81 protein-coding genes, 1 tRNA gene and 2 pseudogenes (2 of these 84 cut by a window edge) are annotated in these 115,343 nt (G+C 70.0%); 45 read left to right on the forward strand and 39 right to left on the reverse strand.

Annotation, left to right across the window (positions count from 1 at the left end; all coding sequences use genetic code 11):
- Positions 1 to 381, reverse strand: the 5' portion of a protein-coding gene (locus tag AOM45_RS05560) for a MarR family winged helix-turn-helix transcriptional regulator (RefSeq protein WP_030473547.1). 126 nt of this gene lie to the left of the window's left edge; the window shows 381 of its 507 coding nt (coding positions 1-381); its start codon is at positions 379 to 381; its stop codon lies off the left edge, out of view.
- A gap of 124 nt (positions 382 to 505) precedes the next feature.
- On the opposite strand from AOM45_RS05560, the gene AOM45_RS05565 reads away from it, so the two are divergent.
- A complete protein-coding gene (locus tag AOM45_RS05565) occupies positions 506 to 931 on the forward strand; it encodes a DUF6069 family protein (protein WP_030473546.1) in 426 nt (141 codons plus the stop codon).
- Here AOM45_RS05565 and AOM45_RS05570 read toward each other — a convergent pair.
- From AOM45_RS05570 to AOM45_RS05580, 3 genes are all read right to left on the reverse strand, one after another.
- Positions 928 to 1,194, reverse strand: coding sequence for a hypothetical protein (locus tag AOM45_RS05570; protein WP_030473545.1), 267 nt, complete (start codon positions 1,192 to 1,194; stop codon positions 928 to 930). The two genes, AOM45_RS05565 and AOM45_RS05570, sit on opposite strands and share 4 nt — an antisense overlap.
- Positions 1,195 to 1,251: 57 nt before the next feature.
- A complete protein-coding gene (locus AOM45_RS05575) occupies positions 1,252 to 2,724 on the reverse strand; it encodes an amidase (protein WP_051784745.1) in 1,473 nt (490 codons plus the stop codon).
- Between the two features lie 156 nt (positions 2,725 to 2,880).
- The gene (locus AOM45_RS05580) at positions 2,881 to 4,461 is read right to left on the reverse strand and encodes an elongation factor G (RefSeq protein ID WP_035913850.1); all 1,581 of its coding nucleotides are present in this window, start codon (positions 4,459 to 4,461) and stop codon (positions 2,881 to 2,883) included.
- A gap of 200 nt (positions 4,462 to 4,661) precedes the next feature.
- On the opposite strand from AOM45_RS05580, the gene AOM45_RS05585 reads away from it, so the two are divergent.
- On the forward strand, positions 4,662 to 5,228 hold the full coding sequence (locus AOM45_RS05585; RefSeq protein WP_030473542.1) for a GNAT family N-acetyltransferase: 567 nt from the start codon (positions 4,662 to 4,664) through the stop codon (positions 5,226 to 5,228).
- Between the two features lies 1 nt (position 5,229).
- On the opposite strand, the gene AOM45_RS05590 is transcribed toward AOM45_RS05585, so the two are convergent.
- Entirely contained in the window at positions 5,230 to 7,932 is a 2,703-nt protein-coding gene (locus tag AOM45_RS05590; RefSeq protein ID WP_030473541.1) for a TIR domain-containing protein, read from the reverse strand.
- A gap of 240 nt (positions 7,933 to 8,172) precedes the next feature.
- Between AOM45_RS05590 and AOM45_RS05595 the strand changes: the two genes are divergently transcribed.
- Positions 8,173 to 9,381: a hypothetical protein gene (locus AOM45_RS05595; protein ID WP_030473540.1), complete on the forward strand. Its 1,209-nt coding sequence runs from the start codon at positions 8,173 to 8,175 to the stop codon at positions 9,379 to 9,381.
- Between the two features lie 9 nt (positions 9,382 to 9,390).
- On the forward strand, positions 9,391 to 10,272 hold the full coding sequence (locus AOM45_RS05600; protein ID WP_030473539.1) for a glycosyltransferase: 882 nt from the start codon (positions 9,391 to 9,393) through the stop codon (positions 10,270 to 10,272).
- Between the two features lie 42 nt (positions 10,273 to 10,314).
- On the opposite strand, the gene AOM45_RS05605 is transcribed toward AOM45_RS05600, so the two are convergent.
- The 6 genes from AOM45_RS05605 to AOM45_RS05630 all read right to left on the reverse strand — a co-directional run bounded on the left by AOM45_RS05605 (position 10,315) and on the right by AOM45_RS05630 (position 19,925).
- Entirely contained in the window at positions 10,315 to 11,334 is a 1,020-nt protein-coding gene (locus AOM45_RS05605) for a PQQ-dependent sugar dehydrogenase (RefSeq protein ID WP_030473538.1), read from the reverse strand.
- A 121-nt stretch (positions 11,335 to 11,455) separates the two neighbouring features.
- Positions 11,456 to 12,979 (reverse strand): non-reducing end alpha-L-arabinofuranosidase family hydrolase, encoded by a 1,524-nt coding sequence (locus AOM45_RS05610; RefSeq protein ID WP_081902789.1) that lies wholly within the window; start codon positions 12,977 to 12,979, stop codon positions 11,456 to 11,458.
- Positions 12,980 to 13,324: 345 nt separating this feature from the next.
- The gene (locus tag AOM45_RS05615; RefSeq protein WP_236703166.1) at positions 13,325 to 15,496 is read right to left on the reverse strand and encodes an autotransporter-associated beta strand repeat-containing protein; all 2,172 of its coding nucleotides are present in this window, start codon (positions 15,494 to 15,496) and stop codon (positions 13,325 to 13,327) included.
- Positions 15,497 to 16,556: 1,060 nt separating this feature from the next.
- A complete protein-coding gene (locus tag AOM45_RS05620) occupies positions 16,557 to 17,753 on the reverse strand; it encodes an HNH endonuclease signature motif containing protein (protein ID WP_156249714.1) in 1,197 nt (398 codons plus the stop codon).
- Positions 17,754 to 18,242: 489 nt separating this feature from the next.
- Entirely contained in the window at positions 18,243 to 18,803 is a 561-nt protein-coding gene (locus AOM45_RS05625; protein WP_030470703.1) for an ester cyclase, read from the reverse strand.
- A gap of 15 nt (positions 18,804 to 18,818) precedes the next feature.
- Positions 18,819 to 19,925 carry an MBL fold metallo-hydrolase gene (locus AOM45_RS05630; RefSeq protein WP_201779894.1) on the reverse strand — a complete coding sequence of 369 codons (1,107 nt, stop codon included), beginning with the start codon at positions 19,923 to 19,925 and terminating at the stop codon, positions 18,819 to 18,821.
- A gap of 70 nt (positions 19,926 to 19,995) precedes the next feature.
- On the opposite strand from AOM45_RS05630, the gene AOM45_RS05635 reads away from it, so the two are divergent.
- Positions 19,996 to 20,667: a TetR/AcrR family transcriptional regulator gene (locus tag AOM45_RS05635; RefSeq protein WP_156094149.1), complete on the forward strand. Its 672-nt coding sequence runs from the start codon at positions 19,996 to 19,998 to the stop codon at positions 20,665 to 20,667.
- Between the two features lie 69 nt (positions 20,668 to 20,736).
- Here AOM45_RS05635 and AOM45_RS05640 read toward each other — a convergent pair whose 3' ends face one another.
- Positions 20,737 to 20,988: a hypothetical protein gene (locus AOM45_RS05640; protein WP_030470700.1), complete on the reverse strand. Its 252-nt coding sequence runs from the start codon at positions 20,986 to 20,988 to the stop codon at positions 20,737 to 20,739.
- Positions 20,989 to 20,998: 10 nt separating this feature from the next.
- Positions 20,999 to 21,694 (reverse strand): endo-1,4-beta-xylanase XynA, encoded by a 696-nt coding sequence (xynA, locus tag AOM45_RS05645; protein WP_030470699.1) that lies wholly within the window; start codon positions 21,692 to 21,694, stop codon positions 20,999 to 21,001.
- Between the two features lie 509 nt (positions 21,695 to 22,203).
- Here xynA and AOM45_RS05650 point away from each other — a divergent pair.
- On the forward strand, positions 22,204 to 26,562 hold the full coding sequence (locus tag AOM45_RS05650) for a HAMP domain-containing hybrid sensor histidine kinase/response regulator (protein WP_372497379.1): 4,359 nt from the start codon (positions 22,204 to 22,206) through the stop codon (positions 26,560 to 26,562).
- Positions 26,559 to 28,847, forward strand: a complete 2,289-nt coding sequence (locus tag AOM45_RS05655) for a SpoIIE family protein phosphatase (protein WP_051784233.1) — start codon at positions 26,559 to 26,561, stop codon at positions 28,845 to 28,847. Before AOM45_RS05650 ends, AOM45_RS05655 begins: the two co-directional genes overlap by 4 nt.
- Positions 28,848 to 28,936: 89 nt before the next feature.
- Here the strand turns inward: AOM45_RS05655 and AOM45_RS05660 are convergent, their stop codons facing one another.
- Both AOM45_RS05660 and AOM45_RS05665 read right to left on the reverse strand, forming a co-directional pair.
- The gene (locus tag AOM45_RS05660) at positions 28,937 to 30,229 is read right to left on the reverse strand and encodes an SLC13 family permease (protein ID WP_201779895.1); all 1,293 of its coding nucleotides are present in this window, start codon (positions 30,227 to 30,229) and stop codon (positions 28,937 to 28,939) included.
- A gap of 173 nt (positions 30,230 to 30,402) precedes the next feature.
- The gene (locus tag AOM45_RS05665; protein ID WP_030470696.1) at positions 30,403 to 31,509 is read right to left on the reverse strand and encodes a PrpF domain-containing protein; all 1,107 of its coding nucleotides are present in this window, start codon (positions 31,507 to 31,509) and stop codon (positions 30,403 to 30,405) included.
- A gap of 220 nt (positions 31,510 to 31,729) precedes the next feature.
- On the opposite strand from AOM45_RS05665, the gene AOM45_RS05670 reads away from it, so the two are divergent.
- From AOM45_RS05670 to AOM45_RS05715, 10 genes are all read left to right on the forward strand, one after another.
- On the forward strand, positions 31,730 to 32,641 hold the full coding sequence (locus AOM45_RS05670) for a LysR family transcriptional regulator (RefSeq protein ID WP_030470695.1): 912 nt from the start codon (positions 31,730 to 31,732) through the stop codon (positions 32,639 to 32,641).
- A gap of 104 nt (positions 32,642 to 32,745) precedes the next feature.
- Entirely contained in the window at positions 32,746 to 35,196 is a 2,451-nt protein-coding gene (locus AOM45_RS05675) for a TIR domain-containing protein (RefSeq protein WP_030470694.1), read from the forward strand.
- Positions 35,193 to 37,493, forward strand: a complete 2,301-nt coding sequence (locus AOM45_RS05680) for a hypothetical protein (protein WP_030470693.1) — start codon at positions 35,193 to 35,195, stop codon at positions 37,491 to 37,493. The genes AOM45_RS05675 and AOM45_RS05680 overlap by 4 nt, the downstream gene beginning before the upstream one ends.
- 6 nt (positions 37,494 to 37,499) lie before the next feature.
- On the forward strand, positions 37,500 to 37,967 hold the full coding sequence (locus AOM45_RS05685) for a J domain-containing protein (protein WP_030470692.1): 468 nt from the start codon (positions 37,500 to 37,502) through the stop codon (positions 37,965 to 37,967).
- On the forward strand, positions 37,949 to 39,580 hold the full coding sequence (locus tag AOM45_RS05690; RefSeq protein WP_081902465.1) for an Hsp70 family protein: 1,632 nt from the start codon (positions 37,949 to 37,951) through the stop codon (positions 39,578 to 39,580). Before AOM45_RS05685 ends, AOM45_RS05690 begins: the two co-directional genes overlap by 19 nt.
- Positions 39,581 to 39,583: 3 nt before the next feature.
- Positions 39,584 to 40,918: a serine/threonine-protein kinase gene (locus AOM45_RS05695; protein ID WP_030470690.1), complete on the forward strand. Its 1,335-nt coding sequence runs from the start codon at positions 39,584 to 39,586 to the stop codon at positions 40,916 to 40,918.
- Positions 40,888 to 42,546: a tetratricopeptide repeat protein gene (locus AOM45_RS05700; protein ID WP_030470689.1), complete on the forward strand. Its 1,659-nt coding sequence runs from the start codon at positions 40,888 to 40,890 to the stop codon at positions 42,544 to 42,546. The genes AOM45_RS05695 and AOM45_RS05700 overlap by 31 nt, the downstream gene beginning before the upstream one ends.
- Complete coding sequence (locus AOM45_RS05705; RefSeq protein WP_030470688.1) at positions 42,543 to 42,728, forward strand: hypothetical protein; 186 nt, start codon at positions 42,543 to 42,545, stop codon at positions 42,726 to 42,728. Before AOM45_RS05700 ends, AOM45_RS05705 begins: the two co-directional genes overlap by 4 nt.
- 36 nt (positions 42,729 to 42,764) lie before the next feature.
- Positions 42,765 to 44,540, forward strand: coding sequence for an alpha-amylase family glycosyl hydrolase (locus tag AOM45_RS05710; RefSeq protein WP_051784231.1), 1,776 nt, complete (start codon positions 42,765 to 42,767; stop codon positions 44,538 to 44,540).
- A 57-nt stretch (positions 44,541 to 44,597) separates the two neighbouring features.
- Positions 44,598 to 45,083 carry a glutathione peroxidase gene (locus AOM45_RS05715; protein ID WP_030470686.1) on the forward strand — a complete coding sequence of 162 codons (486 nt, stop codon included), beginning with the start codon at positions 44,598 to 44,600 and terminating at the stop codon, positions 45,081 to 45,083.
- On the opposite strand, the gene AOM45_RS05720 is transcribed toward AOM45_RS05715, so the two are convergent.
- Positions 45,080 to 45,544, reverse strand: coding sequence for a MarR family winged helix-turn-helix transcriptional regulator (locus tag AOM45_RS05720; RefSeq protein WP_030470685.1), 465 nt, complete (start codon positions 45,542 to 45,544; stop codon positions 45,080 to 45,082). The two genes, AOM45_RS05715 and AOM45_RS05720, sit on opposite strands and share 4 nt — an antisense overlap.
- A 109-nt stretch (positions 45,545 to 45,653) precedes the next feature.
- Between AOM45_RS05720 and AOM45_RS05725 the strand changes: the two genes are divergently transcribed.
- Positions 45,654 to 46,820: an FAD-dependent monooxygenase gene (locus AOM45_RS05725; RefSeq protein WP_030470684.1), complete on the forward strand. Its 1,167-nt coding sequence runs from the start codon at positions 45,654 to 45,656 to the stop codon at positions 46,818 to 46,820.
- Here the strand turns inward: AOM45_RS05725 and AOM45_RS05730 are convergent.
- Complete coding sequence (locus AOM45_RS05730; protein ID WP_063757130.1) at positions 46,814 to 47,482, reverse strand: DUF1345 domain-containing protein; 669 nt, start codon at positions 47,480 to 47,482, stop codon at positions 46,814 to 46,816. The two genes, AOM45_RS05725 and AOM45_RS05730, sit on opposite strands and share 7 nt — an antisense overlap.
- A 120-nt stretch (positions 47,483 to 47,602) precedes the next feature.
- Positions 47,603 to 49,504: a DUF8189 domain-containing protein gene (locus AOM45_RS05735; RefSeq protein ID WP_030470682.1), complete on the reverse strand. Its 1,902-nt coding sequence runs from the start codon at positions 49,502 to 49,504 to the stop codon at positions 47,603 to 47,605.
- A 1,232-nt stretch (positions 49,505 to 50,736) separates the two neighbouring features.
- On the opposite strand from AOM45_RS05735, the gene AOM45_RS50595 reads away from it, so the two are divergent.
- Both AOM45_RS50595 and AOM45_RS05745 read left to right on the forward strand, forming a co-directional pair.
- Positions 50,737 to 52,644, forward strand: coding sequence for an NACHT domain-containing protein (locus AOM45_RS50595; RefSeq protein WP_156094148.1), 1,908 nt, complete (start codon positions 50,737 to 50,739; stop codon positions 52,642 to 52,644).
- A gap of 193 nt (positions 52,645 to 52,837) precedes the next feature.
- Complete coding sequence (locus AOM45_RS05745) at positions 52,838 to 53,494, forward strand: RraA family protein (RefSeq protein ID WP_201779896.1); 657 nt, start codon at positions 52,838 to 52,840, stop codon at positions 53,492 to 53,494.
- Here the strand turns inward: AOM45_RS05745 and AOM45_RS05750 are convergent.
- Positions 53,442 to 54,599, reverse strand: a complete 1,158-nt coding sequence (locus tag AOM45_RS05750) for a glycosyltransferase 87 family protein (protein ID WP_051784229.1) — start codon at positions 54,597 to 54,599, stop codon at positions 53,442 to 53,444. The genes AOM45_RS05745 and AOM45_RS05750 overlap by 53 nt on opposite strands.
- 147 nt (positions 54,600 to 54,746) lie before the next feature.
- Here AOM45_RS05750 and AOM45_RS05755 point away from each other — a divergent pair, with 147 nt between their 5' ends.
- Entirely contained in the window at positions 54,747 to 57,080 is a 2,334-nt protein-coding gene (locus AOM45_RS05755) for an ATP-binding protein (RefSeq protein WP_030470678.1), read from the forward strand.
- 3 nt (positions 57,081 to 57,083) lie between these two features.
- On the opposite strand, the gene AOM45_RS05760 is transcribed toward AOM45_RS05755, so the two are convergent.
- From AOM45_RS05760 to AOM45_RS05775, 4 genes are read right to left on the reverse strand one after another with little or no spacing between them, the layout of a single operon-like run.
- Positions 57,084 to 57,989 (reverse strand): carbohydrate ABC transporter permease, encoded by a 906-nt coding sequence (locus AOM45_RS05760; RefSeq protein ID WP_035912116.1) that lies wholly within the window; start codon positions 57,987 to 57,989, stop codon positions 57,084 to 57,086.
- Complete coding sequence (locus tag AOM45_RS05765; protein ID WP_030470676.1) at positions 57,986 to 59,281, reverse strand: ABC transporter permease; 1,296 nt, start codon at positions 59,279 to 59,281, stop codon at positions 57,986 to 57,988. Before AOM45_RS05765 ends, AOM45_RS05760 begins: the two co-directional genes overlap by 4 nt.
- Positions 59,278 to 60,567 (reverse strand): ABC transporter substrate-binding protein, encoded by a 1,290-nt coding sequence (locus AOM45_RS05770; protein ID WP_030470675.1) that lies wholly within the window; start codon positions 60,565 to 60,567, stop codon positions 59,278 to 59,280. Before AOM45_RS05770 ends, AOM45_RS05765 begins: the two co-directional genes overlap by 4 nt.
- Positions 60,568 to 60,580: 13 nt before the next feature.
- The gene (locus AOM45_RS05775) at positions 60,581 to 61,771 is read right to left on the reverse strand and encodes an ABC transporter ATP-binding protein (RefSeq protein WP_030470674.1); all 1,191 of its coding nucleotides are present in this window, start codon (positions 61,769 to 61,771) and stop codon (positions 60,581 to 60,583) included.
- Between the two features lie 133 nt (positions 61,772 to 61,904).
- On the opposite strand from AOM45_RS05775, the gene AOM45_RS05780 reads away from it, so the two are divergent.
- Positions 61,905 to 62,588: a response regulator transcription factor gene (locus AOM45_RS05780; protein WP_030470673.1), complete on the forward strand. Its 684-nt coding sequence runs from the start codon at positions 61,905 to 61,907 to the stop codon at positions 62,586 to 62,588.
- Positions 62,585 to 63,799, forward strand: coding sequence for a sensor histidine kinase (locus tag AOM45_RS05785; RefSeq protein WP_030470672.1), 1,215 nt, complete (start codon positions 62,585 to 62,587; stop codon positions 63,797 to 63,799). Before AOM45_RS05780 ends, AOM45_RS05785 begins: the two co-directional genes overlap by 4 nt.
- Here AOM45_RS05785 and AOM45_RS05790 read toward each other — a convergent pair.
- Positions 63,790 to 65,439, reverse strand: a pseudogene (locus AOM45_RS05790) (glycoside hydrolase family 15 protein); the annotation flags it as partial. The gene AOM45_RS05785 and the pseudogene AOM45_RS05790 overlap by 10 nt on opposite strands.
- A 205-nt stretch (positions 65,440 to 65,644) precedes the next feature.
- Between AOM45_RS05790 and AOM45_RS05795 the strand changes: the two are divergent.
- Both AOM45_RS05795 and AOM45_RS05800 read left to right on the forward strand, forming a co-directional pair.
- A complete protein-coding gene (locus AOM45_RS05795; RefSeq protein ID WP_030470670.1) occupies positions 65,645 to 67,108 on the forward strand; it encodes a sigma-70 family RNA polymerase sigma factor in 1,464 nt (487 codons plus the stop codon).
- Between the two features lie 55 nt (positions 67,109 to 67,163).
- Positions 67,164 to 67,637 (forward strand): hypothetical protein, encoded by a 474-nt coding sequence (locus AOM45_RS05800; protein WP_030470669.1) that lies wholly within the window; start codon positions 67,164 to 67,166, stop codon positions 67,635 to 67,637.
- Here AOM45_RS05800 and AOM45_RS05805 read toward each other — a convergent pair.
- Positions 67,623 to 70,340, reverse strand: a complete 2,718-nt coding sequence (locus tag AOM45_RS05805; protein ID WP_051784227.1) for an AfsR/SARP family transcriptional regulator — start codon at positions 70,338 to 70,340, stop codon at positions 67,623 to 67,625. The two genes, AOM45_RS05800 and AOM45_RS05805, sit on opposite strands and share 15 nt — an antisense overlap.
- A gap of 134 nt (positions 70,341 to 70,474) precedes the next feature.
- Between AOM45_RS05805 and AOM45_RS05810 the strand changes: the two genes are divergently transcribed.
- From AOM45_RS05810 to AOM45_RS05820, 3 genes are all read left to right on the forward strand, one after another.
- Positions 70,475 to 71,491 carry a LacI family DNA-binding transcriptional regulator gene (locus AOM45_RS05810; protein WP_030470667.1) on the forward strand — a complete coding sequence of 339 codons (1,017 nt, stop codon included), beginning with the start codon at positions 70,475 to 70,477 and terminating at the stop codon, positions 71,489 to 71,491.
- Between the two features lie 101 nt (positions 71,492 to 71,592).
- Complete coding sequence (locus AOM45_RS52135) at positions 71,593 to 72,453, forward strand: hypothetical protein (protein WP_035912112.1); 861 nt, start codon at positions 71,593 to 71,595, stop codon at positions 72,451 to 72,453.
- Positions 72,454 to 72,485: 32 nt separating this feature from the next.
- The gene (locus tag AOM45_RS05820) at positions 72,486 to 73,178 is read left to right on the forward strand and encodes an aminoglycoside 3'-phosphotransferase (protein WP_236703176.1); all 693 of its coding nucleotides are present in this window, start codon (positions 72,486 to 72,488) and stop codon (positions 73,176 to 73,178) included.
- Here the strand turns inward: AOM45_RS05820 and AOM45_RS05825 are convergent.
- Both AOM45_RS05825 and AOM45_RS05830 read right to left on the reverse strand, forming a co-directional pair.
- Entirely contained in the window at positions 73,175 to 73,918 is a 744-nt protein-coding gene (locus tag AOM45_RS05825; protein ID WP_030470664.1) for a DUF1684 domain-containing protein, read from the reverse strand. The genes AOM45_RS05820 and AOM45_RS05825 overlap by 4 nt on opposite strands.
- A gap of 275 nt (positions 73,919 to 74,193) precedes the next feature.
- A tRNA-Gln gene (locus AOM45_RS05830) sits at positions 74,194 to 74,266 on the reverse strand.
- A gap of 299 nt (positions 74,267 to 74,565) precedes the next feature.
- On the opposite strand from AOM45_RS05830, the gene AOM45_RS05835 reads away from it, so the two are divergent.
- The 8 genes from AOM45_RS05835 (at position 74,566) to AOM45_RS05875 (ending at position 93,649) form a co-directional block, all read left to right on the forward strand.
- Entirely contained in the window at positions 74,566 to 76,125 is a 1,560-nt protein-coding gene (locus AOM45_RS05835; RefSeq protein WP_030470663.1) for a glycoside hydrolase family 13 protein, read from the forward strand.
- Positions 76,126 to 76,216: 91 nt separating this feature from the next.
- Entirely contained in the window at positions 76,217 to 79,981 is a 3,765-nt protein-coding gene (locus tag AOM45_RS05845; RefSeq protein ID WP_030470662.1) for a DUF4132 domain-containing protein, read from the forward strand.
- A gap of 58 nt (positions 79,982 to 80,039) precedes the next feature.
- Positions 80,040 to 83,489 (forward strand): DUF4132 domain-containing protein, encoded by a 3,450-nt coding sequence (locus AOM45_RS05850; RefSeq protein ID WP_030470661.1) that lies wholly within the window; start codon positions 80,040 to 80,042, stop codon positions 83,487 to 83,489.
- A gap of 114 nt (positions 83,490 to 83,603) precedes the next feature.
- On the forward strand, positions 83,604 to 87,470 hold the full coding sequence (locus tag AOM45_RS05855; protein WP_051784223.1) for a DUF4132 domain-containing protein: 3,867 nt from the start codon (positions 83,604 to 83,606) through the stop codon (positions 87,468 to 87,470).
- Positions 87,467 to 88,537, forward strand: coding sequence for an ATP-binding protein (locus AOM45_RS05860; RefSeq protein WP_030470659.1), 1,071 nt, complete (start codon positions 87,467 to 87,469; stop codon positions 88,535 to 88,537). Before AOM45_RS05855 ends, AOM45_RS05860 begins: the two co-directional genes overlap by 4 nt.
- Complete coding sequence (locus AOM45_RS05865) at positions 88,495 to 90,750, forward strand: DUF5682 family protein (protein WP_236703169.1); 2,256 nt, start codon at positions 88,495 to 88,497, stop codon at positions 90,748 to 90,750. The genes AOM45_RS05860 and AOM45_RS05865 overlap by 43 nt, the downstream gene beginning before the upstream one ends.
- On the forward strand, positions 90,747 to 91,850 hold the full coding sequence (locus AOM45_RS05870) for a VWA domain-containing protein (RefSeq protein WP_030470657.1): 1,104 nt from the start codon (positions 90,747 to 90,749) through the stop codon (positions 91,848 to 91,850). Before AOM45_RS05865 ends, AOM45_RS05870 begins: the two co-directional genes overlap by 4 nt.
- Positions 91,847 to 93,649 (forward strand): YehQ family protein, encoded by a 1,803-nt coding sequence (locus AOM45_RS05875; protein WP_030470656.1) that lies wholly within the window; start codon positions 91,847 to 91,849, stop codon positions 93,647 to 93,649. The genes AOM45_RS05870 and AOM45_RS05875 overlap by 4 nt, the downstream gene beginning before the upstream one ends.
- 1,203 nt (positions 93,650 to 94,852) lie before the next feature.
- Here the strand turns inward: AOM45_RS05875 and AOM45_RS05885 are convergent.
- Complete coding sequence (locus AOM45_RS05885) at positions 94,853 to 95,731, reverse strand: ArsR/SmtB family transcription factor (RefSeq protein ID WP_236703170.1); 879 nt, start codon at positions 95,729 to 95,731, stop codon at positions 94,853 to 94,855.
- Between the two features lie 138 nt (positions 95,732 to 95,869).
- The gene (locus AOM45_RS05890) at positions 95,870 to 96,424 is read right to left on the reverse strand and encodes a TetR/AcrR family transcriptional regulator (protein WP_063757129.1); all 555 of its coding nucleotides are present in this window, start codon (positions 96,422 to 96,424) and stop codon (positions 95,870 to 95,872) included.
- 83 nt (positions 96,425 to 96,507) lie between these two features.
- On the opposite strand from AOM45_RS05890, the gene AOM45_RS05895 reads away from it, so the two are divergent.
- Positions 96,508 to 97,875, forward strand: a complete 1,368-nt coding sequence (locus AOM45_RS05895) for an MFS transporter (protein WP_035912109.1) — start codon at positions 96,508 to 96,510, stop codon at positions 97,873 to 97,875.
- On the opposite strand, the gene AOM45_RS51690 is transcribed toward AOM45_RS05895, so the two are convergent.
- Positions 97,826 to 97,984: a hypothetical protein gene (locus AOM45_RS51690; RefSeq protein ID WP_169774279.1), complete on the reverse strand. Its 159-nt coding sequence runs from the start codon at positions 97,982 to 97,984 to the stop codon at positions 97,826 to 97,828. The two genes, AOM45_RS05895 and AOM45_RS51690, sit on opposite strands and share 50 nt — an antisense overlap.
- A 19-nt stretch (positions 97,985 to 98,003) precedes the next feature.
- Here AOM45_RS51690 and AOM45_RS05900 point away from each other — a divergent pair, with 19 nt between their 5' ends.
- The 3 genes from AOM45_RS05900 (at position 98,004) to AOM45_RS05910 (ending at position 102,180) form a co-directional block, all read left to right on the forward strand.
- Positions 98,004 to 98,618 carry a hypothetical protein gene (locus AOM45_RS05900; protein WP_030470651.1) on the forward strand — a complete coding sequence of 205 codons (615 nt, stop codon included), beginning with the start codon at positions 98,004 to 98,006 and terminating at the stop codon, positions 98,616 to 98,618.
- Positions 98,619 to 98,707: 89 nt separating this feature from the next.
- Complete coding sequence (locus AOM45_RS05905) at positions 98,708 to 101,260, forward strand: NPCBM/NEW2 domain-containing protein (RefSeq protein WP_236703173.1); 2,553 nt, start codon at positions 98,708 to 98,710, stop codon at positions 101,258 to 101,260.
- Positions 101,261 to 101,385: 125 nt separating this feature from the next.
- Positions 101,386 to 102,180 carry an alpha/beta fold hydrolase gene (locus AOM45_RS05910; protein WP_063757128.1) on the forward strand — a complete coding sequence of 265 codons (795 nt, stop codon included), beginning with the start codon at positions 101,386 to 101,388 and terminating at the stop codon, positions 102,178 to 102,180.
- Here the strand turns inward: AOM45_RS05910 and AOM45_RS49240 are convergent.
- On the reverse strand, positions 102,072 to 102,593 hold the full coding sequence (locus tag AOM45_RS49240) for a metallophosphoesterase family protein (RefSeq protein ID WP_081902458.1): 522 nt from the start codon (positions 102,591 to 102,593) through the stop codon (positions 102,072 to 102,074). The two genes, AOM45_RS05910 and AOM45_RS49240, sit on opposite strands and share 109 nt — an antisense overlap.
- Positions 102,594 to 102,647: 54 nt before the next feature.
- The gene (locus tag AOM45_RS05920; RefSeq protein ID WP_156094147.1) at positions 102,648 to 103,004 is read right to left on the reverse strand and encodes a hypothetical protein; all 357 of its coding nucleotides are present in this window, start codon (positions 103,002 to 103,004) and stop codon (positions 102,648 to 102,650) included.
- Between the two features lie 120 nt (positions 103,005 to 103,124).
- On the opposite strand from AOM45_RS05920, the pseudogene ku reads away from it, so the two are divergent.
- Positions 103,125 to 103,922: pseudogene (gene ku, locus AOM45_RS05925) on the forward strand (non-homologous end joining protein Ku); the annotation flags it as partial.
- Positions 103,923 to 103,926: 4 nt separating this feature from the next.
- On the opposite strand, the gene AOM45_RS05930 reads toward ku, so the two are convergent.
- Positions 103,927 to 104,571, reverse strand: a complete 645-nt coding sequence (locus tag AOM45_RS05930) for a PP2C family protein-serine/threonine phosphatase (RefSeq protein ID WP_236703174.1) — start codon at positions 104,569 to 104,571, stop codon at positions 103,927 to 103,929.
- Between the two features lie 70 nt (positions 104,572 to 104,641).
- Positions 104,642 to 104,833, reverse strand: coding sequence for a WCX domain-containing protein (locus tag AOM45_RS50600; protein WP_443673998.1), 192 nt, complete (start codon positions 104,831 to 104,833; stop codon positions 104,642 to 104,644).
- On the opposite strand from AOM45_RS50600, the gene AOM45_RS05935 reads away from it, so the two are divergent.
- Positions 104,791 to 105,276 (forward strand): alpha/beta fold hydrolase, encoded by a 486-nt coding sequence (locus tag AOM45_RS05935; RefSeq protein ID WP_156094145.1) that lies wholly within the window; start codon positions 104,791 to 104,793, stop codon positions 105,274 to 105,276. The genes AOM45_RS50600 and AOM45_RS05935 overlap by 43 nt on opposite strands.
- Before the next feature lie 31 nt (positions 105,277 to 105,307).
- A complete protein-coding gene (locus AOM45_RS05940; RefSeq protein ID WP_156094144.1) occupies positions 105,308 to 107,914 on the forward strand; it encodes an AfsR/SARP family transcriptional regulator in 2,607 nt (868 codons plus the stop codon).
- Here the strand turns inward: AOM45_RS05940 and AOM45_RS05945 are convergent.
- The 4 genes from AOM45_RS05945 to AOM45_RS05960 all read right to left on the reverse strand — a co-directional run bounded on the left by AOM45_RS05945 (position 107,894) and on the right by AOM45_RS05960 (position 111,782).
- A complete protein-coding gene (locus AOM45_RS05945; RefSeq protein WP_030470642.1) occupies positions 107,894 to 109,441 on the reverse strand; it encodes an outer membrane protein assembly factor BamB family protein in 1,548 nt (515 codons plus the stop codon). The genes AOM45_RS05940 and AOM45_RS05945 overlap by 21 nt on opposite strands.
- 74 nt (positions 109,442 to 109,515) lie before the next feature.
- Complete coding sequence (locus tag AOM45_RS05950; RefSeq protein WP_030470641.1) at positions 109,516 to 110,550, reverse strand: alpha/beta hydrolase family protein; 1,035 nt, start codon at positions 110,548 to 110,550, stop codon at positions 109,516 to 109,518.
- Between the two features lie 127 nt (positions 110,551 to 110,677).
- Positions 110,678 to 110,962, reverse strand: a complete 285-nt coding sequence (locus AOM45_RS05955; RefSeq protein ID WP_156094143.1) for a hypothetical protein — start codon at positions 110,960 to 110,962, stop codon at positions 110,678 to 110,680.
- 46 nt (positions 110,963 to 111,008) lie between these two features.
- The gene (locus tag AOM45_RS05960) at positions 111,009 to 111,782 is read right to left on the reverse strand and encodes a TetR/AcrR family transcriptional regulator C-terminal domain-containing protein (protein ID WP_030470639.1); all 774 of its coding nucleotides are present in this window, start codon (positions 111,780 to 111,782) and stop codon (positions 111,009 to 111,011) included.
- Positions 111,783 to 111,864: 82 nt separating this feature from the next.
- Between AOM45_RS05960 and AOM45_RS05965 the strand changes: the two genes are divergently transcribed.
- Positions 111,865 to 114,120 carry an ATP-binding cassette domain-containing protein gene (locus AOM45_RS05965; RefSeq protein ID WP_030470638.1) on the forward strand — a complete coding sequence of 752 codons (2,256 nt, stop codon included), beginning with the start codon at positions 111,865 to 111,867 and terminating at the stop codon, positions 114,118 to 114,120.
- A complete protein-coding gene (locus tag AOM45_RS05970) occupies positions 114,120 to 114,896 on the forward strand; it encodes a siderophore-interacting protein (RefSeq protein WP_030470637.1) in 777 nt (258 codons plus the stop codon). Before AOM45_RS05965 ends, AOM45_RS05970 begins: the two co-directional genes overlap by 1 nt.
- Here AOM45_RS05970 and AOM45_RS05975 read toward each other — a convergent pair.
- Positions 114,886 to 115,343: the end of a glycosyl hydrolase family protein gene (locus AOM45_RS05975; RefSeq protein WP_051784216.1), read on the reverse strand. Its footprint extends 871 nt past the window's final position; the window shows 458 of its 1,329 coding nt (coding positions 872-1,329); the start codon falls outside the window, past its right edge; its stop codon occupies positions 114,886 to 114,888. The genes AOM45_RS05970 and AOM45_RS05975 overlap by 11 nt on opposite strands.

The following is a 115,343-nucleotide window of genomic DNA, read 5'->3' on the forward strand; positions in this document are numbered from 1 at the left end:
GCGCCGGACCTCGTCGACGTGACCGGGCGCGGCGCTGACGACCTTGTCGAAGCCGTCGCCGGTGAGGACGGCGAGCGTGTAGCGCCCGTCCTCCGGATCTGGCGTGCGGCGCGCCCACCCCTTGGCTTCGAGCCGCGAGACGGCCTGCGAGAGGCGGGACAACGAGCCCTCGGCGAGCCCCGCCAGCTCACTCATGCGCAACGTGTGGTCCGGCGCCTCGGACAGCACGGCGAGCACGCTGTACTCGAAGAACGTGACACCGGCGTCGCGGCGGAGCTGGGCGTCCAAGGTGGGTATGAGGTGCGCGGTGACGCCGATCAACGTCAGCCAGGACGCCCGTTCCTCGGCGTCGAGCCAGCGCGGCTCCCCCGTCGTCGTCATGCCACCACCTTACAACTCACTTGAGGATTGAAGTGAAACAGCGTCGAGATCACTTGACGATTGAAGTCATCAGGGCCTACGGTCACTTCAATCGTTAAGTCATTACCGCCTTCCGGGAGAGATCATGACCGACACCACCGCGACCACCCGTTCCAGCGGCGTCCTCACCGCCGTCGGGGTCGTCGCCGCCGCGGCCGTGGCGACCGCGCTCAACGCCGCAGTGGCGGCCATCGCCCACGCCGCGGGCGCTTCCCCGGAGTTCCAGGCACTGCAACTGCCGACCTACGCCACCTTCACCGTCCTCGGCGTGCTCGCGGGTGCCGCTGGATGGGCGATCATCCGTGCCCGTGCGCGCAACCCGCGCCGGGTGCTGCGCGTACTCGTCCCCGCCGTCCTGCTGGTGAGCCTGGTGCCCGACGTGCTCGTCGGCGCCTCGGCCGCCCTGCCCGGAGCGAGCTGGGGCGGCGCCGTCGCACTGATGGTCATGCACGTCGTGGTCACCGTCGTCGCCGTGGGCGCGTACCTCCGCCTGCTGCCGCTCCGGTCCTAAGCGGACAGTTCCACCGGGCGACCAGGTGCCGCCTGGCCGGGAGCGATGAACACGACCGGCGGCACGTGCCTCGGCCGGTGGTCCGCGGAGCGAAGAGCGGAGAGAATGCCGCGCACTCGTGCGGCCAGAACGGGATGAGCCGTCAGCTGCGTCCAGATCGGGTCGTCGGTCCCGCGTTCACGGGCCAGCCGGTCGACGTGACTCACCAGATCGTTGTGGGACAACGCGAGCCACTGCTTCACCGTGGCCGATTCAGTCAGCACGACGGATCTCCTCTTCGATTCGTGCCGTATCGGTACCTCCGCACCGGATGCACAGAGCTACCTCTCGCCGCGAACCTCCAAACCTCCGGCCGCCGTGATCTTGGCCGGTCCCTGGAAGCCTCCGATCTTCTGTTCGAGAAGTTCGGCCAGGCGCAACGGTGTGCGGTCCTCGAACATCGGACCGATGAGCTGCACCCCGACCGGCAGGCCGTCGGGAGACAGTCCCGCCGGCACCGCGGTGGCGGGCAGGCCGGGCATGGTGGCCAGTCCGGGCCAGACGAGCTGGTCGAAGAACGGGTGCTCGGCGCCGTCGATGTCGATGCGGCGCCGCAGCAGATCGGGGCTGTGGTCGTGCGGGAACGCGGGGGTCGGCGTGATCGGGCAGACCACGGCGTCGAGCTCGGCGAAGAGCTGCCGCCAGCCGTGGCGGTGGAGCTCACGACGCGCGTTCAGCTCCAGCCAGTCGCTGTGGCTGAGCACCATGCCGCGCAGCCGTGCCGCGTCGAGACTCTGGTCGCTCAGTTCAACGGCGCGGGTCATGTGCTCTTCGACGGGGAAATGCGCGACGGAGCCCGAGAACAGCAGCTGCGTGTAGAGCGTCGCGGCTTCGGCCAGGTCGGGCAGCAGCGGGCTGTGCCGTTCGACGCGGGCGCCGCCGTCGGCCAGTGCGTCGGCCACGCGGTTCACGCCCGCCCGCACGGCGGATCCGGTGGGGAGGAACGGGTGTTCGTCGAGGACGAGCACCCGGAAGTCGGCGAGACGCTCGTGGCGTGCGGGCGGCAGGGTCAGCTCGTGCGCCACGCCGAACGTCAGCGGGTCCGGTCCGGCCATGACGTCGAGCAGGAGGGTGAGGTCGCGGGCGGTGCGCGCCATCGGGCCGACGACGGCGAGGTCCGGGTCGACCGGCAGGGCCGGCGTGGCGGGCGGGACCATGCCGCGGGTCGCCGCCAGGCCGAGTGTCGGCTTGTGCGCGTAGACACCGCAGAAGTGCGCGGGCGTGCGCAACGAGCCGGCGATGTCCGTGCCGAGGGACAGCGCGCCGAACCCCGCCGCCAGTGCCGCCGCCGACCCGCCGGAGGAACCGCCCGCCGTGCGGTCGTGGTCCCACGGGTTGGTGGTGGTGCCGTAGATGTCGTTGAAGCTCTGCAGGTCTTGCAGCCCCAACGGCACGTTCGTCTTGCCGAGCACCACCGCGCCCGCTGCCCTGACCCGCGACACCTGCACCGCGTCCTCGGCCGGCACGTGGTCACGGTGCTGCGGCATGCCCCAGGTCGTCGGCAGCCCGGCGACGTTGTAGCACTCCTTCACCGTCACCGGGACACCGAGCAGCGGCCGGTCCACGCCGCGGGCACGCGCCCGGTCGGCCTCACGCGCCGCGGCCCGCGCACGGTCGAAGTCCCGCACGCAGATCGCGTTGATCACCTCGTCCTCGCGCTCGATGCGGGCGATCGCCTCGTCGGTCAGCTCGACCGACGTCACCTCGCCCGCACGCAACGCGGTCAGCTGCTCCTGGGCCGTCTGAAAACTCATGAAATCGAAGGTATTGGGCTGCCGCAAAGGGCACGAAATTCCGTTCCGTGCAACGAAAAGGCTGAATCACCCACCATCGGAGTGGCGCGCTGCAGGTCACGGCACCGGCACCGGGCCGAGCCATGAAACGCCGTGTCGCGCAACGGGATGGACATCTCACGCGTAGTGGTCGAACTCGCTTTCCAGCACACCCTCCCCGCGGGTCAGCGACGGCAGTCGTCGTTGCAGCTCGTGCACCCGTGCGGCGGGAACGTGTCCTTCGAGGACGGTCGCGGTCGTCGTCAGCGGAACGCCGCCGACCTTGCCCAGTGCGGTGAGCACCGCGGTGAGCGCGTCCGGCGGGATCTCCAGCCGGAAGCGGTGCACCGGTTCGCACGTGACGGTTCCCGCTCGTCGCAACGCTTCCCGCAGCACGATCGGCGCGAGGCCGCGGAAGTCGCCCGCCACGGTCACCGGTGAGCTGTACCCGGAGTGCGTCATCGTGACCGTGCAGTCGTGGATCCGGCCGGCGCGCAACGTGTCGCGCACGGCGTCCTCGGTGGCCCTGAAGAAGGCGAGCGGCAACGAGCCCAGCTCCACCTCCAGCCGGAACTCCTCCGGGCCCGGTTCCACCCTGAACCCGATGGTGGCCGCGTACGGGTTCTGGCCGAGGAACCGCACCGCCTCGCCCACGCCCCGTGGACGTTCCACGCGGACCGTTCTCGTTTCGCGGAACGTGACGGCGATGCCGTGCTCCAGCGCGAGCGTCGCCTCGATGACCTCCTTCTGCACCTCGCCGTACAACGAGACCACGATGTCGTCGCCGTCGAGCCGCAGGTTGATCAACGGGTCCTGCTCGGCGAGCTGCTGGAGCGCGGCGTGCAGAGCCACGCGGTTCTGTGATTCCACCACGGTTTCGAGCGTCGGCGGCGCGAAGTGGTGGACGCGGTGGCGCCGGGCGGCGCCGATCGTGTCGCCGATGCGGACGTCGAGGCCCCCGAGCTTCGCGATCTGCCCCGCCCTGGCGGTGGTGCGACGCGGCGCCGTGCCACCTTCGAACACCGCGATCGAGGTGACTTTGCCTTCCCTCTCACCGATCTTCACCCGGTCACGCACCCGCACGGTCCCGGAGAACAGCCGCACGAACGCGACCTTCTCCCCCGCGTGGCCGCGTTCGACCTTGAACACGGTGCCGGACAGCGGACCTTCGGGCGCGTCGGCCACCGCGAACGACGACGTGACGCCGGCGACCAGTTCGCGCACTCCGTCGCCGGTGATCGCGGACCCGAAGTAGATCGGCACCTCGGTCGCGAGCTTCTCGGCCACCTCGCGCGCCACGCGCTCACCGTCGGCGCCGCGTCGGTCCATCTTGTTCACGAACACGACGGTCGGGATCTCCAGGCGCCGCAACGTGCGCATGAGCACGCGGGTCTGCGCCTGCACGCCCTCGACCGCGGACACCACCAGCACCGCGCCGTCGAGCACGTCGAGCACCCGTTCCACCTCGGCGATGAAGTCCGGGTGGCCGGGCGTGTCGATCAGGTTGACCACGACGTCCCCGACGGCGAACGACGCCACGGCGGACTTGATCGTGATGCCGCGCTGCCGTTCGAGCGCGAGCGAGTCGGTCTGCGTGTTTCCCGCGTCCACGCTGCCGAGTGCGTCGATGACACCGGCGGTGTGCAGCAACCGCTCGGTGAGGCTGGTCTTACCAGCGTCGACGTGAGCCAGAATTCCCAAGTTCAAGGTGCGCGACAAGCGTCATGTCCTCTAGATAGGCAACGAATACCTTCTGGGTGAACACGGACGCCACGCGCATGTGCCTCTCCTTGTCCGGATGACTGGTCATGCGCAGTTGAGCAGGCCCCGGCCCGCGATGCAACCGAAATAAACCCCGTTGCGAGTGGCCGGCACCGGATGTCAGGTTGATCAGCCACAACCCGACGGAGGGACCACCTGTGCCGCTGCCCACCCCGACGCTGCACACCACTCGCCTTCGGCTGCGTCCCTTCACCGACGCGGACGCGGGCGCCCTCTTCTCCTTGCACAGCAACGCCCACGTGCTGCGCTACTGGGACTCACCGCCGTGGGACGACCCTGCCCGTGCCGAGCGCTTCATCGAGGTGTGCCGGCGGTTGGAGGAGGAGGGCACGGGAGCGCGGCTGGCCGTCGACCGCGTGTCCGACGGGACGTTCATCGGCTGGTGCGGTCTGCACGGCTGGAACCCGGACTATCGCAGCGCCTCCCTGGGTTACTGCTTCACGGAAGCGGCGTGGGGCCACGGCTACGCGACGGAGACCGCGCGCGCCGTGCTGCGGTGGGCGTTCGGCGCGCTGGACCTGAACCGGGTCCAGGCCGAGGCCGACACCCGCAACACCGCGTGCGCCCGCGTCCTGGAGAAGCTCGGTTTCACGCGGGAAGGGACGTTGCGGGAGGACTGCGTCGTGAACGGCGACGTGTCGGACTCGTGGGTGTACGGGCTGCTCAGGCGGGAGTGGCGGCCCGACGCGGTTCCTGCCGGCTGAGTCAGGTCCTGCACGCGGCCGGCCGGTCGGCGGCGCCGATCAGCGCGGCCCACTCGGCGTCCGAGAACGGCCTGCCGGCGACGCGGCACAACCGATCACGCCACGACGCGACGGACGTGTCGAACACGGCGACCCTGCCGGAGGTGTCCCCTGCCGCCAGTCGGCCACCATCCGGTGCGAAACCGAGGGCAGTGACCGTGTCGAGGTTGGCCTGCAACGTGCCGATCGGTTGCCGCGACGGCAGGTCGTACAGGGTGACGTCCGGTGTGTTGGCGAGGCCCGTCGCGAGGAACCGTCCGTCCGGGCTGACCGCGATCGCCTCGATGCTCTTGTCGCTCACCACCAGCGGTTCGGACCTGGTGCGCGCCACGGCGTCCCACATCAGCACCGTGCCGTCGCCACGGCCGATCGCGAGGTTCGCGGTGCCTGGCTGGAAAGTGACGACCGGGCTGTTCAGACCGATGATGCCTCGTTCGACGCCTTCGACGGTCTCGATCCTGGTGGGTCCGGCCAGCTCCCAGACGTCGACGCGGTCCGGCGAGCGCCCGACAGCGGCGAACCTGCCGTCCGAGCTGATCGCGGCGGACGTCACCTCCGCCGGGTCACCGGCCAGGTCGCTGCTCGACCAGCCGTTGTCCCCGCGGCGCCAGAGCAGTGTCCTGCCCTTGGGGTCACCGGTGATCGCGACGTCGCCCGAGGCCGCGACCACCGCCTGCGGGCCGACGTCGCCGACGCGTTCCTCGGTGCCGCCGTCGACGGGCTGCCGCACCAACGCGTTGTCCCGCAGGAAGAAGGCCTGGCCGGTGGTGAGGGCGGAGCCGATGATCTCGGTGACACCGAGACGCAGACCGGCGGTGGTCAGGGACCGGGCCGTGCCGTCACGCAGGTCGTGCAACCGGGTCGTGCCCGCGCCGTCCGAGCTGAGCAGCCGGGTGCCGGTCACGTCGAAGCCCACCGACGACACGCGGCCGCGGCCGGTGCGCAGCCGGGGTGCCTCGGCGAACGGTCCGTTGTCCATGTCGTCGTGGATGCTGATGTCGCGCACGATCAGCCGCCCGGTCTGGTCGACGCTGGCGGCGAGCTCACCCGCCGCGTCGACGGCGACGGCCGTGACGAAGCCGACGTGTCCCGGCACCGCGGTGACCCGGTACGACGAGCCGAAGGTCTTGGTCACCTCGTAGAGGCCGACCCGGCCGCCCTCCTCACCGGTGACGATCTTGCTGCCGTCACGGCTGAACCGCGCCGTGATCGTGGTCCCGCCCATGCGCGGCAGTTTCACCACGGCGCCGGTGGTGAGGTCCGTCAGCGCGAGGTGGCCGTCGGCGGACCGGATGTCGGCCACGACGCGGCTCAGGTCCGGGCTCACCGCGACGCCGCTGGTGTAACCGGAACCCAGCGGCACGGGCTCGCGCGCGGGCTCGCCACCGGGCAGGCGGAACGTCGACAGCACGCGGTCCGCGACGACGGCGACTCCGGCCCGGTCGGCGCTGAAGGTGACGACGGCCGGTTGTTCGGTCATCGCCGGCAGTGTCGCGACGCGCGTGTGGTCGCGGCGCCAGATCGTCAGCACGTTGTCCTGGTCCGCCACCGCGACGAGCTCACCGGACGGATCGAGGAACGGCACACCCTCGGCCGGGCGCCACTCCTGCGCCTGGTCGGTCCGGAGGTTCCAGGTGGTGACCGACCCGGACGCGGCGGCGACCACCACCTCGTCGTCGGACGGCAGCGCGATCGCCCGAACGTCCGGGATGTCCCGGGTCTTCACCTCCCGCAGCGACCTCTCGGCCGTCCACACCCGCACCCGTTTCCCGGTCGACGCGGCGACGGTCCGGCCGGACGGGCTGAGCGCGACGGCGTCCAGCCGCACGTCGGGATCCGGGCGGGCGGTGCCGACGACGAGCGGATCCTGTTGCAGCGCCAGCAGAAGTGCCTGCCTGCTGCCGACCGAGTCCTCGAGCAGCGAGGACTGCACGGCGGCGAGCATGCCGAGATCGATGTCGCTGCGCAGCAGCTGACGCGACTGCGCGGCCAGGTAGCGCGCCGTCGACCGGGTCGCCTGTTCGCGCGCCTCGCGGGCGTTGGACACCGCGATCAGGCCCGCCGCCACCGCCGCCACGAGCAGCACGGCGAGCCCGGCCACCGCACCCCGCGTCAGCCGCAGGGACCGGCGCTGCACGAGCCGGTCCTCGTCGTCCAGCTCGTCGACGGTCTTGCCGCGGATCGGCGCGACCAGCCGTGCGATGTTCCGGCGGAACACGGGATCCGCCAGCGTCGCGCGCCCGGCTTCCCGCACGTCCACGACGAGCGGTTCGACCGGGAACGCCTCGGCCAGCGCGGGCAACGCGGCGTCGGACACCTCCGGATCGAACCGCCCGGTGTCGCGGTCCCACACCAGCGTGCCGTCGGCCAGCACCACGTACACGGGCCTTCGTGGCTCCTGTGCGAGGAAGTGCGTGATCTCGTCGCCCACGTACGCCGAGCGGCTCGCCGCCGGTGAGGCGATGACGATCAGGTGCGCCGACGCGTCGAGCGCGGCCGCGATGTCCGGCCACAACCCGGGTGTCGCGGCGAGATCGGTGTCGTCGCGGAAGATCCGCAGCGTCGACCTGCGCCGGCGAGGGGTGCCGAGCCTGCGCATCGCGCGCCGGATCGCGGCGGCGAGGTGTTTGTCCTTGTGCGAGTAGGAAAGGAAGGCGTCGTACACGTCTACTCCTCGCACGTGGGTCAGACCTCGGACGTACCGAGATCATCGGGAACGCGGCCGGGCCGTTAGCGCCGGACACCCGAACGGCGCAGCCGGGAACCGCTCCCCTGGGCGTCTTCGTGAATCCCCTGTTCAGCGGTGCCGGACATGGGGACGGCGGGCATAGACATGACTCGTCCACGGCAACGGGGAGGTGCCGGCGGTGTTGCTCGTCGACGTGGCCCAGCGGGTCGGCGCGTCGTGACCGTCCGCGTGGTGCTCCTGCTGCTCGCCGTCGCCGCCGGGCTGGCCGTGACGATGGTCCTGTTCTACTCGGCGATCGTCACCTTCATGCGGGTGTGGCGGCGGGCGCAGGCGAAGGGGTACACCGGCCCTGTCACGCCCGCGATCCTCATGACAACCGCGTTCACCGTTCCACTGGGCACAATGCTCCTCGGCGCCTTTCTGGTCCGTGCCAGCGCCGAGGCCGGGGCGTTCACAGGTCTCGCGTTCGGCATCGTGGCCGTGTTGGCGGGGCTCGCCCTGGCCGTTCACCTGCTGCCCGCACGGCCGGTGCGGGCAGGCAGGAGACGGCGGCCGCGAACACCGTTCCGGGTGTTGAGCAATCTGGCGACGGTGACACCGCTGCTGGTGATCGCGGTGCTGCTGCTCAACGGCAAACCCGCGACGGTCGGCATCCAGTTGCTGCTGCCCATGGCGATGCTGTCGATCCTGTCCGAGACCGCCGCGCGGCGAGCGGACCGCCTCGACGCGCTGCCACCGGCCGACCCGCGCCCGTCCGTGGTGTGGATCCGCGGTTTCGGCAACGAACGCCGTCTGTTCGGCTTCCGGCGACGCGACAAACAGGAGACCCGCGAGCGCCCGGAGCTCAGGAAGATCTTCAGCCGCCGCCCGGATCCGGTGTCGTTCGAGGAGTACTTCGCACCGGCGATCGCCGCGGAGATCGGCCGCGGGTACGGCCTGGGCAACCCGCGCGACTACCTCCCGCCCGACGGCATCGACCGCCACTACGCCACCGACGACTCGTGGCGCGAGCAGTTCGCGGACCTGATCGCCGGAGCCAGGTGCGTGGTCATGGCACCGGGTGACTGGCCGGAACTGCGGTTCGAGTTCCGGGTGATCAGGGAGCTGGGGGCGCACCGCAGGCTGTTCGTGTTCACGCCGCCGGCGCGCAAAGCTCGCCAGATCCGCCGGGCCAACCTCATGAAGGGGTTCCGGCACGAGGACTGGGACGACTTCGCGACGGCGCTGGATGATGAACCCGGTTACCTGCTCGGGCCGGATCCGGGGCCTGGAGCCGTGGTGACGTTCGAGGAAGACGGGCGGGCCGTGGTGCTGGCGCGTGGTGTCGAGGAACCCGCCGGCTACGTGGCCGCCGTGCTCAGCCACCTCGGCGAGGTCGAACACTCAGAAGACACCGACCGACGTTCCACAGTGGACGATCGTTAGCCTGGACCCGTGAAGGTGACCGCTCTCGTCACGGCGTACCACCCGGACGACCGCCTCGCGGCCGTGGTCGAGGCCGCCCTGCTGACGTGCTCCGGCGTGATCGTCTCGGACAACACCCCTGCGAGTTCGGCTTCGGCCGCCGAGAAGCTCGACGACCCGAGGGTCACCGTGCTGCGGACGGGCTTCAACCGCGGCCTGGCCGCGGCGTTGAACTCGGCGGCCGACGAGCTGCCCGCCGACACGGACGTGGTGCTGTTGCTCGACCAGGACTCGGTGCTGCCACCGGACCTCGTGCCCGCGCTGACCACACATCTCGCCGACGCGTCGATCGGTGTGGTCGCACCGAATCCGTGGGACGCCGCCCACAGCGGGTCCTACGAGAAGATCGTGCGAGCGGCGGGGCCTGCCCTCGTGGACAGGTACGGCGTGATGACGTCCGGGATGCTGGTGCGGCGCAACTGTTTGCGGGCTGTCGGCCGGTTCCGCGAGGACTTCTTCGTCGACTGGGTCGACTTCGACTTCTGCCTGCGGGTGCGCGACAACGGTTTCCGGGTCGTGCAGGACACCACGGTCCTGCTGCCGCACTCGTTGGGAGACCGGCGCGAGCACCGGGTCGGTCCGTTGCGGACACACGTGTTGCACTACCCGGTTTGGCGGCACTACTGGATTGCGCGCAACAGCACCGTTCTTGCGCGCGAGCGCCGCGCGAACGACTGGCGCTGGTCACTCGGCGCCGTGCGGTACCTGGTGCGGTGGACGGCCAAGACCGCGCTGTTCGAGCCGCAGCGCTGGAGTTGCCTCAAGGCGTTGCTCGCAGGACTCCGCGACGGGATTTCCGGCCGCGACCGGCAGACGTACGTGCCGGCTGGCGCCCGGTACCCCGCTTCCTGACGGACCTCCGCCCCGGCGTCGAGGCGGAGGTCGTCACGCAGGTCAGCCCGTCGTGCTGACGACGCGGTCGTCACCGGGGCGCGCGGTGGCGCGGCCGTCGCGGTTCGACGTCGAGAACCACAACGTGCCGTCCGGAGACGAAGCCGCCGCCCGCACACGGCCGTACACGCCCTGGAACAGCGCCTGCGGCTGCCCGACGGTGCCGTTGGAGGCGACCGGGATCTTCCACAACCGCTGCCCGCGCAACGCCGCCATGTACAGGTTGCCCCGGTGGAAGGCGAGGCCGCTGGGTGACGCCGTCGCGTTGGACCAGGTCAGCGCCGGATCGACGAACCTCGGGTCGTTGCAGGCGCCTTCGCACGTCGGCCAGCCGTAGTTGCCACCGGCCTGGATGCGGTTGAGCTCGTCGAGGCGGCTCTGGCCCAGCTCGGCCGCGAACATCCGGCCGCCGCCGTCCCAGGCCAGGCCCTGCACGTTGCGGTGGCCCAGGCTGTAGACCAGGGACCCGGACGGGTTGCCCGGCGCGGGCGCGCCGGTCGTCGTCATGCGCAGCACCTTGCCGCCCAGCGAAGCGGGGTTCTGCGCGTTGGCGGTGTTGCCCGCGTCGCCGGTGCCCGCGTAGAGCAGGCCGTCCGGGCCGAACGACAGCGCGCCGCCGTTGTGGATCGACGTGCCGCGCGGGATGCCGGTCACGATCGGCACCGGTGTCTCACCGAGGCGGAACCTGGCGATCCGATTGTCCGAAGTGGACGTGTAGTAGACGAACACGTACCTGTCGGTGGCGTAGCTCGGCGACACCGCGATGCCGAGCAGGCCGCCCTCCCCCTGCGCCGAGACGCCGGGGATCTGGGCCACCTCGCGCGTGGTGCCGCCGCTGACCGACAGCACGCGAGCGCTGCCGCGCTCGGTCACCAGCGCGGTGGAGTCCGGCAGGAAGTCGATGTCCCAGGGGACGACCAGGTTCGTCGCCATGTCACGTTCGACGGCGGCGGCTGTGCCCGGCGTCAACGCCAGGCCCGTGACCACCGCCGTTGCGAGCAGAAGAGTTTCACGAAATCCCATGCATGCCTCCTTGACCTCGTCGGGTCCCGTGGCGGCGGCAGCGCGAGAACTCGGTCCGTGTGAGCACTGCGAGTGCGGGTCCGGCACCCTCGGCTGAGGGTGCCGGACCCGCGTCAGGCGATCATCGTTGCAGGGTCAGCACACCCGGCCGGTACGGCAGCAGACCGTAGTCGCCACCGGAGTTGGGGTTGCGGCCCTGGTAGAGCAGCTGCAGGTTGCAGGGGTCGATCGTCTTGGTCTGGTCGGGGTTCGTGCGGATGATGTCACCGTGGCTGATGTCGTTGGTCCACGTGGCACCGCTGTTGGCCTTGCCCGCGAACGGGTTGCTCTCGGTGGCGGCCTGCGGGGTCCACGAACCGTTGAGGCTGCTGGACGTGAACGAGCGGAAGAAGCGCCCGTTGCGGCCCATGGCCTCGACGATCATGAGGTACTGGTTCTGCCCCTGGACCTTGTACACCTCGACGGCCTCGAACAGGTTGGCCTGCGTGTCGCTCATGATCGTCGTGTACGACGAGCCGAAGTTCCCGGGGAAGTTCCCGATCGGCATGCTGGCGCGGTAGATCTTGCCGTTGTCACCGGCGAAGAACAGGTACATGTTCTGGCTGTCGCCGATGAGCGTCTGGTCGATCGGGCCCGTGCCGGAGTCGGGGAGACTGCCGGTGAAGAGCGTCTGCTGCGCCGACCACCCGTTGGCGTTGGTCGGGTCGGTCGACGTCCGGTAGCTGAACGCGGTGCCGCCCCACTGGTAGGTGAGCACCCAGATGTTCTTCGGCGCGAAGTAGAACAACGTGGGCGCGACGGTGCCGCTGTTCATCGCGTTCTGCGGGGCCGAGGCCATGTCGGACCAGTTCGTGAAGGTCCCGAAGTTCATCGAGCCCCACCGCGTGCCGGTGTCGTGCGTCGTCGCGTAGACCAGGTGCTTGCCGTTGTACATGACGTGGGTGAAGTCCTTGAGCGACACCCATCCCTGCTTCGGCTGCGCCAGCGGGCCGGTGGACGACCAGCGGTAGGTCGACGGCAGCGAACACGTGCCGGGCGGGGTGGTCGTCGTCGTGGTGGGACCCGTCCCGCCGTCGACGCGCACGAGCTGCCACTGCTGGTTGGTGCCACCGTGGTCGCTGTACTGGACGATGTTGCCACCGTCGGCGGTGGAGGCCCCCTGGACCTCGACGGCCTTGTTGCTGTTGCGGTTGATCAGGCGCGCGTAGCCGCCGTCGGAGTCGGCGAGGCGGAACTGCTGGTTGGTGCCGCCGTTGTCGCTCCACTGGACGATGCTGCCGCCGTCGGCGGTGGAGCGCTGGTAGACGTCGAGGACCTTGCTCGACAGCCGTGACTTCAGCCGGTAGTAGCCGCCGCCGGAGTCGACGAACTGCCACTGCTGCTGGTTGCCGTCGTTGCGGGCCCACTGGGTGATGCGCGCGCCGTCGGTCGTGACGGAGTTGTAGACGTCCAAGGCCTTGCCGCTGTTGCGGTTGACCAGCACGTACCAGGCGCTCGTGTCGACGGTCGCCGCCGACACGGGCGCCGCGCTGAACGCCGTCACCAGCCCGCCGAGCAGCACGGCGACGGCGGCGGCGAGACCCGCTGCGCGACGTCTGCGGCCTCGCGGCACCGAGACGGGCGGATGGTGGCCTGATCCGGACATGGGCGTGCTCCTCATCGTCGAGGTCGGGCAAGTTCGCGGCACGGGGCAACGTTCGAACGACCGCTTGCGCCGAGTGGTCTTCGCGCGCCCTTCTGAACGAAAAGCGATTACCGCTTCAAACTGTGGAGGATCATCTCCGGACGGTCAAGATGCGGCAAAGACCCACGGCGCGAATTGTCGAAAAAGCTAAAACTGCCGCGAATTCTTTAGCTCGAACGAGGAGCCGGTCCTACAGCCACGACCAGCGCAGACTTGCGCAAAAGGCACTCGCGCACCGCTAATTCCGATCACACTCGGCCGCGCCGACGCATTTCCCCGTTCGACAACTCAGTCGAATTCGACGAATCAGTCGGCGACCAGATCACGTTCGCGCCGCGATCGCCAGAGGAACCACAGGACGGCGATCAGCAGCACGAGCGCGCCGGCCACCGCGAACCACCACCACGACCCGGACCCGGACGTCGTCGCGGCCCGCGCCACGTCGCCGGACCTGCTCGTGCCGGAACCATCCGTCAGGGCGACGTCGTTGCCGTCACCACCGCGGTAGGTGATCCGGAACGCGCCCACCGCGGCACCCTCGGGCAGGCCGTCGAAGGTGCCGTTCACCTGCGCGGTGCCCTGGTTGTCGATGATCACGCCGGAGCCCTCCGCTTCCAGCGTGCCCGCGAGCGTCACCGCGCCGGTGACGTTCATCCGGCTGCCGGTCAGGCGCGCACCGGGCCGTTGGGTGTAGGCACCGCGCACGGTCAGGCCGGCGGCGGTGACCGTTCCGGCGTTGTCGACGTCGCCTTCGACCGTGCCCGAGGCACGCAGCGGGGCCGCGGGTTCGACGGTGAGCTGCTTCGCCTGCACCAACCCGGTCAGGGTGAGCGTTTCGGCCCCGGTCTTGGTGACGCTGCCGGCGGTCATGGTGCCGCCGAACGTCGTCGCGGCCGTGGCGTGGACGGTCACGGCACCGGCGGCCTTCACCGTGCTGCCCTCGGCGCCGGAGAGGTTGTTGAGCGTCTGGTCCCCGGCGAGGTCCAGGGTCGTTCCGGACGCGGGCAGGTCGACGGAGGTGCTCGCGGCGAGGGTGCCGCCCGTGAGCGCGAGGGTGCCCGCCTTCACCGTGGTCTTGCCCTGGTAGGTGAGGTCGCCGGTCAGGGTGGTGGTGGCCGGGCCCGCCTGGGTCAGCGAACCCTTGCCGCTGATCCGGCCGAGCTGAAGGCCCTTGGCGGAGTTCTGGAGGATCAGCTCGCCGTTGTCGACGATCTTGCCGGTGCTCAGCAGTGCGCTGTCGCCCTGCGGGCTGCCGTCGCCCAGCCGCAGCGACGCGCCCTCGCCGATCGTGGTGTTGCCGTCGTAGTTCTGCGGTGCGGTGAAGGTGACCGCGTTGCCGCGGGTCGCCGCGATGACGACGTCGCCTCGGCCGACCTCCGCCATCGTGTCGTGGTACTTGCCGCCGGAGATGGGCGCGTCGAGGGTGACCGGCCCGTTGTAGTCGAACGTCAGCACGCTGCGGGTGCCGTTCCGCTCGGCGTGCATGTTGATGTAGACGGTGTTCTCGTTGCCGGGCAGGAAGAAGCGGTTGTGCGTGCCGTCGCCCCACGTCACCGTTGCACCTTCGATGTTGATGCCGCGCTTGTTGTCGCGGTGCGGCACGGTGGCGAAGTTGCGGGAGGGGTCGCTGAGCGCGGGATCGGTGTCCGACCCGTTGTCGGACCAGCTGTAGACACCCGACATCCGCACGACGCCGGAGCCCCAGGTGTGGAAGTTGATGTCGTTGCCGTAGTACTGCGAGTAGATGTCAGCGGCGTCGGTGACGACCTCGGCGTCCGGGGCGTTGTGGATGAACGAGCCCTGGTTCACGACCTTGCGCACCGTCGGCATGGAGGTGAGGTAGTGCAGGCTGCCGTAGTCCGCGCCGGTGCCGACGTAGAGCGTGCCCGTGAACGGGTGCGTGCCCGGCAGGTCGATGCCGGGCCACGTGCCCCTGCGTTGCTTGACGAGGCCCGAGCCGCTGATGACGCCGAGGTTCAGCCGGCTGTGCACTGCGAGGTCCAGGGCGCCGTCGACCTGGTGGTTGAGCGCGTTCAGCGACACCTCGGGCGCCTTGGTGAAGTGCGCGATGACGCCGTCGCCACCTGATCCGCTGCCGTACTGGAGGGTCGCGCCGCGCTGCACGACGACGGCGGGCGGGTCGGGGTTCTCGATCGTGGTCACCGGGTGGTTGCCGCCGACGGTGCGGATCTTCTGCCGCTGGCGGTCCTTCGGCAGGGTGAAGTCGCTGTTCTTCACCAGCACCAGGGTGCCGGTTCCACCGACGGTGAAGACCCCTTCGCCGGAGAGCACGCCCGTGTAGGTGGTGACGCCACCGGTGAGGCGCACGACGGTGTCCCCGCTCAACGTGATGTTCTTGTTGGCGCGCACGTCGGCGGTGACGTCCCTGCCACCGGGTTGTGCGACCGCGCCCGGTGCGCCGAGGGCCGCGAGGAGGAGCGCGATCGCCGCCGCCGAACCGCCAGGCTGTACACGCACGAGGTCGACTCCACGATGTTAGCGATCACATTTTGGGCGCGCCAAGTGTTCGTGGCCGATGCACCGGTGTCAACAGGACGGTCTCAGCCGGACGGTGAACTCGCCCCTGCCGCCCGGTTGGCCGTCGCGGTGGCCGACCACAGTGGACAGGGGGTTTCACCGGGCCCGACCTGGGCGGCCGGACTGCCCGCGGCGAGCCGGGGTGGAGGCGTTCTGGGCGCAGGTCAGGGGTTCCGTGCCTCGGGAACATCTATGAGGTGTCGCCACCGGAACTGGTGCCCGAAACCGGCCCCTGGGCCGGCGTCGCCGATCGACGCGCACGGAGACGCACCAGTCTGTTCGTCGGGGTACTCCGATCGGGATGCCGTCGTCGGCGACAGCTCGCGCGGAGGGGGGCTTCGCCGTTTCCACGTAAGTCGTGTGGGTCGAGTTCCAGCGAGGTGGTCACCTTTTGCTGGCGTGGCCGCCTTGTGTTGGTGGTCGCTTTGGGTCGTATGACGAGCCGGGTCATTTCATCGCCGCTTCGCGACGATTGCGATTGAGGCTTGACTCCGGGGCCCTTGCGAGGCGCACATCGGCCTTGAAAAGCCGGGCATAAGGAGCCCGGCCGATCCAACCAGCATAGCACCTCGCACCCAAAGTCAAGCCCCAATCGCACGCGTGCGTGGTCGCGTTTGTTGTTCGGCTCACCTCATTACCGCTTGCCTGCGTTCGCATTGCCCTGTCCGGCTCGGCTTCGCCGTCGTGGCGTTGACAGGGGAGGTTCGGCTTGCCATTGCCATTGTGGCTTGCCTTCGGCTTCGTGAGATTGGCTGTACTGCGGCCTTGCGGAGACAGTCCCGCGTGACGAGAGAAACGCAAGGGAGGAGGAAAATGTCGAGAGAGAAATAGCTAACCGTTGCAGCCGTTGGTCAGCAGCGCCGGCGAGGCGCCTGGCCGTGCCCTGGACACCATTCATCAGCCTGCCTCGCCGTGGTCAGGACGGCCTTCATCGACACCGCCTCCCCCGAAGCCAGGCGGCCTTCATCAACACCGCTTCGCTGTGGTTAGGCGGTGTTGATCAGGTTCCGTCTCGGACTTCGTTGCGGGTCGAGCCCGGGTCGAGCCAGGCCGGTGCGTAGAACGTCGGGATGCCGGTGACCAGCTTGACGTCCCACTCGCTCTGGTGGATCAGCGTGTGGTGGTGGCGGCAGAGCAGCACAGCGTTGTCGACAGAGGTGTCGCCGCCGTTGGCCCAGTGGCGGATGTGGTGGGCGTCGCACTGTCTGGGCGGTCTGCCACAGCCGGGGAAGGCGCAGCCGCGATCCCTGGTGACCAGGGTCCTGCGGATCGCGGCAGGGAAGGTGCGGGTCTTGCGGCCGACGTTGAGCGGCTGGCCCGCTCCGCCCAGGACCATCGGGATGATGCCCGCGTTGCACGCCAGCTCACGCACCTGCTCGACCGGGACGCGGTCGCCGTTGTCCAGCGTGGCGTGGCCGACCTGGTTGGCCAGGTCCTCGTAGGGCATGGTCAGGGTCAAGGTGACTGGTTCGCCGCCGTGTTCGGGCAGTTGGTCGGCGCGCAGCATCAGGTCGACCAGCTCGGCCAGGGCGTCGCCCTCGCGTTCCTCGCGGGAGCGCAGGTCCGGGCCCTCGTCGGCGGTGGTCGGGCGGGGCTTGGCCAGCGGGTCGAGCAGCGCCTCGTACTTCGCGCCGCTCACCTTGTCCAGCTTCGCGCGGATCTCCAGCCGCCCGTTCTTCCACTGCATCAAGTGCTGATTGCCCGGCGGCGGCGCAGGCTCGGGGTCGCGCGGCTCCGGGTCGTCCTGGAAGAGGCTGTAGGCGAGTTTCGCACCCAGGGTGCGGACCGTGTGGGGCTCGAAGTCACGGGCATAGCCCACCACCCTGGCCTCGTGCTCGGCGGGCACGGTCTTCATGATCTCGGCGACCACCGCGACGTGGTCAATCGACAACGCGCCCTCGGCCACCGCCTCCGCCGTCAGCGGAAGCACCGGAGCCAGTTCACTGCCGGTCGGCGTGATCTCATTGGCCAAAAGCGCGGCATTGTCGATCCAGCGCTTGGCGGTGCGGAGATCCCAGCGGACCGCGTGTCGCAACACCTGCGGCAAATCCTTGTAACCCAGCTCGCTCGCGGCTCCACGCCGTTCGAGTTCCGCGATTTCCTGCATCATCTCGTGTTCGCGCACCCGAATTTCCGTCACCTTGCTGACGATGCTGCTCAGCAGCTCGTCGGTGGAAAGGAGTCGGGTTTCGATCACGTGTTCCAATCTACCGCAAGATCACAACATTAAAGCACGTCAGAGCACACACAATCGGGTGAACCAACCAGCCGGGCAACGTGCTCCGCGAAGTGGAGCCGAATCGGGCAATCCGAACGCGGGCAAGCGGTAATGAGGTGAGCCGAACAACCCAACGCAACCACGCACGATTGCGATTGGGGCTTGACTTTGGGAGCGAGGTGCTAGCCTTTTCGGATCGGGCGGGTGCGAAGCATCCGACCTTTTCCGCCCGACACAGCGCCTCGCAAGGGCCCCGAAGTCAAGCCCCAATCGCAATCGTCGCGAAGCGGCGATGAAATGACCCGGCTCGTCATACAACCCAAAGCGACCACCAATACAAGGCGACACCACCAGCAAAGGCGACCACCCCCGCTGGAACCCGCGCCGAACCACGAAAACCAACCCGCGCAACATGATCACTCCGGAATGCAGCACCGAGGTGGAACCGGCGGGCGCGAGAACGGACACCTACGGACCCAGGTCGGCCGCAACGGTGTCAGTCAGGCGCGGGTCCGGCTCACCACCGGACATGGCGAGCGTCCCGGCGACGACGCGGCCGAGCTTGAGCAGGTCCGCGGGGTTCTTCTTGTCCAGCCCGGCGAGCAGTTGCCTGAGGATGGTGAGCTGGTCGAAGTAGATGCGTTCGGTGACGAGGTTCTCGTTGGCGTCGAAGAGGAAGTACGCGGTCATGCGCGTGCGGTGCTTCGAACCGGTCGGCGGGATCTTGCCGAGCGGCCCGTTGTGGGTTCCCGTCAACCAGAACTCGACGATCACGGCGTCGTGCGCGTGCCGCAGCGCGATGATCTCGTGGTTCTGGTCGGGGAACGCCACGCGCGTGTCGTGGTAGTACTCGCGGACCTCGCCGTCGCCGTCGTGGACGGTCATCTGCGCGATGAGCTCGTAGTGCGGGTGCGGGAACGTCGAGAGCGTGGCGTCCCAGTCCTGGCGGACCTCGTCGTGGAAGTGGTCCAGGACGAGCTTCTCGCGTGCGCGCAGGACTTCTTCGGGCGGCAGGGTGAAGCGGGACATGGTGGTGCTCCTGGGTCAGCCGTGGGTGAGGTGGCGGTGGGCGAAGGTGGGCCTGGTGCCGGGGTTCGTCCACGCGCCGGTGAGCTCGCTGGACGGGAAGAACTGCAGGAACCGGGAATCGGCCTGGCTGCGGTCGGCCAGGGTCTTCTCGAGGATGATCGAGTTGTACTGGTCGGCGGTCGTCTCGATCGTGTTGGCGTTGAGCACGACCTCCTGCTGCCACGACCGCGTCCACTTCTCGAGGCCCGGCAGCTTCGAGTGTTCCGGGGTCAGCGCTTCGGCCGCGATGACGTTCTCGCTGCTGACCCAGATGCCGGTCGAGGTGTTGAGGACCAGGCTCTGGTTGCCGAACACGTGTCCCGGCGTCTTCACGACGGCCACGCCGGGCCCGAGCACCACCGAGCCCTCGATCGGCAGGAACGCCTCGGGCGGGACGTCGCGGTAGGCGGCGGGCTGGTACCAGGGCCGCTGCAACGGGTGCAGCTCGGCCATCGCGGCGAGCTCGTCGCGCTGCACGATCACCTTGGCGTTGGGGAAGGCCGCGCGCGGGTGGTCGTTCAGGTCGCGCTGGTGCGCGGTGGTGCCGATCCAGCGCCGCAGGTCCTGGGTGTGCAGGTGGTCGAACATCAGGTAGTCGACCTCTTCCGGCTTGATGCCCAGCCGCGCCAGGTGGCCGAGCACCGTGCCGTGCACGCGCACCACCTGCCGTTCGACCAGGGCCGGCGTCTTCTGCGAGAGGCTGTCGAAGTACGGCGTGTACCGCCCGAGCTCGTGGTCGGACGGCTCGAACAGCAGCACCCGCTCCCTGCCGTTCTCGGTCCACCGGATCACCAGCATCCGGTTCGTGATCGACAGGAACGGCGCCAACGCCCGTGACGCCCGGAACAGCCCGAACCGCGTCGGGTACGGCAACGTCACCAGGTCGCAGGTGACCACGCTGTCCGGTGTGCCGGTCGACGGGAACTCGCGGCGAAACGCCTCCCCCTGCGCGCGGATCAGGCGCAGTCGTGCCCCGGGACTGCCCTCGACCTGGGCCAGCGTGTCGATCCGGGTGCCGACGGCCGGCAGGTCCGCGACCTGCGCCGAACCCCACGGGAAGCGCATCACGACCCCTTTGTCCACGGTGTGGGTTTACCCGGACGCTATACCCACACCGTGGATTTCAACAAGACCCTGGGGCACGATGAACGCCATGAGCACCAGCACCGCGCGCCGGGGACGTCCGCCCAAGGGCGAGAGCCGGCTCTCCCGCGAGGCGATCGTCGAAGCCACCCTGCGCGTGATCGACACCGACGGCGTCGGCGCGGTGAGCATGCGTGCTGTCGGGCGCGTCCTCGGGGTCGACGCCAAGAGCCTCTACAACCACGTCGACGGCAAGGACGGCCTGCTCGACGCGGTCGCCGAGCACATCCTGGGGACCATCGAGCTGCCCGAACGCACCGGTGACCTGCGGACCGATCTGCGGGCGATCGCCCACGCGTTCCGCGACCGGGCACTGACCCACGCCGAGGCGGCGGCGCTCGTGCTCACCCGCCAGCTCGCGTCCTTCGAGGCGCTCGCCCCGATCGAGGCGGTCCTGACCGTCCTGCGCGCGGCCGGCTGCCCCGCGGAGGAGGCCGTCCACCTCCTCCGGACGCTCGTCGCCACCCTCATCGGCTCGCTGCTGCGGGAGATCAACGCCGGTCCGACCTACGGCACGACCGACATCGAGGGAATCGCGCGGCGCCAAGCGGTTCTGGAGGGCAGCGGTCTGCCCGCGATCGTCGGCGCCGCACCGCACCTGGCGCGGTTCGACCCCGGTGCCGAGTACGACTTCACGGTCGAGTTCGCCCTCGACGCGCTGGCCGCCCGGCTCGGCCGCTGATCGTTCGGAGACGCGGAACCAACGGGGGTGTGCGGGCCCCGGCCTTTCGGGGCCCGCACGTCGCGGACGCTAAAGCGCCGCCCTTCGGCACGCCTCTTCGGCGATCGCGTCAGGCATCCCGGCGATTCGCAGTGATCCCAGGCAGAGAACCCGATTGCCCCGTGCGCCGTCAGCGCATCCGATGTCCACGATCTTGCCGCTGTAGCCCTGACTGGCCGCGTAGAACGTGCACCCGAACTGGTCGGCCGTCGCCACTGCCGTCGTGGACACCGACAACCCGGCGCTGACGACAACGGCTACGACAAATCGGCGAAGAAGCATGGCCCGATTCTCACCTCACCGTGATGTTGGAATTTCCGCTGCTCCGGTATCCCTCGGTCGCGAGGATCATGTAGTAGCTGAAGTTCCCCAGCCGCATTCCGGCGCGGTTCCACGCGTCGAAGTGGTTGCCGGTGGTGATGGAACCGCCGGTTTTCTTCTGCTGACGGACGCTCCAGAACTGCGGGAAGGTCTTGTTGCCTTCGACGGACGGCGCGTTGTAGCGCATCGTCTGATAGATGTCGTACGTGCCGCCGTCACTGGTGACCGTGCCCTTGTAGGTGCCGGTGGGCCGGTAGGTGCCCCAGTTGTCGACGATGTAGTACTCGACGAGCGGGTTCGACGTCCATCCGTAGAGCGTCAGATACGCGTTGCCGGACGGGTTGAAGCTGCCCGAATAGTTCACGGTCCGCCGTGAACCGTTGCTCCAGCCCTTGCCGCCGACGAAATTGCCGACGTTGCTCCAGGACGTGCTGTAGTTGCCGCCGGACCCGAAGTCCATGCAGACCCTGCCGCCGCCGTCGGTCCAGAACGAGTAGTAGTAACCACCGTTGTTGCCGGTCTGGCTCGAACAGGTGGCCGTGATACCCACATCAGCGCTGGCGACGGCCGGGAGGAGCGCCAGCACCAGTGCGGTGCAGGCGCCGTGAACGAGCAATGCGAAACGGCCGCGAGTGCGGCCGCGCGGTCGAACAATTGTTTCAGCCATGTGCGGGACTCCTCGACAATGAGGTTGACACGGCGACGGGCGAGCGCGAAACCGACACTAGCAGTGCCGAGCCGATTCCACAGAGTTGCCGACGGTTTCGATAAAAGTTTCGAAAAACAGCCGGGTATCGATTTTCGAAACTTTCGAATGCTGCCGAGGAGTGCAGCGGCACTTCGGCGAACGGACTGACGGATTGAACCGTTCGCCCGAACCGCGACGCGCGTTGCCCGCCTTCCGGACGCGTAAGATCACGCGGGTTCGTCGGGACGCGCTTGAGCAGCCAGGTGTCTCCCTCCACCTGGTTCAGCCCTGCCGTGGAGGCAGCATCAAATGGTGAGCAAGATCGTGCAACCAGATCGTCCACAAGACGGTGCACGGAAAGCAGTCGATCTACCTGAGCTCCGGCAGCTGCTCGCAGGCCTCACGGCGGTGCGCGACGGGGACTTCGGGATCAGGCTGCCGGACGACTCGGACGGGTTGCTCGGGAGATCGCCACCGTCTTCAACGGCATGGTGGACCAGCTGTCGCAGTTCACCTCCGAGGTCACCCGCGTCGCCCGCGAGGTCGGCACGGACGGCCGGCTCGGCGGTCAGGCCGAGGTTCCGGGGGTGTCGGGCACCTGGAAGGACCTCACCGACTCGGTGAACGCCATGGCCGGCAACCTCACCAGCCAGGTCCGCGACATCGCCCAGGTCGCCACCGCGGTCGCGCGCGGCGACCTGAGCCAGAAGATCGACGTGGACGCGCGCGGCGAGATCCTCGAACTCAAGAACACCGTCAACACCATGGTCGACCAGCTGTCGAGCTTCGCCGACGAGGTCACCCGCGTCGCGCGCGAGGTGGGCAGCGAGGGCCGGCTCGGCGGTCAGGCGGACGTGCAGGGCGTGTCCGGCACGTGGCGCGACCTCACCGACTCCGTGAACTTCATGGCCGGCAACCTGACCGACCAGGTCCGCAACATCGCCCAGGTGACCACGGCGGTCGCGCGCGGCGACCTGTCCCAGAAGATCACCGTCACCGCCAGGGGCGAGATCCTGGAGCTGAAGAACACCATCAACACGATGGTCGACCAGCTCTCGTCGTTCGCCGACGAGGTCACCCGCGTCTCACGCGAGGTCGGCACCGACGGCATCCTCGGCGGTCAGGCCGACGTCAAGGGCGTCTCCGGCACCTGGCGCGACCTCACCGACTCGGTGAACTTCATGGCGGGCAACCTGACCGCGCAGGTGCGGTCCATCGCGCAGGTCGCCACGGCGGTCGCGCGCGGCGACCTGTCCCAGAAGATCACGGTCACGGCGCGCGGCGAGATCCTGGAGCTCAAGGACACCATCAACACGATGGTCGACCAGCTCTCGTCGTTCGCGGACGAGGTCACCCGCGTCTCGCGCGAGGTCGGCACGGACGGCCGCCTCGGCGGTCAGGCGGACGTGAAGGGCGTCTCCGGCACGTGGAAGGACCTCACGGAGTCGGTCAACGTCATGGCGGACAACCTCACCGCGCAGGTGCGGTCGATCGCGCAGGTGACGACCGCGGTGGCGCGAGGTGATCTGAGCCAGAAGATCCGCGTCGACGCGCGCGGCGAGATCCTGGAGCTCAAGGAGACCATCAACACGATGGTCGACCAGCTGTCCGGTTTCGCCGACGAGGTCACGCGCGTGTCCCGCGAGGTCGGCACCGAGGGCAACCTGGGCGGGCAGGCCACGGTGCGCGGTGTCTCGGGCACCTGGAAGGACCTGACCGACAACGTCAACCTGATGGCGTCGAACCTGACGAACCAGGTGCGGTCCATCGCGCAGGTCGCCACGGCGATCGCCCGCGGTGACCTGAGCCAGAAGATCACCGTCGAGGCCAAGGGCGAGGTCGCCGCGCTGGCCGGCGTGATCAACACGATGGTCGACACCCTGTCCGCGTTCGCCGACGAGGTCACCCGCGTGGCGCGCGAGGTCGGCACGGAGGGCATGCTCGGCGGTCAGGCGCGGGTGCCGAACGTGGCGGGCACCTGGAAGGACCTCACCGACAACGTCAACTTCATGGCGAACAACCTGACCAACCAGGTGCGCAACATCGCCCAGGTCACCACCGCCGTCGCGCAGGGCGACCTGACGAAGAAGATCGACGTCGACGCGCGCGGCGAGATCCTCGAACTGAAGACGACGATCAACACGATGGTCGACCAGCTCTCCAGCTTCGCCGCCGAGGTCACCCGCGTCGCCCTCGAGGTCGGCAGCGAGGGCAGGCTCGGCGGTCAGGCCGAGGTCGAGGGCGTGTCCGGCACGTGGAAGCGCCTCACCGAGAACGTGAACGAGCTGGCCGAGAACCTCACCCGGCAGGTGCGAGCGATCGCCGAGGTGACGAGCGCGGTCGCCGAGGGCGACCTGACCCGGTCGATCACGGTCGAGGCCTCGGGCGAGGTCGCCGAGCTCAAGGACAACATCAACTCGATGGTGGGCTCGCTGCGCGACTCCACCAAGGCGAACCAGGACCAGGACTGGCTGAAGTCCAACCTGGCCCGCATCTCCGGTCTCATGCAGGGCCGCCGGGACCTGGCCGTGGTCGCCGAACTGATCATGGACGAGCTGACGCCGCTGGTGTCTGCCCAGTTCGGCGCGTTCTACCTCGCCGACGCCGACGACGCCGGCAACCACCACGAGCTGCGGTTGATCAGCTCGTACGGCCACCCCGCCGACGACACCCGGCCCACGCGGTTCCGCTTCGGCCAGTCCCTGGTCGGCCAGGCCGCGCGCAGCCGCCGCACCATCGCGGTGGACGAGATGCCCGCGGACTACATCGCCATCACCTCCGGGCTCGGCCGGACGGCGCCGGTGAACCTGGTCGTGCTGCCGATCGTGGTGGAGGACCAGGTCCTCGGCGTGATCGAGGTGGCGTCGGTGCACCGCTTCACCGACATCCACCGCGACTTCCTCGAGCAGCTGATGGAGACCATCGGCGTCAACGTCAACACCATCATCGCCAACGCCCGCACCGACGAGCTGCTCGTCGAGTCGCAGCGGCTCGCGTCCGAACTGCAGTCGCGCTCGGGCGAACTCCAGGTGCGCCAGGAGGAACTGCAGCGCTCCAACGCCGAACTGGAGGAGAAGGCGGCGCTGCTCGCGACCCAGAACCGCGACATCGAGGCCAAGAACCTGCAGATCGAGCAGGCGCGTCAGGAACTGGAGACCCGCGCGCGGGAGCTCACGCTCGCGTCGAAGTACAAATCGGAGTTCCTGGCCAACATGAGCCACGAGCTGCGCACCCCGCTCAACAGCCTGCTCATCCTCGCGCAGCTGCTGGCGCAGAACCCGAGCCGCAACCTCACGCCGAAGCAGGTGGAGTACGCCGGAATCATCCACTCCGCCGGGTCGGACCTCCTCCAGCTGATCAACGACATCCTCGACCTGTCCAAGGTCGAGGCGGGCAAGATGGACATCACGCCCGAACGCGTGTCGTTGCGGCAGCTGCTGGACTACGTCGAGGTCACCTTCCGGCCCCTCACCTCGCAGAAGGGGCTGGACTTCCAGCTCTCCACGACGCCCGGTGTGCCCGAGGAGCTCGTCACCGACGACACGCGCCTGCAGCAGGTCCTGCGCAACCTGCTGTCCAACGCGGTGAAGTTCACCGAGACCGGCGGCGTGGAGCTGCGCATCGAACCCGCGGACCCCGAACAGCTGCCACCGACCGTGCGGTCGCACGGCCCGGCGATCATGTTCCGGGTCAGCGACACCGGCATCGGCATCGCCGAGCAGCAGCTGGAGTCGATCTTCGGCGCGTTCCAGCAGGCCGACGGCACCACCAGCCGCAAGTACGGCGGCACCGGTCTCGGCCTCTCGATCAGCCGCGAGATCGCCTACCTGCTCGGTGGCTCGATCACCGCGGAGAGCGTGCTCGGCAAGGGCAGCACCTTCACCCTCTACCTCCCGGTCCGCCGCACGGACTACAGCGAGGTGGAGAGGGCAGGCGACGACCAGCAGGCGCCCGCCGCGTCCGTGGAGGCGAGCCCGTCGGCGGAGAACGGGCACAAGCGCCGGCTCCTCGTGGTCGAGGAACGCCCCCAGGGCCTGCTCTCGCTCGTCGCCCAGAGCGCGGTGACCGACCTGTCGGCGAGCAACTACCCCGGTGGCCCGGTCGACGTTGTCACGGCGGTCGGCGAGGAGGAGGCGGCGGCCGCGCTGGCGACCGAGCCGTACCACTGCGTCGTGCTGGAGCTGGACATGCCGGACGGCGCCGCCTTGCGGTTCCTGGAGGCACTCGACGGCGACGCCGCCGCGCGCACGATTCCCGTGCTGGCGCACAACAACCGCAGACTCCCGGACACCTACGAGCTGCAGTTGCAGGCACGGGCCGACTCGCGCCCGCTGGAGCTGCTGTCCAGTTTGGACGAACTGCGCGAGCGGATCGCGTTGCACCTCAACGCCGACGGCCCGGAGGACGTGCTGCCGCTGGTGCGTCCCGAGCAGCCGCGCCAGCAGGTCGAGCCCCCGGCGAGCGGCCGGCTGGCGGGCCGGACCGTGCTGATCGTGGACGACGACGCGCGCAACCTGTACGCGTTGAGCAGCATCCTGGAGCTGCACGGCGTCCGGGTGCTGCACGCGGAGAACGGCAGGGAGGGCATCGAGGCGCTGATCGGTCATCCGGAGATCGACCTGATCCTGATGGACGTGATGATGCCCGAGATGGACGGATACGCCGCCACGGCGGCGATCCGCGCCATGCCGGACCACGCCGAGCTGCCGATCATCGCGGTGACCGCGAAGGCGATGCCCGGTGACCGGGACAAGAGCATCGCCTCCGGTGCCAACGACTACGTCACCAAACCGGTCGACGCCGACCAGCTCGTCTCCTGCGTGCGACGGTGGCTGGGTCCCCGATGACCTCGGACGAGGCGAGGGTCGACCGGCTCGCGGGCACGATCGACCGCCTTCGCCGCGAGATCGACGAGGCACGGGCGGCAGCGGACGGGCGGGCGCTCGTCGAGCTCGCGAAGGGCGTTCTCGTCGAACGGCTGCGCTGCGGGCCCGCGCAGGCGGCGGAGCAGCTCGCCCTGCTGGCCGGCCAGGCGGGAACCACTCAGCTGGAGCTCGCCGTCGACATCATCAACGAGGTGTCCGGCGACGGGCTCACCGAACCGCCGCCGCTGCCCGACCCCGGTGCGGCGGTGCGGTTCCGCACGGCGGAGAGCGCTCTGCTGCACGCGGACGACACCGAGACCGTCGCGAGGTCGCTGCTCGCCCACGCGCTCGCGCCGCTGGGTGCGACCGCGGTGGCGATCTGGTCGGCGGGCAAGGACTCGTCGCTCACCCTGGCCGGGAACGCGGGCTTCACCGAGGGCGAGGCCGGGCGGTGGCGTTACGTGCCACCGGGTGTCGCCACGGCCGCCCGGCGCGCGCTGACCGAACGGGAGACGGTGTGGATCACGAGCCTCGACGAGTCGGGGCTGCCGTCGATCGGCACCGGCCTGCCCGGCCGCGTCGCCGTCCCGGCGGGCACCGGCGGCCGGATCACCGGGGTGCTGGAGATCTGCTGGCCGCAGCCGCTGGAACCGCAACCGCAGAGCGTGCACCGGCAGGTGGAGGCGTTGGCTGAGCTCTGCGCCACCACCCTCGACGGCACGGCGCCGGAGATTCCCGCCGATCACCTGCTGTCGGCGCCGTCCGAACTGACGGACCTCGCGGACGGGCTGCTCGACCCGGCGCTGGTACTCGGCCCCGAGGTCTCACCGGACGGCATGCTCACGGACTTCCGGGTGCACCACGTCAACGCGCGGTTCGTGGACATCGCGGGCAGGCCGCGGGCCGCCGTGGCGGGGAAGTTGTTGCTGGAGGCCTATCCCCTGGCCGCGGCGGAGGGCAACCTGTTCGACAAGATCGAGCACGCCTACGCCACCGGTGAGCCGTACCGCACCGAACGCATGATGCTCGCGGCTCTCGTCGACGAGGTGCCGTTGACGGTGACCGCGAGCGTCAGCGTCACCCGGCACGGCGCGCTGGTGCTGGTCGTGTGGCGGGTGCACGACGAGACCGCGCGCCTCGCGAACCTGCTCCAGCACGCGCAACGGCTCGGTCGCGTCGGCGGGTTCGAGGAGGAGCCGGACACCGGCGGGGTCGTGTGGAACAGCCAGCTGTACGCGTTGTACGGGCTGCCGCCGACCGCGGATCCCGTGCCGCTGGCGAAGATCACGACCTACGCCCATCCCGACGACGTGCCCGCGCTCAACGGCTTCGTGCGCAACGTCCTGCACCACCACCAGCCCGCGTCCGCGGCGTTCCGGCTCCAGCGCGCCGACGGGGTGACGCGGCACGTGCGCGTGATCGCCGAGCCCGTGCTCGACTCGTTCGACGTGCTGATCGCGGTCCGCGGTGCCTACCAGGACGTCTCGGCGCAGCACTGGACCGAGGTCGCGCTGTCCGCGACGCAGGACCAGCTCGCCATCACCGCGCAGGAGGCGGCCGAGCGCAACAAGCTCACGTTGCAGCTGCAGCAGGTCATCATGCCGCCCGCGCACCCCACGATCGACGCGTTCGGGCTGCGCGTCGCCGTCCGGTACCGGCCCGCGGCGCAGGAGGAGCTGGTGGGTGGCGACTGGTACGACGCCGTCGTGCTGCCCAGCAAGCAGATCCTGTTGTCCGTCGGTGACATCACCGGCCACGGCATCGAGGGCGCGACCGGAATGGTGGTGCTGCGCAACGCGTTGCGTGGCCTCGCGGCCACCGGTGCGGGCCCGGGGCAGCTGCTGACGTGGCTGAACCTGGTCGCGCACCACCTCTCCAACAACATCATGGCCACGGCGTTGTGCGGTCTGTACGACCCGATCACCCGCGTGCTGCGCTGGGCCCGCGCCGGTCACCTGCCGCCCGTGCTGATCAGGAACGAGCGGGGAGAACTGCTGCCGATGCTGGGCGGGATCATGCTCGGCGCCCTCGCCGACGTGTCCTACCAGGAGGGTGAGGTTCTGCTCGAACCCGGCGACACGCTGCTGCTCTACACCGACGGCCTGGTCGAACGCCGTGACGTGCCGCTGGACGACTGCCTGGACCGGTTGTGCGAGGTGGTGACCGGCCCGCGCCGGGATCTGGAGGAGCTGCTCGACCACCTGCTCGACACCAGCGAGGCGAACACCGGCGACGACACCTGCATCGTGGGCGTTCAGCTGACGTGACTCAGGGGTCGGCCGAGTGCTGCGGCCGAGCCGTGCCACGACCTCTCGACCGGTTCGGCGGCGAACCGGTCGAGAGGTCGTGTCCGGCCTCAGAACGAGCCGGGCAGGACCAGCACCGCCCACGCCGCGATCGGCCCGAGGCCGACGATGACGCAGGTGTAGGAGATGACCTGGCGGTAGAAGCGGTTCCGGTCGACACCGCGGGCGTTCGCGAGGACCAGCGCGCCGTTGGTGGAGAACGGTGAGACGTCCACGATGGTGGTGGAGATCGCCATGGCGGCCACGACACCCACGACCGGGAGGGAGTCGGTGAGCAGCAACGGGATCGCCATCGGGATGGTCGCGGTGAGGATCGCCGTCGACGAGGCGAACGCCGACGTGACGCCGACGATGACGCACAGCACGAGCGCCACGAGCAACGGCGCGCCCAGGCCGACCGCGCCGTGGGCGACCCAGTCGATGGTGCCGGAGTGCTCCAGGACTCCCACGTAGGTGACCATGCCCGCGACCAGGAGGATCGTCGGCCAGCTGATGCCCTCGACGGCCTTGCCGAGGTTCTCGCGGTCGAGCACGGCGAGCACGGCACCCGCCGCCAGGGCGAGGAAACCGATCTGCAGGTGGAACGCGAGTGCGCCGACCACGAGCACGACCAGCGCCACGAGCGTGGCGCGCTGCCGCCAGGTCACCGCGATCGTCTTCTGCCTGACCGCGGTGGCGACACCGCCGCCGGTCGGCACGTCGTCAGCGGTCGCGTCGCCGTCCGGGCGCTCGACGAAGCTCTCCTCACCGCGGCGGCGGAGCAACGCGTAGGTGACGGCGGCGAGCAGCAGGTTGAAGCCGAGGCTCGCGAAGAACAACGCGGCGTGGGAGATCGTCAGACCGGACTTCACCACGATGCCGTAGACGAGCGCGCCGGAGACCGCCATCGGCGAGAACGCCCCGGCGTGGGCACCGCAGATCACCATCATGCCGATCATCAACGGGCTGATGCGGTACGCGAAGGCGAAGCTCATCCCGATCGGCACGAGCAACGCGACGGCGGCCGGGGTGAACGTGCCCAGCGCGGTCAACGTGGCCGCGACCGCGAACAGCACCCACGGCACCAGGATGGCGCGGCCTCGCACGAGCCGGATTCCGCCCTCCACCAACAGATCGATCGTGCCGTTCAGCTTGGCGACGGAGAACAGGTACGTGACTCCGACGACGGTGATGAACAGCGAGACCGGGAACCCCTCGAAGATCTCCTTGTCCTCCAGGCCGAACACGAACGTGCCGACGAGGAACGACGAGACCAGCGCGAGGATGCCGATGTTGACGGGCAGCACCGTGGCGACGACGAACATGCCGCCCAGCACCAGGATCGCGATTATCTGTGATGACATCATTGTCCTCTTCGACGGTGCGGGTCAGGAGGCCGCGGCGGCGGCCGGTGTTGTGGGTGAGGGCTCCAGCGGCTCGTCGTCGGGGAAGACGAGCGTTTCGGGTCAGGGAACTGCGGCGGCGCCCGGTGTCGTGAGTTCCTCGGGAGAACGACCGTCGCCGATGCGGTGCGGGGTCAGGAAACCGCAGCAGCGGCCAGCGTCGCGAGAGCGGGCTCCAGCGGCTCGTCGTCGGGCAGCACGAGAGTCGCGTCGCCGATGCGGCGCGTGGTCCGGGTGACCCCGATCGCGAGCAGTCCGTCACGGGTGCTCGCCTGCGTCGTCACGACTCCGGCCGGAGTGTCCAGGCGCAGCACCTCCTGCTCGCCGGCGGTGAAGGCCGACAGGACCGTACCCGGCGTGTGGGCGGCGGCGGTGAGCGCGACGCTGCCGGTGATGGCCAGCGCGGGATGCGTCCGCCCCATCGACAACATCCGCACGGTCACGTCCGAACGTCCCGGCCGTCCCGCGCTGACCAACGCGATCTTCGGGGTGGCGCGGGCGGCTTCGGCGGGGTCGGCGGCGAGACCCATGCGGACCGCCGCGATCCGGCGGAGACGGTCGAGCCGGCCCAGCACGTCTTCCCTGGCGTCGAGCGCGGCCGGGGAGGCGTCGCCGTCCACACCGACCTCGGCGGCCGGGACGAGGACGACGGGTGCGCCGGCGTCGAGCAGCGTCACGCGCACTCCGTCCACCAGGTCGACGGCGTTGCCCGTGGGCAGCAACGCCCCGGTGGTCCGGCCGGCCGGGTCGACGAACCACAGCCGCACGCCGAGACCCGGCTGGGCCACACCGGGAATGCGGTCCCGGCCCTGTTCGGTCACCTGGCCCGACGGCGTCGGCACGTCGACGACGATCAGCTGGCCGGTGTTGGTGTTGTTGATCCGCACCGTGGTCACCTCGCCGGTCGGGACCACCCAGCCGCGTCGCAGCGCGTAGGGGCCGACGACGGCGGAGCAGTTGCCGCAGTTGCTCGTCCAGTCCACCCGCCCGTCGGCGATGCCGATCTGGGCGAACGTGTACTCGACGTCGATGCCCGGCCGGTCGCTCCTGGCGAGCACGACGGCCTTGCTGGTCGTCGACGTCGCGCCACCGACGCCGTCGACCTGGCGCGGGTCGGGGCTTCCGTACAGCCGCAGCAGCACCTCGTCGACGCTGCGGCCGGGCACCGTCAGCACCTCGCGCTCGAAGACCCAGCACTTGCTGGTGCCACCGCGCATCCACGTCGCCGGTATCTCTCGCATGACGGCAACCGTGACTCCCGCCGAGCTTGAACACAATCACGCATATCTGCACGCCCATGAAGCGTTGCTTCACGCTCAATCACACCTGTTCGCATCAGCCACGAGGCCTGTTCCGGCGAAAGACCAGCTCGCAGGTCAGCAGGTACCCTTAAGCACAGTTACACGGAAGTCACCAGCAAGTGAACTTCCCGCCTCAGACTTTTTCGCACGAGGAGTGTCCATGCTGGACGTCCGACGCCTGGCGCTGCTCGCCGCCGTGGTGGACACCGGTTCGATGACCGCCGCCGCCGAACAGCTCGGCTACACCCCGTCCGCGGTCTCGCAGCAGCTGCGCCGGCTCGAGGTGGAAGCCGGTCAGCCGTTGCTGCACCGGCAGGCCAGGGGTGTGCGCCCCACCGAGGCCGGAGCCGTGCTGGCCGGTCACGCCCGCCACGTCCTGCGCCGGCTCAGCGCCGCCGAGGCCGATCTGGCCGAACTCGCGGGGCTGCGCCGCGGCACCATCGCGCTCGGCGTGTTCCCGACCGTCGCGAGCGCCCTGCTGCCCCAGGTCGTGAGCAGGTTCCGCCGCCAGTACCCGGATCTCCGCCTGGACGTGCGCAGCACCCGGTTCGACGAGCTCGTCGAGCTGCTGGAGAACGGCACCGTCGGCATCGCGCTGTTGTGGGACTACGCGTGGAACCGCGTCGACGTCCCCGACATCTCGCTGACGCCCCTGCTCGACGACCCGACCGTGCTCATCGTCGCCGCTGATCACCGGCTCGCGCGCAAGCGGTTCACCACCATGTCCGAACTGGCCGGCGAGGAGTGGATCGTCCGCGCCCACGACCACCCGGTGGCCGAGGTGCTCGAACGCAGCTGCCGCGCGGCCGGGTTCACCCCGAAGATCGCGTTCGAGGCCAACGACTACCAGGAGGCGCAGGCCATGGTCAGCGTCGGGCTCGGCGTCGCGCTGGCGCCCAGGACCGCGGTGCGCAACCCGAACCCGGACGTCCGCGTGCTCGCGCTGGGCACGGACGTGCCGGCCCGGCGCGTGCTGCTGGCGCACCGCCAGGACCGGCTGCGCGCTCCCGCCGAGCTCGCCATGCACCAGCTCCTGGTCGACGTGGCCAGGGAGTACCAGACCAAACCCTGATCTTCCCCCAAGTGGCCAGAACGTGGACAGTTCCTGGCCAAACGCCGCGATCGTCATGCCACCGGAGTTTGCTTTCCGATGCGGAAACGGCCACCGGAGCGGCGATGTACGAGTTCGACGTGTTCGTGAGCTACGCCTCGGTCGACCGCGCGGTCGTGTGGCCGTTCGTCGAACGGTTGCGGGCCGACGGGCTGCGGGTCTGGTTCGACGAGCACTCGATGGCGGGCGGGCTGCCCGCGATGCAGCAGCTCTCCGAGGGGATCGAGAGGTCGGCGCACCTCGTCGCGTGTCTCACCGACGCCTACCTCCAGCGGCCGTGGACGGGCTACGAGTTGCAGGTGAGCCGGTACCTGGACCCGTCGGGCCGGGCGGGGCGGACGATTCCCGTGCTGTTCCAACGGCTCACGCTGCCGTTGCCGGCGGAGATCAGCTTCCTGGCGCAGTGCGACCTGACGTGCACGACGACCTTCGAGGCGGAGTACCGCAAGATCGTCGGCGCGCTGCGGCGGCCGGTTCCGTCGGCAGGGGCGGACAGCCTCGCCGACGCGTGCGTGGCGCCGTTCCAGCACCTCGACGAGCCGGCCGTGGCGTTGTTCAAGACCTACCAGGCCCTCAGGGCGTTGCTGCCGATGCTCGAGAAGTTGTCGAGTTCTGGCGAGGTTCCGGCGCAGCTGCACGCGTCGCTGGCGACGGTCCAGGCCTTCGCGCGGGAACGGGCGGAGGACGTGCCGGTCACCGGGCGGACTGTCGCTCCGGCGCTGTCGGCGTTGAAAGTGCTGGCGCAGTGGGCACTTCCGGGCGATCCGCGGGATCCGTGGGCGGAGATCTGGGACCGTCTGCCGGACGGTGGTGACGGCACGAAGCTCATTCCCGGCACGACGTTCACCGCGCGCGGCCCGCAGCTCGGCCGCACCGGTCTCGGGCCGCGGTACGCCGGGCACGACCTGCTGCGCGACGAACCGGTGTCGGTGCACCTCGTCGACGTCCCTGAGGACCGCGACGAGGCGTTCTTCGCGGAGATCGCGCGGTTCACGCGGTTCGCCGACGCGGCGGTGGTGTCGCCGGTCGCGGCGGGCCCGATCACGATCGACGACCGGCGGCGCTGCCTCTACGTGATCATGCCGTCGATCGACGGCGACAGCGCGCAGGACCTCGTCCGCCGCTCCGGGCCGCTGCCCGAGCGCGCCGCCCACGAGGTGTGCCTCGGCATCGCCCGTGCGCTCAGGGCGTTCCACGAGGCCGATCCGCCGATCGTGCACGGCGACATCACGCCGGCGAACGTGATCGTCGGCCGCCTCGGCGTGGTGCGGGTGGTGTGCGTCGCGCGGGAGATGGCGGACGTGCCCGTCGACGACCTGGACGGCACGTCGGCGAGCCGGATGGACTCGTTCCTGTTCGGCAGCCCCGAAAACCGGTCGGGCGCGCCGCTCACCCCGCAGGCCGACCTGTTCGCGCTGCGGGCCGTCCTGCACTTCCTGCTGACCGGCGAGTACCCGACCGAGGACGACGTCGCAGCCTCCCCGTTGCGGGACTGCGCCACCGCGGCCGCGGCCTGTGAAGTCCTGGAACGCCAGGCGAACGAGCTGCCGGCCACCACCCGGCTGACCACCGTGACCCGCCGTTCCCGCATCCCGGCCCGGAGATCTCAGGCGCCGGGGTTCTCGCTCGTGCACGCCGTGGAGCTCCAGGCGCGCAACGCCTGGCCGCTCGGCGGCGGCCGGACTCTGGTGTGGGAAATGGGATCCGACACCCTGGCGGTGATCGAGGGCGACGACCTCCTCTGGCGGGACAGCCGTCCGGTGCCGGTGCGCAGGACGGTCGTCGGCGAGGGTGGCCGGGTGGGCGTCGGCGGCTGGGACGGCGCGGTGCGCTGCTTCGCAGGCGACGAGGTGGCGACGCACCAGCTCGACGGCACGGTGGGAGACCTGACGTTCGTCGGCGACGACCTCGTCGTGGGGTCGTGGCGGCGTGAGCTGATCCGGCTGGGGCAGACCGGCAAGTGGACCGAGCTGCTGGCGACCGAGCGCGGCGTGCACCGGATCGCCGCGCACGGCGAGCGGTTCGCCGTGTCGGGACTGTCCGGTGGCCTCACCCTGTACTCGGACACGCGCATGACCGCCGACCACCCCGAGCTCGACTTCGTGGGTGACATCGCCTTCGCGGGCAGCCGGTTGGTCGTACTGACCCACGACAACGAGCTGACCAGCATGCGGCTCGACGGCACGTTCACGGCACGGGAGGTCAAACCCGGCGCACGCGGGCTGCTGCCGTCCCCCGCGCGGGGCAGCTGCCTGCTGCTGACCGACGAGCAGGCGTGGCTGATCGACGACGCGAACCGGCACCTGCTGCACGCGGTCCTGCCCGCCCGGTCCAGGATGGTCTCCGCCGCGTCCAACAGCTTCACATTGTCCACATCGGACGGTTGCGCGTACTGGCAGGACGGCGTGCAACGGCACGTGTGGCCGGAAGCCCTTTCGGCCGTGCTCTCCTGGGACGGCGGGCAGCTCGCCGTGACAACTCCCGGCACCGTCGAGCTGTACGAGGTGGTCCGGTGAACCCGTTGCGGGCGGCCATCGCCGAGCTCGGCAGCCGGCCCGACAGCCCGCGGGTGCGGACGGCGCTCGCCGAGGCGCGGTTCCGGCTCGCCCTGGAGACCGAACCGGGTGAGGCGGCCGAGCTGCTGCGTGCGGCCGCCGAGGCCGATCCGTTCCAGCCCAAGGTGTTCCTACACCTCGGACGGGTGCTGCACCGCGAAGGCAAGTACTTCGCCGCGTTGCGCGAGTACCGCCGGGCCGCCGAGCTCGTGCCGGACAGCCGCCGCGTCCACCGGCTCATCGCCCAGGCCGAACAGGACCTCGGCCAGAGCAGGAAACGGGAGAAACCGGCCCCGGACACGTGGTTGCTGCTCCTGCTCGACCAGCTGTCCAAGGAACACCCCACGCGCGTCCAGGTCACCGCTTGCCTTGCCGTGGGAGCCGAACACGCCTCCGCCGCAGAGCTCGCGGTGGCCGCAGTCCTCGTGCAGGCCCACGACCAGGTCCCGATCGACGTCCGCGAGCTCGGCACGTCCCACCCGTTGCTCGACGCGGTCCTCGACCTCGTCGAAGCCCGCGACCCGGACGCGTTCGTCTCGGCCGCCGTCGACCACCTGAGGGCACAACGCCTCCCCGTCGAAGTGGTCTGCTGGGCTCACTTCACGAAGTGGGAGAAGCTGAGCGCCCTCGACGCGCTGCAGTTGCTCGACCGCTACCCCGACGACGTGAGACGCCTGGACTGCTTCCGGGAACTGGAGATCGCGGTCCTGGACGCGTGCGCGAGGAGAGCCTGGACCGAGGACCGCCCCCACGAGGCGAAACTCCTGTGGCGCGAGACGATTCCGCTCGACCCGCACCGCGTCCCGGTCGCCGTCAACCTCGCCCTGCTCGCCGCCCGCACCAGGACCACCGAGGAGTACGCCCCGGCGTGGGCCCGGCTGGCCGAGCTGCTGTACCTGCACGCGGCCGCGATCGGCGACGTGCAGGTCATGCTCGACGAGCGCGTCACCCTGCACCGCGCTATCAGCCAGAACAGCAGGCAGCGGTACGTGCTCGGCCGGGAGCAACCGGACGACGAACAACTGCGCGCGTGGCTCGCGGACCCGGAAGCGCTCGAAATCTGGCTGCGGGAGTGGGACCGCTACTACCTCAACGCCCGCCTCGGCTTCCGCTCTCCCACCCACCGGCTCGGCGTGCGCAGCCCCGCCGCGCGAGACGCCCTGATCCGGCACGTCGACACCGAGCTGCGCACCCGGAACTGGTCCGGCATCAGCGTTTTCTGCGACCTCGCCCGCGCCGCGTTCACCGAGGCGTGCGAGGAGCCGGACGAGCACCGGGAACTGGAGCAGGGGCGGGCGAACGCGCTCCTCGACGAGGCGTTCCGCCGCGCGGTGCTGGTGCGCCGCATGCTGCACGTCCTCGCCGACGACCCGCAGCCGTTGCGCCTGGGCCTGCTCCTCGCCCGCCACCTGTTCGCGTTGCCGTGGGCCGTCTTCCAGCCGCTCTGCGTCGAACGCGGCCTCGTCGAGCCCGGCGTCGACCTCGTCCGCCTGCTCGAGGCCGATCTCCTCCACCTCGCCGCGCGGGAGGACCGCCTGGAAGCGCTGGACGAGTGCGTCGAGCTGCTCCCCCACCGGCTGGCGCCGCGGGCGTTCCGCTGCCGGGCGCTCCAACAGGCCGGGCGTCTCGACGAGGCCTACGAGGAGACGCTGACCGCGCTGCAGCTGCGAGTTCCCGAGGAGGACGTGCCGCGGCGCAGGAGCCTGGTCGTCCTGCTCGGTGTCATCGGGCGGGAGGCGATTCCCGAGTCACTGCGCGGTTTCCACGACCGCACGAGCCTCGAAGCGCACGTCGAGGCGGCACGGGTGGCGCTGCTGAGGTTCCCGCAGAGCGGCACGTTGCGGCTGCACCTGGCGAAGGCGCTGACCCTGCTCGGCGGCGCGGACAGGATGGCGGAGGCGGAACGGCTGCTGGCCGAAGGCGTCGCGACCGCGCTCACCGACGAGCAACGCGAGGAGTTCGAGCAGGGCCTGTCGTGGACCGGCGAGGCTGCCGAGGTGGACACGGCCCGCCGCAAGGTGATCGACCTGCTCGACGCGGCGCTGAACCGGGCCCAGGACGCCGTCGACGAGTACAACGAGGCGCGCTACGCCGGGATGGCCTACCGCTCGCTCGACAAGGTCCGGCAGGCGCTCGACGAGCTCTCGCAGGCGCTGACCATCGCCGAGGAGGCCGGGCTGGAGCGGGAGGTGAGCGAGCTGGAGAAGTGGCTGGACCGGTTGGGAGAGCTCGAAGGCGAACTGCAGCACAGGGGGTGACGGGCCATGTTCATGATCGACCTCGGCGCCGAGTCGTACTACTCGGTGCTCGGCGTCACGCCGAACGCGACCGCGGCGCAGATCCGGCAGGCCCGCGACGGCCTGATCCGTGAGCTGCGGACCCGCCAGCGCCGTGAACCCACCCGGCGCGGTGAGCTCGACGAGCGGCAGCGGGTGATCAACGCCGCGGGCGAGGAGCTCGTGCGACCGGCCAGAAGAGCGCAGTACGACCAGGAGAACGCGCACCTGCGGTTCTTCACCGTGCGGCCGGCCGCCGCGCCGATGTTCACCGACCACGCCGACCGGACCGCCGTCCTGCACCATGCCCTCCGCGACCACCTCGCTTCCCAGGGCGTCGAACTGCCGCCACTGTCCGATGTGGACCGCACGGACTTCACCGCCGACCACTCCCCCAACCGCCTGCTCGACGAGCTGCTGGCCCAAGGAGGCAGACAGTGCCATTCCACAAAGTGATCGGCATCGACCTCGGCACCACGTACTCGGCGGTGTCGATCTGGGACGGCAAGGAGGTGCACGTCATCGAGAGCGCGTTCGGCGAGCCGACCGTGCCGTCGGTCGTCGGGCTCGACCACGAGCGCCAGGTCGTCGTCGGCAAGCCCGCTCAGAACAACCTCGCCGCCGATCCCGCCAACACGGTCATCGAGGTCAAACGCGAGATGGGTGTGTACGAACGCCCACCGGCCGGGCCCGGCGACCCCGGGGTGCCGCGCCGGATCCGGTTCCGCGACCAGGACTACCTGCCGCAGGAGATCTCCGCGTTCATCCTGACCGAGCTCAAGCGCCAGGCCGAGGCCTACGTCGGCGAGCCGATCCACGACGCCGTGATCACGGTGCCCGCCTACTTCAAGGAACCCCAGCGCGGCGCGACCGAGGACGCCGCCAGGATGGCCCGGCTGAACGTGCACCGGCTGATCAACGAACCGACCGCGGCGGCCGTCTGCTTCGGCGCGGACAAGATCGAGGACGACCGCACGCACACCTACGCCGTCTACGACCTCGGCGGCGGCACGTTCGACGTGTCGATCATCCAGGTCAGCCCCGGCAACGTGAGCGTGGTCGGCACCGGCGGCGACCCGCGCCTGGGCGGTGGCGACTTCGACGACCGGATCACCGACCACGTGCTGGCGCAGATCCACGAGCAGCACGGCGTGGACCTGCGCGACGACCCGATGGTCCGGCAGCGGGTCAAGCGCGAAGCCGAGCAGCGCAAGCGCGACCTGTCGGTGGCCAAGTCCACGACGCTCAACCTGCCGTACCTGACGCCGACGCTGACCGTGAGCATCCCGTTGTCCCGAGCCACGTTCGAGGGGCTCATCGCCGATCTCCTGCAGCGCTCGCTCGACTGCCTCGACCAGGCGCTGGAGTCGGCGCGGCAGAGCAACGGCGTCGAACCCGACGAGGTCGAGCAGGTGCTGCTGGTCGGCGGGTCGACCCGGATCGCGTGCGTGCGCCCGCTGCTCGCCGAGCACCTCGGGCTGGAGCTCAAGGACATCCGCGCCGACATCAAGCCGGACGAGGTCGTGGCGCGCGGGGCCGGCATGGTCGCCCGCGACTTCGCGGCGTCCGACGGCTACGAAGGCGCCGTCGTCGAGATGACACCGCAGGATCCGCTCCGCGACACCGCCGACGAGCCGTTGATCCTTCAGGACGTCACCAGCCACACGCTCGGGATCCTCGCCAACGACACGGACTTCATCCCGATCCTGCCCAAGGACAGCCGCATCCCCGGCGACCAGACCCGCGACAACTTCATCAACGGCGGGCGGTCCACGAGCATCGACGTGCTGATCTTCCAGGGCGAGAACCCCGTCGCGTTCGAGAACGACCTCATCGGCAAGCTCCCGATCCAGCTGCCGGAAGCGCGCGAACGGGGACACTACCGGTTCGAGGTGACGTTCACGATCGACCAGAACGGGTTGCTCGGCGCGGCGGTGAAGTGCCTGAACGACAACCAGGTCTGGCAGACCGAGCTGCAGTGCGACGTGCGGGCGAGCCGGCAGGCGATCGAACGCGGCGCCGCGCACATCGGCACCGTCATGGCCGGCCTGCCGAAGCCGCCGGAGTAGGCCGTGCAGGGACCGCACGGCGTCCGGTTGCAGGCCGTGGTCGGGGTCACCGACCGCGGTTCGCTGTGGCGCGCCCACGACACCGTCCTGCGGGTCGTCGAACCGCGCTTCTGCGACGAGAGGTTCCGCGAGGCGCTGACCCGGCTGAGGCAGCGGCGGTACCCGCGCACGCTGGAGATCACCGGCGAGGGCTGGACCGGAGGCCACTTCTACGTCTCCTACGCCGTCACGCCGCCGTGGCAGACGCTGGAGGAACGACTGGCAGGGCCGCTGGAGTGGCCGGAACGGGTCGCGCTGGCCGCCGACCTGTGCCGGGCGCTCGACCACTGGCGGTCGAGCCCGGTGCACCCGCTGGGCCTGACCTTGCGCACCGTCGTGCTGTGCCGGCACGCCGGGCGGTGGCTGCCGTGGCTCGTGCCGTGCCCGCCGGTCGCCCGGCAGACCCCGCGCGACCTGTTCGGCCTCGACGCCACGGCGCTCGCCCCGCTGGCGCCCGAGCTGATCAGGGGCACCACCGCCGCCGCCCTGGACAGCTACGCGCTCGGCACCCTGGTCGCGCAGGTGCTCGGGCCGGTGACCGCGCAGCACGACGACGAAGGCAGGGTCGAGGCCCAGGCTCGCGGTGTCCTGCTGTCGTCGACCGGCACGCACATCCCGTCGTTCCTGCACGGCACCCCGCAGTTCCAGGCCGTCGTCCGCGCGGTGCAGCGGTGCCGGCACCCGCACCCGCAGGCCCGCCCGGACTCTCCAGCCGACCTGCTGGCCGCGCTGGAGAGCCTGCTCGACCTGCACGGCCTCGCCGAGGCACTGCTGCCCGACCGGGTGGTGGAGATGTTGCGGGCCATGGGCGACGACCCGCGCGTGGTACCGATCGCCGAACAGATCAGCGCGACGGCGGACCCGGTGCACGCGTTGCGCTGCCTGGACCTGGCCGTCCCGATCGCGGCGGACAACCTCCGGCTGCGCCAGGTGCGGGCGTCGTTGCGCTGGCAGCTCGGCCGGTACACCGGCGAGCTGCTCGACGACCTGGCCCAGCTCGCCCGGCACGGCGACCGGTCCGACCGGCTGACCGCGCTCAAGCGCAGTGCGGAAGTGCACCTGTCGCACGGGAATCCGGCGGAGGCGGCCAAGGACCTCTACGCGGCGAACCAGCTGGCGCCCGGTGACCTCGACGTCCTGTGGTCGTACCGGCAGTGCTGGCGGGAGCTCGGGCAGACCGCCGAGGCGGACCAGACGCGCGCCGAGGCGTTGCGGCGGATCGAGCGCATGGAGGCCGCGTTGATGCTCACCACGAAGGAGGCGGACGAGTGGCGTTCCCGATTCGACGAGCCGGACTGATCGTCGGCACGTTCTTCGCGTTGACGGGGTGCTCGGCCGACGGCCAGAACGTCACCGTCGGAACCTCGCTGCCCGAGGGCACCTACGACGCCGTGGTGACGTGGGCGGGCGGTCAGATCCAGACCCAGATCGTCGTCGGACCGACGGAGTCAGGTTCCGCGCTGCCGTTCCTCCTGCTCGCGGTCGCCCTGATCGGTCTGATCGCCCTGGCGTACCTCGTGGTCGTGGTGCCGCGGCGACGCAGGCAGGCCTACGAGCAGGCGCTCGCCCAGCTGGACGCGGGCGAGTTCCGCCGCGCGCTGCCGGAGTTGACGCGACTGGAGACCCGGCTGCCGGGGAAGCTGCGGACCGAGGCACGGTTCTTCATCGCCTTCGCCTTGTTCCAGATCGACGCGCTGGACGAGGCCGACTACCGGCTCTCCGCGTTGCGCCGCGAGAACCCCGCCGACGCCTCCGTCTGCTACCTGCTCGCCTACCTGCGCTTCACCCGCCGCGACCACGAGGGTGCGGAGTCCGTTTTGGACACAGCGATGGCGGACGGACTGCTGACCGGCAGGAAGATGCGCAGGCTCTACGCCGTCGTGAAGTTCCAGCGCGCCGCCGAGGCCGTGTCGGACGGTCGTCTCGACGCCGCCGCCGACCTGTTCGGGAAGGTCGAACGCCTCGGCGAGCTCACCGACCGAATCCCGGCCGACCTGCGCAACAGGCACCTCGCGCTCGGCACGCAGTCGTTGTTCGACAAGGACGTCCCGGCCGCGCGCGCCCACTTCGAGAGCCTGCGCACCACCGCGCTCGAACCGGCCCAGCTCGCGTCCGTCCACTTCGGACTGGCGTTGGCCGAGTGGCTCGACCCGTCACCCGACGCGCCGCAGCGGATCGAGCAGCTCCTGACCGAGAGCGCCCGGCTGCTCGACCCCGGCGGTGAGCTGTCGGCCGACTGGCCCGCCACCGTCGCGACCAGCGCGGCCGAGAACCTGGCGACGCTGACCGGGGAACGGGACGTCGTGCTGCGCAACATCCACTTCCTGCGCGGCATGGCGGCCGTGCGAGCCGGCGACCTGACCGCGGCCGTCGGCCGGTTCGCCCGCGCCCGCGCGCACGACCCGGAGTTCAGCGACGTGCACCTCGTCGTCGGCCTGATCAAGTACCGCCTCGGTGACGTCGAGGAGGGCGTGACCCTGTTGCTGCACGCGCAGAAACTCGGCGTGCGAGAACCCGAACTGCGCCGCATCATCGCGAGCCACCAGCAGCCCGTGGCCCGGTACCTCGACGTCCTCGACTCGTACGCGAACGACAGCGCCGTGCTCACCGAGGTGCGGACCGCTCTCACCGGCCTGGCCCGCTTCCGCAAGCCGCGCGACTGGGACACCCGCCCCGACCTGCCCGCCACGCACACCGCGCCCACCATCGCCGACCTGGGCGACCGCAGCGCGGTCCTGCGCGAACGGGTCACCGAACTGCTGGCCGCCGGAGCCGACCTCGGTGCCGCCCGCGACCTGGCCGACGACCTGGGACGCGACACCGCCGCCCTCGTGGCGTCCGCACGTGCCTTGCAGCGCAAGGAGGCCGAGCTGCTGACCCTGCTCGGCGCCGCGCTGCTCCCCGAGAACGGAGGGCTTCCCCGATGACGTCCCGCAGGCTGACCCCGGCCGACTGCATCGCCGCGCTGCCCGAACCCGAACTGGACCTGCCGCCCGGTCTTCAGGACGATGTGCGGGCCATCGACCTGCGGCACGCCGCGCTGGTCATCGCCGAGCTCGACCACGCCGCGGAGATCGCGCAGGTGCTCGCGGCGGACGAATCGAGGTGACAGGTGAGCTCACCGACGAGATCCCGCCACGCTGGCATGGGCTCGATCCCCCACCAGGACGGCGTCACGTTCCGCGTGTGGGCCCCCAACGCGGACAGCGTCGCCGTCGCGGGCACCTTCAACGGCTGGTCGAAGGAGCCACTGGCGGACGAGCACAACGGGCTGTGGTCGGTGGACGTTCGCGCGGTCCGGCCGGGCGACGCCTACCGCTACGTGATCGTCCACGACGGTGTCGAACTGCATCCCTGGCGCCCCGATCCGTACGCCACGGCCATGAAGAGCTCCGTGGGCGACTCCGTCGTCGACGATCCGGACTTCGACTGGGGCACCACGCCGTTCACCATGCCGGGCTGGGACGAGCTGGTGATCTACGAGCTGCACGTCGGCACGTTCAACGACGAGACCGGCGGCGGTCCCGGCAGGCTGGACGGCGTCGTCGCCCGCCTGGACCACCTCGCCTGGCTCGGCGTCAACGCGATCGAGCTCCTGCCGCCGGCGGAGTTCCCCGGCGGCTTCTCGTGGGGGTACAACCCGTCGTCGATCTTCACGGTCGAGACCGACTACGGAGGCCCGAAAGCACTGCGGCGTCTGATCCGCGCGGCGCACGAACGCGGTCTCGCTGTGCTGTGCGACGTCGTCTACAACCACTTCGGCACCGCGGACTCCGCGGTCTGGCGGTTCGACGGGTGGCACGCCGAGAGCAAGGGCGGCATCTACTACTACAACGACTGGCGAGATCTGACCCCGTGGGGCCACACGCGGCCGGACTACGGCCGTCCGGAAGTCCGCCGGTTCTTCCGCGACAACGCCCTGATGTGGCTGGAGCGGTTCCGGTTCGACGGGCTGCGCTGGGACGCGACCGCCTACATCCGCAACGTGCACGGCGACCGCGACCCCGGCGCGGACCTGCCGGACGGCTGGCGGTTGATGGGCTGGATCAACGACGAGATCGACGCCCGCCAGCCGTGGAAGATCAGCATCGCCGAGGACATGCAGGACAACGAGTGGATCACCAGGAGCACCGGGACAGGTGGCGCGGGCTTCGATGCCCAGTGGGACGCGGGCTTCCACCATCCCGTCCGCCGTGCGCTGACCTGCGTGGACGACGCGGACAGGGACATGTCCGAGATCCGCGCCGCACTCGCCCACCAGTACAACGGCGACCCGCTGCACCGCGTCGTCTACGTCGAGTCCCACGACGAGGTCGCCGCGCTCAACGGCAAGGTCCGCCTGCCGGAGGAGATCGACCGCGGTCACGCCGCGAGCTGGTACGCGAAGAAGCGGTCCACCCTTGGCGCGGCGCTGGTCCTCACCTCACCGGGCATACCGATGATCTTCCAGGGACAGGAGTTCCTCGAGGACGGCTCGTGGCACGACGACGACCCGCTCGACTGGTCCAAACTGGACACTCACGACGGCATCACCGCGCTCTTCCGCGACCTGATCGCCCTGCGCCGTGACCGGCTCGGCACCACCAGGGGCCTGCGAGGCAGGAACCTGAACGTGCACCACGTCAACCACGGCGGCAAGGTCGTGGCCCACCACCGGTTCGACCGGGGAGGGCCGCGCGACGACGTCCTCGTCGTCGCCAACTTCGCCCACCGCGGCTACGCGCACTACACGATCGGAGCGCCGCGGGCAGGCCGGTGGCGGGTTCGGTTCAACAGCGACTGGGCCGGGTACGACGTGACGTTCGGAGCTCAGGACTGCTTCGACACGGTGACGCGGCCCGCGGCTGTCGACGGCATGCCCTGGGCGATCGACCTGGGTATCGCTCCGTACAGCGCGGTCGTCCTCTCTCAGGACGACTGAGACTCCGCTGATCACCGCTCTTGGCCTGGCGCACCGGACGTGAACTACGTTGGTGGCATGGAGATCTACGACATCCCGGTCAACACCCTCGCCGGCGAGCCCGGCGACCTGAGTCCGTTGCGCGGCAAGGTGGCGCTCATCGTCAACGTCGCGTCGCGCTGCGGCCTCACCCCGCAGTACGCGGGCCTGGAGCGGCTCCAGGAGAAGTACGGCGCGGACGGGTTCACCGTGGCCGGCTTCCCGTGCAACCAGTTCATGGGACAGGAGCCGGGCACCTCCGAGGAGATCGCCACCTTCTGCTCGACCACCTACGGGGTGTCGTTCCCCCTCTACGAGAAGATCGACGTCAACGGCCCCGACCGGCACGCCGTGTACCAGGAGCTGGTGCAGCACGCCGACGCCGAGGGAACCGCGGGCGACGTGCAGTGGAACTTCGAGAAGTTCCTGGTGTCGCGGGACGGTGAGGTGCTCGCCCGCTTCCGTCCGAGGGTCGAGCCGGAGGACGCGTCGATCACCGAGGCGATCGAGGCCGCACTCCGTTAGTCGAGTTCCGCCACCCGTGCCTGGAGGTCGTCCACGAACCGGCTGAGCAGGCGGCCGAACGTGCGGCGGTCCTCCTCCGACCAGTCGGCCACCGCGCCGGTGAACCAGCCGAGGATCGCCTCCAGGTAACGCCCTCCCGCCGCGGCACCGGAGTCCGTCAGCTCGATCAGGCGTGCGCGCTGGTCGTTCGGATCGGTGACGCGGCGGACCAGGCCGGCGCGCTCCAGGTCGTGCAGCAGCCGCGTGACGTGCGGGCCGACGACCTGCATCCGGGTGGCGATCTCCCCCACCCGCAGGGGCTGGCCGGCCATGCGCAACGTGACGAGGACGGTCATGGCCGGGCGGTCCAGCGGGATGCCGACGTGGTCCATCGCCCGCTCCACCAGCTGGCTGCGGTTGAGCACGGTGCCCAGTTGCATCAGGTGCGGCAGTACCGCCGCGGGGTCCAGGGCCTCGCTCATCTCACACCTTACTTACCTAACTTAGGTATATGCTCGCCTCAGTCACCCGCAACCGTAGCGATCATTGCGGCGTGAAAAAGGATACCTAAGTTAGTTATCTGGAGGGACCATGAGCACCGTCCTGATCTCCGGCGCCAGCATCGCCGGGCCCGCGCTCGCGTTCTGGCTGCGCCGCCGCGGTTTCGACGTCACCGTCGTCGAGAAGTCCCACGCCCTGCGCGGCGGCGGCTACCCGATCGACATCCGCGGCACGGCGCTCGGCGTGGTGGACCGGATGGGTCTGCTCCCCCGGTTGCGGGAGGCCCACGTGAACACGCGCAGGATCACGTTCCTCAACGCCGACGGCAGCCGCGTCGCGTCGCTGCGGCCGGAGTCGATCTCCGGTGGCGACGGCAGCGACCTGGAGGTCCGCCGCGGCGATCTCGCCGAGATCCTCCACGACGCCGTGCGCGACGACGTGGAGTTCCTCTTCGACAACAGCATTTCCGCCCTGAACGATCATTCCGGCGGTGTGGACGTGACGTTCCGCAGCGGTCTGCGGCGGACCTACGACCACGTCATCGGCGCCGACGGGCTGCACTCGGCGGTGCGCGCGCTGACGTTCGGGCCCGAGGAGCAGTTCCACCGCTATCTCGGTTACTGCTTCGCGGGCTTCACGATGCCGAACCACCTCGGCCTCGCGCACGAGGGCCTGCTGTGGAACGAGCCCGGCCGCGCTGCCGCGCTGTACGCGGTCGGCTCGGGCGAGAGCGTCCACGGGTTCCTGAGCTTCACCCGCGCCGAGCCGCCGTTCGGCGCCTTCCGCGACCCCGAAGCCCAGCGCGAACTGGTGGCGTCAGTCTTCGCCGCCGACGGCTGGGAGGTCCCGCACCTGGTCTCGGCGATGCGCTCGGCGGACGACCTGTTCTTCGACACCGTCAGCCAGATCCGCCTGCCGCGCTGGTCGTCAGGCCGGGTCGCGCTGGTCGGTGACGCCGCGTACGCCCCGTCGTTCCTCACCGGCCAGGGCTCGAGCCTCGCCCTGGTCGGCGCCTACGTGCTGGCCGGCCACCTGGCCACGGCACCGGACCACACGGCGGCGTTCGAGGCTTATGAACGCGAGACCCGGCCGTTCGTGGAGCTGAACCAGAACCTGGTCGAGGAAGGCGACGCGGAACTGTTCCCCGGCACCGCCGAGGCGTTGGCCGCCCGCAACGCCGCCCTGCGCGATCGCACGACGATGGCCGCCGAGGCCCGGCCTGAGCACTCCGCGATGACGTTGCCGGACTTTCACTGACTGCTGATGCTCGCCACCAGGTTGATCGTCGTGGCGAGCACACCGGTGCCGAAGAGGTACGACAGCAGCGAGTGCTTCAGGGCCGTGCGTCGCATCTCGCTGCCGGACAGGCTCGTGTCGGACACCTGGAACGTCATCCCGATGCTGAAGGCGACGTACGCGAAGTCGCCGTAGTCCGGCGGTTCGGGTTGATTGAAGTCCACGCCGCCGTCCGCGCCGTAGTAGTAGAGACGGGCATACCGCAGGGTGAAAATCGTGTGCACGACCGTCCACGACAACACCACCGACAGCACGCCGAGCCCTACACGCAACAACTCGGACGCACCGGTCGTGTGTGCCGCACGGGCGAGTACGAAACCCACGGACACCAAGCTCGCAAGCGCGGCAACGAGTAGCAGCACCTCGGCCACGCGCCGTGTGGGATCGTTGCGCATGGCGTGCTGTGCGGTCTCCTCGGCGTCCATCGGCCAGATGGTCATCCACGCCCGGACCAGGTACACGAGGGTCGCCACGTCCCAGCCGACCAGCGGGCCGAACTCGGCGTGGCCTGCGAAGGTGACGGCGAGCCCGCTGACCAGGCCCGCCGTCACCGCGATCACGACCTTGGTCCGGGCGAGCACGAAGCGGTCCGGCAGCGGTCGGGACGGAAGATCATCCGACATGACCGCTGAAGGTACCCGCCCCCGCGGAGTTGGCACGCGGGGCCCTTTCGTGCGCCAGAAGAGTACGAAAGGTCCCCGCGTACCCAAAAATGTGGCTGGTGGGGCTCTTGTGGGTGAAAGCTAGCTCCCAGCCGCCTGCCAGTCGCCGAACGGCGCGTCCGGCCCCACCGCCGTCTGCACGCGCTGACGCAGGCGCATGTCCGCCCCGAGTGCGAACACCCGCACGAGACCCTGCGCGTCCACCACGGCCGACGGAGCGACCTCGACGTACCCGCCGAAGTCCTGCCACGGCACGAAGTTCCCGGCCGAGTCCTGACGCGTCATGCTCAGGCCGTAGTCGTTGTTGCGCGCGAACGCGAGTGTGCGGCCCCCACTGGTCACCGCGGCCACCGGCCCGAGGCCGCCCATGCCGCCGATGTTCGCCAGGGTCGTCTCCCACGACCCGTTGGCCGTCATCTCGCGCAACGTGCCGACCGACCCGTCGCTGTGCCGGCGAGTGAAGATCCGGACCCGGTTGGCGTCGAGCGCGGTGCCGATCGACGCGGTGCTCTGCGCCTCGGTCGTCAGCGCCTGGTAGATCGTCGTGCCGCCGACGTTCTGGTACCAGTGGAACGCCTTGCCGTTGCCGTCGGCGAAGACGTGCATGCGGCCGCCCGGCGCGGTGATCGCGGACGGCTGGGACATCGCCTTGCCGTTGCCTCCGGTCACCGTGACCCAGCCGCTGAACCCCGTGCCCTCCTGCCACTTGTTGCCCAGCGTGCCGGCGCGGTTCACGACGTACAGCTCCAGCGACCCGTTCGAGACGCCGAAAACCGGTGTCTGGTAAGCAGGTGAGGAGCTGTTGGGGTTGCCCAGCGAGGTCCACGTGCCGAACCCCTGCGCGCCCGCGGCGGTCTGCGTGCAGGTGCGGATCGCGGCCGTGTCGAGGTCGAGCACGGCGAGCTGCAGGCGGTTGTCACCACGCATGGCCACGGCGACACCGGGGGCGAACGACCCTGCCAGCAACGTCGTGGGGCCGACCCACGCGCCGCCGTTGGGCTGGCGCCACCACATCAGCGAGTCACCCGCGACGACGAACGCGTGGACCGTACCCGCACTGTCCACAGTGGCCCACTGAGGCGAGACGGGCCAGCGTTCGTAGCAGCGGGACAGGTTCACGTCGAACACGTCGCCGCTCAACGGGTCCATCGCCTTGTACTTGTTGTACGCGTTGGTCTTCGGCGTCCGCAGCGCGGCGGGAACGTTCGCCGGCGCCTGACGCGTGTTGTAGCAGCGGTAGCGGACCAGCAGCGCGTACGGACGGCCGGTCGGCCCCATGTAGGACTTCACGGCCTTCTGCGCGAACTTGGCCGTGTGGATGTGGTCCAGGTGGTCGGGCATGCCGGCCGCGTAGCGAACGTCGTCGGGGAACGGGTCCTGACACCGGACGACGGTCGGCTGGAACTGCGCGAGCAACCCGACCAGGACGTTGACCACGTCGGCGTGCCGGTAGGTCTGCACGCGGTTGGCCGGGCTGCCGGTCGGGACGATCGTGCTGGTGCTGTAGGACGTGTTGGTCCAGAGGTTCTTGGTCGCGTCCTCGTGGAGGTCGTCGCCCCCATCGGGCAGGTTCAGGTAGACCAGCTGCACGGTCGGCTTGCCGTCGAGCGTGTTGACCTCGACGGTCTTGCCCGCCACGACCATCGCCGTGCGGGTCCACGTGCTCGCCACCCCGGCGAGCGCCGCGTAGGCGTTGCGCTGGCCCTTGTGCAGCTCCGCGGACAACTGCTCGCGGGTCAGGTTGTCGGTGCCGTTGAACTCGTCCGCCGTGAGAACGATCGTCCTCACGGGACAGCCGGAGAGGATCGCCGGCTGGATGTCCGGGTTGATGAACAGCAGGTCGTCGTCCGAGTGCGCGATGATGTTGACGAAGCTCGCACCCGTCGGCGCGGCGTGCGCCGTTCCGATGTTGGCCCCGAACGCCGTCACCGCCGCGGCGGCGGTACCGGCCTTCAGGACCGTGCGTCTGCTGATTTTGGGCATGGGCGACCTCCCGATGTTCACCTGGTGCCCAGACTTCGGTTGGCGATGAATCTTTGTTACACAGCGCATTTGCGCCGAGAGCGACTCCTCACCCGGTTGACATCCCGGACGACCGTGAGCCATCAGAAAAACTAATTGCAGAGAGGTGCCGGCCACAGGAACTGCAGCGGAGAGTCAGCGCGTGATACCGCAGCGTGGGCGTCGCCGAGCCCGGACCTACCAATCAAATGTTCAACCTCCCGGCCCTTGGAATTGATTGGCTTGGACCATTAGGTCCGCAGGGTGAGCGGGACGAAAGCAGGCACAGTCGTAACGCGATGAAGGTCGCAGACGACGCCACTGGGAAACCTGGATGCGACGTCCGCGGCGAGCGGCTGCAACCGATCGCCGGACACGGCTCACGGTGCGCCATTCAGCGGCTACGCGCGGTGATAAATTCGTCCACGAGGAGAATATCCAGGGCCCAGGCGCCCCGCGCCGTGTCCACTTTCTCAATTCGGAGCCCCGCAGGCGTCAACAAAAACCGTACAGCGTTAGTTTCTCATTGGTTCAGCCTCAACGAAGAAAATCCATCGGCTCTACTGATCACCTGGAGACTTGGAATTCTTCCATTCGGCGCGCGAAACAAACCGTTCGCCGAGTTGGTCGCGTCACCGACCACGGGCGTCAGTCGCTATCCGTCATGCTGATCTCGTTCGGGTGATACGCCCTGACACGTTGGGCCTAACGTGCCACGCCACGGTGTCCGCCCCGGAGCGCCACAGCACGAGCCAGGACAGGCCCCCGTTCCTCGCACCACCCGGCTCCAGCACGACGACACCTCCGCCTGCCGCACCCGTGTCGTCCTTCGAGAACAGGACGCTCCACCTTGGCAAGGGCACTTCACGCCGTGGCGATCGGCCACGGCCTTCCAGCGACCCTCCAGCACCTCCGCGACCATCCGAGAGCGCGAACAACCTGGGAGTGACACCAGGTTCGGCATTTCGCTCATCGCGACGGAAGAGGGGGGAACGGCCGTGCGTCGGCCCAGCGTGGCAACAGGAGTGGTTGTCACAGTTGTAATCGCGGTGGTGGTCAATCTCGCAACTGAGACGGTCCAGCTGCCCGCCTGGTCAGATCCACTCGTGTGGGGTGCGCTTCTCCTGCTAGTGCTCGGTGCTGTCGTGCTTGAGGTGCGGCACGCGCCATCTCCGCACACGGACGAGACGAGTGACCGCGATCGTCTGCAGGACGTGGCCGACAGGCTCCGTGAGACGGTCACGACCCAGTGGCGTTTCGAAGAGGAACGCCGGCGTCTGCACGACCCGTTCCCGCTGACCCTGAGGTGGAAGAACGCGTGTGAGAGCCTGATCGACCACTGGTCCAACATCCGCAGGCTGCCGAGCGGGAAGGCCGGTGGTGCGCTCAACCTGGCCGGAGAGCTGGGCAAGATCAGCGAGATCTACCGGCGCGTCCCCTCGGGCAGGCTCGTGGTTCTCGGTGCCGCCGGTTCCGGCAAGTCGGTACTCCTGCTGAACCTGGTGCTGGACCTGTTGACCTGCCGCCGGGTGACCGAGCCCGTCCCGGTCATGTTCAACCTGATTTCGTGGAACCCTGGCACGACGTCGTTCCGCGGCTGGCTCGTCGACCAACTCGTGCGGGACCACCCGTGGCTGTGCAAGACGGGGATCAGGACGGAAAACCTCGCCGCCGAACTCGTGGACCGGCGCAAGATCCTTCCGGTGCTCGACGGCTTCGACGAGATGGCTGCCGGACTGCACGCCGCGGCGCTGGAGGCGTTGAACCGCAACCAGATGCCGCTGGTCCTCGCGAGCAGGCGAGACGAGTTCGCCGCGACGGTCCGGTCGGCCGACGTGCTCTCGGCTGCCGCTGCGATCGAGATGTCCGAACTGAAGCCGAGCGATGTGGCCGCATACCTTCCCCGAACCGCGGCACAACGATCGGCGCCCGCGGGTGGATCGGACTGGGACGCGGTGCTCACCGAGCTGCGCGAACACCCGACCGACGAAGCCGCGGAGAACCTGGCGGCGGTCCTGTCGACACCTCTGATGGTCGGGCTCGCCCGCACCATCTACAGCGACGCCCCGGACAAGAACCCCAAGGAGCTGCTCGACACCGACGTCTTCCGGTCGCCTGAGGCGGTCCGAACGCACCTGCTCGACGCGTTCCTGCCGGCTGCGTTCCGCCAGCCGCCGCGCCGGCGCTCGGCCGGGGCCCGGATCGCCGGACGGTACACGGCGGACGACGCGAAGAGGTGGTTGACGCACCTCGCCGGCAGCCGCCACCAAGAGATCGCCTGGTGGCGCCTGAGCAACGGCGTCGCCCCCGTCACCGCGACGGTTCTCTACGTCGCGATCTTCGCGGCCGTCTTCGGTTGCCTGTTCAGCTTCGAGGCCGCGCTCGTGCTGACGGCGGCGTGCACAGCGCGGTTCGTGTACATCGCAGCGCGGTCGCTTCCGCCTGCGCAAGCGTACTTCCAGGTGCGAGATCTCGCGGTCGCGCTGAAGCAGGAAGCCTTGAGGGGTGTGCGGGGAAAGTTCGTCGAGGGGCTCCTGTTCGGTGGGGTGGTCGGCGCCGGGCTCGGCCTGATCGCCGCACTGAAGTCGCTTGCCGCCGGTGCCGCGATCGGGTTGGCGAGCTGCCTCACCGGCACCTTGATCTACGTGGTCGCCGTCCTGCGGCCCAGAATCCTCAGCAGGTCCGTCAACACCAGATCGGCGCCCTGCCCGATCGAGATGATCGCCGACGACCGCAAGTGCGCCCTCGTCCGGTCGGTGGTGTGCGGCCTCGCCGCGAGCGTGCCGACCCTGGGACTCTTCGACGTCCGGCGCGCCGCGGAGATGGCGTTCGCCGTCACGATCCTCTTCGCGCTCAGCGAGACCGCCTGGGGTCGCTGGGTCGTGATCGTGAGGTTCTGGCTCCCGCTGACCAGGCGCCTGCCTTGGAGGTTGAACGCGTTCCTCGACGAGGCCTGTGATCGGGCGGTGTTGCGCCAGAGCGGCGCGGTCTACGAGTTCCGCCACCTCGCGCTGCGGGACAATCTGACGACGGACTCGTCCCGGCGCGGGCTCATCGCAGATGAACCAGCACCACTCCGTCGTTGTCCGGAGCCACCTCCACCCGCCGGTAGAGCTTCTTGACGTGCGGCTGTCTCAACAACACGATCCGCTTGCTCCATCCGCGTGAACGGCCATTTCAGTCATCTGAACGTCCTATGTAGAGCTTGCGACCCGTGGGGGCGTTGCAGTGACTACGATGTCGTACGCCGTTCCAGCGCCCGGCCGAGTACCGGATGTCAGAGCACGCACCCACCGAGGCAAGGGGATCGCGCCCGTGAACGATCTGCTCGAACGGTTCCTCGCCGTCGACACGACCGCCATCTGCGACGCCGACCGCACCACGCGGGTTCTGCACAGCGCGATCCGCCCGAGGTCCGCGACGACGCGCGTCTTCGGGCCCGCGTTCACCGTGCGCTGCCGGGAGGACTTCCTCGCGGTGCTGCGCGCGGTCGAGACCGCCGAAGCCGGCGCGGTGATCGTCGTCGACGGCGGGGCGCGCGAGACCGCGCTCGGTGGCGAGATGTTCGCGAGGGCGGCGTTGGTGCGGGGGCTCGGCGGCATCGTCGTGGACGGCGGCTACCGGGACATGTCCTACGTCGCGGGCTGCGAGCTCCCCGTCTACAGCCGGTTCGTCACGCCGCGCGCGGGCACGGCGTCACAGCTCGGGGAACTGCAGGTTCCGGTGATGTGCGGTGGAGTCGTGGTCAGTCCCGGTGACCTGGTGCTCGGCGACGCCGAAGGTCTCGTCGTGCTGGACCCGCAGCGGGCCGGGGCCGTTCTCGACGCCGCGCTGGCCGTCAAGAACACCGAGCACGAGGTCGTCGAGATGCTCGACGGCGGATCGACGCTGAGCGACGCGTTCAACCTCGCCGATCACGTCAACGCGCTGCAGCGGGGAGAACAGTCGGTGTTGCGCGCTCTTGTGGACTGACCGCGCGCACCGCGAGCACGCCCAGCGCCGCCACGGTCAGCCACACGAAGGTGTCGAACTCGTGCAGCCGCGTCACGAACACCAGGAACACCGCGGCGAACGCGGGCCAGGCGGTGCCGCGCAGGGCGAGGAACACCAGCACCGGCACGCACCACACCCAGTGGTGCAGCCACGACACCGGTGAGGCCAGCAGTCCGGCGGCCGCGATCACGAACAACGCCACCAGGTCGTCGCGGGTGCGCCGGGCCACGAACACCGCGAGCGCCACCACCGCCGCGGCCAGTGCCGCCCACAGCAGCGTTTCGACGCCCGGCGCCAGGCCCAGGTCGCGCACGAGCCCGCGGATCGACTGGTTCGTCGACAACGACATGTCGCCGATCCGGTCGGGGTTCAGCAGCGAGTGGAACCAGTACTGCACCGAATCCCTTGGCGCGATGAGGAAACCAACGACGGCGAGGCCCATGAACGTGGCCGCGGACTTGATCGCCGCCCGCCAGTCGCGTTTGACGAGGAAGTACAGCACGAAGATCGCGGGCGTCAGCTTGATCGCCGCGGCGACGCCGACCAGCACACCGCGGAAGCGCCGGTCCGTCACCAGCAGGCAGTCGGTCACCACCAGGGCCAGCAGGAACAGGTTGACCTGGCCGTAGCCGAACGTCCCCCACACCGGGTCCAGCGCCAGCGCGCCGATCGCGGCGAGCAGGCCGGCCGTCCACCTGAGATCGGGACGCACCTTGCCCGCCACCACCACGCACACCGCGGTCAGCGCGATGAAACCGAACGCCACCATCAGCAGGGTGTGCGCGCTCTGCGGCACGATGGTCAACCCGCTGAACATCACCGCGGCGATCGGCGGGTACGTGAACGGGAGCTGCGGGTCGAGCGGCGGACCGGTGAAACCGACGTACAGCGGCCTGCCCTCGAGCCAGGCGAGGCCGCCGAGGCGGTACACGTCCAGGTCGATCGGGTAGTGACCGGACCAGGTCACGAGCAGCCACACCAGCGCGGCAGACCACAGCGCACCGGCAACCCGGTGGCTTTTCGCGAGACGAATCAGTTTGTGCGGAACTTCGTCGGTCGTCCGCATCGGTGAAGCGATGGACACGCTTTCGAAATTATTGACACTCGAACGTGTTCACCTTGCTGAACAACCGGCAGAACTACCGGCAGAATTGCTCTTGCCTGCAACGACGGGCTTCGTCAGACGTCTCTTCATACGCATGACGTGCTTGAGCGGACAGGGGGCGCAAGGGTGAGCACAACAGCGTTCGGGGACTTTCTTCGTTTCTACCGTTCCCGTGTTCCGCTGACCCAGGAAGAGCTCGCGGAACACACCGGGCTGAGCACGCGGGCGATCAGCGACATGGAACGCGGCCGCACGCTCAGCCCGCAGTTCCGCACCGTGCAACTGCTCGTGCGGGGGCTCGGGCTGTCCGAGGACGAGGCGGCGGAGTTCACCGCGCTCGCCCGCGCGAGCAGGGTGTCCGCGGCGCAGGAGCGGCCGGACTTCCCGTTCACCGCGCCGTCCTCGTCGCTGCCGCCGGTGCTCATCGAGCTCACCGGCAGGGAGGCCGAGCGGCAGGTCCTGGAGGGATTCGCCGAGGACGCGGCGTCGTCGTCGCGGTTGCAGATCGCGGTGATCAACGGTGCTCCCGGTGCCGGCAAGACCGCGCTCGCAGTCGACGCGGGACACCGGCTGGGCGCGCGGTTCGCCGACGGCTGCGTGTTCCTCGACCTGCGCGGCACCGACACCGAACCGCTGAGCCCGGACCGGGCCGCGCACCGGCTGCTGCGCTCGTTCGGTGTGGACGAACGGCAGATCCCCTCCGACCCGGACGACAAGCTGTCGCTGTACCGGTCTCAGTTGCGTGACCGGACGGTGTTGCTGGTGCTGGACAACGCCGCGAACGAGGCGCAGGTGCGGCCGCTGCTCGCGTCCAGCCCCGGCACGCTGGTGCTCGTGACCAGCCGAAGAACCCTCACCGGCCTCGACGCGCGGCACCGGCTGGCACTGGACCTGTTGCCGCTGGACCGTTCCGTCGCCCTGCTGCGCATCGTCGCGGGCCCCGAACGCCTGGCGGAGGAGACCGAGGCGGCCGTCCGGGTCGCGGAGCTGTGCGGCGGCCTGCCGCTCGCGTTGCTCATCGCGGGCCACCGGCTGGCGAGCAGACCACAGTGGACGGTCGGTCACCTCGCGGAGCAGCTGGAGGACGAACGGCGCAGGCTGTCCGTGCTGCGCGCCGGAGACCTCCAGGTGCGCGCGGCGTTCGAGATCTCCTACCACCAGCTGAGTGCCGGTGCGGCGTCGTTGTTCCGCAGGCTCGCGCTGATCCCCGGACCGGACACGAGCGAGGACGTCGCCGCGGTGCTCACCGACCTCCCCCAGGAGGCGTTGGAGGAGCTCGCCGACGCGAGCCTGCTCGGCATCGGCGAGACGCCCGGCCGGTACACGCGCCACGACCTGCTGCACGTGTTCGCCGCCGAACGCCTGGAACTGGACGAGGACCCGGACGTCGTCGCCGAACTGCGGACGCGGCTGCGGCACTGGCTGCTCGACGTCGCCACCAGGGCCGCGCGGTTCTTCGACCACGACGTGCCGGCCGAGAGCGCGGGTCCGGTGCGCGACAAGGAGTCCGCGGCCCGGTGGCTCGAGCTGGAGCTGGAGAACTGGCGTGGCGCACTGCGTTCGGCGGTGGCGGCGAACGAACACGAGCGCGTTCTCGCGCTGGCACAGGCGATGCACTGGTACTCGGACATGCACGGCGTCGGCGAGCTGTGGCGCGAGGTCTTCGGCGCGGGTGCGGACGCGGCACGGTGGCTGGGCAACGCGAGGGACGCCGCGGAGCAGCTGAACTACCTGTCGTGGGCGCTGTACGCGTTGTGCGGGCAGCCGCACGAGGCGCTGGCCGTGCACGAGGAGGCGGCGGCGGTCCCGCTCGACGACACCGTCACCGAAGCCTGGACCTGGTACTACGGCTCGGCGATCCGGCGGCGGGTCGGCGAACCGGAGAAGGCCGTGCGGCTCGGACGCCGGTCCGTCGAGCTGTTCGAGCGCGCCGGTTACCTGATCGGCGAGAACCTGGCGCTCTCGTTGCTCGGCCTGATGCTGCGCACCGCCGGCGAGCTCGACGAGGCCGTGGAGGTGCAGCAGCGCAGCGTGGACCAGCACCGCAAGGTCGGCGGCGACGACGAACTGCTGTCGATGCTGCTGATCCGGCTCGCCACGAGCGTGGCGGCCACGGGCGACGTCCCGGCCGCGCTGGAGTTGCTCGACGAGGCGGAGTCGCTGTTCCGCGAACACGGCACCACCGCCGGAGTAGCGCGGGTACGGCACCACCGTGGCCTGCTGCTGATGGACGCCGGACGGTTCGACGAGGCACGCGACCAGCTGCTGGCGGCACTGGACGAGGCACGGCTGTCCGACCAGCGCGTGGAGATCATGGCGCGGCTGGCCGACCTGGCGGACGCCGCCGGGGATTCCGCGCAGGCCAGGGAGTTCCGGGTGCGGGCGCTGGCCGAGTGCGACCGCTACGACACGCCCGCGGTGCGCGGGACGGCCGCGGCGTTGATCACCGCACTCGGCTGACGGTCACTTCGTCGATCCCGCCAGCACCCCCTGCACGAAGTACTTCTGGAACAGCAGGAACACCGCCAGCGGCACGATCATCGACAGGAACGCGCCCGTCGACAGCATGTCGATGTTGGTGCCGAACTGGCGCAGCTGGGCCCGCAGCGCCACGGTGATCGGCGCCGAGTCCTGGTCCGCGAACACCAGCGCCACCAGCAGGTCGTTCCACACCCAGAGGAACTGAAAGATCGTCAGCGACGCGATCGCCGGCTTGGCCACCGGCAGCACGACCCGCTTGAAGATCACCCACTCCGTCGCGCCGTCCATCCTTGCGGCCTCGATCAGGTCGCGCGGGATGCCCGTGAAGAAGTTGCGCAGCAGGAAGATGGCGAACGGCAGGCCGAACGCCACGTGGAACAGCACGACGCCGGTGATCGTGCCGAACAGGCCGAACGCGCCGAACAGCTTCGCCACCGGGATCAGCGCGACCTGGATCGGCATCACCAGCAGCCCGACCACCACCACGGTGAGCGTCTCGCGGCCGGGGAAGTCGATCCACGACAACGCGTACGAGGCCAACGACGCCATGACGACGACCAGGGCCGTGGCGGGAACCGCGATGTAGAAGGTGTTGAGGAACGACTGCCACACCGCCTGGTTCGCGACGAGCTCGGCGTAGTTGTCCAGTGTCAGCTCGGCGGGTTTGGTGAACACGGTCCACCAGCCGCTCGAGGTGTTGGCCGCCTCGTCGCGCAACGACGCGATCAGCAGGCCGAACACCGGAACCAGCCAGAACACCGCCACCACCGCGAGCAGCACCTGCACGAACCCGTTGCCGAGCCGCCCGACCGCCCGCGACACCACTCCTCGCCGCGGCGCGCCGGACACCGGCACGTCGATGCGGACCTCTTCGGCTACCAGTGTCACGACCGCTCCCGTCGGAATCTGCGGATGTTGAACAACATCGCGGGGGCGACCAGCAGGAACAGGATCACCGCGAGCGCACTGCCGGCACCCTGGTCACCGCCGGTGCCGAACGAGACCTGCCACATCTGCAGGGCCAGCACGTTGGCCTCCTCCTGCACGGAACCCGGCGCGATGACGAAGACCAGCTCGAAGATCTTCAGCACGTTGATCACCAGCGTCACGAAGACCACGAGCAGCACCGGCGACAGCAACGGGATGGTGACGCGGCGGAAGACCTGCCACTCCGTCGCGCCGTCGACCCGCGCGGCCTCCAGCGCGTCACGGGGAATCGCCGAGAGTCCCGCGGCGATGAACGTGATCGCGAACCCGGTCATGATCCAGATCCAGGACGAGATGATCACCGGGGTGATCAGCGACGGCCCGAGCCACGTCAGACCGCGGAACGGCAGCGTGAAGTTCGACGACGGCAGGCGCACCACGACCTCACCCCTCGCCAGGTCGGGGAACGTGAACCTGCCGTCGTCGCCGGTCGTCGTGCGGGCGACGACCTTCCCCTCTCGCACGGCCTCCACCGCGACGCCCGGCAGGCCGCGCTCCGTCGGGTCGACCGATCCGGCCTTGCCGCCGACTGACACGTCGAGCCACACCACGCCGCGCAGTTCGCCGTCGCCCGCGCTCGGCACGGACGCCGGGAGTGCCTGCGCGGGCACGTCCTGCGGGGAGAAACCGATGAGCGGCAACGTGATCACCTCGCCCGCCCGGGAGGGCCGCGCCGCGGTGAAGCCCGCTTCCGTTGCGGCGTAACCCTCACGCGGCCGGGCGCCCGGGTACTGCGAGGCGGGGCTGAACACGTCGTGCACGCCGACCGCGGCCGCGTTGACGATGCCCTGGTTCGGGTCTTCCTCGTAGACGAGCCGGAAGATGATGCCGGAGGCGAACAGCGAGATCGCCATCGGCATGAACAGCACCAGCCGGAACGCGGTGGCCCACCTGATGCGTTCGGTGAGCACGGCGAAGATCAGGCCCAGGCCGGTGACGGCCGCCGGGGCGACCACCACCCAGATCACGTTGTTGCGGAACGCGGTGAGCGTGCGCGGGTCGGTGAACGTGTCGACGTAGTTGCTCAGGCCGACGAACTCGTCACCCCTGGCGTCGAAGAAGCTGCGGATCAGCGAGTACACCAACGGGTACAGCACGAGCGCCGCGAGCACGACCAGCGCGGGCAGCAGGAACGGGATCGCCTGCCGGGGCGAGCGCCCCGGCGCGGCGTCCACGTTCGTCCGAAGCCTCATTTGCCGTAGGCCTTGACGGCGTTGGCTTCCAGCCGCTGCATGATGCCGTCGACGTTCTTCGGGTCGGCGAGGAAGTCCTGGAGGTCCTTCCACTCCCCCGCCCCCTTCGTGCCGCCGAACGCGGCGGGCGCGAGGTCGGACATGTCGAACCGGACGTTGTCGCCCGCGTCGACGACCCGCTTGGCGAGGTCCTTGGTCACGTCGTCGGGGTAGGCGGAGGACGGGATGTCCTTGTTGGGCGAGAGGAACCCGCCGAGACCCGCCCAGATCTGACCGGACTCCGGCGAGGCGAGGAACTTCATCAGCTCGGTGGTCGCCTTGTCGTCCTTGAACTGCACGGCCATGTCACCGCCGGCGACGACCGCGTCCTTGCTGCCCGCGACCGACGGGAACGGGAAGAACTTGGCGTCCTGGCCGACCTTCGCCTTGGTGTTCGTGGAGATCACGCTGGCGACGAAGTCCGCCTCGAACACCATCGCGGCCGTCGGGGGCTCACCGAAGACGTTGATCACCGACTTGGGGAACTCGGTCTGCAGCGCGCCACCGGCGACGAGCGTCGGCTCGCCCCACAGCTTCGCCAGTTCCTCCAACGCCTTGCGCACGCTGGGATCGGTCCACGGGATCTCGTGCTTCGCGAGCTTGTCGTAGTTCTCGGGGCCCGCGGTGCGCAGGTAGACGTTCTCGAACCAGTCGGTGAGCGTCCAGCCGTCCGCGCCGCCGACCGCCACCGCGGCCAGACCGGTCTCGGAGATCGCCTTGCTGGTCTTGACCAGGTCGTCCCACGTCGCCGGCGGGGTCGCGCCGACCTGCTTGAAGGCCTTCTCGCTGTACCAGAACGCGGACTTGTTGGCGGTCTTGAAGGTGAAGCCGTAGAGCTTGCCGTCGACGCTGCCGAGCTTCTTCCACACCGCCGCGTTGTGGTCGGTGACGGCCTTCTCGACGTCCGCGTTCACGGGCTTCAACGCGTTGGCCTTGGCGAACTGGGCGACGAGTCCGGGCTGGGCGATCAAGGCGACGTTCGGTGGTGTGCCGCCCGAGATTCTGGTCTGCAGCACCGTGGGCAGCTCGTCGCCGGCGGGTGTGTACTTCACCTCGGCGCCGGTCTTCGACGTGAACTCCGCCAGCACCTTCTCGAAGTTCTTCTGCTCGTCACCGGTCCAGGGGCCGACCACCTCGACGGTCTGGCCCTTGAGGTCCTGGGCGCTGGTTCCCGCCGCACCTCCCGAGCACGCACCCGTTCCTGCGGCTGCGGCGAGCGCGAGCAACGCGATGAACTGCTTCCTCATCGAAGCGTCTCCTCTACTTCCAGATCGAGGACCCGGTGGCCGGGTCGAAGAAGTGCAGCCGGGAGGTGTCCACCCAGGCGGCGACGGGTTGTCCTTCGTAGATGCGGGTGCGCGGGCTGAACCGTCCTACCAGGACGGTCCCCTTGCTGGTCTTGGGCAGGTCGTCGGTGCCGGCGTCCTGCGCGAGCTCACGGGTGTCGTCGGTGACCACGGGCGGCACGTCGACCGGGAAGTGCACGAGGACGTCCGAGCCCATGGCCTCGACGAGGTCGGCGACGGAGTGCAGAATCTCGCCCTCGCGGGCGTCGGCCAGGGCCGTGTCCTCCATGTCCTCGGGCCGGATGCCGACCACGACGTCGCGGCCGACGTACTGCCGCAGCGCCGGACGTTGGCGCAGCACGGACTCCGGCAGCAGCAGGGCGTCCGAATTGAGCGACACCCAGAAGCGGCCGTCGTTCTCCTCCAGCCGCGCGGACACGAGGTTCATGCCCGGCGAGCCGATGAACCCGGCCACGAACAGGTTCACCGGACGGTCGTAGAGCTCCTGCGGCGGCCCGACCTGTTGCAGCACACCGCGGCGCATGACGGCCACGCGGTCGCCGAGCGTCATGGCCTCGGTCTGGTCGTGGGTGACGTACACGGTCGTCACGCCGATCTCACGCTGGATGCGGGCGATCTGCGCCCGCATCTGCACCCGCAGCTTGGCGTCCAGATTGGACAGCGGCTCGTCCATCAGGAATGCCTGGGGCGCCCGCACGATGGCCCGGCCCATCGCGACGCGCTGCCGCTGACCGCCGGAGAGGTTGCGGGGCTTGCGGTCGAGGTGCTCGGTCAGTTCGAGGACCTCGGCCACCTCGCGGACCCGGTGGTCGATCTCGGACTTGGCCAGCTTGCGCAACGTGAGGCCGAACGCGATGTTGTCGTACACGTTCAGGTGCGGGTAGAGCGCGTACGACTGGAACACCATCGCCACGTCGCGGTCACGTGACGGGACGTCGTTGACGACCTGCTCGCCGATGCGGATGGTGCCCTCGGTGATCTGCTCGAGCCCCGCGATCATCCGCAGTGCCGTCGTCTTGCCGCAGCCCGACGGGCCGACGAGCACCAGGAACTCCCCGTCGCGGATGTCGAGGTTGAGGTCGGTGACCGCACGGGTGCCGTCACCGTAGGCCTTGCCCAGGCCCGTGAGAACGACTTCTGCCACGCCAACTCCCTGGTTCGGTGTGATTGCAGACCGTAGGCCCGGCCGCCCTAAGGGAGATTTAAGGACGAAACACGATCTCGATAAGCTCGCAACACCCCTCCCATCCGGCGGGTTCGCTGCTTACCCTGCGTACATGTCGAAGGTGCTGGTGGTCGAGGACGACCCGGTGGTGCAGGCGGCGCTCGTGCACGCGCTGACCGACCTCGGGCACGTCGTGCAGGCCGTCGGCACCGCGGTCGCCGCGTTGCGCGAAGCGGGCACGAACGAGCTGGACCTGGTGATTCTCGATCTCGGGCTGCCTGATCTGGACGGTGTGGCCGCCCTGCGGATGCTGCGCGGGGTCAGCAACGTGCCGGTCATCGTGGCCACCGCGAGAGGCGCCGAGAACTCCGTGGTGAGCACGTTGAACGCGGGTGCGGACGACTACATCGTGAAGCCGTTCTCCTCCGAACACCTCGCGGCGCGGATCAACGCCCTGTTGCGCCGCACGGGTGGTTCCGCCGCTCCCTCCGAGGTTGTCGTCGTGGGTGACCTCAGCGTCGATCTGGCGCAACGGTCGGCAACGCTCGGTGACTGCCCGCTCGCGTTGAGCAGGCGCGAGTTCGACCTGCTGGCGTATCTCGCGCAACGGCCGGGGCGCGTCATTTCGCGGCGGGAGCTCATTCAGGCCGTGTGGGGGCATCCGTACGTGGGTGACGACAAGACGATCGACGTCCATGCGTCGTGGCTGCGGCGCAAGCTCGGGGAGACGGCGGCGCATCCCCGTTATCTGCACACCGTCCGCGGCGTGGGGTTCAAGCTGGCGGCGCCGGAATGAGATCGGTCGTCACCCGCGCGTTGCTGCTCGCCGCAGGGTTGGTGACGGTCGTTTTCCTGGCCACGGCTGGGTTTCTGCTGTACTCGCAAGCATCGTCCAGTGCGCGGGCGGCTGATCAGCGGGACGCGGCCGTGGTCGCCGGTGTGCTCGCGGTGTCGTCCGACGCCGACGTCGTCCGCGGCACGATCGCGCGCACGACGGCGGGGGCCCAGGGGCGGCTGTCCGTGGTCCTCGCGAACGGCACGCGGCTCGGTGCGGGTGGCGGGTCCCCGGTGGTGTCCGTCGGCGGGGCGACGGTGTCGGTGGTGCCGGCGACCGTGCCGTTCCCTTACGGCGCCGTGTTCGTGGTTCTGGGCGTCGCGGCGGTGACGCTGGGGGTGGCGGTGTGGCTGGGGCATCGGCCGTTCACCCCCGTGATCGAGGCTCTGCGGGTGCTCGCCTCGTCGACCGGGCGGCGCGTGCGGTTGCGCGGGCCGCGCGAGCTGGAAGCGCTGGCGGAGTCGATCGACGCGGCCTCGGAGCGCACTTCGCAGCTGCTCGCCAAGGAGCGCGAGATGATCGCGGACGTGTCGCACCGGTTGCGCACGCCGCTGGCGGCCTTGCGGCTGGACGCCGACGCGGTGGGGTCGGGGCCCGTCGCCGACCGGATCCGCAGTGCTGTCAGCACGCTGGGACACGACGTCGACCGGATCATCCAGGCCCTGCAACCCGCGGAGGGCGAGTCCACGAGCACGTGCGACGTGGCGTCCGTGGTGGAAGCCCGGATGGCGTTCTGGTCCGCGCACGCCGCCGATCAAGGACGGGTGTGCGAGATCGACGTCGGCGAGCCGTGCTGGGTGCCGTTGTCACCCGACGCGCTGGGGGCGGTCGTGGACGCGTTGCTGGAGAACGTCTTCCGGCACACCCCCGCCGCCGCGCCCGTCGGGGTGTCGGTCGTCCGGCACGCCGGGTGGGTGACGCTGGTGGTCGAGGACGGCGGCACCGGGGTGGCCGACCCGTCCTCGGCGTTGCACCGCGGCAGCAGCGGTGGCGGGTCGACCGGGCTCGGGCTGGACATCGCCCGCGCCGCCGCCGAGGCGACGGGCGGGACGATCCACCTCGAACGCGGACGGCTGGGCGGGGCGCGCGTCCGGTTGCGGTTCTCCGAGGCCGACAGCCACCACGAGCCGGCGAGCCCGCGTGCGTGGCGGCTGTGGCACGGTCACCCCTGATCGAGAAGGCGAGCGCAGCGGATCAGGCCCAGGTGCGAGTAGGCCTGCGGGTGGTTGCCCAACGAGCGTTCGGCGATCGGGTCGTACTCCTCCGGCAGCAGTCCCGTCGGTCCCGCGAGCCTCACGAAGCTCTCGAACAACTCCTCCGCGTCCGCGCGACGGCCGACTTTCAGGTACGCCTCGATCAGCCACGTCGTGCAGAGGTGGAAGCCGCCCTCGTCGCCGGGCAGGCCGTCGTCGCGCAGGTAGCGGTACACGGTGGGGCCGCTGCGCAGGACGTCCTCGACCGCGACCACGGTGGCGTGGAATCGTTCGTCGGACGGGTCGAGCAGCCCGGACAGGCCGACGTGCAGGGACGCGGCGTCGAGGTCGGTGCCGTCGTAGGCCGTGGTGAAGGCACCGACCCCGGGGTTCCAGCCGCGGGTGAGCACGTCGTCGGCGATGGTGTCGCGCAACGCGAGCCAGCCGGGGTCGGCGGATCGGCCGAAACGGGTGCCCAGTGCGATGGCGCGGTCGAGCGTCTGCCAGCACATCACGCGGGAGTACACGCGGTGGCGCGGCAGGTCGCGTTCCTCCCAGATGCCGTGGTCCGGTTCGTTCCAGGCGAGCGTCACGGCGCGGACCATCGCGGTGACGACCTCCCAGTCGCGGTCGGCGAGGGTGCCGCGGGCCAGTGCGAGGTCGTGGACGAGGTCGGCGATCGGGCCGAACACGTCGAGCTGGACCTGCTGGTCGGCGAGGTTTCCGACGCGCACCGGGCCCGAGCCCGCGTAGCCGGGCAGGCTGTCGATCACCACTTCCGGGCCGAGGGTCGTGCCGCGGACCGTGTACAGCGGGTTCAGGTGTTCGGGCCCCGCGACGGTGGCGAGCACGCCGTGCAGCCAGTCGACGAAAGCGCTTGCCTCGTTCGTCGATCCCAGTGACACCAACGCCTGCACGGTGAGGGCGGCGTCGCGCAGCCAGCAGTAGCGGTAGTCCCAGTTGCGGATGCCGCCGATCTGTTCAGGCAGCGAGGTCGTTGCGGCGGCGAGCACGGCACCGGTGTCGCGGTGACACAACGCTCGCAACGTAAGAGCGGATCTTCGGAGGAGCTCGCGGTGAGCGGCGGGCAGGCGCAACGCCTCCACCCATTCGACCCAGTCCTCTTCGGACGGTTGGGCGCCCCACTCCAGTTCGAGCACGACAGGTGGGATGATCACCGCGGTGGCCGTGCCGTCCTCGATCTGCCAGTCCACACCGGGTGAACGCAGCTCGATCGGTGTGCCCGCCACACGAAGTCCGTCGGCGGTGAGCTCCAGCCGCACCGGGAACTGGCCAAATTCTGGACGTGGCGCGAACTCCACGACCGCGGGCACCCTTCCGTCGACCTCGCGGACGAGACCGCCGGCGAGCCGGTCCGTCACCTGCAGACCGGTCCAGCGCGTCTGCACGGTCATGCAGCCGGGTGCATACCGTTGGCCCAGCGGCAGTTGGTCTTTTCGGGGCCTGATCGAGAAATGACCTTCCCCGCCGAGGAGTTTGGCGAACAATGCAGGTGAGTCCGGTGCGGGCTGGCACAGCCACGTCACGTCCGCGTCCGGCGTGACCAGAGCGAGGGCACGGCGGTCGGAGAGCAGGCTGTGCCGTTCGATCGGTACCGCCGTGCGCACCGGGAGCTGGGTCAGGAAGTCCGTCACGGCAGGCAACGTAAGTCTGCGCCAGGGCCATCCGGCCCCAGTTGGTCAAGACTTAGGCCTGCCCTAAACCTCTTTTATTACATCAGTTTCGTATGCGTGGATTGTTCGCGTTGAGTCATCTCGATAGGGTCCGCGTATCAGTGCCGGGCATGACGTAAGGCGGCTTTCTTTGATCGGGCAGCGTGGACGACCGCCGTCGGATGCCGACCTGATCGATGCCGTCCGAGACGGCAAGGTCGAGGCGTACGGCACGCTTTACGAACGCCACAAGCGGTCCGCGAACCTTCTGGCCATGCAACTGTCCACGTCCTCCGCGGACGCCGACGATCTGGTGGCCGACGCGTTCGCCAAGGTTCTCACCGCGCTGCGGTCCGGCGGCGGCCCCGGTTCGGCGTTCCGGCCGTACCTGCTCACCGCGGTGCGTCACGCGGCGTACGACCGGACGCGCAAGGAGAAGCGGCTCGAACTGGCGGGCAACGTCGAGGAGGTCCCCGGCGCCACGAGGGCGACCAGCGTTCCCTTCCGCGACAAGGCGGTGGAGGACCTCGACCAGGAGCTGGCCGCCTCCGCGTTCGCCACGTTGCCCGAGCGGTGGCAGACCGTGTTGTGGCACACCGCGATCGAGGGCCAGTCCCCCGGTGAGATCGCGCCGCTGCTGGGGCTGACCGCGAACGGCGTGTCCGCCATGGCGTTCCGCGCCAGGGAAGGCCTGCGCAAGGCGTTCCTCCAGGCGCACGTGAACCAGGAGCCCGCGGAACGGTGCCGTGCGACGGTGACGAAGCTCGGCGCGTGGACGCGTGGCGGGCTCAAGGGGCGGGAAGCCGTCCAGCTCGACGCGCACATGGACGACTGCGCCGAATGCCGCAAGCTCGCGAGCGAACTGTCCGACGTCAACGGTGCGCTGCGCGGTCTCGTCGCGCCCATCGTGCTCGGCACGGGCACCGCCGGTTACCTGGCCGCGGCCGCGACCGCGACCAAGGGCGCGGTCACGATCAGCGCGGCGTCCTGGGTCGGGATGGCCGCCTCGGCCGCGGCGGTCGTGGTCGTCGCCGCGTCGGGCGTGGTCACCTCCGACAACCCGTCCGACACCCCCGGCGCCGCACCACCGGTCACGTCGAGCACTTCGGCGGGTGCCACCGCCCCGACCGGTTCGTCGTCCGGCGTCGGACAGACCTCCGGCAGCACGCCGACGGGCAGCGCGGCCAATACCGCCCCACCGGTCGGGTCGAGCGCGGCGAACCGGCCGGCGCCGACCATCTCGTCGGTCGCGGCCGCCGGGGAAGGCCAGCTGTCGGCGTCCGCGCCCAGCGAGATCGCCATGGCGACCGAGGGCCCTCCCAACGAGATGAACATCAGCTTCACCAACACCGGAACGGGCCCCACCACGCTGCCAACGTTGACGTTGACCATGCCCGACAAGATCAAGACTGTTGGGCCGGGCAAACTGTCCGCGGGGTTCGTGGGATGTCCGGCGGGCAAGGGCACCGTCGTCTGCGAGGGCGGCGAGACGCTGGAACCGGGCGAGACCGTCACGTTCCGGGCTCGCCTGCAGGCCGGGAACAAGGCGGGGGACGGCGTCATCACCGGCGTCGCGGGCTCCGTCGAGCTGAGCATCACGATCACCATCAAGTAGCAGGCGAATTCCACTTCGGGCAGCAAGATCTCCCCCGGCGACGCACCATGAGCGGGTGGAGGAGCTCACGGCGGCGCTGACCGAGCTGGAGGCGCCGTTCCGCACGCTCGTGGACGACTCGGAGTGGGCGCACGCGAGCATGGAGGGCCTGGTCCTCGACGTCGGCAGCTGGTGGACCGCCAACGCGCGCACGCGTCTGCAACCGCAGGTGACGTTCAGCGACGCCTTCAGCGAGGCGGCGCGTCATCAGGGTGGCGTGTACGTCGAGGGGTACGTGTGGACGGACGGCGGTCCGGTCGCCGCGGCGTGGTGCGGTCAGGGCGACGTGGTCGTGTACGGCCCACGGGCGCACGCGTACCTCGGGGTGCCGTTGTCACCGCACTTCTGCCGCAGGACGCAGCAGCGCAACGGCACGGCGGCGGTGCTGATGAGCAAGCACCCCAAGCTGTTGCCGTTGCTGCGGGACGGACTGCCGCGCGGTGCCGTGCTGCCCGGCGGCAAGCCCGGTCCGCGGTCACTCGGCGCCTAGCGCCGCGAACCTCTCTTCGGCCTCTTTCCGGTGCCGGGCCGCCTCGGCGGGGTCCGCGACCGCCTTCGCGAGGTGCCTGTGCGCGTTCGCGGCCTCACGCCGGTCGTCGATCCGTTCCGCCAGGTCGAGTGCCTCCCGCAACGGCGCCAGGGCTTCCTCGGGGCGTCCGGCCGCGGTGAGCACGTCGCCGAGGTAGTTGAGCACCACTGTCTCCGTGGTGACGTCACCGATCGCGCGCACGGCCGCGAGCGCCGAGCGCAACGCCTCCAGCGCCTCCTCGTGCCTGCCCATGGCGTGCAGGATCATGCCCAGCGCGCTCCGGGTGTCGGCCTCGTCGCGGCGGCTGCCCATCTCGCGCATCAGGGTGAGCGCCGACGTGCAGGCCTCCAGCGCCTCGTCGTAGCGGCCGAGTGCGCTGTAGATGTTGCTGACGTTGCTCATCGCCTGGGACTCGAGGTGCCGGTCGCCCAGCTCCCTGGCCACGGTGATCGCCTGTTCCAGCAGCTCCGCGGCCTCCGCGTGCCGTTCGAGGGTGCGGTACACCAGCGACAGGTTGTTCAGCGTGCCGGCGACACCCTGCAGGTCGCCCTGCTCGCGGAGCATCTCGATCGCGCGCTCGTTGTAGTAGATGGCGTCCTGGTAGCGCGCCATCTGCCAGAAGACCATCGCGTAGTTCTTCGTGGTGATCGCGAGCGCGGCCGGGTCGTCCTTCGCGGCCTCCAGCGCCAGTTCGTTGATCGTGGCCCAGTCACGGGTGTGGCCGCGCACCATGCAGAAGAACGTCATCGCGCGCGCGAGCTGCCACGTGTGTGTGCGCCAGTCACCGTCGAGAGACAGGGCCACGGCGGCGACGAGCGTCTGCCGTTCGGTCTCCAGCCACTCGACGGCGTGGTCGTAGTCGCGCAGCACGAGCCGTGACTCGGGCCGGTAGGAGATGTCGACCTCGTACTTGCGGGCCGCGGGCGACATCAGCCGGGTGGCCTGGTTCGCGGTGTCCAGGAAGTGGTCGAGCAGCCGGGTGAGCGGCTCGCGCGACGAGTCGACCCTGGACTGGGCGTACTGCCGCAGCAGGTCGTGCATCCGGTAGCGGCCGAGCGTGGTCGCCTCCAGCAGGTGCACGTCGACGAGGTCCTCGAGCATCCCGTCGCACTCCAGCAGGTCGAGCTCGCCCAGCGCGGCCGCCTGGTGGACGTCGAAATCGGTGCCGTGGTGCAGGCCGAGCAGGCCGAAGAGCCGCTGGTGTCCTGCGGGGAGCTGGCCGAACGACAACGCGAAGACCGCGTCCAGTTCGGATAATCGTCCCTCGCGCAACCGCGTCGCGAGGTGGGCGGTCGTCCAGGTGGGGCGGCTGCGCAACCGTCCGGCGGCCAGGCGCACGGCCAGCGGCAGCCTGCCGCACAGCTCCACGATCTCGTGCGCCGCCGGGTCCGTGCCGCGTTCGTCGCCCACGATCGTGGCGAACAGCTGCAACGCCTCCGCCTCGGACAGCACGTCGAGGGTGAGCGTCGACGTGCCCTCCAGCTCGACCAGCCGCGCACGTGACGTGACCAGCACCAACGAGCCGGGAACGCCGGGCAGCAGAGGCCGCACCTGGTCCGCGCTCGCCGCGTTGTCCAGCACGACCAGCAGCCGTCGCCTGGACAGCTCCGCGCGCCACAGCGAGGCCCGTTCGTCCAGGCCTACCGGGATCTCCTCCAGACCGAGCGCGCGCAGCAGCACGTCGAGCGCGTCTGTCGGCTCGACGGGCGCACGGCCCGCAGTGTGCGCGTGCAGGTCGATGAACAGCTGACCGTCCGGATATTCCAGGCGGTGTGCCAGGTGGACGGCCAGGGTCGTCTTGCCGACGCCGGGCATGCCGTCGATCGCGGAGATCACCACGGCCGACTTCCCGGTGACGGCCCTGGTCAGCCGTTCGATCTCGGCGGTGCGGCCGGTGAAGTCCGCGACGTCGCGGGGCAGTGTGTTCAGCGCGGGCCGCGGTTCGTCGCCGCGCAGCAGCCGTTCGTGCAGTTCTCGCAGGTCAGCGCCCGGATCGGTGCCCAGTTCCTCGGCCAGCAGCACGCGCAGTTCCTCGAACGCCTGCAACGCTTCCGCCGGCCGGTTCGCCCGCTGCAACGCGTGCATGAGCTGCAGCCACAGCTGTTCGCGCAACGGGAACTGCTTGGTCAGCCGCCGCAGTTCGGCGATCAGCCGTTCGCCCTGCCCCAGCTCGATGGCGAGGCGCGCGTGCTGTTCGGCGACGGTGAGCCTGCGTTCCTGCAGCAGGGTCAGCTCGGCCTCCAGGCGCGGCCCGACCGCGAGTCCGTCCAGCGCAGGGCCCCGCCACAACGCCAGCGCCTGTTCGTACCGCGAGACCGCCGCGCGGTGATCACCCTGCTTCAGCGCCTCGTCACCGGCGGCGCACAGCCGTGCGAACACGCCGACGTCGACCTCGTCGTCCGGCACCCTGAGCCGGTAACCGCCGGGTACCGTGACGAGGTCGTCCAGCACCAGCTTGCGCACGGCGGCCACGTACGTGCGGATGTTCGATTCCGGCGCCGCGGGCGGAGACTCCCACACCGCCTCAACCAGATGTTCAAAGCTGACCGTGTCGTTGGCGTGCAGTGCCAACGCTGCCAGCAGTGCCCGTTGCCGGGGTCCACCCAGCCGCAGTTCCACGCCCCCGCGCCAGATCTGCAGCGGCCCAAGAAGCCGATAGCGCACTGACCCTCCTCGGGTGGGCATCGTGCCAGACCACGGGGCGGCTGTGCGGAACATGTGCGGGATTTGTGCGAGCGATCTTCGAAACTCTTGGCATGGCGAGATCATGGAACGGCCAAGCGGCCTAAGATGACTGCATGACCGAGACGGCGAAGCGACGTCCCGGCACCCGGATCGAAGAGGTCGCGCGGGTGGCCGGGGTGTCGAAGTCGACCGTCTCGCGCGTGATCAACGACGAGCAGTACGTCAGCGCCAAGTCGCGCGAGGCCGTGCACGCCGCCATCGCGCAGCTCGGCTACAGCCCGAACCAGGCCGCACGCGCGCTGGCGGGCAACCGCGCCAACGCGATCGCCCTCGTCGTCTCCGAGCCGACCGGCCGGGTGCTGGGCGACCCGTTCTTCGCGGGCGTCCTGCGCGGGGTCCACTCGGAACTGGCCGGGCGGCACATGCAGCTGCTGCTGATGATGACCCAGCCGTCGGACACCGAGGACCTGGTCACGTACCTCAGCAGCGGGCACGTCGACGGCGCGCTGCTGGTGAGCCTGCACGGCGAGGACCCGCTGGTCCCGATGCTCGACGAGATAGGCCTCCCCGTCGTCTCCGGTGGCCGCCCGCTCGGGGCGACCGTGCCGTTCGTGGACGCCGACAACTTCACCGGCGCGCTCGAAGCCGCGCGGCATCTGGCCTCGCTGGGCCGCAAGCGGATCGCCACCGTGGCCGGCCCGAAGGACATGGCCGTCGGCGCGGACCGCCTGAGCGGGTTCAAACGCGGGCTGAGCGAGGCCAAACTCCCCTCCGGCCTCGTGGCACACGGCGACTTCACGCCGGAAAGCGGCGCCAAGGCGATGGAACGGTTGCTGCGCAAGGCCCCCGACCTCGACGCGGTGTTCGTCGCCGCGGACATCATGGCCCTGGGCGCGCTCCAGGTCCTGCACGCGCACGGCAAGCGCGTCCCGGAGGACGTGGCCGTGGTCGGGTTCGACGACTCGGTGTTCGCCGCGACCGCGACGCCGCCGCTGACGACGATCCGGCAGGACGTCGAGGAGCTGGGCCGCACGATGACGTGGCGGCTGCTCGCGGAGCTGGCGGGCGAGGCGGGACTGCCGCCGTCGCTGCTGCTGCCGACGTCGCTCGTCCGTCGGGCGAGTGCCTGATCTTCACTCGTTCGGCCCCGTCCGCACGCACTCCCGGTAACACCTGAAGCAATCCCCCGATGGTCAGGCGGTACGCCCCCACCCCCGAGGGAGTTGCGACAGTGATCGAGAACTCGGCCGCCGGTCTGGTGATGGTGCCCGGCGAGGTGACGGTAACCGTCACCGGCGAGCAGCACCACCAGGAGGTGCTCGCGAGGTACGCGGTTCCGGACGGCGTGTCACGGCACGTCGCCGTGCACCTGACGTGGTGCACGATCGCCGCCGGCAAGTACCGCGGCCAGCGCGGGATCGAGGTGCGGCTCGACGGGTACCGCGTCGGCGAGCTGACTTTCCTGATGTCGCAACGGTATGCGCCCGTGCTGATGCACGTGGAGTCCGGCGGCGGAGCGACCGGGTGCGCCGCGTTGGTCCAGCGTGGCGGCAACGGGCTGTTGCAGATCGTGCTGCGGATGCCCCGGGAGGTTCCCCGTGGTGCGGTGGTGCCGGTCGCGGGCTCACGGTCGTGGGTGCCGCCGGTGGCCATCGGTGCGGCGAGCCTGTTCGCGTTCTTCATCGCGATTGTTGTTGTTGCAGGGGTGATGGGCAGTCCGTCCGACGTGAACAAGGCGGCCGGACTCACGACCACGGCCGTGCCGACCACCACGACGACTGCGGTGACAACGAGCAGTCCGACGTCGACCACCACCACGACAACTACTACGACGACCACTGCTCCCCCGGCGGTCGCACAGCCGAAGCCTCAGCCCAATCCGCAGCCGCAGCCCAACCCGCAACCTCCGGCACCCGCCCCGCAGCCGAGTTGTCACGCGAGCTACAGCCCGTGCGTGCCGATCGCGAAGGACGTCGACTGCGAAGGCGGAAGCGGAGACGGGCCCCAGTACGTCCGAGGCCCGATCCGCGTCATCGGTCCCGACGTCTACAAGCTCGACAGCAATGGAGACGGCATCGGGTGTGAGAGCTAGCGCGGCACCCCGGTCACAATGACGAGGTGGAGATGCCGGAGGAGATCGTGCACGCGGTCGGCGCGGACGCGGTGTGGTCGGCTGACCACGAAGGAATGTCCGGCGAGACGTGGCGGGCGGGTTCCTGTTACGTGAAGCGCGCGGGGTCGGCCGAACGCGACCGGTTGTTGTGGCTGGGCAAGCACTTCGAAGTGCCCGAGATCCGGGCGTTCGCGGACGGCTGGCTGGTCCTGGCGGACGTCGGCGCCCCGTCGCTCGCCTCCGCGGAACCGGTGGTGGCCGGATCCGTCATGGGCGCGGTGCTGCGCGCACTGCACTCGTTACCGGTGGCGTCGTGCCCTTATGACGCAAGGATTCCTGTTGTGCTGGAAACGGCCAGGCGCAACGTCGAGGCCGGTCTCGTGGACCCGGACGACTTCGACGACGACAACCGCGGTGTCACAGCTGAGGAACTGCTGGAGCGGCTGGTCGCGACGGCTCCGGACGAACAGGACCTCGTCGTGGCGCACGGGGACTTCTGCCCGCCGAACGTGCTGCTGCGCCCGGACGGCTCGACCGTGCTGATCGACGTGTCGCGGCTGGGCGTGTCCGACCGGCACCGCGACCTCGCGCTCGTGCACCGGGAACTGGACGAGGAGGCCGCAACCGCGTTCGAGCGCGCCTACGGCCTCGTCCCCCGCCCGGACAGGCTCGAGTGGTACCGGTTGCTCGACGAGTTCTTCTAACCGCGCTCGTACGGCGTCTTCTCGCCCGCCTCGACCGCGAACGGCAGCCGGTTGCCGGCAGGCGGCAGCGGGCAGGTGGCGAAGTCGGTGAAGGCGCACGGCAGGTTCGTCGCGCGGTTGAAGTCGAGGACGACCCTGCCGTCCACCGGGGTCGCCGCCAGCGACCGGTTCGCCGCGTACGTGGTGACGCCGCTCGTCTCGTCGGTGAAGAGGATGTTCAACCCGCCGTTGCGACCGTTGAACGCCGTGAGTCTGTGTTCGGTGCCGTTGAAGCTGAACCGCACACGACCCGGTGCCTCGTACACGTGACTAAGTCCTTCCACGACCGCACCGACGGTCGTGGGGATGGGTGCGTCGAACGGCTCGTATTCACCCTCCAGCACCCACCGTTCTTGTGGTTCGTACGACGGCACGCCGCGGAAGTTCTGGAGCACCTCGGCCTTCGGGTCGTGCACGCGGATCAGGTACCCGCCGCGCCGCGCGATCTCGATCTCGACGTCACCCGCCTCGACGCGCGTGCCGGGACCGCTCTGGACGAGTTCGAACCGCTGCGGTTCGCCATCGTCCTGCCAGTACGCGGCGTCGTCGTCTTGCCACCACACGCCCGGTAGGCCGTCATAGGCGCGTGGGGTGGTTTCCAGCCAGTCGAGTGAAACCAACGCCAGCCACCCGTACGGGTCGGCCAGTGCCTTCTCCCGCTCGGTCTTCCAGGTCTGCCAGTCCTGCGCGAAGCCGCTCATGGTCGTGCCAACGACCGGCGCGCGGACCGGCTTCCCCGTTCCACTCCTTGAGACCCACCTGGGAGTCGAACCCAGTGTCAACGCTGTTGCAGAGCGTTTCACGACCGTCGTGACGTGGGTCGGGCATCGCGCGTCCTGGTGTCGAACCAGGCACTCCGGGCTCATGAGACCCGAATGACCACCGGATCACGCGCGATGGGGTGACCGACCGGACTCGCACCGGCTTCGACCAGGACCACGACCTGGCGCCTCGACTGCTTCGGCTTCGGTCACAGCTGCCCGTCGAGGACTCGAACCTCGATCTCCGCGTCCAGAGCGCGGCGTCCGTGCCGATTGGACCAACGGGCAACAAAAAAGCCGCCTCGTCGCTGCGGCGACGGGACGGCTCCCCGGAAGGCACGGATCAACTCATGCCGGGGAGCACCAGACGTGCTGATGACACATGTGCTGCATCACGGCTGGCTCCTTCCTCCGGTTCGTTGAGATCCACTCTGACGGATGGCGCCGCACGGCCGCAACGCATTATTCGGGCCTGCAAAAGTTTGCAGAACATCAGCTTCTTCTTTAGTAAACCTCAAGCCGACTTGCGGAAAACTTTTGCAACGTCTTTCCTGGAGCGCTGACACACCCCATCGGAAGGCATGGACATGTCCCAGGACTGGTGGCGCCACGCCGTCATCTACCAGGTCTACGTGCGCAGCTTCGCCGACTCGAACGGCGACGGCACCGGTGACCTGCCCGGCATCCGCTCGCGTCTGCCCTACCTCCGCGACCTGGGCGTCGACGCCGTCTGGATCACACCGTTCTACGCCTCGCCGATGGCCGACGGCGGCTACGACGTGGCGGACTACCGCGCCGTCGACCCCCAGTTCGGCGGACTCGACGACGTGCGCGCGTTGGTCGCCGACGCGCACACGCTCGGCATCCGGGTGATCGTCGACATCGTGCCGAACCACAGCTCCGACCAGCACGAGTGGTTCCAGGAGGCGCTGGCCGGACGTGGCCGCGAGCGCTACATCTTCCGCGAGGGCGTCGGCGACCAGCCGCCGAACGACTGGGAGTCGGTCTTCGGCGGACCGGCGTGGACGCGGGTCGAGGACGGCTCCTGGTACCTGCACCTGTTCGCGCCCGAGCAGCCCGACCTGAACTGGGACCTGCCGGAGGTGCGCGCGGAGTTCCGCGACGTGCTGCGGTTCTGGCTGGACCTCGGCGTCGACGGCTTCCGGGTCGACGTGGCCCACGGGATGATCAAGGCGCCCGGCCTGCCGGACATCGGGCACGCGGACCAGCTGAAGCTGCTGGGCACGGAGCCGTTGCCGTTCTTCGACCAGGACGGCGTGCACGACATCCACCGCGAGTGGCGCGAGGTCGTCGACTCGTACGAGGGCGAGCGCGTCCTCGTGGCGGAGGCGTGGACACCGTCGGCCGAGCGCACGGCGATGTACCTGCGCGCGGACGAGATGCACCAGGCGTTCAACTTCCACTACCTGACCGCGGAGTGGAACCACGACGCCCTGCGCTCGGTGATCGACTCGTCCCTGGCGGCAGTGGCCCCGGTGGGCGCCCCTACTACGTGGGTGCTCTCGAACCATGACGTGCAACGGCACGTGACGCGCTACGGCGGCGGAGAAACCGGCGTGCGCCGAGCGCGCGCTGCCCTGGCGTTGATGCTGGCGTTGCCGGGATCGGTCTACCTGTACCAGGGCGAGGAACTCGGCCTCCCCGAAGTGCTGGACCTGCCCGACGAGCTGCTCCAGGACCCGATGTGGGAGCGGTCCGGTCACACCGAACGAGGCCGCGACGGCTGCCGGGTGCCGCTCCCGTGGACCACCTCGGGCCCCTCTCTCGGCTTCGGCACCGGCGGCTCGTGGCTGCCGCAGCCGCTCGACTGGGCGAAGCTCAGCGTCGAGGCGCAGACCGGCGACCAGGACTCGATGCTGTCCTTCTACCGCAACGCTTTGCGCGTGCGCCGCGAGCACCCGGCCCTGGGCGCGGGCGACGGCGTCACGTGGGTGGACGGCCCCGAGGGCGTCCTGTGGTTCGAGCGCCGCGCCGAAGACCGCGGCATCGCCTGCGCGGTGAACCTCTCCGGCGAGGTGGTGCCCCTGCCCGACCTGGGCGCCGCCCTGCTGGCCTCGTCGTACTACGGCGTGCGCGACGGCCAGCTGCTCCTCCCGCCGGACACAGCGGTCTGGTGGGAGCTCTGACCAGCATCTTCACCTGATCACCAAAAACTGTCAGACCCCCTGAGTACGGTCCGTGGACATCAGCTTCCGACCGGATTCAGGGGGTTCAGCAGTGCGCAGGTGGGAGCTCGTCGCGGGCGGTTCCGCGAAGTTCTGGGAGATCGGCCGCACCGGCACCGAGGTGACCGTCCGCTTCGGACGGCTGGGCACCGCCGGCCAGACCCAGACGAAGGAACTGACCTCAGAGGACGCGGCCGCCGCGCACGTCGCGAAGCTGGTGGCGGCAAAGGAGAAGAAGGGCTACCAGAGCGTCGCCACGACGGCCGCCGAACCTGCCGCAGCCCCCGCGCCGCCCGCCCAACCGACCCCAGCAACCGCACCGCCCACCGCACGACTCGCCCAAGCTTCCGCGGCCACCACGCCGACGCTCACCGGCCCTCCCGCGCCGACCACGCCGCGTCTCGCCGCAACATCCACCCAGCCTCCCGCGGCCACCACGCCGCCGTCCGCATCTCCCACTGCGGCCACCGCTCCACCCGCGGCATCTCCCGCAGCCACCACTCCACCCGCGGCACCTCTCCCAGCGGCCACTCCACCCACCGCACCTCCCACAGCCACCACCCCACCCGCGGAACCTCCCACAGCGGCCACCCCATCTCCAGCCTCCCCAGTCACCCCTCCCCCAGACGAGGAAACCTGGATCATGCCGGCGGAGTGGCTCCGCCAGGCCATGCGCCGAAGAGACGTCAGACCGTGGCCGAAGTTCGCGCCCGACCCCACCAAGGCGCAGGAGTTCCGCGCCCACATCACCACCCAGACCGCCAGGATCGACGAGGTCCTCACCCACCCGTCGTCCCACCAGGCCCTCGTCCGCGCACTGCGCGACCAGCTCGAAGGCCGCCCCGACCCGCTGGGCGCCGCCACCCTGGCCAGGGTGGCCGAAACCGAGGACTCGCCGCTGCACTGGTGGATCGAGGAGTTCGGCCTCCCGTTCGCCGCCGCGGCGGCCGTGCACCTCGCGACGGTGCACGTCAACAACTGGAAGGACTGGCAGACCCAGAACTGGTTCGGCAACCACCTGAACCACTCCCTGCCGCACCACCTCTCCGAAGACACCTTCGAGGGCCGCGCGCTGGTGCTGGCCAGGACCGCACTCGCCGTGACCGACGACGAGACCTACGAGCAGACCCTGGTGGAGCTCGACAAGGTCGGCACCACCTGGTTCGGGCAGGTGGCTCGCGCATTCCTCGCCCCGACGCGGCACGACTGGTTCGAGGAGGCGAACGCTGCTGAGCACGCGCCGTACTGGATGGTGCACTGCGCGGCGAGCACGGCGGAGCAGCTCGGCCGCCTGCGCCAGGGGCACCTGATCTGGTCGCCGATCGGCATGTGCACCGCGATGTACGTCCTGGGTCCCGCACTCGCACCGCTGCTGGACGCCGAGCTGCGCGCGAAGGTCGAGTGGGGCTCGGAGTGCCGCAAGTTGGCACTCGAGATGCTCGCCGCGCTGCCGACGGACCAGGCCTTCATGATGCTGCTGAACCGGTTGCGGGAACGGTACGTGCGGCCCGCGCTGCTGTCCGCGATGGCCGCGTTCCCCGCACGGGCCGCGCGGCTGATGGCTCCCCGCGCCGCCACCGACCCGGACGTCCGCAACCTGTTGCGGGCGCACCTGCTCAGGCACCCCGGAGTCGAGGCGCCGGTCCAGTTGCCCGAACCGCTGCCGGACGCGCCGGCCTCGGCTCTGCCGCGGGTGCTGGCCGAACCGCCGTGGGCGCACCGGCGCCCGCTGCCGAAACCCTTGGTGCTGAAGGACGTCCCGGTGCCGGCAGCCCACCTGACGTGGCTGCCCGGCGAGCGCGAGGAGTGGGGGAAGCCCAGCGGCTATTGGACCGCGCGGGTCCACGACTGGAAGGCCATGGCCGCGGCGATCCGGGCTCGCAACAACCGCTACCACGACCACGGGCTGTTCGTGGCGGGTCCTGAGGAGCTCGCCCTCCCGCTGCTCGCGGACTGGGTTCCCAGCGACACCTGGGGCAGCGAGCACTGGGGCAAGCGCATCACGGCCCGGTTCGGCATGGAGGCCCTGCCCGCGATGCTGCGCCTGGCCGCGCGGGATCCGCACGTGTCGGGTGTCGTTCTGCTGCCGTACGCGACGCCCGAGGTCGCGGACATGATGGCCGACTGGCTGGCGCGCCTCAAAACCGCGCGCGCGTTCGCCATCACCTGGCTGGCCCGGCACCGCGAAGCCGCAGCCCGCCTCCTGCTGGCACCGGCCCTCGGCGTCGCAGGTCCCAGACGCCGCAACGCGGAGCTCGCGTTGCGCCACCTCCACCTGGAAACCGGTGTCGACGTCATCGCCGTCGCCACCTCCTTCAGCACCGAGGCAGGCGCCGCGATCCGCACGCTCATCGAGATCGACCCGCTCGACGTCCTCCCGGCGAAGCTGCCGGTGATCGGCGACTGGGCCGACCTGAAGCTGCTCCCCCAGGTGCGGCTCGAGGATGGTGCCACCGCGTTGTCCGCAGACGCCGCGAAAAACCTCCTGATGACCGCCGCACTGTCTAAACAGGACGCTATCTACCCCGGCCTGCCGCTGGCCGTGGAGGCGTGCGACCGCGCCTCGCTCGCCGAGTTCGCGTGGGCGGTCTTCGGGTGCTGGCAGGACGTGGACGCGCCGTCGAAGGACGCCTGGGTCCTCACCGCGCTCGGCTGGTTCGGCGACGACGAGACGGTGCGCCGCCTCTCGCCGCTCATCCGCGCCTGGCCGGGCGAAAGCCAGCACGCCAGAGCCGTCACGGGCCTCGACGTCCTCGCCCAGATCGGCAGCGAGGTGGCGCTGACCCACCTCAACAGCATCGCGGAGAGGGTGAAGTTCAAGGGCCTCAAGGCCCGCGCCCAGGAGAAGGTGTCCGACATCGCCGCCGCGCTGGGCCTGAGCCGCGACCAGCTGTCCGACCGCCTGGTTCCGCGCCTGGGCCTCGACGACGCCGCGACGCTGGTCATCGACTACGGACCGCGTCAGTTCACCGTGGGCTTCGACGAGCAGCTCAAGCCCTACGTCCTCGACGCGGAAGGCAAGCGCCGCAAGGACCTCCCGAAGCCGGGCACCAAGGACGACCAGGAGCTGGCTCCCAAGGAGAACAAGCGCTTCGCCGCGTTGAAGAAGGACGTCCGCACCATCGCGTCCGACCAGATCCACCGCCTCGAACGGTCGATGGTCGACCAGCGCACGTGGACCGCCGAGGAGTTCCACACCGTCCTGGCCGGCCACCCGCTGCTCTGGCACCTGGTCCGCCGCCTGGTCTGGATCACCGACACAGGCCTCTCGTTCCGCCTGGCCGAGGACCGCACGCTCGCCGACGCCGAGGACGACGAGATCACCCTGCCCGGAGGCGCCACCGTCCGCGTGGCCCACCCGGTCGACCTGAGCGACACCCTCCAGACGTGGGGCGAGGTGTTCGCGGACTACGAGATCCTGCAACCCTTCGCCCAGCTCAACCGCCCGACGCACGCGTTCGCGCCCGGCGACAACGTCCCGCAGCTGGACAAGTACGTCGACCGGGTGATGCCGGTCGGCAGGGTCCTGGCCCTCACCAAGCGGGGCTGGGTCCGCGGCGAACCCCAGGACAACGGCTGCGAGTCGTGGATGACCCGCCCGCTCCCGTCCGGCGGCGCCCTGGTCGCGTGCCTCGATCCCGGCATCACGGTGGGAATGGTGGACATGTTCCCCGAGCTGAAGTTCAGCTCGCTGTGGTTCTCGCCGAGCGGCGCAGGCAACTGGACCGCTCCCCGCAACGGCGGGCCCGCCCGCTTCGACGTGGACGCCGTCACCGCCTCCGAGCTCCTCGTGGAGCTGGAGTCACTGCATGCGTGACGTTCCAGTTCTTTTTGATCGGCCAGCAAACTCCGGATCGGATTCAGGGGGTACGTCAGTGCGCAGGTGGGAGCTCGTCTCCGGCGGGTCGGCCAAGTTCTGGGAGGTGGGGACGGACGGGGTGACGGTCACCGTCCGCTTCGGACGGCTGGACACGGCCGGCCAGACCCAGACGAAGGAGCTCGCGTCCGCGGAGGCAGCCGAGGCGCACGTCGCGAAACTGGTGGCGGAGAAGGAGAAGAAGGGCTACCGCGCCGTCACCGGCGAGGCGTCCGAGCAACCTGTCGCCGCGCCCGCCGCGGAGAAGCCCGCCGCCGTCGACGAGGACACCTGGGTCATGCCCAAGGCGTGGCTCAGGGATGTCGTGCGGCAGCGCGGCTTCGACCCGGCACCGGTCTTCGCCGTCGACGACGAGCTCGCAGCGACGGCCCGTCGCCGAGTGGGCAAGCAGACCGCGACCACGATCGAACGAGTGCTGTCCGATCCGGCCTCCGAACCGGATCTCGTGCGAGCCGCACGGGAACACCTCGCCGGCCGGCCCGATCCGGTCGGAGCGGCCGCGATCGCGGCGATCATCGCGAGCGGCCTGGAGTCCGTGCACGCCTGGATCGCCGACCACGGCGTCGTGTTCGCCGCCGAGGCGGCGGTTCACTTCACCGGCCTGGCCTCCGTCCCGACGTGGATTTCAAGCCAGCACACGTGGGGCGGCGAGCGGCTGCAGTCCCGTGGCAGCCACTTCCACATCATCTTCGACAGCGTCGAGGGCAAGATGCTCACGGCGGTTCGCTACGCGCTCGCGGTCGCGGACGACGCCGAGCGCGAAGCCGCCGAGGCCGCGCTGGACCGCCTCGGGGGCGCCAGTGCCAAGCTCTCCCGGGCGTACCTGGTGCCTTCCCGAGCCGACTGGTTCCAGCAGGCGTGCGACGAGCCGAACACGAACTCGCAGTGGTGGATGCTTCCCTGCAGTGCCGGCACCCAGGAGCAGTTCGAGCAGGTTCAGGCCACGGTGACCGCTCCCGCGTTCCTCCTGCACACGGCGCTCTACGTCCTGGGTCCGGCGGTCGCGCCGTTGCTGGCGGCGGAGCTCGACCGGAGCTACCAGCGTGCGGAGAGCCGCAAGCAGGCGTTGAAGGTGCTCGCGATGCTTCCCACCGACGAGGCCTTCACGATCCTGCTCGACCGCCTCGACACCAAGTACGTGCGCCCGGCGCTGTTGTCCGCCATGTCGGCGTTCCCGGCACGGGCCGCCCGGCTGCTGGCGGAGCGGGCATCCGCGAACGCCGAGGTCCGGCAGCTGCTGAGCGTGCACCTGACGACGCACTCGCACCTGGAGGTGCCGGCAGGCTTCACCGCGATCGAGTCCGCCACGCTCCCGGAGGCCCCGGCGGAACTGCTGCCGTCGCTGCTGGTTTCGCCGCCGTGGGTGCACCGCAAGCCGCCGGTGAAGCCCGTGGTGGTGCCAGATCTCCCGTCGCCGGCACCTTCGATCGTCTGGGAGCCGGGTGAGCGGGACGAGTGGCTCACGTCCGGCGACTGGAACACCCACGTGCCCTGGCAGGACCTGCTGGCGGAGTTCAAGGCGGGCCGGATCGGCTACCGCATGCGCGACCTGTTCGCCCAGGCTCCCGAGGACGAGGTGCGGCACCTGCTGGCCGGCTGGGAGCCGAAGCTCAGCTGGAGCGCCGAGGAAACGGGCAAGCTGCTGGCGGCCAAGTTCGGCTTCGACGCGCTGCCTCCGCTGCTGCGGATCGTCGAGTCGAACGCGAACACCGCCGTCGTCGTGCTGCCCTTCGCCACACCGGAAGTGGCCACCCTGATGGCGGACTGGCTGGTGCGGCTCAAGCAGGTGCGCAAGGTCGCGCTGGACTGGCTGTCGCGGCACCGCGAGACGGCGGCCCGTCTCCTCATCCCCGCCGCCCTGGGTCAGCCGGGAGCACCAAGGCGCAACGCCGAGACCGCCCTCCGCCACCTGCACGGCCTGGGAGTGAACGTGGTCGCGCTGGCACCGAATGCTGCGGCGGCCGCCGCTCTCCAGACCTTCCTGGCCGTCGACCCCGTCGACGTGCTGCCGGCCAAGCTGCCGGTGATCGGTGAATGGGCGGACACGAGGCTGCTGCCCCAGGTCCTCCTGAGCGACCGCAAGCACGCTCTTTCACCTGAAGCCGCTCACCACCTCCTGATGACGGCGGCCCTGTCCAAACCGGGTGACCTGTACGCCGGCCTGCCGGTGGCCCGCGACGCCCTCGACCGCGCCTCGCTCGCGGAGTTCGCGTGGGCTGTTTTCCAGCGCTGGCAGGAAGTGGGAGCGCCCTCGAAGGAAGGCTGGGCTCTCACCGCGCTCGGCTGGTTCGGCGACGACTCGACGGTCCGCGCGCTGTCGCCGCTGATCCGCAACTGGCCGGGCGAGAGCCAGCACGCCAAGGCCGTGACGGGCTTGGACGTCCTCGCCGACATCGGCACCGAGGTCGCCCTGTCCCACCTCAACAGCATCGCCGAGAAGGTGAAGTTCAAGGGCCTCAAGACAAGAGCCCAGGACAAGGTCTCGCAGATCGCCGCCGAACTGGGCCTGTCCCGCGACCAGCTGGCCGACCGCCTGGTCCCCCGCCTCGGCCTCGACGACGAAGCCTCACTGGTGATCGACTACGGCCCGCGCCGCTTCACCGTCGGCTTCGACGAGCAGCTCAAGCCCTACGTCCTCGACCCCGACGGCAAGCGCCGCAAGGACCTGCCCAAACCCGGCGCGAAAGACGCCCAGGACCAGGCACCACTGGAGCACAAGCGCTTCGCCGCCTTGAAGAAGGACGTCCGCACCGTGGCGTCCGACCAGATCCACCGCCTCGAACGGGCGATGGTGGACCAGCGGACGTGGACCGCGGCCGAGTTCTACACGGTCCTGGCAGGCCACCCGCTGCTGTGGCACATCGTCCGGCGCCTGGTCTGGATCACTGACGAGGGCGTCTCGTTCCGCCTGGCAGAAGACCGCACCCTCGCCGACTCGAACGACGACGAGTTCACCCTCCCCGAGACCGCCGCAGTCCGAGTGGCGCACCCGGCCGACCTCCAAGGCACGCTGGAAGCCTGGGGCGAGGTCTTCGCCGACTACGAGATCCTCCAGCCCTTCCCGCAACTGAACCGCCCGCTGCACGTCGTGCCGCCGGACGAAGACCTGTTGGCACACCTGAAGAAGTACTGCGACGTGCCCCACCCCATCGGCAAGATCCTCAGCCTCACCAAGAAGGGCTGGGTCCGCGGTCAACCACAGGACGCAGGCGTCGAGTGCTGGATCACCCGCCCACTGCCCTCGGGCGGCGCCCTGATCGCCGACCTGGACCCCGGCATCGCGGTGGGCGCGATCGACGTCTTCCCCGAGGTCAAGTTCACCGGCCTCTGGTACTCGGCCACCGGCAGGGCCTACTGGTCCGTGCAGAAGGACGCGCCGGCCACCCTCCAGGTCGACCCGATCACCGCCTCCGAACTCCTCTCCGAGCTCGAGTCGCTCCACACGTGACGCACGCTCAGGGGGTCTGATCAGGACTTTAAGCAGACCGTAAAGAATTGTCAGACCCCCTGAGTAGCGTCCGCGTCACATCAACTTCGTAGTTCGGCCCCCGGAGGTACGGCAGTGCGCAGGTGGGAACTCGTCGCGGACAGCTCCGCGAAGTTCTGGGAGATCGGCCAGTCCGGCGCGACCGTGACCGTCCGGTTCGGACGGCTGGCGACGAACGGCCAGGCCCAGACGAAGGAGCTCGCGTCCGAGGAGGCCGCCGAGGCGCACGTCGCGAAACTGGTGGCGGAGAAGGAGAAGAAGGGCTACAGACCGGTGGACACCGCCGGGCAGTCGCTGAACACCGCCGACCAGCCGGTAGACACCACCAGGCAGTCAGCGGGCTCCGCCGGGCAGTCGATCGCCGCGGACCGGGCCAGCGTCGCCGAGGCCGCCGGTGACGAGATCGCGGCGACCGCCACCCAGGCCGTCCCCACGGACAGCCAGCTTCCCGAGGGCAGCCGGACCTCTGTCGCCGATCAGGCCTCTGCTGCCCCCAGCCAGACCGCCCCGGCAGTCCAGACCGCCTTTGCCGCCAACCACACCACCGCCGACCAGACTCCCGCCACGGCCAATCAGGCCGCCCCCAACCAAACCCTCGCCACGACCGACCAGACCTCTCCCAGCCAGACCGCCGTCATCGCCAACCAGCCCGCCGCACCCAACACGATCACCGCCACCCCACCCACAGCCCCCACCCACGCTCCCGCCCCCATCCCCCAGCCGTCCACCACCGACGAAGACACCTGGGCCATGCCCAAGCCGTGGCTCCAACACGCCATCCGCCAGCGCGGCTCAACCCCACCCCCGGACTTCTCCGTGGACAGCGCGAAAGCCGCCACCGCCCGCCAGCAGGCCACCGATCAGGCCGACACGATCGAACGAGCGTTGTCCACCAAGGGTTCCAAGCCCGAACTGGTCAGCGCGACCCGCGAGCACCTCGGCGGCCGGTCGAACCCCGTCGGCGCGGCAGCGATCGCGGCCATCACGAACTCCGGGCTGCCGTCGGTGCACGCCTGGATCGCCGACCACGGCCTGGCCTTCGCCGCCACCGCGGTCGTCGAGTACATGGGGCTGACGTTCTCCGAGCAGTGGGACGAGCGGCGCGGGAAGTTCACCGACATCCGCCTGCAGACGCGGCGCGAGAACCTGCACACCTCGGTCAACGAACCCGAAGGCCGGATGCTCACCACCCTCCGGTACGCGCTCGCGGTGGCGGACGACGCGTCGCGTGAGGCTGCCGAGGCCGCGCTGGCGGACATGGGCGGCACGCCGACGATCAAGGAGCTGCGGTCGTTCCTCGTGCCCGCGCGGGCCGACTGGTTCGCCGAGGCGTGCAAGGTGCCGTACCGGCCCAACCAGTGGTGGACGTTGCCGTGCAGTGCCGGCAGCTTCGAGGACTACGAGAAGTCCAAGCACTCGCTGACGGGCGCGGCTTTCGTCCTGTACACGGCGGTCTACGTGCTGGGGCCGGCGATCGCGCCGTTGCTCGCCGAGGAACTCGACGGCGAGTACCAGGTCGCGGACACCCGCAAGCTCGTGCTCAAGGTGCTGGCGGCGTTGCCCACGGACGAGGCGTTCACGATTCTGCTCGACCGGGTGGACGGCAAGTACGTGCGGCCCGCTCTGCTGTCCGCGATGGCGGCGTTTCCGGTGCGGGCGGCTCGGTTGCTGGCCGAACGGGTGTCGTCCAGTGATGACGCGCGGCAGTTGTTGCAGGCGCATCTGCTGTCGAACCCCGGGCTCACCGTGCCTGACGAGGTGGCCGCTGTGCTGGCCGCGTCCGGGGTGCGGGCCCTGCCGGAGGCGAGCGCGGACCAGCTGCCGGCGGTGCTCGCCAAGCCGCCGTGGCTGCACCGTCGTCCGCCGGTGAAGCCCGTGGTGCTGGCGGATCTTCCGGTACCCGCGGGGTCCGTGGTGTGGCGGCCAGGCGAGCGCGAGGCGTGGGTGGAGTGCGGGAGTGAGTGGTACGGCGATCACCTCGACTGGCGGAAGCTGCTCGCGGACTACCGTTCGGGCGACATCAGGTACTTCGACAGCGATCTGTTCCTCCTGGCGCCTGAGGAAGAGGTGCGGTCGCTGCTCGCGGACTGGAAGCCGAACTACCACTACGGGTTCGAGGACTGGGGCAAGCGGGTCGCCGCGCGGTTCGGTCTCGACTCCGTGCCCGCTCTCCTGCAGCTCGCCAGGTCCGTGCCGGGGACGGGCGGCGCCGTGCTGCTGCCCTTCGCCACCGCCGAGGTGGCCGCGCTGATGGCCGAGTGGTTCGCCCGGTCCAAGCAGGCCCGGCGGTGGGGGCTCGACTGGCTGGCCCGGCACCGCGACCTGGCCGCCGCTCTCCTCATCCCCGCCGCGGCGGGGAAGGCCGGCGCCGCACGTCGCAACGCCGAGGCGGCGCTGCGTCACCTCAACGGCATCGGGGTGGACGTCGCCGCCGTCGCCGCGTCGTCCGGCGCCCAGGCCGCGATCGACGTCGTGCTGTCGGTCGACCCGGTCGACGTGCTGCCCGCGAAGCTGCCGGTGATCGGCGAGTGGGCCGACGCACGTCTGCTGCCCCAGGTCGCGCTGCGCGACCGCAGGCACGCGTTGTCGCCGGAAGCCGCCGGGCACCTGCTGATGACGGCCGCTCTGTCGAAGCCGGGCGAGGTCTACGCAGGTCTGGCGTCGGCCCGCGAAGCGCTCGATCCGAGTTCGCTGGCCGAGTTCGCCTGGGCGGTCTTCCAGGCGTGGCAGCAGGCCGGTGCGCCGTCGAAGGAGAGCTGGGCGCTGACTGCGCTCGGCTGGTTCGGCGACGACTCGACGGTGCGCGCGCTGTCGCCGTTGATCCGCAACTGGCCGGGTGAGAGCCAGCACGCCAAGGCGGTCGCGGGCCTCGACGTCCTCGCGGACATCGGCACCGAGGTCGCGCTGTCCCACCTGAACGGCATCGCGGAGAAGGTGAAGTTCAAGGGCCTCAAGGAACGCGCCCAGGAGAAGGTCGCCCAGATCGCCGCCGAGCTCGGCCTGTCCCGCGACCAGCTGTCCGACCGCCTGGTCCCGCGCCTCGGCCTGGACGACGCCGCGACCCTGGTGATCGACTACGGGGTCCGGCAGTTCACCGTCGGCTTCGACGAACAGCTCAAGCCCTACGTCCTCGACCCGGACGGCAAGCGCCGCAAAGACCTGCCCAAACCCGGCGCGAAGGACGACCAGGACCAGGCACCGCTGGAGCACAAGCGGTTCATGGCGCTGAAGAAGGACGTTCGCACCATCGCGTCCGACCAGATCCAGCGTCTCGAACGTGCCATGGTCGACCAGCGCACGTGGACCGCCGACGAGTTCCAGACCGTTCTCGCCTCGCACCCGCTGCTGTGGCACCTGGTCCGACGCCTGGTGTGGATCACCGACGAGGGCGTCACCTTCCGCCTGGCAGAAGACCGCACGCTCGCCGACTCCGGCGACGACGAGTTCACCCTGCCCGCAGACGCCGTCGTCCGCGTGGCCCACCCGGCCGACCTCCAAGGCACGGTGGAAGTGTGGGGCGAGGTCTTCGCCGACTACGAGATCCTCCAGCCGTTCCCGCAACTGAGCCGCCCGCTGCACGTGCTGGCGGCCGACGACGACCTCCTGGCCCGGATCACGAAGTACTGCGACACCCCGTACCCGATCGGCAAGATCCTCGGCCTCACCAAGAAGGGCTGGGTGCGCGGCGAACCGCAGGACGCGGGCGTCGAGTGCTGGATCACCCGCCCGTTCCCGGACGGCGGCGCGCTCGTGCTCTCCCTCGATCCCGGCATCGCCGTCGGTGCCGTCGACGTCTTCCCCGAGGTCAGCTTCACCGGGGTGTGGTTCTCCCCCAGCGGTCGCGGAGACTGGTCCGCGCCGAAGGACGCGCCACCCACCTTCGACGTCGACCCGATCACCATCTCCGAGCTCCTCACCGAACTGGAGTCCCTGCAGTCATGACCAGCACCCAGACGATGCAGCGTCCGCCGGCCGAGGTCCGCTACGCCGACGAGCTCGCCCGCCTCCGCGACGGCGACGCCGCACCCAAGCCGCCCGGCTGGGCGATGAGCCTCGACGCCGCGCGCCGGTTCGTGGTCGGCGACGAGAAGCGGGGCATCACCAAGAAGTTCGTGGGCGATCCGTCCCTTGTGGACAGAGCGTTGGTCACGCTGGCCACGAGCCGCGGCCTGATGCTCGTCGGTGAGCCGGGCACGGCCAAGTCGCTGCTGTCCGAGCTGATCGCGGCCGCGGTGTGCGGCGAGTCGACACTGACGATCCAGGGCGGTGCGGCGACCACCGAGGACCAGATCAAGTACTCGTGGAACTACGCGCTGCTGGTGGCGGAAGGGCCGTCGCCGCGTTCACTCGTGCCGGCGCCGATGCTGCGGGGCATGACCGAGGGCAAGATCGTGCGGTTCGAGGAGATCACGCGGTGCCCCTTGGAGGTGCAGGACTGCATGCTGTCGTTGCTGTCCGACCGCGTGATGGCGATCGGGGAGCTCAACGGCCCGGACGGCATGGTGTTCGCTCAGGACGGGTTCAACGTGATCGCCACGGCGAACACGCGGGACCGAGGGGTCAACGAGATGAGCGCGGCGCTGAAGCGGCGGTTCAACTTCGAGACGGTGTTCCCCATCGCGGACTTCGACACCGAGCTCGCCCTGGTCGAGCAGGAGGCGGCGAAGCTGCTCGAACGGTCCGGAGTGGAGCTCGCGCCGAAGCGGGACGTGCTGGAGGTGCTGGTGCGGACGTTCCGCGACCTGCGCGAGGGCAACGACCGGCTCACCACCGTGATGAGCACCGCCGAGGCGGTGTCGGTGGCGCACGCCGTCGGGTTGCGCGGGTGGTTCCTGCGCGGTGAGAGCGGATCGGCCGCGGACGTCGTGGAGTGCCTCGCGGGGACGGCGGCGAAGGACAACGCGGAGGACCTGGCGAGGCTCCGGCGGTACCTGGAGCAGCACGCGCCTCGCCGCAAGGGCAAGCAGTGGCAGGAGCTGCACCAGGCGCGGCACCTGCTGCCCGGCTGATGGGGGCCGTGTTCGTCGGCGTCCGGCACCACAGTCCCGCCTGTGCCCGGCTGGTCGCCGCCACGATCGAGGAGCAGCAGCCCGCGTACGTGCTGATCGAAGGTCCCGCCGACTTCAACGAGCGCATCGACGAGCTGCTGCTGGGCCACGAGCTGCCGGTGGCGCTGTTCAGCTACTCCGACGAGCACGCGTCGTGGTCGCCGTTCTGCGACTACTCACCGGAGTGGGTGGCGATCACCGAGGCGCGCAGGTGCGGGGCGGAGGTCAGGTTCATCGACCTGCCCGCGTGGCACGAGGCGTTCCGGGACGTCAGCAACAGGTACGCCGACGCGGAACTGCGCTACGCCGAGGTGGTCGAGCGGCTGTGCGGTGAGTTCGCGGTCGACAACGTCGACGTGCTGTGGGACCACCTCTTCGAGTGCGAGGCCGAGCCGAAGGGGATGGACGAGTACTTCGACCTCCTGCGCGGCACGGCCACCGCGGACGACGGCGACTCGGCGCGCGAGGAGTACATGGCGAGCTGGGTGCGGGCGGCGGTGAAGGACGCGGGCGACCGGCCGGTCGTCGTGGTCACCGGCGGCTTCCACACGCCTGCTCTCAAGGCGAAGCTCGACGGCGGCCCGGAAGATGTCACGGGGTGGCCAGAAGTGCCGGAACGCGACCGAGGTGCCAGTTACCTCGTGCCGTACTCCCACGCGCGGCTGGACGCGTTCACCGGGTACCAGTCGGGCATGCCGTCTCCCGGCTACTACCAGCAGGTCTGGGAGACCGGGGCGCAGCGCGCGGCGGACTGGCTGGTCGAGTCGGTCGCGACACGGCTGCGCAGGAGGCAGCAGCCGGTGTCGACGGCGGACCTGATCGCCGCGCACACCCAGGCGGGCGCGCTGGCCCGGTTGCGCGGGCACGAGAACCTGGCGCGCACGGACGTGCTGGACGGGCTGACGAGCGCGTTGATCTCCGAGGACCTGACGCAGCCGCCACCGTGGACACGACGAGGCACGCTGCAACCCGGCGCTCACCCCGCGCTCGTCGAGATGATCGCGGCGTTGCGCGGCGACAGGGTCGGGCGGCTGCACCCGAGCACACCGGCGCCGCCGTTGGTCAACGCCGTGCAGGAGCTGTTGCGCGCGCACGGGCTCGACCAGGAGGGCAAGATCGCGCTCGACCTCACGGACGCGGAGGCGTTGGAGCGCAGCAGGATCCTGCACCGTCTGCGGGTCTTGCGGATTCCCGGTTTCGAACGCACGAGCGGGCCGTCGGAGGGCGCGCAACCGCAGCTGGACGAGCAGTGGACGCTGCGGCCGACCGACGACCGGCTGGCGGCGCTGATCGAGGCCGCCGAGAACGGTGCCACGCTGGAGGAAGCGGCCGGGGTGGCGCTCGAACGCCGGTCCCGGAACGCGCCGCTGCGGCACCTCGCGGGCATCCTGTTCGACGCCGTGCTGTGCGGGATCTCCTCGGTCTCCGGCAGGGTCAAGGAATCCATCGACGAAGGCGTCCGGGAGACAGGTGACCTCGCGGCGCTGGGCCAGGTGCTGAGCGGTGTGCTCGGCCTGTGGCGGCACGACAGGGTGTTCGGCGGCAGGAAGGACCCGTTGCTCGGCGCGGTGATCGACGCGGGCACGGCCAGGGTGCTGTGGCTGGTCGAAGGGCTGCACGGCGGTCCGGCGCCGGCTGATCCGCACCGGCTCAAGGCGATGGCGGCGACCAGGGACGCCGTGGTGCACGCGAAGTCCGCGCTGTCGCTGGACGTCGTGGACGTCACGGGTGTGGCCACGCGCGTGAGCGACGACGCGCAGGCTCCGCCGGACCTGCGGGGTGCGGCGCTCGGGCTCGCCTGGTCGCTCGGCACCCAGCCGGACGTGCGGAAGGTGCGCGGCATCGAGGCGCTCGGCGACTGGCTCGCCGGGTTGTTCGCGGTGGCACGGGAAGAGGTGCTCGCGAGCCCTGATCTCGTCGGGGTGCTGGACGAGCTGGTCAGCGCGATGACCGAGGACGAGTTCCTGGTGGCGCTGCCCGCGTTGCGGCTCGCGTTCAGCTACTTCCCGCCCAGGGAACGGGAAACCATCGCGGCCACCGTCCTGAGCCACCGCGGCGTCGAGGGCAGTGCGAGAGGTGTCACCCGGCTGAACGCCGATCCGATGGTCGTGGCGGAGGCGATGGCGGTGGAGCAGCGCGTCGAGAAGCTGCTGGTGAAGGGCGGGCTGGCATGACGGACCTGGAACGCTGGCGGCTCATCCTCGGTGAACCGGCCTCGCGGTGCACGGGCGGCTTGCAGGGTGAGGCGGCGCGCAGGGACGCCGCGCTGGAGTGGCTCTACGGGCGCGATCCCGAGCTGGCCGAACGCGGTGTGCGCAAGGGCGGCAGCGAGGACTCGGTGCTGCAGACCGTCGACTGGCTGGACGAGGTCCACCACCTCTTCCCGCGCGAGACGATCGAACGCCTGGAGCGCGACGCGGTCGAGCGGTACGAGATCACCGACGTCGTGACGGATCCCGAGGTGCTGCAACGGATCGAGCCGAACCCCGCACTGCTGCGGGCGGTGCTGCGGACCAAGCACCTGATGAACCCCGCCGTGCTCGCGATGGCGCGCAAGATCGTCGAAGCGGTCGTGAAGCAGCTGATGGAGAAGCTCAAGACCGAGGTGCGCACGGCGTTCAGCGGCACGCGGTCACGCAGACCGAGCATCCACAAGAACTCGCGCAACTTCGACTTCCGCTCGACGATCAGGGCGAACCTCCAGCGCTACCAGCCGGAGGAGCGCAAGCTCGCGATCGAGCACCCGAAGTTCGTCTCCCGCACCAGGCGGCACGTCGAGCAGTGGCAGGTGATCCTGCTGGTGGACCAGTCGGGGTCGATGACCAGCTCGGTGATCCACTCGGCGGTCACCGCGGCCTGCCTGTGGGGGCTGCCGGGACTCCGCACGCACCTGATCGCCTTCGACACCAACGTGGTCGACCTGACCTCCGACGTGACCGACCCGGTCGAGCTGCTGATGAAGGTGCAGCTGGGAGGTGGCACGGACATCGCCAAGGCCACGGCCTACGGGGCAGGGCTCGTCGACAGCCCGCGCCGCGCGATCGTGGCGATCATCAGCGACTTCTACGAGGGTGGCAACGAGACGCACCTCGTGCGCACGGTGAAAGGCCTGTGCGAGCAGGGCACCCACGTGCTGTGCCTGGCGGCGCTGGACGAGGAGGCGAACCCGGACTACGACCGCGCGCTGGGCCAGCGGCTCGCCAACGCCGGCGCCCACGTCGGCGCGATGACCCCCGGCCAGCTCGCGGAATTCGTTGCGGAGAAGCTCAGGTGACCAGACCCGACCTGCTCGCCCTCACCCCCGACGCGCTCGCGGCGCTCGCCAACCGCGGTCTGGTGAAGCGCGCCGCCAAGGAGCTCGACGCCGGTGTCGTGCCCGCGCTCGACACCGATCCCGCCGGTGCCGTCCAGGGCAAGTTCCCGGACGGCACCACGACCACGTTGCCGCCGGGCACCACGCTCGACGCCGCCGGGTGCAGCTGCGGCGCGGCGGGCGTGTGCCGGCACCGCATTGCGGTGGTGCTCGCCTACCAACGCACTCAAGAGGCCACGGCTCCCGCCGAGCTGTGGTCGCCGAGCGCGGTCACGGACGCCGACCTGGCCGCGTTGATGGGCGAACGAACGCTGCGCCGCGCGCGCCGGGCGTTCCAGGCCGGTTACCGCGCCAAGCTCCGCCACCCGACCGCGGAGGACCAGACCGCGCAGGCGGAGCTCCCCACGTGCACGGTGACGTTCCTCGTGCCCGGCGACCTGTCGTACGTCCACACGGACGCCGTCAACCGCGACGAGGCGACGGCGTTGGCGGTGTGGGCCTTCCGGGAGGCGGCTGACGCACAGGACACGGTCGACGTCGGCGGATCTCCCACCACCGCGACGGATCTGACGGCGGTCACCGATCTGCTCGACCAGCTGCTGCTCGACGGCGCCACCAACGCGAGCGAGGTGCTGGACGTCGCGTGGCAGCGACTGCACCGCGACCTGAGCGTCCAGCGCCTGCACTGGCCGGCGGCGGTGATCACCGACCTGCTGGCCCAGCTCACCGCCTATCGCCGCAGAAGCGCGGACTACGAAGCCGAACGGTTCGCCGCGCTGCTGACCGAGCTGCACGCGAGGACCACCGCGACCGGGCCGCGCGCCGAGGTGCTCGGTCCGGACGAGCCCGCCGAGACACCGCTCAAACGGGTCCGGCTGACCGCGCTGGGCGCACGTCTGCGCAGCGAGTCCACGGCGGACGTCTACTTCGCTTCCGGCGACGTGGTGCTGGTGCAGCGCGACACTCCCCTGCGCACCAGCCGGCAGCTGGCGGCGTCGAACGTCGTGTCCGAGTCGGCGACCCGCAGTGCGAGCCGCGCGGTGACGTTGAAGACCAGCCGGGTCGCGAAGACCTCGCTGACTCCGGTGGGGACGTCGTGGGCCGACCTGCCGCAGGCGCTGGTGATCGACGACTACGACGCGGCGGCCGCCCACCTCGCCGAGTTGCCGCCGCGCCAGGTCCGCGCGAGGGTCGAGGCGGAGCTGGTCCGGGCGGTCCGGGTCGCGGAGGTGTCCGGCCCGGCCTACGACCCCGCCGCGCAACGCCTCACCGCCACGCTGCACAGCGCCACCGGGACCACGTGCGTCCTGGAGGCGAACCACCGCGCCGTCGCGCCGAACTCCCTCGACGCGCTGGCGCAGGCGTTGCGCGCCAACCCGACGACGGTCACCGGTGCCGTCCGCCGCCACCGCGGCACGCTGGTCGTCGACCCGCTGGCCGTCCACACCGAGACCGGAGTGGTCGTCCTGGACCTGGCGGCGGATACGGCACCGCAACCGCTTCCGCCCGGCGTCACGGCCACCGACCCGTTGAGCGCGGCGGTCGACAGCGCTCTGACGGTGTTAGCCGAGGCCGCGCACCGCGGCCTGGACCACCTGACGGACAGCCTGCTCGCCCGCGTGCGCGAGGTCGGCACGCACCTGCACCGCACGGGTCTGCGCACGGCGGCGGCCCGCGTCACGGCGTTCGCCGACGCCCCGGCCGCGAGCACCTGGCTCGGAGCGCACCTGCGGCTGCTGGTCACCGCCGATGCCCGCTGACACGACCGAGGAGGTCGGATCGATGCGTTGGGACAGCACGTTGTCCTCGGCGGCCTCGGCCGCCCGGCCGAGCCGTTCCAGCACGAAACCGCGGAGGTACGCGGCACGAGCAGCACCCCAGCCCCCGAGCGCGATGCCGCGGCCGTAGGCGTCCAGCGCGTCGTCGAGCAGGCCGCACGCGGCCAGGGCGTCGCCCTTCAACGCCCACGTCCTGTCGTCGCCCGGACTGAGCTCGACGAGCTCATCGGCGCACGCCACCGCGCGCTGCCCGAGACCGGCGGCGAGGTGGGTCCGCACGAGGAGGCAGTGCAGGGCGTAGGCCTCGTCCAGCCACGCCAGTCTGTCCATCTCGGCGTCGCCCGGCGTGGCCGAGGCCAGGCTTTCCAACGCCCGGCCGAGCAGTCGGTGCGTCTCCTGGATGTCGCGGCGCACGAACGGAACCGCGGCGATCGCGCGGTGCAGGCGTGCTCTGCTCAGCGCGCCGGTGAACCCGTTCTGGGGCCGCTCCGAGGCCGCCTTCACCGCGAGCGCCGCGCCGGCCTGCAGGGAGGTGGAGTCGACGCCGCGGGCAGCGGCGCGGAACACCACGAACAGCGCGAGGTCCCGCCGGGTCTCGGGAGGAAGCGAAGATCTGGCGCCGTGCAACGCCATCGCTTCCACCGCGGAGGCCGGGAGGTGGCACCGCAGCACGGCGAGCTGCTCCACGGCGAACTCGGGAGCGAACACGTGCCTGCGGGCGTCGATCACGGACAGTCCGATCACCGAGGCGGCGCGCTGCGGATATCCCAGGCGCAGCAGCAGATCGCAGGCCACGCGACGTTCGGCCGCGCTCAACGAGCCGGCGGCGTGCTCGTGCACCCGCCACCACAGTCCGGAGGCGAGGTCGGCGGGGAACGTCGTCATGTCCGCGCCGACGCCGTCGAGCCTTCCCCAGCTCGCCGCCGTGAGCAGCCGCAGGTGCGCGGAGGGTGGTGGTTCGAAACGCGGAACACCCGCTGACGCACCGGCGACGAACGCCTTCGCCATCGAGTGGGTGGTCCGCGCGTGCAGCGCGGAGGCAGGACCGGGAGTGGACAGGCCGGCGTAGACACCACAGGCGACGGGAACGTCGGCGGTGCGCAGGGCACGCAGCCGGGCGGCCAGCGCGCGGGGACTCGGGTCGGTGCGGTACCGCGGCATCGCGGTCATGCGGGCCTCCCAGGTTCAGTTCAGCAGTTCCCAGCCACGTCTGGTCAGGCGGTGGCGGACCGACCGGCCGTTGCGGTGGGTGGAGACGAAACCCGCGGTGCGCAGTGCGGTCGCGTGTTGCGAGGCCGTCGGCAGGCTGACGCCCACGTGCTTGGCGAGTTCGGTGGTGGTGCGCTCGGACGTCAACGCCCGCAGCACGAGAGTGCGGGTGCGCCCGAGAGCGAGCTCGAGGCTCGCCCCACCCGGCTGGGGTGACGCGACGGGGTAGAAGAGCAGCGGCTGCGGTTCGGCGAACATCGACACCGCGGGCCGGGTCAGCCCGTTCAGCACCGGCACGATCAGCAGTCCGGTGCCGCGCAACGAGATCTCGGCGTCCCAGCCCAGCTCGACGTGCAACGCGGGTGAGGTCCACGAGATCGACGGGTGCAGGTTGCACAGCACGTCGCCCAGCCCGCGCGCCACCACCTGCGAGGACCGCAGGCGCACCTCGGCCTCGAACGCCTGGCGGGTGTCCGGCCAGTTCGCGCACAGCAGATCGCGGAAACCCGAGTGCAGCGCCGACCGCAGGTCCTGGCGCGAGGTCGGTGTGCCGGCCGCGAACGACCGCAACCACGGCGACGTCGTGCCCAGCATGCTCGCGATCTGGTCACGCACGCGCGTGGCGGGCACGTCGAGCACCTGGCGCACGGCCTCGTCGAAGTCGGGGCGTGCGGAGTTGAAGAAGTCCGGGATGAACCGACCCGGCCGGACCAGCTCGGCGAGCGGGCGGATCTGCGGCAGCAGCATGCGGTCCCACTCACCGCTGTGCACCGTGAACACCAGCTCGTACATCGGCAGCGGCGCCGGCGCGAACCGGGTGCGCGCGAGATCTTCCAACTCGAAGAGAATGGTCAATCCGCGGCCTTTGGGCGCGGATTCGGACATCACCATCGGCATGTGCTTCCCCCCGGAGTGCAACCTCTTCCGAAGGTACGCAGATGTCGTTGTCCAGTGTCAGTGCTGTTCCACTGGACAACGTCCGCCGGACAACTTTCAGACGAGCGGCCCCGACTGTTCGGTGAGCTTCAACAGCAGATCACGAGTCTGCAGGCGCTCCTCCTCCGGCTCCTGACCACGCCACAGCAGATCCGCCAGCGTCACTCCGTCGAGTGCACGGGAAATGAGGTCGGCACGCTGCGGGTGCAACCCGTCGGAATCGGTTTGCTGCCGCCAGCGGGCCGCCGCCACGTCCAGGCACTGCTGGAGTTCGGGAACGCCGATCAATGCCGTTACGACAGACGGGTGAGACCACAGGCCGGCGGGTTCGAAGGTCGCGCGGATGTGCGCGCGGGTCCAGCGCCCCGGCGTGTCCTCGGGTTCGAGAAGGCTCTCGACCGTCGTGTCGTAGTGGTCGAACCACGCGTCGATGAGGCCGACGATCAACGCCTGCTTCGTGCGGAAGTGGTGCAGCAACCCGCCCTTGGAGACACCGGCCTCCTTGGCCACCGCGTCGAGGCTGACACCAGGTCCGTGTGCGATCAACGCGCGCGCCGCCGCCTCGATCACTTCACGGCGCGTACGGGGCGCATTGCGCAGTTCTCCGGGCACGTGGTCAACCTATCGTTTTGTCGAGCCGACCGTCCAGACGGTACGTTAGCTTGCAGACCAGATGGTCGGCAAAGGGGGAAGTCATGCGGAAGTGGGCGGCACTGGGCGTGCTGGCGCTCGCGTTGTTGTTGATCGCGGTCGACGGCACGGTGCTGGCTCTCGCCCTGCCCGCACTCCAGCGGGACCTGGCGCCGTCCGCCACCCAGGTGCTGTGGATCGGCGACATCTACTCGTTCGTGCTCGGCGGCCTGCTCGTCACGATGGGCACGCTCGGCGACCGGATCGGCCGCAAGAAACTGCTGCTCACCGGCGCGTTCGGCTTCGGAGCAGCGTCACTGCTGGCCGCGTTCGCGCCGTCGGCGGAATGGCTGATCGCGGCTCGCGCACTGCTCGGCGTGGCGGGCGCGACGATCATGCCGTCGACGCTGTCGATCATCCGGAACCTGTTCACCGACCCCGCGGAACGCACGCGGGCGGTCGCGGTGTGGGCGGCCGCGGCGACGGCGGGCGCCGCGCTGGGCCCGTTGATCGGAGGTGCCCTGCTGGAGCACTTCTGGTGGGGCTCGGTGTTCGTCATCAACCTGCCGGTGATGGCGCTGCTGCTCGTGTTCGGCGCGTGGTGGCTGCCGGAGTCGCGCGACCCGGCCCCCGGCCCGTTCGACCTGGTGTCGGCCGCGCTGTCGGCGGTGGGCGTGGTCCCGCTGGTGTACGCGATCAAGGAGGTCGCCCTGGCGGGCCCGACCTGGACGGCGCTGGCGGCCGGACTCGTCGGCGTGGCGGGCCTGTCGCTGTTCGTGCGACGCCAGCGGTCCGCCCGGCACCCGATGATCGACGTGGCGCTGTTCCGCACCCCGGCGTTCAGCGGTGCCGTGGGCGCCAACATGATCGCGATCTTCGCGCTGACCGGCCTGGTGTTCTTCCTGTCGCAGTACTTCCAGAACGTGCTGAGCTACTCCCCGCTGGAGGCCGGCCTGCGCGAACTCCCCCTCGGCGTCGCCGGCGTGCTCGTGGTCGCCGTGATCGGCCCGGTCGTGCGCGTGCTGGGCGCGGGCCGGGCGATCGCCGCGGGACTCCTGGTCAGCGCGGGCGGCCTGACGATCGTCGGTTTCTCCTCGGGCTACGGCGCGATCGCCGTGGCACTGGTCGTGCTCGGCGCCGGCGTCGGGCTCGCACTGACCCTCACGACGGACGCGGTGGTGTCCGCCGTGCCCGCGGACAAGGCGGGCGCGGCGTCGGCGGTGTCGGAGACGGCCTACGAGCTGGGCGCGGCGCTGGGCATCGCCGTGCTCGGAACCGTGCTGTCGGCGTGGGCCCGCTCGGGCACGTTCACGGAGGCGATGCAGGGCACGGCGCTGGTGGCGGCCGTGCTGCTCGTCGTGGCGTCCTTCGTGGCCTACCGGCTCATTCCGAGCGCGAGGCCTCGGCCAGCCGTTCGTGCAGACGCTCCCTGATTTGGTCCGGCGTGTACGCGGCACGGCGGCGCTGGTTGCGGGCCATGACCACGCCGCTCGCCGCGACACCCGCGAACGCGGCGATGCCGAGCAGCTTCCAGAGCTTCATGTGCCTAGGCTATCGGGCTATGCCGACAACCCTGGACCAAGCCGTCGAGATGACCCGCACCGGTGACGTGTGGGTGTTCCGCGGGCGCAGTGCCGCGGACCGGGCGATCCAGGCCATGACGAACAGCCCGGTCAACCACGTGGGCATGGCCATCGTGCTGGACGACCTGCCGCCGTTGATGTGGCACGCCGAGCTCGGCAAGTCCCTCAAGGACATGTGGAGCGGCACGCACCAGCGCGGGGCGCAGCTGCACGACCTGCGCGACGCCGTGGTGACGTGGCACGACAAGTACGGGCAGCGGGCGTGGCTGCGGCAGCTCGACCACGCCGTCAGCCGCGAGATGGAGGACGCCGCGCTCAGGACGGTGGCCCGGCTGGACGGCACGCCGTTCCCGTCGACCGCGAAGCTCGCCTCGCGCTGGGTGCGCGGGCGGGTTCCGTTGCGCCCCAAGGCCGACGCCTCGCTGGAGAGCGCGTTCTGCGCGGAGATCGTGGCTGTCACGTACGAGGAGATGGGACTGCTGCCCAAGCGCCGGCCGAACTGGTACGACCCCGGCCGGTTCTGGAGCGGCGACGACCTGGAGCTGCTCGGCGGCGCCAAGCTCGGCAGGGAGATCGAAATCGTCGTCATGTGACACGAACGGACTGACCACCTTCAGCCCCTTGACCCGGAACGTGTGGCGCCAACACGATGAGAGCGGTCTCACACCGGGAGCTGACAACGATGTCACGACTGCTTGCGATCGTGCTCGCCCTGCTGTTGCCCGCCGCGCCTGCTGTGGCCGCACCCGACGCCTGGACCGTCTCAGGTCCGGGCCAGGTCACCGCACACATCGCCCTCACCGGCGGAAATCTGACCCTGGCCGTGCGCAGGCAGGGCAGAACCGTGCTCCAGCCGGCCTCCGTCGGCATCACGACGACCACAGCGGACCTCACCAGAGACCTGACCTTCACGGGCCGCTCTGACCGCGTTGTCATCGAGCGTTACGACATGTCCGCCGGCAAACGGCTGCACCGCGCCACCCGGATGACCGAGACCAGGCTCGGCTTCCGCAACGCCGCCGGCGCCTTCGCCCTCCTCGTCCGCGCCGCACCGGACGGCGTCGCCTACCGCTACGTGCTGCCCACTCCCGCCACCGTCACGTCGGAGGCGTCGAGCTTCACCGTCCCCGCCGACGCGAAGGCGTGGCTGCTCCCCTACAACGCCTGGTACGAGGCCAACCGCGTGCGGACGACGGCCGGCGAGGCGACCGGCGACTTCGGCTACCCCTCCCTCTTCGGCAACGGCACCGACTTCGCCCTGCTCACCGAGTCCGATGTGGACGGCCGGTACGCGGGAAGCAGGCTGCGCAAGAGCGGCAACGGCTTCCAGGTCGTGCTGGCCGACGCACAGGTCGAGTCGACCGGAACCACGCCGTGGCGCACCGCGATCGTCGGCGACCTTCCCACCGTGAGCACCTCGACGCTCGTCGACGACCTGGCCACGCCGGCGACCTTCACCGACCGGAGCTGGATCAAGCCCGGCAAGGTCGCGTGGTCGTGGCTCAGCGAGCACTCCAGCCCGGGCGACTTCGCCCGGCAGAAGCAGTACGTGGACTTCGCCGCCCGCAACGGGTGGGAGTACGCGCTCGTCGACGAGGGCTGGAACGCGGCGTGGGTGCCCGAACTGATCCGCCACGCTCGCGCGCAGGGCGTGGAGATCCTGCTGTGGTTGCGGTGGAGCGACCTCGACACGCCGCAGGAACGCGACACCGTGCTGCCCCGGATCAAGCAGTGGGGCGCGAAGGGCGTGAAGCTCGACTTCATGGAGTCCGACTCGCAGGCCCGTTATCGCTGGTACGACGAGGTTCTGAGGAAGACGGCCGAGCTGAAGCTGATGGTCAACTTCCACGGCTCCACCATCCCGCACGGCCTCGCCCGCACCTGGCCGCACGTGCTGACCATGGAAGCCGTGCGCGGCGCGGAGAACGAACCGCCCGCCGCCAACAACCCCGTGCAGTTCTTCACGCGCAACGTCGCGGGTTCGATGGACTACACGCCGGTGTCGCTGGAGGTCGGCACGAAGGAGGCGTCGATCGCGCACGAGACCGCGCTGCCGGTCGTCTACGAGTCGGGCTGGACGCACTTCGCCGACAAACCCGAGGCCTACGAACGGCATCCGCAGGTGTTGCGGTACCTCAACCAGCTCCCGACGGTCTGGGACGAGACCAGGTTGCTCGACGGCGACCCGGACACCCACGCCGTCGTCGCCCGCCGCAACGGCGACAGGTGGTTCGTCGGCGGCATCACCGCCGAGCAGCGCACCCTCAAGGCACCACTGGGTTTCCTCGGCTCCGGCCAGTGGCTGGTCGAGACCGTGCGCGACCCCGCGACCCGTTCCGACGTCGTGCGCGACCGGCAGGTCCTGCGCGCCACCGACTCCCTGAAAGTACCCGCCAGGCGCAACGGCGGTTTCGCGGCGGTCATCTGCCGGAACCGTCCCGGCCTGCAGACCTGTGACCAGCCGATCCGCCAGGTCCCGAGGACGACGCTGACCGTGACGCCCACCGGGACCGTCGACGTCACGCCGGGCTCGTCCGTCGAGGTGGCGGGCACGTTCACCAACGGCGACCAGGAGATCCGCGACGTCGCGCTGACAGCCACCGCACCGCAGGGCTGGACGGTGACCGGACAGGTCGTGCGACGGGACGAGCTCGCGCCGGGTGAGTCGGTCAGCGGCAGCTGGCGGCTCACGGCCGGTGACCAGGTCGGCCCGGTGGACGTACCGGTCGTCGCCACCTTCGGCGACGGCGTGCACGTCGAGCAGGCGGTCAAGGCGTTCGTGCCACCACCGGTCCCCGCGAACGGAGCGCAGGTCAGCGATCTGCCGTTCATGAACGAGACCAACGGCTGGGGGCCGGTCGAACGGAACACGTCCAACGGCGAGAACAACGGCGGCGACGGCAGAGCGCTGTCCGTCGGCGGCGTCACCTACGCCAAGGGGCTGGGCGTGCACGCGCCGTCCGACGTGGGCATCTACCTCGGACGCGGCTGCACCCGGTTCACCGCGAAGATCGGCCTCGACGACGAGACCACCGAACCGGGCTCGGTGGCGTTCCAGGTCGTCGGTGACGACAAACCGTTGTACGACAGCGGAATCCTCTGGGGCAAAGGCGCGGCCGTGCCGATCGACGTCGACGTGTCGGGCGTCCGGATGCTCAGCCTGCGCGTCACCGACACCGGTGACGGCCGCAACTTCGACCACGCCGACTGGGCGGAGGCCTCGCTGACGTGCTGATCAACCGCAGACAGTCCCTGTGCAGTCTGAAGTGGACGGACGGACCGGCGACCGTCGCGCACTCACGAGCATCTCGGTGCACGAAAAACTTGGTTTAGGTCCTAAGTAGTCGGCAACCCAATGTCATGTTCGACGGGTTGCGGTCCGCCGCGCGAGAGAGTGCGCTCAGGGCGTTGTGGGACGTGCCGAGGTTGCTGCGGCATCCGGTGTGGCGGAACGCCGATCCGGGTCAGGGCAACGGTCTCGGTGTCGTACTGGTGCCCGGTTTCGGCGCGGGTGGCGCGAGCCTCTCGCCCGCCGGGTCGTGGCTGCGCGCCCGCGGGTACCGGCCGGTCCTCGCCGGCGTCGGGTTCACGGTCGGCTGCACCGCCGACCTGCTGGCGAAGCTCCTGCACAGCACCGAGAAGCACGCCGAGCGCACCGGTCGTCCGGTGGTGCTGCTCGGCCAGAGCCGTGGCGGCGGCCTCGCGCGCCTCGCCGCCGCCCGGCGCCCGGACCTGGTGCACGGCCTGGTGATGCTGGGCAGCCCCGTGCTCGACCCGTTGGGCGCCCACCCCGACGTCCTGCGCATCGCGCGATTTCTGGCCCGATTGGCGTCCGCGGGCGTGCCCGGTCTGCTCGACGACGACTGCATGCGCGGCCCGTGCTTCGACGAGCACGTGAAAACCCTGGCCGAACCGTTGCGGGTGCCCGCTGTCTCGATCTTTTCGCGCGCGGACGGCATCGTGCCGTGGCAGCTGTGCCAGGACCCGTGCGCGGAGTGCGTCGAGGTGCACAGCACGCACACCGGCATGGCGTTCGACCCGCAGGTCTACGAGGTGCTCGGCCCGCGGCTCGCCTCCTGGGTGACCGGCACGATCCGCGCGTCGAGCAGCACGCCGCCCACGACGTCCAGCAACCCGATCGTGCCCTGCGGCTGACGGCGTTTGTCGGTGGGCGAGCCGGGGTTGAAGACGCGGAACCCGTCCTCCTCCTCGTCCCACGGGATGTGCGAATGTCCGAAGACGACGAGCCTGGCCTCGGGGAACCGGCGACGCATCCTCGCCAACCGGCCGGTCTTCTGACCACTGTCGTGGATCATCGCGACCGGCAGCCCGTCGATGTCGAACTCCGCGGTCTCCTGCGCGCCCCACGCCACGACGTCCGCGCCGTCGTTGTTGCCGCACACCGCGATGACGGGCGCGTACTGGGCCAACTCGTCCAGCACGGGCGCCACGCAGACGTCCCCGCCGTGCAGGATCAGGTCGGCTGACCGCAGGTGCTCGGCCACGGCCGGTGGGCACCGCTTCCAGAACCGCGGCGCGTGGGTGTCGGACAGCACCACAACTCTCACAGCCCAGGACCGTAGCGGGGGTGTGGCCGCTCGGCAGCCACACCCCGGTGCGCATCAGAGCGGGCCGCAGTCCTGCTCGTAAGGCACGTTCCCGCGCTCGTCGCCCGTGAAGTAGATGGCGCTGGCCAGGCGCCGGTCACCTTGGACGTTGAGGCCGACCATGATCCAGATGTTGTTGCGGATGCCGTGGTCGTAGATCATCTCGCCGCGCGTCCAGCAGATGGGGACCACCTTCTGGCCCGCCGGGATCACGTAGACCACGGGGCAGGACAACGCCTGGCAGGTGCGGACTTCCGCGTCCGCCCAGGTCGTGATGGCGTTGAAGGGCGGCTGCGGCGGATCCGCCAGTGCCACCCCGGATCCCGCGACGAGCGCTGCCGCGGAGAGCAGCATCCCCAGTACGAATCTCATGCACGTCCTCCCAGTGGGTTGTCGATCATCAGCAGAAAACTCCCTCTGGGCTCGGGAGGTTGCACGGGGTCAAACGTCAACAAGTGGTTCAAACCGTGGTGCAACGGGTACGTGAACCACATGGCACGGGCGATCTGGAGCGGGTCGATCAGTTTCGGGCTGGTGAGCATCCCGGTGGAGCTGTACAGCGCCACCGAGGACCACACCGTGCACTTCAACCAGTTCCAGCGCGGCACGTCCGACCGCATCCGGTACAAGCGCGTCAACGAGCGCACCGGACGTGAGGTGCCCTACGACAAGATCGTGAAGGGGCACGAGGTCGACAGCGGCGAGTACGTCGTCGTGGAACCCGAGGAACTGGACGAGATCGCGCCCGGCCGTTCCCGCACGCTCGACATCGAGGCGTTCGTGGACATCGACGAGATCGACCCCGTGTACTTCCAGAAGACCTACTGGCTCGGGCCGGCCAAAGCCGAGTTCTCCCGGCCGTACCTCCTGCTGGCGCAGGCGATGAAGAAGACGAACCGGGCGGGCATCGCGATGTTCGTCATGCGCGGCAAGCAGTACCTCACGGCGCTGAAGGAGGACAACGGCATCCTCGCCGTGCACACGCTGTTCTTCGCCGACGAGATCAGGCAGCCGAAGGACGTGCTGGACACGACACCGGAAGGCCGTGCGCCCCGCGGCAAGGAGCTCGACATGGCCGTGTCGCTGGTCGAGTCGATGGCCGACGACTGGCGGCCGAAGGACTACAAGGACACCTACACCGAGCGGGTCAACAAGCTCATCAAGGCCAAGCAGAAGGGTCGCGAGGTCGTGGTCGAGGCCGAGCCTCCCGAGGCCACGGGGGTCGTGGACCTCATGGAGGCGTTGCAGCGCAGCGTCGAGGCGAGCAAGAAGAAGCGCGGCGGCAAGAAGGCCGCTAGCTGACGACGAGCGCGGTCGCGTTGTCCGTGCCGCCGGCGTACAGCGCCGCCCGCACGAGCCGCTCCGCCGACACGTGCCCGGACGTGATCGCCTCGATCCCGTTGTGCCTCAACGGTCCGTACACGCCGTCCGACACCAGCACGAGCCGCTGGGCCCGCGTGCCCGCCCGGCCGACGTTCTCGGGCGTGGCGTGCCGGACGGTGTTGGTGACGACGTGCTCGAGCCTGGCGGCGGGGGCGAGACCGCGCTCACGGAAGTACTCGGCCACCGTGTGGTCGGTCGTGAGCTGGACGAGGTCCTCACCGTCCGAGGCGTACGCACGGGCGTCGCCGGCCCACGCCACGTCGAAGCCGCCGCCGGGACGCGCCACCGCGACGACGATCACCGCGTCACCGGCGTGCACCTGCAGCGCGTCACGGGCGGCGAGGATCGCGGCGACCGGGTCGGTGAGCAGGGCGGCGGCCTGAGCGGCGGCGTGCGCGGCCTCGGCGGCGGCAGCGGAGTCACCCACGCCGTCGGCCACGACGAACGTGCGGCGGTTGTGCGCGTACGCGTCGGCGTTGTGCGTGCGTGGTCCACGGTCTGACGCACAGGTCACGGTCAGCGCGGTGCCCAGTGGCATGGTGCGATCGATCAGCATGGCGGACCTCCCTGCACTCCACTAAGCCCTGCCTGGCTTGGAGTCTCCTGTCAGGAGCCTGAGAAAAGCTCTAGAGTTTCGCCGCCCGGCGAAACCGCTCCGCCGCCCGCACCAGCGCGGCGGCCAGTTCCGGCGGCGACACCACCTCGAACTCCACGGTGATGCTCGCGAGCATGAACACCACGTCGTCCATGGTCTCGCCACCGACCCGCACGTGACGTGAATTTTCGTCGACAGCGGAAAATTTCCGTAGCGGCGCCACTCGTCGGCCTGCGCGCCGGGCACCTGTCCGCCACCCTCGCCCGGAATCTGTGGTCGCGGCAGGCCGTGCCGACCAGCATGAGCAGCGAGGCGCAGCTGGAGCGGATCGAGTGGACGTTCCCCACGTGGAGCGACCCGGAGATCGGGGTACCCCTCGGCACGCTGCTGACCGACGCGTCGATCTTCTGGTTCACCAGGACGGCGGGCTCGTCGGCACGGTACTACCAGGAGGGGGACGAGACGTGGGGCGAACTGGAGCCCGATTCGCGGACACCGACCTCGGTCGCGGTGTTCCCGCACGACGCGGGGGTACCGATCCGCAGGATGGCCGAACGCAACCACAACATCGTGCGGTGGACCGAAATGCCCCGCGGCGGGCACTTCGCGGCCTTCGAGGTTCCGGAGCTGATGGCGGCGGAACTGCGAGAGGCGTTTCTTTTGTGAGGGTCGCGCGTGAGCGGTTACGGTGATCACCGTGCGGTTCACGGTCTTCGGCGGGGTCTCGGCGCAGGTGCGCGGCCGCGTGACCGAGTTCGGCCAGACGCGGCTGGGGGCGCTCCTCGGCGTCCTGCTCGTCGACGCCGGCCAGGCGATCAGCGCCGACGACCTGGTCGAACGCGTCCTGGGTGACGCACCGCCGCCACGCGCCCGCGCGATGGTGCAGACCTGGCTGACCCGGCTGCGGCAGACGTTGCCCGGCCTGGTCGAACGCGAGGGCACCGGCTACGTGGTGCGGGTCGACCCGCTGGAGATCGACCTGCACCTCTTCCGGCACCTGGTGCGCACCGGCAGGACCGCCGAGGCGTTGCCGCTCGCCGAGGCCGAACTGCTGTCCACACTGGACACACCGTGGGCGCGCGGGCGTCGCGCGGCCTTCGCGGACGAGCTCCTCGAAGCGCGGCTGGACCACGTCGACGCGCGGCTGCGCCAGGGCGAGCACGCGGCGCTGGTGCCCGAGCTGCGGGCGCTCGCAGCCGTTCGCCCGCTGGACGAACGGATCGCCGCTCAGCTGATCGAGGCGTTGCACGGCAGCGGCCGCGCGACCGAGGCCGCCAGGCACTTCGAGGTGATCAGGCAGCGGTTGCAGGACGAGCTGGGTGCCGAGCCGTCACGGCCCCTGATCACCCTGCACCGGCGCCTCCAGTCGGCCTCGGCACCGCGGCAGCTTCCCGCCCCTCCCAAGCCTTTCACCGGCAGGGCGCTGGAACTGGCGGAGCTGGACCAGGCACCGAACGGGGTCGTGGTGATCACCGGCACCGGCGGGGTCGGCAAGACCTCGCTCGCCGTGCACTGGGCGCACCGGGCCGCGGAAAGGTTCCCGGACGGCCAGCTCTACGTGAACCTGCACGGGTTCGGGCCGAGCGGCGCGGCGGTCAGCCCCGGCGACGCGCTGCTGCGGTTCCTGTCGGCGCTCGACGTGCCGCGCACCAAGGTGCCGCACGACCTGGCGGGGCAGTCGGCGTTGCTGCGGGACGCGCTCGCGGACAAGCGCGTGCTGATGGTCCTCGACAACGCCACGGACACCGACCAGATCGAACCGTTGCTGCCGCGCACCCCGAACACGCACGTGGTGATCACCAGCCGAACGTCGCTGAAACCCGCGCACGCCCACGCGTTGCCGCTGGGACTGCTGCCGCCCGACGACGCACGTGAGCTGCTGGCCGCCCGCATCGGTCACGACCGCGCGCAGGCGGAACCGGACGCGGTCGACACGGTCGTCCGGCGCTGCGCCCGGCTTCCGCTGGCGCTCGCGGTGGCCGGGGCGCGGGCCGCGACGCAGCCGGAGTTCCCGTTGGCGGCGCTGGCCGACGAGCTCGCCGACCTGGACGCGTTCGCCGACGACGATGACGTGACCGCGGACCTGCGGTCGGTGTTCTCCCACTCCTGCAAGGCACTCAGCGCCGAGGCGTTGCGGTTGTTCCGGTTGCTCGGGCTCATGCCGGGCTCCGACATCAGCCTGGCGGGTGCCGCGTCGCTCGCGGGCCGGGGGTTGCGGGAGACCGCGGCGCTGCTGGAGGAACTGGCCAGGGCGAACCTGATCGACGAACCGGAGTCCGGCCGGTTCACCTGCCACGACCTGCTGCGCGACTACGCGGCCGAGCTGGCGCTGCCGACCGAACGGGACGAGGCCCTGCACCGGTTGCTCGACCACCTCGCCCTCACGAGCGTCGAGGCGGGCGTCGCGTTCACCCCGACCCGCCACCGCCCGGCCACCCCGGAACCGGCCGACGGCGTGGTGATCACGCCGATCAGCACGCAGGAGGAAGCGCTGGCGTGGCTGACGGCCGAGCACCCGACGCTGATGTCGGCGATGCCGCACGGCACCCCGGTCCAGACGTGGCTGATGGGCTGGTCGCTCGCCGACGTCCTCGACCGGCAGGCCCACTACCGCGATCTGCTGACGTCTCAACAACTCGCCGTCGCCGCGCTGGAACAGCTCGACGACGCCGACGGTCTCGGCCGCACGCTGATCAACCTCGGCCGCGGTCTCGGCAGGGCGGGCCGGCACGCCGAGGCGGAGGTGGCGCTGCGGCGGGCGTTCGAGGTGTACGAGGGCAACCCGGCGGGCCAGGCGGGCGTGCTGCTGAACATGGCGATGCTGTGCCCCGACGACAGGATCGCGGAGGCGGTGGAGCACACGCGGCGCGGCCTGGCGTTGTTCGAGGAGTGCGGCGACGAGTACGGGCAGGCCAACGCGCTGACCGGACTCGCGTGGGGCCACGGCAAGCTCGGCGAGTACGCGTTGGCGCTGGAGTACGGCGAACGCGTGATGCCGATGTGGCAGGCGATGGGGCACGTCCTCGGCCAGGGCGAGACGTGGGACAACCTCGGGACCGCCTACCTCGGGCTGGGCGAGCACGCGAAGGCCGTCGAGGCGTTCACCCGGTCCGCGGAGCACTTCCGGATCGGCGGCGACCGTTCCCTCGAAGCGACCGCGTACGAGGAGCTCGGCGACGCCCACGCGGCCGCGGGTGACGCCGAGCTCGCTCGGGAGGCCTGGCAGACCTCGGTGAGACTGCACGCGGAAGCCGGTCTGCCGGCCGGACGCGTGCTGGCGAAGCTACAGACCGAAGACCAGTAGCACGGACCCGTGCGGGTTGACCCAGTCCGAGGAGTAGCCCGACTGCACGTAGACCATGCCGTCCGACACCACCGCGCCCGTGCCGGGACCGGCCATGACACCGCCGCGGCCGGTCAGTCCGTTGACGCCGCGAACGTCCTGCACGGTGTCGTGGGACCACAGGATCTTGCCGGTCTTCGTGCTGTACGCGCGGAACTTGCCGTCCTGCGCGCCCAGCCACACCACACCGGGCGTGCTGGACACCGGAACGCCGTGCGCCCGCGCACATCCCGGCTGGCCGGCCGCACCCCCCGTGGAACACCCGTCCTCGGGTGCCGCGGTCTCCCACAGGACGGTGCCGGTGGCGGGATCCACCGCGAAGAGCTTGCCGGGATTCGCGAAGTACGTGGCGATGTAGAGCCGCTTGCCGTCGTAGCTCGTACCCCACTGGATACCGCCGATGCCGCCGCTGGGCCACGGCGAACCGAGCTGCCGCCGCCACACGACCTGACCGGTCGACGCGTCGAACACGTGGTACACACCGGACTTCTGGCCGACACCGACGAGCTGCCTGCCGCCTGCCGAGAACAGGGTCGGTGCCGCGCCGATGTCGTAGTCGAGGTTGGTGTTGTCCTTCAGGCCGGGGCAGTAGCCCTCGGGATCCGGTTCGTTGCACGCCCAGCGCCACGTGTCGGCGTCGGTGACCTGGTTGGTCCACCTCACCGCGCCGGTGCGGGCGTCGAGCGCGAGCAGCGAGTCGAACTCGCCGCCCTTGCCGGTGTAGTTCTGGCCGGTGCCGACGTAGAGCGTGCCGGTCCTGCGGTCGATCGCCGGTGAGCTCCACACCCCGGCGCCGGACGGCTCGAACCGCTTGGCGCCGTTGGGCCACGTGCCGACCTCGACCGGTTCCGGCACCGTGTAGTGGCGCCAGACCAGCGCACCGGTGTCGATGTCGTAGGCATCGATGTGACCGCGGAACGTGCAGCACGGGTAGTCGCGCGGCAACACGTTCTCGCTGCTGGACGTGCCGACGTACACCAGTCCGTTGTGGACGATCGGCGAGCTGGTCGTGATGGCGGCGACGGTGTCGTCCATCTGGGTCTGCCAGCGCTGGCGGCCGGTCCGCTGGTCGAGCGCGAACAGCCTGCCCGCGCTGTCGCCGAAGAAGACCTTGCCGTCGCTGACGGTCGGCCCGTCGGAGTTGAACGCGTACCGGGGCGCCGCCGGGAGCGTGAACTCCCACCTGGCTTTCCCGGTGCGCTTGTCGCGGGCGTAGAACTTCCCGTCGGGGCCACCGAAGTAGACGGTGTCGCCGACGACGGCCGGCTGGCTGCGGACGGCGTTGAAGTCGCCCTTGGGGTACGCGAACGCCCACTTCAGCTCGAGCTTGCTCGTGTTGCCCGCGTTGATGCGCCATTCGGCGGCGTTGTGACGGGAACCGTTGAGGTCGTTCTGCCATCCGGCCCAGTCCGCCGAGGCGTGTGCCGTGGCGGGTGAGGCGGTCAGCACTACTAACGCTGCCGTGAGCAGCGCTGTGGTTCTGAGCATGGAATTTCCCCCTTCCGCCACCCACCCTGGCAGTGACGGAAGGGGGAAGCGACCCCTTAAAGTCGTGTTGAGGCTTAGCCGATCGGTTGATGCGTGACGACGTCGACGCCGGGATAGCCGCGGCTGACGATCGGGTTCGGAGTGCCGTACAGGTACTGGCGGAAGAACGCCGGGATGTAGGTGGTGGCGACCTTCCGCTGCTGTTCAGGCGTCAGACCGGTGTCCTGGCAGTGTCCGTCGTTGTCGTAGGTCCACTCGGTGTTGAAGAAGTTGTGGTTGGCACGCTTCGGCGTGACCAGGTGGACGGGGACGAGGTTGCGGCCCTGCGCGTTGCGGACGTAGTAGCTCGCCTGTTCCCACGCCGGGTCGCATTCTCCTGTCATGACCGCGAAGGGGATCTTCGTGATGCGGTAGTCGAGGTTCTCCGGCGCCTCCGGGTTCGGCGCGTAGTACCCGGCGGGTGCCAGCGGAAGAACCGCCTTGATCCGGACCCCGGCGGGCAGTGCGTCCGCGTGGCTGTCCGACGCCTGCCAGACCGCGCCGCGGCCGCCGCGCGAGTGGCCGAGCGTGCCGACGTCGGTCAGGTCGACGTGCCCGCGAAACCCTTGCAGCTTCCCGCTGAGCGGGCCCGTGCCGTTGTTCAGGTCACGCCACATCTCGAGGTGCTTGCTCATCACAGCGGCCCTGGCGATGTCCGCTGGCTGGCCCATCTCCCCGGCGTTGACGCCGTTGAAGCTCACCGACACGACCACGAAACCCTGGCGCGCCAGCTCCTGCCCCAGGTAGTCGTACCCGCGGTAGCTCGGGAACGCGTCCCCGGCCGGACATGGCCAGACCCACTGGTCGTCGCGGCACGGTTTCCAGAGGCCGTGCGCGAGCAGCACAAGCGGCCGTTTGCCGACGAGCGTGCGCGGTGCGTGCACGACCGCGGTGAGTTCGAGATCCGCGACGGGGCCGTCCGGATCGGTGTGAAAGCCGGGCACCTGGAAGGCCCGATCACCGAGCGAGTACTCGACCTTTCTGACGTCCTGTCCTGGAGCTGCTGAGGTGGCCGGCGCGGTCAGCGCCATCGCCATCACGACGACGGCCGCGGCTTTTCCGATTGCCATGCCGAAGATCTCATCGCCCGCGTGTAGGGATCTTGTCCGGACCATGTCACGGTTCTGCCACAGCGACGTTGCCGACGAACCCGGCGAACCGTTCCGCCAGAGGCCCGCCGCCCGCGTTCAGCTCACGTCACAGCTCCTCGTGCGCCGCCACCGACCAGCGGTCGTCGACCACGACCACGACGAACCCCTGCCGTGCCTTCTCCCGTGCGAGGTCGTCGTGGACGCCGAACACCAGCGGCCGCGCGCCGACGAGGGTGCGTGGCGCGTGCACGTGGGCCGTCAGGTCCCCGACCGCGTAGTCCATTCGCATGACGGCTGGGCTGTAGTCGTCCGGGGACGTGGTCGCGGCCGTGCTCGGCGAGGTCAGCATCATCGCGACGGCGACGGCCACCAGGACTCTCCCGATTGCCATGGGCACGATCTCATCGACTCCACGTACTGGGAACGTCCGTGCTTCGTCACGGTTTCGCCACAGCGCCCTCGATCCCGTCGAGCAGCACCCGCAACCCGTTGCGGAAGTTCTCGACGGCGTCGTTCTCCAGGTACGGCAGCTCCGGGTCGACGGGTTCGCGGTCGCTTTCCAGCAGGTGCAGCACCGGGAACTTCTTCGCCAGGTCCGGCTCGATCTCCATCAGCACGGCGGACCGCGCGTACCACCACTCCTCGTCGGCCTCACCTGTCGCGCCGCCGGCGGCACGTGCCTCCGCGACCGTCTGGGCGGCACCGCGCACGAAGTAGTTGATGGCGCCGACGATGCCGCGCAGCTGACGACCGGGCAGCCCGGTGGTGACGAGGATCCTGGCCAGCGCCTCGACCACCGCGAACTCGTGCGGTCCGAGGACCGGGCGTGCCTGCGACACCTGCAGCACCCACGGGTGACGGCCGTAGAACTCCCACATGTCGTGCGCCCACCGCGTGACGGCGGGCCGCCAGCCGTCGTCGAGCGGGTAGGACGTCGGCAGCTCGGCCATCGTGCGGTCGTACATCAGGTCGACCAGCTCGTTCTTGCCGGGCACGTAGGTGTAGAGCGCCATGGCGGTGCGCCCGAGCCGTTCCCCCACCGCCCGCATCGAGAACGCCATGCCCTGCTCGTCCGCCACGGCGATGCCCGCGTCGACGATCGCGTCCACGCTCAGGCCCGGCTTCGGGCCGGGCCGCTTCTCCGCAACCGTCCCGCGCCAGAGCAGCTCGATGGACCGGCGCGGATCGCCCTGACCTGCGTAGACGACCACGGTTGCGACTCCTTACAGCCTAAAGTAACCTCGAACGGCTCATACTTTACGGCATAAAGAATCATCCTTGGGGGAAGCAGCTGTGAACGCTGTCGCCGACAGCCACGACGTGATCGAGGTCCGCGGGGCGAGGGAGAACAACCTCGCGGACGTGTCGCTCGACGTCCCCAAACGCCGCCTGACCGTCTTCACCGGCGTGTCCGGCTCCGGCAAGTCCTCGCTGGTCTTCGGCACGATCGCGGCCGAGTCGCAGCGCATGATCAACGAGACCTACACCGCGTTCCTGCAGTCGTTCATGCCGTCGATCGGGCGTCCGGACGTGGACGCGCTGCGCAACCTGAGCGCGGCGATCATCGTCGACCAGGAGCGGATGGGGGCGAACTCCCGTTCCACCGTCGGCACCGCGACCGACGCGCACACCATGCTCCGGATCGTGTTCAGCAGGCTCGGCGAGCCGCACGTCGGCACGTCCGGGGCGTTCAGCTTCAACCTGCCGGAGGGCATGTGCCCTGCCTGCGAGGGGCTCGGCAAGGTCACCACGATCGACGTCGACGCCATCGTCGACCGGTCGAAGTCGTTGAACGACGGCGCGATCGACGCCCCGAACTACGGCGTCGGCACCTGGTACTGGCAGGTGCTCGCGAAGTCCGGGCTGTACCCGGCGGACAAGCCGATCAGCGAGTTCACCGAGCAGGAGCTGCACGACTTCCTGTACAAGCCCACGACGAAGCTGAACGTCGGCGGCACCAACGTCACCTACGACGGCCTGATCCCGAAGCTGCAGCGGACGATCCTCGCCAAGGACCGCGAGTCGATGCAGCCGCACGTGCGGGCGTTCGTCGACCGGGCCGTCACGTTCGCGACCTGCCCGGACTGCCGGGGCGCCCGGCTGAACGAGGCCGCGCTCGGCTCGAAGATCCGCGGGGTGAACATCGCGGACTGCTGCGCCATGCAGATCAGCGACCTCGCCGAGTTCGTCCGCTCGCTCGACGACCCGTCCGTCGCACCGCTGCTGGCGACGTTGCGCGAGACGCTCGACTCGCTGGTCGAGATCGGCTTGGGCTACCTGTCGCTCGACCGCGAGTCCGCGACGCTGTCCGGCGGGGAGTCGCAGCGCGTGAAGATGGTGCGGCACCTGGGATCGTCGCTGACCGACATCACCTACGTGTTCGACGAACCGACCGTCGGCCTGCACCCGCACGACATCCAGCGCATGAACAACCTCCTGCTCCAGTTGCGGGACAAGGGCAACACCGTCCTCGTCGTCGAGCACAAGCCGGAGACCATCGCGATCGCCGACCACGTGGTCGACCTGGGTCCCGGCGCGGGCGTGCACGGCGGCCACGTCTGCTACTCCGGTGACGTGGCCGGTCTGCGCACGTCCGGCACGTTGACGGGACGGCACCTCGACCACCGCGCGAAGCTGCGGCCGGAGTTCCGCTCCCCCAAGGGTTTCCTGACGATCAACGGCGCGAGGCTCAACAACCTCAAGGACGTCTCGGTCGACCTCCCGCGCGGCGTGCTGACGGTGGTCACCGGTGTCGCCGGCTCCGGCAAGTCGTCGCTGATCCACGGCTCCCTGCGCGGGCGGCCGGACGTCGTGACGGTGGACCAGTCGGCCATCCGCGGCTCGCGCAGGTCGAACCCCGCCACCTACACCGGCCTGCTCGACTCGGTGCGGACGGCCTTCGCCAAGGCCAACGGCGTGAAGGCGGCGTTGTTCAGCGCGAACTCCGATGGCGCGTGCACGCACTGCAAGGGCATCGGTCTCGTCTACACCGACCTGGCGATGATGGCCGGTGTCGCGACGGTGTGCGAGAAGTGCGAGGGCAAGCGCTTCACGCCCGAGGTGCTGCGCTACACGTTGCGGGGCAAGAACATCAGCGAGGTGCTCGGCATGTCCGTGGCCGAGGCGCGCGACTTCTTCCCGTCCGGTCAGGCGAACGCCGTGCTGAGCCGGCTGCACGACGTTGGCCTGTCGTACCTCTCGCTCGGCCAACCGCTGACCACGTTGTCCGGCGGTGAACGCCAGCGGCTGAAGCTCGCGATCCACATGGCGGAGAAGGCTTCCACGTACGTGCTGGACGAACCCACCTCCGGCCTGCACCTCGCGGACGTCGACCAGCTGCTCGGGCTGCTCGACCAGCTGATCGACGCCGGCAACACGGTGATCGTGATCGAGCACCACCTGGCCGTGATGGCGCACGCCGACTGGATCGTCGACATGGGCCCCGGCGCTGGGCACGACGGCGGCCAGGTCGTCTTCACCGGCACACCGGCTGAGCTCATCGCCTCGGACACCCTGACCGCACGGCACCTCAAGGAGTACTTGTCGTGATGCTGACCGTGACCTCGGTGAGGCCGCTGACCCCGCGCATGGTGCGCCTGACGTTCAGCGGGGACGGGTTGTCCGGCGTGGGCACGTGGCCGGACCAGCAGCTGAAGCTGTTGTTCCCCAAGCCCGGCTGCTCGGCGCACGTGTCGGACTCCCCCGACGTCGGCACCTGGTACCAGGCGTACATGGACATGCCCGAGGACGAACGGCCGTGGATGCGCAGCTTCACCGTCCGGTCGCTGGCCGACGGCGTGCTGACCGTCGACTTCGTGCTGCACGGCGACGGCGGCCCGGCCTCGCGCTGGGCCGCGTCCGCGCGGGTCGGTGACGTCATCGGCCGGTTCGGCCCGTCACCGGAGTACGCCCGGCCGCTCGGCGCCGCGGACCTGCTGCTGTTCGCGGGCGACGAGACGGCGTTGCCCGCGATCGCCTCACTGCTGGAACTGCTGCCCGGTGAGCAGCGCTTCCTCGCGTTCGTCGAGGTGGCGGACCCGGCGGAGGAGCAGGACGTCCCCGGTGTCCGCTGGGTGCACCGCAGTGCAGGCGAGGACCTGGTCTCGGTGGTGTCGGCGGTCGAGGTCCCGTCGTCGGTGTGGGTGTGGCTCGGCGGCGAGGCGTCGGCGGTGCGAGCGCTGCGCAGGCACTTCGTCGGGCTGGGAGTGTCCAAGAAGGACATCGAGTTCGCCGGCTACTGGCGGCGGGCGCTGACCCAGGACGACGCCCCCACGCCTGACGATCTCGCCGAGGCGCAGGAGCGGATCGCCTCGCTCAGCGACTGACCACCAGCACCGCGCTTCCGGCCGGCACGTCGACCCTGGTCGTCGTGCCGGTCACCTCCACGTTCTTGGGCCGCGGCGTGAACTTCCCGTTCTCGTCGACCTCGGAACCCGCGAGGGTGATCTCCTTGGAGTCCAGCTTCGGCGCGGTCAGCACGTAGACCCGTGCGTGCCGGGCCTTGGCGGGCAAGGTGATCGTCGCGGTCACCGCGCCCGCGCTCTTGTTGTTGACGAACGCGTTGTTGCCGATTCCCCACGCCGTGACCGCGTCCGCCCCGGCGACGCTCGCCGCGTGGTAGGCACCGGGTCCGGCCAGTTTCCACAACAGCTCACCGTAGTAAACCGCCTGCACACCAACGGGATTGAGCCCGTCGTAGCGGATCGGCGAGTAGTGCAGCGGGAACTGCGTGGAGGTGCCGCCGTGGAAGTTGATGCCCGCACCCTGCCGCG

Origin of the sequence: Lentzea aerocolonigenes, from assembly GCF_000974445.1 — a bacterium.
Classification (GTDB): Bacteria; Actinomycetota; Actinomycetes; order Mycobacteriales; family Pseudonocardiaceae; genus Lentzea; species Lentzea aerocolonigenes.

Bases quoted from the DNA above. Each gene is read 5' to 3' on its own strand.
- AOM45_RS05565 (WP_030473546.1), top strand. From the start codon at position 506: ATGACCGACACCACCGCGACCACCCGTTCCAGCGGCGTCCTCACCGCC.
- AOM45_RS05575 (WP_051784745.1), bottom strand. From the start codon at position 2,724: ATGAGTTTTCAGACGGCCCAGGAGCAGCTGACCGCGTTGCGTGCGGGC.
- AOM45_RS05605 (WP_030473538.1), bottom strand. From the start codon at position 11,334: ATGGGATTTCGTGAAACTCTTCTGCTCGCAACGGCGGTGGTCACGGGC.
- AOM45_RS05610 (WP_081902789.1), bottom strand. From the start codon at position 12,979: ATGTCCGGATCAGGCCACCATCCGCCCGTCTCGGTGCCGCGAGGCCGC.
- AOM45_RS05625 (WP_030470703.1), bottom strand. From the start codon at position 18,803: ATGTCCCGCTTCACCCTGCCGCCCGAAGAAGTCCTGCGCGCACGCGAG.
- AOM45_RS05635 (WP_156094149.1), top strand. From the start codon at position 19,996: ATGAGCACCAGCACCGCGCGCCGGGGACGTCCGCCCAAGGGCGAGAGC.
- AOM45_RS05640 (WP_030470700.1), bottom strand. From the start codon at position 20,988: ATGCTTCTTCGCCGATTTGTCGTAGCCGTTGTCGTCAGCGCCGGGTTG.
- xynA (WP_030470699.1), bottom strand. From the start codon at position 21,694: ATGGCTGAAACAATTGTTCGACCGCGCGGCCGCACTCGCGGCCGTTTC.
- AOM45_RS05650 (WP_372497379.1), top strand. From the start codon at position 22,204: ATGGTGGACCAGCTGTCGCAGTTCACCTCCGAGGTCACCCGCGTCGCC.
- AOM45_RS05655 (WP_051784233.1), top strand. From the start codon at position 26,559: ATGACCTCGGACGAGGCGAGGGTCGACCGGCTCGCGGGCACGATCGAC.
- AOM45_RS05660 (WP_201779895.1), bottom strand. From the start codon at position 30,229: ATGTCATCACAGATAATCGCGATCCTGGTGCTGGGCGGCATGTTCGTC.
- AOM45_RS05665 (WP_030470696.1), bottom strand. From the start codon at position 31,509: ATGCGAGAGATACCGGCGACGTGGATGCGCGGTGGCACCAGCAAGTGC.
- AOM45_RS05670 (WP_030470695.1), top strand. From the start codon at position 31,730: ATGCTGGACGTCCGACGCCTGGCGCTGCTCGCCGCCGTGGTGGACACC.
- AOM45_RS05675 (WP_030470694.1), top strand. From the start codon at position 32,746: ATGTACGAGTTCGACGTGTTCGTGAGCTACGCCTCGGTCGACCGCGCG.
- AOM45_RS05685 (WP_030470692.1), top strand. From the start codon at position 37,500: ATGTTCATGATCGACCTCGGCGCCGAGTCGTACTACTCGGTGCTCGGC.
- AOM45_RS05705 (WP_030470688.1), top strand. From the start codon at position 42,543: ATGACGTCCCGCAGGCTGACCCCGGCCGACTGCATCGCCGCGCTGCCC.
- AOM45_RS05710 (WP_051784231.1), top strand. From the start codon at position 42,765: ATGGGCTCGATCCCCCACCAGGACGGCGTCACGTTCCGCGTGTGGGCC.
- AOM45_RS05715 (WP_030470686.1), top strand. From the start codon at position 44,598: ATGGAGATCTACGACATCCCGGTCAACACCCTCGCCGGCGAGCCCGGC.
- AOM45_RS05720 (WP_030470685.1), bottom strand. From the start codon at position 45,544: ATGAGCGAGGCCCTGGACCCCGCGGCGGTACTGCCGCACCTGATGCAA.
- AOM45_RS05725 (WP_030470684.1), top strand. From the start codon at position 45,654: ATGAGCACCGTCCTGATCTCCGGCGCCAGCATCGCCGGGCCCGCGCTC.
- AOM45_RS05730 (WP_063757130.1), bottom strand. From the start codon at position 47,482: ATGTCGGATGATCTTCCGTCCCGACCGCTGCCGGACCGCTTCGTGCTC.
- AOM45_RS05735 (WP_030470682.1), bottom strand. From the start codon at position 49,504: ATGCCCAAAATCAGCAGACGCACGGTCCTGAAGGCCGGTACCGCCGCC.
- AOM45_RS05765 (WP_030470676.1), bottom strand. From the start codon at position 59,281: ATGAGGCTTCGGACGAACGTGGACGCCGCGCCGGGGCGCTCGCCCCGG.
- AOM45_RS05770 (WP_030470675.1), bottom strand. From the start codon at position 60,567: ATGAGGAAGCAGTTCATCGCGTTGCTCGCGCTCGCCGCAGCCGCAGGA.
- AOM45_RS05780 (WP_030470673.1), top strand. From the start codon at position 61,905: ATGTCGAAGGTGCTGGTGGTCGAGGACGACCCGGTGGTGCAGGCGGCG.
- AOM45_RS05785 (WP_030470672.1), top strand. From the start codon at position 62,585: ATGAGATCGGTCGTCACCCGCGCGTTGCTGCTCGCCGCAGGGTTGGTG.
- AOM45_RS05810 (WP_030470667.1), top strand. From the start codon at position 70,475: ATGACCGAGACGGCGAAGCGACGTCCCGGCACCCGGATCGAAGAGGTC.
- AOM45_RS05820 (WP_236703176.1), top strand. From the start codon at position 72,486: ATGCCGGAGGAGATCGTGCACGCGGTCGGCGCGGACGCGGTGTGGTCG.
- AOM45_RS05825 (WP_030470664.1), bottom strand. From the start codon at position 73,918: ATGAGCGGCTTCGCGCAGGACTGGCAGACCTGGAAGACCGAGCGGGAG.
- AOM45_RS05835 (WP_030470663.1), top strand. From the start codon at position 74,566: ATGTCCCAGGACTGGTGGCGCCACGCCGTCATCTACCAGGTCTACGTG.
- AOM45_RS05860 (WP_030470659.1), top strand. From the start codon at position 87,467: ATGACCAGCACCCAGACGATGCAGCGTCCGCCGGCCGAGGTCCGCTAC.
- AOM45_RS05870 (WP_030470657.1), top strand. From the start codon at position 90,747: ATGACGGACCTGGAACGCTGGCGGCTCATCCTCGGTGAACCGGCCTCG.
- AOM45_RS05895 (WP_035912109.1), top strand. From the start codon at position 96,508: ATGCGGAAGTGGGCGGCACTGGGCGTGCTGGCGCTCGCGTTGTTGTTG.
- AOM45_RS51690 (WP_169774279.1), bottom strand. From the start codon at position 97,984: ATGAAGCTCTGGAAGCTGCTCGGCATCGCCGCGTTCGCGGGTGTCGCG.
- AOM45_RS05900 (WP_030470651.1), top strand. From the start codon at position 98,004: ATGCCGACAACCCTGGACCAAGCCGTCGAGATGACCCGCACCGGTGAC.
- AOM45_RS05905 (WP_236703173.1), top strand. From the start codon at position 98,708: ATGTCACGACTGCTTGCGATCGTGCTCGCCCTGCTGTTGCCCGCCGCG.
- AOM45_RS05910 (WP_063757128.1), top strand. From the start codon at position 101,386: ATGTTCGACGGGTTGCGGTCCGCCGCGCGAGAGAGTGCGCTCAGGGCG.
- AOM45_RS05920 (WP_156094147.1), bottom strand. From the start codon at position 103,004: ATGAGATTCGTACTGGGGATGCTGCTCTCCGCGGCAGCGCTCGTCGCG.
- AOM45_RS05930 (WP_236703174.1), bottom strand. From the start codon at position 104,571: ATGCTGATCGATCGCACCATGCCACTGGGCACCGCGCTGACCGTGACC.
- AOM45_RS05945 (WP_030470642.1), bottom strand. From the start codon at position 109,441: ATGCTCAGAACCACAGCGCTGCTCACGGCAGCGTTAGTAGTGCTGACC.
- AOM45_RS05950 (WP_030470641.1), bottom strand. From the start codon at position 110,550: ATGGCAATCGGAAAAGCCGCGGCCGTCGTCGTGATGGCGATGGCGCTG.
- AOM45_RS05955 (WP_156094143.1), bottom strand. From the start codon at position 110,962: ATGGCAATCGGGAGAGTCCTGGTGGCCGTCGCCGTCGCGATGATGCTG.
- AOM45_RS05970 (WP_030470637.1), top strand. From the start codon at position 114,120: ATGCTGACCGTGACCTCGGTGAGGCCGCTGACCCCGCGCATGGTGCGC.